Annotated in this window: 100 protein-coding genes (2 of these 100 cut by a window edge); 70 read left to right on the top strand and 30 right to left on the bottom strand. The window is 50.7% G+C overall.

Going from position 1 to position 115,343, the window contains the following annotated elements; genetic code table 11:
• The 30 genes from csrD to IE064_RS04530 form a co-directional block, all read left to right on the top strand.
• Positions 1 to 560, top strand: the 3' portion of a protein-coding gene (csrD, locus tag IE064_RS04675) for an RNase E specificity factor CsrD (protein WP_189616844.1). The gene continues 1,348 nt to the left of window position 1, outside the view; 560 of the gene's 1,908 nt are visible here — the last part of the coding sequence; its start codon lies beyond the left edge, outside the window; its stop codon occupies positions 558 to 560.
• A gap of 176 nt (positions 561 to 736) precedes the next feature.
• A complete protein-coding gene (locus IE064_RS04670; RefSeq protein WP_189616843.1) occupies positions 737 to 1,612 on the top strand; it encodes an MSHA biogenesis protein MshI in 876 nt (291 codons plus the stop codon).
• On the top strand, positions 1,609 to 2,211 hold the full coding sequence (locus IE064_RS04665) for a PilN domain-containing protein (RefSeq protein ID WP_189616842.1): 603 nt from the start codon (positions 1,609 to 1,611) through the stop codon (positions 2,209 to 2,211). The genes IE064_RS04670 and IE064_RS04665 overlap by 4 nt, the downstream gene beginning before the upstream one ends.
• Positions 2,208 to 2,870, top strand: coding sequence for an MSHA biogenesis protein MshJ (locus IE064_RS04660; protein WP_189616841.1), 663 nt, complete (start codon positions 2,208 to 2,210; stop codon positions 2,868 to 2,870). The genes IE064_RS04665 and IE064_RS04660 overlap by 4 nt, the downstream gene beginning before the upstream one ends.
• The gene (locus IE064_RS04655) at positions 2,854 to 3,183 is read left to right on the top strand and encodes an MSHA biogenesis protein MshK (protein ID WP_189616840.1); all 330 of its coding nucleotides are present in this window, start codon (positions 2,854 to 2,856) and stop codon (positions 3,181 to 3,183) included. The genes IE064_RS04660 and IE064_RS04655 overlap by 17 nt, the downstream gene beginning before the upstream one ends.
• Positions 3,184 to 3,186: 3 nt before the next feature.
• Complete coding sequence (gene mshL / locus IE064_RS04650; RefSeq protein WP_133038450.1) at positions 3,187 to 4,878, top strand: pilus (MSHA type) biogenesis protein MshL; 1,692 nt, start codon at positions 3,187 to 3,189, stop codon at positions 4,876 to 4,878.
• Positions 4,879 to 4,893: 15 nt separating this feature from the next.
• A complete protein-coding gene (locus IE064_RS04645) occupies positions 4,894 to 5,793 on the top strand; it encodes an ExeA family protein (protein ID WP_189616839.1) in 900 nt (299 codons plus the stop codon).
• Complete coding sequence (locus tag IE064_RS04640) at positions 5,790 to 6,989, top strand: tetratricopeptide repeat protein (protein ID WP_189616838.1); 1,200 nt, start codon at positions 5,790 to 5,792, stop codon at positions 6,987 to 6,989. Before IE064_RS04645 ends, IE064_RS04640 begins: the two co-directional genes overlap by 4 nt.
• Positions 6,986 to 8,743: a GspE/PulE family protein gene (locus IE064_RS04635; RefSeq protein WP_229799856.1), complete on the top strand. Its 1,758-nt coding sequence runs from the start codon at positions 6,986 to 6,988 to the stop codon at positions 8,741 to 8,743. The genes IE064_RS04640 and IE064_RS04635 overlap by 4 nt, the downstream gene beginning before the upstream one ends.
• Entirely contained in the window at positions 8,743 to 9,963 is a 1,221-nt protein-coding gene (locus tag IE064_RS04630; protein ID WP_189616837.1) for a type II secretion system F family protein, read from the top strand. Before IE064_RS04635 ends, IE064_RS04630 begins: the two co-directional genes overlap by 1 nt.
• Positions 9,963 to 10,454: an MSHA biogenesis protein MshF gene (locus IE064_RS04625; protein WP_189616836.1), complete on the top strand. Its 492-nt coding sequence runs from the start codon at positions 9,963 to 9,965 to the stop codon at positions 10,452 to 10,454. The genes IE064_RS04630 and IE064_RS04625 overlap by 1 nt, the downstream gene beginning before the upstream one ends.
• Before the next feature lie 54 nt (positions 10,455 to 10,508).
• Entirely contained in the window at positions 10,509 to 11,111 is a 603-nt protein-coding gene (locus IE064_RS04620; RefSeq protein WP_189616835.1) for a pilus assembly FimT family protein, read from the top strand.
• Positions 11,112 to 11,144: 33 nt separating this feature from the next.
• Positions 11,145 to 11,657, top strand: a complete 513-nt coding sequence (locus IE064_RS04615) for a type II secretion system protein (protein WP_189616834.1) — start codon at positions 11,145 to 11,147, stop codon at positions 11,655 to 11,657.
• A gap of 52 nt (positions 11,658 to 11,709) precedes the next feature.
• Positions 11,710 to 12,219 (top strand): type II secretion system protein, encoded by a 510-nt coding sequence (locus IE064_RS04610; protein WP_189616833.1) that lies wholly within the window; start codon positions 11,710 to 11,712, stop codon positions 12,217 to 12,219.
• Complete coding sequence (locus IE064_RS04605; protein WP_189616832.1) at positions 12,167 to 12,703, top strand: type IV pilus modification PilV family protein; 537 nt, start codon at positions 12,167 to 12,169, stop codon at positions 12,701 to 12,703. The genes IE064_RS04610 and IE064_RS04605 overlap by 53 nt, the downstream gene beginning before the upstream one ends.
• A complete protein-coding gene (locus IE064_RS04600) occupies positions 12,703 to 13,491 on the top strand; it encodes a PilW family protein (RefSeq protein ID WP_189616831.1) in 789 nt (262 codons plus the stop codon). Before IE064_RS04605 ends, IE064_RS04600 begins: the two co-directional genes overlap by 1 nt.
• A complete protein-coding gene (locus IE064_RS04595; RefSeq protein ID WP_189616830.1) occupies positions 13,481 to 13,936 on the top strand; it encodes an MSHA biogenesis protein MshP in 456 nt (151 codons plus the stop codon). Before IE064_RS04600 ends, IE064_RS04595 begins: the two co-directional genes overlap by 11 nt.
• Entirely contained in the window at positions 13,929 to 17,573 is a 3,645-nt protein-coding gene (locus IE064_RS04590) for a DUF6701 domain-containing protein (RefSeq protein ID WP_189616829.1), read from the top strand. Before IE064_RS04595 ends, IE064_RS04590 begins: the two co-directional genes overlap by 8 nt.
• 225 nt (positions 17,574 to 17,798) lie before the next feature.
• Positions 17,799 to 18,848: a rod shape-determining protein gene (locus IE064_RS04585; protein ID WP_189616828.1), complete on the top strand. Its 1,050-nt coding sequence runs from the start codon at positions 17,799 to 17,801 to the stop codon at positions 18,846 to 18,848.
• 44 nt (positions 18,849 to 18,892) lie between these two features.
• Positions 18,893 to 19,774, top strand: coding sequence for a rod shape-determining protein MreC (gene mreC / locus IE064_RS04580; RefSeq protein WP_189616827.1), 882 nt, complete (start codon positions 18,893 to 18,895; stop codon positions 19,772 to 19,774).
• On the top strand, positions 19,771 to 20,259 hold the full coding sequence (mreD, locus tag IE064_RS04575; RefSeq protein WP_189616826.1) for a rod shape-determining protein MreD: 489 nt from the start codon (positions 19,771 to 19,773) through the stop codon (positions 20,257 to 20,259). The genes mreC and mreD overlap by 4 nt, the downstream gene beginning before the upstream one ends.
• Complete coding sequence (locus tag IE064_RS04570; protein WP_189616825.1) at positions 20,259 to 20,843, top strand: Maf family protein; 585 nt, start codon at positions 20,259 to 20,261, stop codon at positions 20,841 to 20,843. Before mreD ends, IE064_RS04570 begins: the two co-directional genes overlap by 1 nt.
• Positions 20,844 to 20,976: 133 nt before the next feature.
• On the top strand, positions 20,977 to 22,443 hold the full coding sequence (rng, locus tag IE064_RS04565; protein ID WP_189616899.1) for a ribonuclease G: 1,467 nt from the start codon (positions 20,977 to 20,979) through the stop codon (positions 22,441 to 22,443).
• Positions 22,395 to 26,699: a YhdP family protein gene (locus tag IE064_RS04560; RefSeq protein WP_229799855.1), complete on the top strand. Its 4,305-nt coding sequence runs from the start codon at positions 22,395 to 22,397 to the stop codon at positions 26,697 to 26,699. Before rng ends, IE064_RS04560 begins: the two co-directional genes overlap by 49 nt.
• Entirely contained in the window at positions 26,623 to 27,468 is an 846-nt protein-coding gene (locus IE064_RS04555) for a carbon-nitrogen hydrolase family protein (RefSeq protein WP_189616824.1), read from the top strand. The genes IE064_RS04560 and IE064_RS04555 overlap by 77 nt, the downstream gene beginning before the upstream one ends.
• A gap of 38 nt (positions 27,469 to 27,506) precedes the next feature.
• A complete protein-coding gene (tldD, locus tag IE064_RS04550) occupies positions 27,507 to 28,955 on the top strand; it encodes a metalloprotease TldD (RefSeq protein ID WP_189616823.1) in 1,449 nt (482 codons plus the stop codon).
• An 85-nt stretch (positions 28,956 to 29,040) separates the two neighbouring features.
• Complete coding sequence (locus IE064_RS04545; protein ID WP_189616821.1) at positions 29,041 to 30,441, top strand: TolC family protein; 1,401 nt, start codon at positions 29,041 to 29,043, stop codon at positions 30,439 to 30,441.
• Positions 30,431 to 31,408 carry an HlyD family secretion protein gene (locus tag IE064_RS04540; RefSeq protein WP_189616819.1) on the top strand — a complete coding sequence of 326 codons (978 nt, stop codon included), beginning with the start codon at positions 30,431 to 30,433 and terminating at the stop codon, positions 31,406 to 31,408. The genes IE064_RS04545 and IE064_RS04540 overlap by 11 nt, the downstream gene beginning before the upstream one ends.
• Entirely contained in the window at positions 31,408 to 32,568 is a 1,161-nt protein-coding gene (locus IE064_RS04535) for an ABC transporter permease (protein WP_189616817.1), read from the top strand. The genes IE064_RS04540 and IE064_RS04535 overlap by 1 nt, the downstream gene beginning before the upstream one ends.
• On the top strand, positions 32,565 to 33,704 hold the full coding sequence (locus tag IE064_RS04530) for an ABC transporter permease (protein ID WP_189616815.1): 1,140 nt from the start codon (positions 32,565 to 32,567) through the stop codon (positions 33,702 to 33,704). Before IE064_RS04535 ends, IE064_RS04530 begins: the two co-directional genes overlap by 4 nt.
• Positions 33,705 to 33,785: 81 nt before the next feature.
• Here the strand turns inward: IE064_RS04530 and IE064_RS04525 are convergent, their stop codons facing one another.
• Positions 33,786 to 36,047, bottom strand: coding sequence for a hypothetical protein (locus IE064_RS04525; protein ID WP_229799854.1), 2,262 nt, complete (start codon positions 36,045 to 36,047; stop codon positions 33,786 to 33,788).
• A gap of 496 nt (positions 36,048 to 36,543) precedes the next feature.
• On the opposite strand from IE064_RS04525, the gene IE064_RS04520 reads away from it, so the two are divergent.
• Complete coding sequence (locus tag IE064_RS04520; RefSeq protein ID WP_229799853.1) at positions 36,544 to 37,302, top strand: IS4 family transposase; 759 nt, start codon at positions 36,544 to 36,546, stop codon at positions 37,300 to 37,302.
• Between the two features lie 361 nt (positions 37,303 to 37,663).
• Here IE064_RS04520 and yjgA read toward each other — a convergent pair whose 3' ends face one another.
• Positions 37,664 to 38,194 (bottom strand): ribosome biogenesis factor YjgA, encoded by a 531-nt coding sequence (yjgA, locus tag IE064_RS04515; RefSeq protein WP_189616813.1) that lies wholly within the window; start codon positions 38,192 to 38,194, stop codon positions 37,664 to 37,666.
• Positions 38,195 to 38,351: 157 nt separating this feature from the next.
• Between yjgA and pmbA the strand changes: the two genes are divergently transcribed.
• Positions 38,352 to 39,695, top strand: coding sequence for a metalloprotease PmbA (gene pmbA, locus IE064_RS04510; RefSeq protein ID WP_189616811.1), 1,344 nt, complete (start codon positions 38,352 to 38,354; stop codon positions 39,693 to 39,695).
• Positions 39,696 to 39,734: 39 nt separating this feature from the next.
• Here the strand turns inward: pmbA and IE064_RS04505 are convergent, their stop codons facing one another.
• Positions 39,735 to 40,355, bottom strand: coding sequence for a hypothetical protein (locus IE064_RS04505; protein ID WP_189616809.1), 621 nt, complete (start codon positions 40,353 to 40,355; stop codon positions 39,735 to 39,737).
• A 345-nt stretch (positions 40,356 to 40,700) separates the two neighbouring features.
• On the opposite strand from IE064_RS04505, the gene IE064_RS04500 reads away from it, so the two are divergent.
• Positions 40,701 to 40,919: a ribosome alternative rescue factor ArfA gene (locus IE064_RS04500; RefSeq protein ID WP_189616808.1), complete on the top strand. Its 219-nt coding sequence runs from the start codon at positions 40,701 to 40,703 to the stop codon at positions 40,917 to 40,919.
• 57 nt (positions 40,920 to 40,976) lie between these two features.
• On the opposite strand, the gene rimO is transcribed toward IE064_RS04500, so the two are convergent.
• Entirely contained in the window at positions 40,977 to 42,419 is a 1,443-nt protein-coding gene (gene rimO, locus IE064_RS04495; RefSeq protein ID WP_189616806.1) for a 30S ribosomal protein S12 methylthiotransferase RimO, read from the bottom strand.
• 205 nt (positions 42,420 to 42,624) lie between these two features.
• On the opposite strand from rimO, the gene IE064_RS04490 reads away from it, so the two are divergent.
• Positions 42,625 to 43,332, top strand: coding sequence for an oxidative stress defense protein (locus IE064_RS04490; RefSeq protein WP_189616804.1), 708 nt, complete (start codon positions 42,625 to 42,627; stop codon positions 43,330 to 43,332).
• Here the strand turns inward: IE064_RS04490 and IE064_RS04485 are convergent.
• Together IE064_RS04485 and IE064_RS04480 are read right to left on the bottom strand one after the other, a co-directional pair.
• A complete protein-coding gene (locus tag IE064_RS04485) occupies positions 43,329 to 43,850 on the bottom strand; it encodes a GNAT family N-acetyltransferase (protein ID WP_189616802.1) in 522 nt (173 codons plus the stop codon). The two genes, IE064_RS04490 and IE064_RS04485, sit on opposite strands and share 4 nt — an antisense overlap.
• 72 nt (positions 43,851 to 43,922) lie before the next feature.
• Positions 43,923 to 45,422 (bottom strand): GGDEF domain-containing protein, encoded by a 1,500-nt coding sequence (locus IE064_RS04480; protein WP_189616800.1) that lies wholly within the window; start codon positions 45,420 to 45,422, stop codon positions 43,923 to 43,925.
• Positions 45,423 to 45,674: 252 nt separating this feature from the next.
• On the opposite strand from IE064_RS04480, the gene IE064_RS04475 reads away from it, so the two are divergent.
• Positions 45,675 to 46,475 (top strand): PhzF family phenazine biosynthesis protein, encoded by an 801-nt coding sequence (locus IE064_RS04475; protein WP_189616798.1) that lies wholly within the window; start codon positions 45,675 to 45,677, stop codon positions 46,473 to 46,475.
• A gap of 58 nt (positions 46,476 to 46,533) precedes the next feature.
• Here the strand turns inward: IE064_RS04475 and IE064_RS04470 are convergent, their stop codons facing one another.
• Entirely contained in the window at positions 46,534 to 48,687 is a 2,154-nt protein-coding gene (locus IE064_RS04470) for a methyl-accepting chemotaxis protein (RefSeq protein WP_189616796.1), read from the bottom strand.
• Between the two features lie 251 nt (positions 48,688 to 48,938).
• On the opposite strand from IE064_RS04470, the gene IE064_RS04465 reads away from it, so the two are divergent.
• Both IE064_RS04465 and pncB read left to right on the top strand, forming a co-directional pair.
• Positions 48,939 to 49,574, top strand: coding sequence for a nicotinamidase (locus IE064_RS04465; RefSeq protein ID WP_133038483.1), 636 nt, complete (start codon positions 48,939 to 48,941; stop codon positions 49,572 to 49,574).
• 2 nt (positions 49,575 to 49,576) lie between these two features.
• On the top strand, positions 49,577 to 50,854 hold the full coding sequence (gene pncB / locus IE064_RS04460) for a nicotinate phosphoribosyltransferase (protein WP_189616794.1): 1,278 nt from the start codon (positions 49,577 to 49,579) through the stop codon (positions 50,852 to 50,854).
• Between the two features lie 46 nt (positions 50,855 to 50,900).
• Here pncB and fre read toward each other — a convergent pair whose 3' ends face one another.
• Positions 50,901 to 51,599 carry an NAD(P)H-flavin reductase gene (gene fre / locus IE064_RS04455; protein WP_189616792.1) on the bottom strand — a complete coding sequence of 233 codons (699 nt, stop codon included), beginning with the start codon at positions 51,597 to 51,599 and terminating at the stop codon, positions 50,901 to 50,903.
• A 41-nt stretch (positions 51,600 to 51,640) separates the two neighbouring features.
• Positions 51,641 to 53,122, bottom strand: coding sequence for a 4-hydroxy-3-polyprenylbenzoate decarboxylase (gene ubiD, locus IE064_RS04450; protein WP_189616790.1), 1,482 nt, complete (start codon positions 53,120 to 53,122; stop codon positions 51,641 to 51,643).
• A 171-nt stretch (positions 53,123 to 53,293) separates the two neighbouring features.
• Between ubiD and IE064_RS04445 the strand changes: the two genes are divergently transcribed.
• The gene (locus IE064_RS04445) at positions 53,294 to 53,758 is read left to right on the top strand and encodes a hypothetical protein (protein ID WP_189616788.1); all 465 of its coding nucleotides are present in this window, start codon (positions 53,294 to 53,296) and stop codon (positions 53,756 to 53,758) included.
• 38 nt (positions 53,759 to 53,796) lie between these two features.
• On the opposite strand, the gene aroQ is transcribed toward IE064_RS04445, so the two are convergent.
• The gene (aroQ, locus tag IE064_RS04440) at positions 53,797 to 54,237 is read right to left on the bottom strand and encodes a type II 3-dehydroquinate dehydratase (protein WP_133038487.1); all 441 of its coding nucleotides are present in this window, start codon (positions 54,235 to 54,237) and stop codon (positions 53,797 to 53,799) included.
• A gap of 80 nt (positions 54,238 to 54,317) precedes the next feature.
• On the bottom strand, positions 54,318 to 54,734 hold the full coding sequence (gene arfB, locus IE064_RS04435; protein ID WP_189616786.1) for an alternative ribosome rescue aminoacyl-tRNA hydrolase ArfB: 417 nt from the start codon (positions 54,732 to 54,734) through the stop codon (positions 54,318 to 54,320).
• 127 nt (positions 54,735 to 54,861) lie between these two features.
• Here arfB and IE064_RS04430 point away from each other — a divergent pair, with 127 nt between their 5' ends.
• The 8 genes from IE064_RS04430 to IE064_RS04395 all read left to right on the top strand — a co-directional run bounded on the left by IE064_RS04430 (position 54,862) and on the right by IE064_RS04395 (position 63,594).
• Entirely contained in the window at positions 54,862 to 55,239 is a 378-nt protein-coding gene (locus IE064_RS04430) for a SpoIIAA family protein (RefSeq protein WP_189616784.1), read from the top strand.
• Between the two features lie 68 nt (positions 55,240 to 55,307).
• Complete coding sequence (locus tag IE064_RS04425) at positions 55,308 to 55,478, top strand: DUF3012 domain-containing protein (protein WP_189616782.1); 171 nt, start codon at positions 55,308 to 55,310, stop codon at positions 55,476 to 55,478.
• Between the two features lie 45 nt (positions 55,479 to 55,523).
• The gene (locus IE064_RS04420; RefSeq protein WP_189616780.1) at positions 55,524 to 55,907 is read left to right on the top strand and encodes a hypothetical protein; all 384 of its coding nucleotides are present in this window, start codon (positions 55,524 to 55,526) and stop codon (positions 55,905 to 55,907) included.
• 115 nt (positions 55,908 to 56,022) lie between these two features.
• Positions 56,023 to 57,123 carry an efflux RND transporter periplasmic adaptor subunit gene (locus IE064_RS04415; RefSeq protein ID WP_189616778.1) on the top strand — a complete coding sequence of 367 codons (1,101 nt, stop codon included), beginning with the start codon at positions 56,023 to 56,025 and terminating at the stop codon, positions 57,121 to 57,123.
• Between the two features lie 10 nt (positions 57,124 to 57,133).
• On the top strand, positions 57,134 to 60,292 hold the full coding sequence (locus IE064_RS04410) for an efflux RND transporter permease subunit (protein WP_189616776.1): 3,159 nt from the start codon (positions 57,134 to 57,136) through the stop codon (positions 60,290 to 60,292).
• Between the two features lie 128 nt (positions 60,293 to 60,420).
• A complete protein-coding gene (pnuC, locus tag IE064_RS04405) occupies positions 60,421 to 61,161 on the top strand; it encodes a nicotinamide riboside transporter PnuC (protein WP_189616774.1) in 741 nt (246 codons plus the stop codon).
• A complete protein-coding gene (locus tag IE064_RS04400) occupies positions 61,158 to 61,892 on the top strand; it encodes a nucleoside phosphorylase (protein WP_189616772.1) in 735 nt (244 codons plus the stop codon). The genes pnuC and IE064_RS04400 overlap by 4 nt, the downstream gene beginning before the upstream one ends.
• Before the next feature lie 574 nt (positions 61,893 to 62,466).
• Positions 62,467 to 63,594: an NAD(P)-dependent alcohol dehydrogenase gene (locus tag IE064_RS04395; protein ID WP_189616770.1), complete on the top strand. Its 1,128-nt coding sequence runs from the start codon at positions 62,467 to 62,469 to the stop codon at positions 63,592 to 63,594.
• 169 nt (positions 63,595 to 63,763) lie between these two features.
• On the opposite strand, the gene IE064_RS04390 is transcribed toward IE064_RS04395, so the two are convergent.
• The gene (locus IE064_RS04390; RefSeq protein WP_189616768.1) at positions 63,764 to 64,546 is read right to left on the bottom strand and encodes a substrate-binding periplasmic protein; all 783 of its coding nucleotides are present in this window, start codon (positions 64,544 to 64,546) and stop codon (positions 63,764 to 63,766) included.
• 166 nt (positions 64,547 to 64,712) lie between these two features.
• The gene (locus IE064_RS04385; RefSeq protein WP_189616766.1) at positions 64,713 to 67,115 is read right to left on the bottom strand and encodes a TonB-dependent receptor plug domain-containing protein; all 2,403 of its coding nucleotides are present in this window, start codon (positions 67,113 to 67,115) and stop codon (positions 64,713 to 64,715) included.
• A 292-nt stretch (positions 67,116 to 67,407) separates the two neighbouring features.
• Here IE064_RS04385 and IE064_RS04380 point away from each other — a divergent pair, with 292 nt between their 5' ends.
• Entirely contained in the window at positions 67,408 to 68,037 is a 630-nt protein-coding gene (locus IE064_RS04380; RefSeq protein ID WP_189616764.1) for an MliC family protein, read from the top strand.
• Between the two features lie 51 nt (positions 68,038 to 68,088).
• On the opposite strand, the gene IE064_RS04375 is transcribed toward IE064_RS04380, so the two are convergent.
• Both IE064_RS04375 and IE064_RS04370 read right to left on the bottom strand, forming a co-directional pair.
• Positions 68,089 to 68,562 carry a NanQ anomerase/TabA/YiaL family protein gene (locus tag IE064_RS04375; RefSeq protein ID WP_189616896.1) on the bottom strand — a complete coding sequence of 158 codons (474 nt, stop codon included), beginning with the start codon at positions 68,560 to 68,562 and terminating at the stop codon, positions 68,089 to 68,091.
• 131 nt (positions 68,563 to 68,693) lie between these two features.
• Positions 68,694 to 71,093, bottom strand: coding sequence for a TonB-dependent receptor plug domain-containing protein (locus IE064_RS04370; protein ID WP_189616762.1), 2,400 nt, complete (start codon positions 71,091 to 71,093; stop codon positions 68,694 to 68,696).
• Positions 71,094 to 71,493: 400 nt separating this feature from the next.
• Between IE064_RS04370 and IE064_RS04365 the strand changes: the two genes are divergently transcribed.
• The 3 genes from IE064_RS04365 to IE064_RS04355 are packed head-to-tail and all read left to right on the top strand — an operon-like array spanning position 71,494 to position 74,123.
• On the top strand, positions 71,494 to 72,429 hold the full coding sequence (locus IE064_RS04365) for a pseudouridine synthase (protein WP_189616759.1): 936 nt from the start codon (positions 71,494 to 71,496) through the stop codon (positions 72,427 to 72,429).
• A 59-nt stretch (positions 72,430 to 72,488) separates the two neighbouring features.
• The gene (locus tag IE064_RS04360) at positions 72,489 to 73,043 is read left to right on the top strand and encodes an isochorismatase family protein (RefSeq protein ID WP_189616757.1); all 555 of its coding nucleotides are present in this window, start codon (positions 72,489 to 72,491) and stop codon (positions 73,041 to 73,043) included.
• A gap of 3 nt (positions 73,044 to 73,046) precedes the next feature.
• Positions 73,047 to 74,123, top strand: coding sequence for an AbrB family transcriptional regulator (locus IE064_RS04355; RefSeq protein WP_189616755.1), 1,077 nt, complete (start codon positions 73,047 to 73,049; stop codon positions 74,121 to 74,123).
• Between the two features lie 9 nt (positions 74,124 to 74,132).
• Here the strand turns inward: IE064_RS04355 and IE064_RS04350 are convergent, their stop codons facing one another.
• Positions 74,133 to 74,717, bottom strand: coding sequence for a response regulator transcription factor (locus IE064_RS04350; protein ID WP_133038501.1), 585 nt, complete (start codon positions 74,715 to 74,717; stop codon positions 74,133 to 74,135).
• Between the two features lie 234 nt (positions 74,718 to 74,951).
• Between IE064_RS04350 and IE064_RS04345 the strand changes: the two genes are divergently transcribed.
• The gene (locus IE064_RS04345) at positions 74,952 to 76,727 is read left to right on the top strand and encodes a sensor histidine kinase (protein WP_229799859.1); all 1,776 of its coding nucleotides are present in this window, start codon (positions 74,952 to 74,954) and stop codon (positions 76,725 to 76,727) included.
• Positions 76,728 to 76,730: 3 nt separating this feature from the next.
• Here the strand turns inward: IE064_RS04345 and IE064_RS04340 are convergent, their stop codons facing one another.
• From IE064_RS04340 to IE064_RS04325, 4 genes are all read right to left on the bottom strand, one after another.
• On the bottom strand, positions 76,731 to 77,873 hold the full coding sequence (locus tag IE064_RS04340; protein ID WP_189616752.1) for a putative sulfate/molybdate transporter: 1,143 nt from the start codon (positions 77,871 to 77,873) through the stop codon (positions 76,731 to 76,733).
• Positions 77,874 to 78,120: 247 nt separating this feature from the next.
• Positions 78,121 to 79,494 carry a tetrathionate reductase family octaheme c-type cytochrome gene (locus IE064_RS04335; protein ID WP_189616750.1) on the bottom strand — a complete coding sequence of 458 codons (1,374 nt, stop codon included), beginning with the start codon at positions 79,492 to 79,494 and terminating at the stop codon, positions 78,121 to 78,123.
• A gap of 41 nt (positions 79,495 to 79,535) precedes the next feature.
• A complete protein-coding gene (locus IE064_RS04330) occupies positions 79,536 to 81,263 on the bottom strand; it encodes a DUF3373 domain-containing protein (RefSeq protein ID WP_189616749.1) in 1,728 nt (575 codons plus the stop codon).
• Between the two features lie 111 nt (positions 81,264 to 81,374).
• Entirely contained in the window at positions 81,375 to 81,701 is a 327-nt protein-coding gene (locus IE064_RS04325; RefSeq protein WP_189616747.1) for a c-type cytochrome, read from the bottom strand.
• Positions 81,702 to 82,282: 581 nt separating this feature from the next.
• Between IE064_RS04325 and phsA the strand changes: the two genes are divergently transcribed.
• From phsA to IE064_RS04305, 4 genes are all read left to right on the top strand, one after another.
• Entirely contained in the window at positions 82,283 to 84,562 is a 2,280-nt protein-coding gene (phsA, locus tag IE064_RS04320) for a thiosulfate reductase PhsA (protein WP_189616745.1), read from the top strand.
• Positions 84,563 to 84,575: 13 nt separating this feature from the next.
• Positions 84,576 to 85,148 carry a 4Fe-4S dicluster domain-containing protein gene (locus tag IE064_RS04315; protein ID WP_189616894.1) on the top strand — a complete coding sequence of 191 codons (573 nt, stop codon included), beginning with the start codon at positions 84,576 to 84,578 and terminating at the stop codon, positions 85,146 to 85,148.
• Positions 85,145 to 86,083, top strand: coding sequence for an NrfD/PsrC family molybdoenzyme membrane anchor subunit (gene nrfD / locus IE064_RS04310; protein ID WP_189616743.1), 939 nt, complete (start codon positions 85,145 to 85,147; stop codon positions 86,081 to 86,083). Before IE064_RS04315 ends, nrfD begins: the two co-directional genes overlap by 4 nt.
• 124 nt (positions 86,084 to 86,207) lie before the next feature.
• The gene (locus tag IE064_RS04305) at positions 86,208 to 87,407 is read left to right on the top strand and encodes a conjugal transfer protein TraF (RefSeq protein WP_189616741.1); all 1,200 of its coding nucleotides are present in this window, start codon (positions 86,208 to 86,210) and stop codon (positions 87,405 to 87,407) included.
• Between the two features lie 20 nt (positions 87,408 to 87,427).
• Here the strand turns inward: IE064_RS04305 and IE064_RS04300 are convergent, their stop codons facing one another.
• Both IE064_RS04300 and metJ read right to left on the bottom strand, forming a co-directional pair.
• Positions 87,428 to 88,165 (bottom strand): sulfite exporter TauE/SafE family protein, encoded by a 738-nt coding sequence (locus tag IE064_RS04300; RefSeq protein WP_189616739.1) that lies wholly within the window; start codon positions 88,163 to 88,165, stop codon positions 87,428 to 87,430.
• 68 nt (positions 88,166 to 88,233) lie between these two features.
• Entirely contained in the window at positions 88,234 to 88,548 is a 315-nt protein-coding gene (gene metJ, locus IE064_RS04295; protein WP_133038511.1) for a met regulon transcriptional regulator MetJ, read from the bottom strand.
• A gap of 215 nt (positions 88,549 to 88,763) precedes the next feature.
• Between metJ and metB the strand changes: the two genes are divergently transcribed.
• Complete coding sequence (gene metB / locus IE064_RS04290; RefSeq protein ID WP_189616736.1) at positions 88,764 to 89,924, top strand: cystathionine gamma-synthase; 1,161 nt, start codon at positions 88,764 to 88,766, stop codon at positions 89,922 to 89,924.
• An 18-nt stretch (positions 89,925 to 89,942) separates the two neighbouring features.
• A complete protein-coding gene (locus tag IE064_RS04285) occupies positions 89,943 to 92,336 on the top strand; it encodes a bifunctional aspartate kinase/homoserine dehydrogenase II (protein ID WP_189616734.1) in 2,394 nt (797 codons plus the stop codon).
• 230 nt (positions 92,337 to 92,566) lie between these two features.
• On the opposite strand, the gene IE064_RS04280 is transcribed toward IE064_RS04285, so the two are convergent.
• Together IE064_RS04280 and IE064_RS04275 are read right to left on the bottom strand one after the other, a co-directional pair.
• Positions 92,567 to 92,881, bottom strand: coding sequence for a hypothetical protein (locus IE064_RS04280; protein WP_189616732.1), 315 nt, complete (start codon positions 92,879 to 92,881; stop codon positions 92,567 to 92,569).
• Positions 92,882 to 92,935: 54 nt separating this feature from the next.
• The gene (locus IE064_RS04275; RefSeq protein ID WP_189616730.1) at positions 92,936 to 94,672 is read right to left on the bottom strand and encodes an ATP-dependent nuclease; all 1,737 of its coding nucleotides are present in this window, start codon (positions 94,670 to 94,672) and stop codon (positions 92,936 to 92,938) included.
• 430 nt (positions 94,673 to 95,102) lie between these two features.
• On the opposite strand from IE064_RS04275, the gene metF reads away from it, so the two are divergent.
• Positions 95,103 to 95,999, top strand: a complete 897-nt coding sequence (metF, locus tag IE064_RS04270; RefSeq protein ID WP_189616727.1) for a methylenetetrahydrofolate reductase — start codon at positions 95,103 to 95,105, stop codon at positions 95,997 to 95,999.
• Positions 96,000 to 96,059: 60 nt separating this feature from the next.
• Here metF and IE064_RS04265 read toward each other — a convergent pair whose 3' ends face one another.
• A complete protein-coding gene (locus IE064_RS04265) occupies positions 96,060 to 97,970 on the bottom strand; it encodes a methyl-accepting chemotaxis protein (RefSeq protein WP_487391172.1) in 1,911 nt (636 codons plus the stop codon).
• A gap of 217 nt (positions 97,971 to 98,187) precedes the next feature.
• On the opposite strand from IE064_RS04265, the gene slyA reads away from it, so the two are divergent.
• From slyA to IE064_RS04250, 3 genes are read left to right on the top strand one after another with little or no spacing between them, the layout of a single operon-like run.
• Positions 98,188 to 98,649, top strand: a complete 462-nt coding sequence (gene slyA, locus IE064_RS04260) for a transcriptional regulator SlyA (RefSeq protein WP_133040180.1) — start codon at positions 98,188 to 98,190, stop codon at positions 98,647 to 98,649.
• 25 nt (positions 98,650 to 98,674) lie between these two features.
• Positions 98,675 to 99,733, top strand: a complete 1,059-nt coding sequence (locus IE064_RS04255) for an HlyD family secretion protein (RefSeq protein ID WP_189616720.1) — start codon at positions 98,675 to 98,677, stop codon at positions 99,731 to 99,733.
• A gap of 8 nt (positions 99,734 to 99,741) precedes the next feature.
• Positions 99,742 to 100,770 carry a DUF2955 domain-containing protein gene (locus IE064_RS04250; RefSeq protein WP_189616718.1) on the top strand — a complete coding sequence of 343 codons (1,029 nt, stop codon included), beginning with the start codon at positions 99,742 to 99,744 and terminating at the stop codon, positions 100,768 to 100,770.
• A gap of 51 nt (positions 100,771 to 100,821) precedes the next feature.
• Here IE064_RS04250 and IE064_RS04245 read toward each other — a convergent pair whose 3' ends face one another.
• From IE064_RS04245 to IE064_RS04230, 4 genes are all read right to left on the bottom strand, one after another.
• The gene (locus IE064_RS04245; RefSeq protein WP_189616716.1) at positions 100,822 to 102,672 is read right to left on the bottom strand and encodes a DEAD/DEAH box helicase; all 1,851 of its coding nucleotides are present in this window, start codon (positions 102,670 to 102,672) and stop codon (positions 100,822 to 100,824) included.
• A gap of 286 nt (positions 102,673 to 102,958) precedes the next feature.
• Complete coding sequence (locus tag IE064_RS04240; protein ID WP_189616714.1) at positions 102,959 to 103,525, bottom strand: TlpA family protein disulfide reductase; 567 nt, start codon at positions 103,523 to 103,525, stop codon at positions 102,959 to 102,961.
• On the bottom strand, positions 103,522 to 103,905 hold the full coding sequence (locus IE064_RS04235) for a cytochrome c-type biogenesis protein (protein WP_189616712.1): 384 nt from the start codon (positions 103,903 to 103,905) through the stop codon (positions 103,522 to 103,524). The genes IE064_RS04240 and IE064_RS04235 overlap by 4 nt, the downstream gene beginning before the upstream one ends.
• Positions 103,898 to 105,790 carry a heme lyase CcmF/NrfE family subunit gene (locus tag IE064_RS04230; RefSeq protein ID WP_189616710.1) on the bottom strand — a complete coding sequence of 631 codons (1,893 nt, stop codon included), beginning with the start codon at positions 105,788 to 105,790 and terminating at the stop codon, positions 103,898 to 103,900. The genes IE064_RS04235 and IE064_RS04230 overlap by 8 nt, the downstream gene beginning before the upstream one ends.
• Before the next feature lie 410 nt (positions 105,791 to 106,200).
• Between IE064_RS04230 and IE064_RS04225 the strand changes: the two genes are divergently transcribed.
• The 9 genes from IE064_RS04225 (at position 106,201) to IE064_RS04185 (ending at position 115,060) form a co-directional block, all read left to right on the top strand.
• Positions 106,201 to 108,234 carry a multiheme c-type cytochrome gene (locus IE064_RS04225; RefSeq protein ID WP_189616703.1) on the top strand — a complete coding sequence of 678 codons (2,034 nt, stop codon included), beginning with the start codon at positions 106,201 to 106,203 and terminating at the stop codon, positions 108,232 to 108,234.
• A gap of 52 nt (positions 108,235 to 108,286) precedes the next feature.
• Positions 108,287 to 108,706 (top strand): rhodanese-like domain-containing protein, encoded by a 420-nt coding sequence (locus IE064_RS04220; protein ID WP_189616701.1) that lies wholly within the window; start codon positions 108,287 to 108,289, stop codon positions 108,704 to 108,706.
• A 49-nt stretch (positions 108,707 to 108,755) separates the two neighbouring features.
• A complete protein-coding gene (locus tag IE064_RS04215) occupies positions 108,756 to 109,490 on the top strand; it encodes an FKBP-type peptidyl-prolyl cis-trans isomerase (protein WP_189616699.1) in 735 nt (244 codons plus the stop codon).
• Between the two features lie 12 nt (positions 109,491 to 109,502).
• Complete coding sequence (locus IE064_RS04210) at positions 109,503 to 110,180, top strand: tetratricopeptide repeat protein (RefSeq protein WP_189616696.1); 678 nt, start codon at positions 109,503 to 109,505, stop codon at positions 110,178 to 110,180.
• Between the two features lie 13 nt (positions 110,181 to 110,193).
• Positions 110,194 to 110,673: a nitrous oxide reductase accessory protein NosL gene (locus IE064_RS04205; protein ID WP_189616892.1), complete on the top strand. Its 480-nt coding sequence runs from the start codon at positions 110,194 to 110,196 to the stop codon at positions 110,671 to 110,673.
• Between the two features lie 13 nt (positions 110,674 to 110,686).
• Positions 110,687 to 111,973 carry a nitrous oxide reductase family maturation protein NosD gene (gene nosD, locus IE064_RS04200; RefSeq protein WP_189616694.1) on the top strand — a complete coding sequence of 429 codons (1,287 nt, stop codon included), beginning with the start codon at positions 110,687 to 110,689 and terminating at the stop codon, positions 111,971 to 111,973.
• Positions 111,957 to 112,853, top strand: coding sequence for an ABC transporter ATP-binding protein (locus IE064_RS04195; protein ID WP_229799852.1), 897 nt, complete (start codon positions 111,957 to 111,959; stop codon positions 112,851 to 112,853). Before nosD ends, IE064_RS04195 begins: the two co-directional genes overlap by 17 nt.
• Entirely contained in the window at positions 112,850 to 113,632 is a 783-nt protein-coding gene (locus tag IE064_RS04190; RefSeq protein ID WP_189616692.1) for an ABC transporter permease, read from the top strand. Before IE064_RS04195 ends, IE064_RS04190 begins: the two co-directional genes overlap by 4 nt.
• A 147-nt stretch (positions 113,633 to 113,779) precedes the next feature.
• Positions 113,780 to 115,060, top strand: a complete 1,281-nt coding sequence (locus IE064_RS04185; protein WP_189616690.1) for a winged helix-turn-helix domain-containing protein — start codon at positions 113,780 to 113,782, stop codon at positions 115,058 to 115,060.
• Positions 115,061 to 115,107: 47 nt separating this feature from the next.
• On the opposite strand, the gene uvrA is transcribed toward IE064_RS04185, so the two are convergent.
• Positions 115,108 to 115,343, bottom strand: the 3' end of a protein-coding gene (gene uvrA, locus IE064_RS04180) for an excinuclease ABC subunit UvrA (RefSeq protein ID WP_189616890.1). 2,587 nt of this gene lie beyond the right edge of the window; 236 of the gene's 2,823 nt are visible here — the last part of the coding sequence; its start codon lies beyond the right edge, outside the window; its stop codon occupies positions 115,108 to 115,110.

Below are 115,343 nucleotides of genomic sequence, written 5' to 3'. Positions count from 1 at the left end.
CAAAATGCGGTCTGCTGCCGCAGATTGAGCGGCAGACGCTAGAGCGAGTGGTCTATGAGTTGTTACCCAACGCCAAACCAGATGCGGTTTTTAGCGTCAATCTCTCGGAAGATACGCTGATGAACAACGATTTTATGCGGTGGTTGCGCACCCTGTTGTTAGAACATCGGGATTTGGCCCCGCGACTGATCTTTGAAGTAGATGAGGCGGTTGCCAGCGGTTGCCAACAGGAGTTGCAGCCTAAGCTGCGTCTGATCCGCAAAATGGGGGCGCGTTTATGCGTCGATCATGTAGGGCTGCAAGTGGTTAGCAGCCAGTACATCACTGAAGGTCGGTTCGCTTTGCTGAAGTTACATCGTTCGCTGATCAAACAGATTCACCTGCGTGCGGAAAATCAGCTCTTTATCCGCAGTTTATTGGGTGGTTTGCATCAAACCGATGTAGAAGTGATTGCTGAAGGGGTTGAACAGTTTGAAGAGTGGCAGACGTTGCGGGTGTTGGGTGTTTGCGCGGCGCAGGGCCCTTGGTTTGCTGATCCAGAAATTGCTTCTGGGACCTAAATATTTCGCTGGGCTTGCGCTGTCGCAGGGTTTACGTAAATATTCCTTATAAAATGAAAAAATTAGTGTGTAGAATGGCAACGCTGTGACATTTTATTGACGCCGTCAAATCGCATTGAACCAGAAATTTAAGTCCCGCAAAGCGATTTTTACAGAATGTGGAACCGATTGTTGATATGGCAAATAAACGACTACTAAAAATGCCTTTTATAAAACCTCGCCAGGCGGCTGCGCCCACCGGGATTTTTCTGGGAACCGAAGCGTTGTGGGTATACCGCTCAGGAACTGCTACTGCTCCGTATAGCGCTTGTTACCCTCACAGCCAAAATTGGTCGTCACTGTTTCACTCGCTTGCAGCTGAACTCGGGCCAGCAGCCCTGCAGTTGGTCCTCTGCCCGACATATTATCAACTGGTTATTGCCGATAAACCCGCCGTGCCACCAGAAGAAATCCCTCAAGCGCTGCTCTGGTCTGTTAAAGATATGGTGGCAATGCCGCCACAGAACATCCATCTGGATTATTTTGAGTCGCCACTCGCTAACAGCAACAAGTTGCAAGTGGTGATCACCGATAAAACCGAGTTGACCACTATCGTACAAAGTGCCGATGCCGCGGGTATGAACTTTGCCGGTATCTCTGTCGAAGAGCTGATGCCAACTAACCTGTTTGCCGATGAATCACATGCAAGACTGGTTATCAGTCATGTCCCTGGGGAAGAAGTCTTGCTGACCGTGGTGCGGGGCGGAGAACTTTGCATGCACCGGCGTATTCGTGGTTTTCGTGAACTGGATACAGTCGGTGTTGAGGCATTGCGTTTGGGGGTGGCAGATAACCTGAGCCTAGAGATCCAGCGTTCGATGGATTTCTTTGAAAGCCAACTGCGACAACCACCGGTCGCTAGCATTGATTTGTTGGTACAAGGGGAAACTGACGCACTGGCCAAAGCGGTAGCCGTTAATTTTAATCAGCCGGTAAAGGTTGTTGACTGTGACCAAGTCGGTGCCAAAATGGCGGAGTTAGCCTTTAGCGAATGGCAACGGGGTGGCGCATGAGTAAAACCCGAGTCAATCTATTTAGTGCAGAATTACTGCCCGCAAAACTGCGGTTGAGCTTTGCCAGAACCATAATAATATCGCTGGTACTGCTATTGTTGGGCGGCGGGATCTTGATTTCCATCTGGTGGCAACAGCAGCAAATCAACCAGCGACTGCAAACCGTGCAACAACAGAATAACGTGCTGGAACAGCAAAAAGACAGCTTACAACAGGCGTTGGCTAAACATCAGCCGGCGGTGACACTACAGGCAAAAGTGAGCCAAATGACTCAGGAGCAGCAGTTAAAAACGTTGTTGCTGAATGAATTGACCAAACGCGAGCAGTTCAAGTCTTCTGGATTTACCAACATGTTGCAGGAATTAGCCGCAGTAGCGGATGGCAGTGTCTGGTTATCCCATATCCGTTTAGCACCTGAAAGCTTATTGTTTGAGGGCTATACCCTGAAACCGGAAAATATCCCGAATTGGGTCGTGCGTCTGGGGGATACCGACAGTTTTAAAGGCAAGGCGTTCGCTTCTATGACCATGAATCGCGGGGAGCAACCACCGCTGGCATTTCGGCTGACCACGGCGGCCCCGGAGGCAGAAAAACAATGAGTGCTTTCGGTAATGTTGCGGCGAAATTTGACCAATTATCCCGGCGTGAGCGGGTAATGGTGGCCGGTGTTTGTTGGCTGCTGGTCGCTGTGTTGCTGTACCTGCCGCTAGAGTCCGTATGGTTGCAGTATCAGCGTCAGCAGCAACAGCTGCAATCTGCTGAAAATCTAAGCAAAGGCAATAGTGAACAGATTGCCTTGTTGCAGCAACGGTTAGCGCAGGATCCTAATCAGTCATTACTCAAGCAGATTGACATCTTGCAGCAACAGATTGCGCTGCTGGATCAGCAGCTGAACAGCGAGACCGTTGATCTCATCCCTGCCGAGCGGATGCCAGCGTTACTGACCAAACTGCTGCGACAGAGTCCCGGGGTAAAGTTACAAGAATTTCACTCCATTGCGCCAACGCCGCTGTTAGTGGTGGGGGATAAGAGCGATAGCCAGGGCCAGATGAACCTCTATAGCCATGGCATTAGCCTGACATTTAAGGGTGACTATTTTTCAGTATTGAAATTTATCCGTACGGTAGAAAACATGCCGGAGAAACTGTATTGGCAAAGTCTGGATTACCAAGTGCAGCAGTTCCCCGAAGCCAGCATTAAACTGGCGTTATACACCGTCAGCATTAATAAGGATTTTATCAGTGTGGCATCTCATTAATGTTGTTGTGCTGGTGTTGTTAATGCTGCCAGCGCCTAGTTACGCGACCAGTTTGCGTGACCCCACTATGCCACCTGCCGGTATGGTAGCCGTGGATGCTAACCGTAAGGACGCTGACGCCCCGCTGGTGTTGAACAGTATTATTCAAGGGCCCACAGGTGCTAACGCCATTATTAATAATCAGTTATATCGCGCTGGCGAGCGATTGCAGGGTACGGCAATCCGCCATATTGGGGCCAATGAAGTGGTACTGGCAGATGGCCGTAGGTTGCGTCTGTTCGAAAAAATAACCGAGCCAAATAAGAAGAGATAACGCATGAGCAAACTTATTTTTATTGCGCCTTTGCTTGCTGTAACGCTGGTGGCTTGCCAGACCACGCGTCAGGCGCCAGAAGCTTCACGCTCGGCTCTGCGGGACTCGTTACAACCCGCTACCGCTAAATCTGTGCCCCCAGCAGCACCTTTGCCGCAGCAGCTCCAGCAGGAATTGACCGGCAATAATTTGCTTGGCGGCCTTGCAGCGCCAGTGGCGGCTGAACGTCGTTTTAACGTGGCTGCGCACGATGTCGATGCCAAGGTATTTTTTGCTAGCTTGGTTGAAGGTACACCGCTCAGTGTTGCGGTGCATCCTAATGTCAGCGGTACGATTTCGCTATCGTTGAAAGGAGTGACGCTCAGCGAAGTACTGAAAGTGGTGCAGGATATCTACGGCTATGAAATCAGTCGCGATGGTAAAGTTTTACGGGTGTATCCTGCGGGGATGCGCACCGAAACCTTCCCGATGAATTATTTGGATATGGAACGGGTCGGCTTGTCGCTGACTTCGGTCAGTTCTGGCCGCATTAGTGATAGCAACAACAATAATAACAACCGTAATTCCAATAACAATAATATGTTTGGCAGTAACGGTAACAGTTCTGGCAGCAATTCGGGTAATAACAACGGCGGTTATAACAATAACCAGAACAATACATCCAACGGCACGTTTATCAGTTCTAAAACTAAAACGGATTTTTGGGCGCAGTTGCAGAAAACCCTGGAAGCGATTATCGGTAAGTCAGGTGATGGCCGCAGTGTCGTTGTCAGCCCGCAGGCGGGATTGGTAACGGTGCGAGCTTACCCAGATGAATTGCGACAGATCCACAACTTCCTTAAACAATCGGAAGATCATCTGCAGCGCCAAGTGATTCTGGAAGCCAAGATTCTGGAAGTGCGTCTGTCGGACGGTTACCAACAAGGTATCCAGTGGCAAGATGTGCTCGGCAGTGCTTTAGCGCACGGTAACACCCAGGTACGCTTCAATACCAGCCCAGGACAGATCGGTAACACTATCAGCCAGTCGTTGGGCGGCGTGACCTCTCTGGCATTAACTGGGTCCGATTTCTCGGCGCTGATCAGCTTGCTCGATACACAGGGGGATGTGGATGTGTTATCCAGCCCCCGAGTTACCGCCTCCAATAATCAAAAGGCGGTGATTAAAGTGGGTACTGACGAATATTACGTCACCAATGTATCTTCTACCACGGTTGCCAGTTCCGCCACCTCAACAACCACTCCAGACGTGCAGTTAACGCCGTTTTTCTCAGGCATTGCGCTGGATGTGACGCCGCAGATTGATGATGTCGGTAATGTGCTACTGCATGTACATCCATCCGTCACCAATGTTCAGGATCAGCAAAAGTCCATTCAAGTAGGGGCAGATACCATTGATGTTCCGCTTGCTCAAAGCGAAATTCGTGAGTCTGATACGGTTATCCGCGCTAGATCCGGCGATGTAGTGGTGATTGGTGGACTGATGAAAAGTGATACATCCGAGCAGGTGTCGAAAGTGCCGTTACTGGGCGATGTGCCCCTTTTAGGACAACTTTTCACTAACAAAGTGAAAGCGGTGCAGAAAACCGAGCTGGTTATCCTGCTGAAGCCGACAGTCGTGGAAGGCGATACTTGGACACAGGAATTGAAACGCTCACAATCACTGCTGGATCGTTGGTATCCGCAGAGTAACTAATACACCAGAGGTGCCATGTATCTGCAGCACTTTGGTATGCGCAGCATGCCGTTTGCATTGACGCCGAACACTGAATTTTTTTTCGGATTGCCGCCCCATGTGGAGGCGTTGCAAGTGCTGCAGGTCGCTTTACAAACTGGCGAAGGTTTTATCAAAGTCACTGGTGAAGTCGGCACTGGCAAGACGCTTATCTGCCGTAAACTGCTTAATGAACTGTCAGAGCAGTTTGTCTGTGCCTGGTTGCCGAATCCCTATCTGACACCTGCAGAGCTGCGAGCGGCTGTTGCACAGGAGCTGGGTATTTTGCTGGAGTCAGTGCGAGATCAGCAGCATTTGACTGGGCTTATCCAGCAGCAATTGCTAACGCTGAGTGCTCAGGGTAAGCAGATTGTGCTGGTGCTGGATGAAGCGCAGGCGTTGCCCGATGACAGCCTAGAAGCATTGCGGTTGTTTACTAATCTGGAAACTGAACAGCGCAAGTTGGTGCAAGTGGTGTTGTTTGGACAGCCAGAACTGGATCAGCGCTTGGCACAAGAGCGATTTCGCCAACTGCGGCAGCGCATCACCTTTAGTTATCAGTTGCGGCCGCTGCGCAGCGCTGAGGTCGGGGCATATCTACGACACCGTTTGGCGGTATCGGGTTATCACGGTGTGCCACTGTTCAGTGCCGCCGCCGTGAAAAAGTTGGCGAAGTCGTCACGCGGCATTCCACGACTGATTAACATTCTTGCCCATAAAGCGTTGTTGCTGAGCTATGGTGCGGGACTTGCCACGGTGACGAATAAACAGTTGCAGGCAGCGGTTGCCGATACCGAAGATGCGTCACCGCTTGCCAGCTTTCGCTGGCTATGGGCGGGTTCATTGTTACTTCTTCTCGTGGCTGCGGCGACATATTTTAAAGGAGTATTCTGGTGAGCGTTGTCAATCAGATGCTGAAAGATCTCGACCAGCGCCAACAGCCGCATGCCTTGTCTGGTGTGCCGCAGAATACGCAGGCCCAGGCCCGGCGCTTGGCATCCTGGCAACTGCTGTTGTTAGGATTACTGGCTGGAGCACTGTTGGTTGCCGCTGGCATTTATGGCTGGTCGGTATTCAACCGCAACCATGAGGCAGGCACAACTCAAGCGCCTTTAGTCGTAAAGACTGACACAGTAACCGCGCCATCCTCGGCCTCAACAACTGTCGCTATGCCTAAAACCGCAGACAATCAAGTAGCCGTATCGTTGCCCACTGCTGCACCTGAGGTTACCACGCCGCAGCCGCAGCTTACGACACATGCTGGCGAGGAATCAGCGCCGCAGTTAGCGGTTGCGTCACCAGTATCAACGCCGGTGACAGTCGCTGCAGACGCACCAGCTGTTAACGCTGAGACATCTAATAACACAACTGCTAAAGATGTGAATAATAACGCATCATTTAATGCCAAGAGCGCAATTGCACCTGAGCAAGCCGTTGCGCAACCAGAGCCAGCGCCCAAAATGGCAACCGCACAGCCCCCCGGCAAAATGGAGATCTCCGAAGTAAAACTGACGCCAGAGCAACTGGCACAGCGGCAATATCAGGCAGGAATGAATGCGCAGCAAAATGGCGACTTCACTGCGGCTGCGGCGGCAATGCAACGGGCGCTGGAACTCTATCCGGCCTTGCATTCGGCGCGTAAGCAGTTAGCAGCGCTGTACTATGGCGCGGGACAGTTAACCGAAGCTGCGGCTTTGTTGCAACTCGGGATAAATAATTTTCCCTCACAGCAACAGTTCTGGTTGCTGCTTGGGCGGGTACAACTGGCGCAGGGCAAGTCCGCTGCGGCGCAGGCTAGTTTGCAACATATTGCTGATGGCTCAGAGTTGGCCACCGATAAATGGCTGACCCTGGCAAAACTGGGACAGCAAGACAGCAACTGGACCTTGGTACAACAGAGCTACCAGCGGTTGATTGCATCTGCTGCCGACGATGGCCGCTGGTGGATGGGGTTGGCACATGCGCAAGATGCTGCCGGTGACTACCCCTCAGCACTGGCGTCTTACCGTCAGGCACTGCAGCGAGATAACCTGTCATTGAATGCCCGAGCATATATTGAAAACCGAATTGCCCAGATAGGAGACCGTCAGTGAAGCCTAAGCTGAAAATGCGCCTTGGTGACCTGTTGGTTCAGGAACAGATCATCTCAGAACAGCAGTTGCACAATGCACTGGCTGAGCAGAAAAAAACCGGACGTAAACTCGGGCGAACACTGATTGATATGGCCTACATTACCGAGGACCAACTGCTGCAGTTCTTGTCGCAGCAGTTGAATATTCCCTTGGTCGATATCAGTCGCCGGGCGATCCCTGCCGAAGTGGTCAACCTGCTGACAGAAGCGCAGGCGCGCCGTTTCCGGGCGTTGGTGGTGAGTGCTAGTAACGACAGTGTGCAAGTCGCCATGAGCGATCCCGCAGATTTGCAGGCATTAGATGAACTGGAAATGCTGCTGGCACCGCGCCGACTTGAGCTGGTGGTCGTGAAGGAACAACAGCTATTTGATGCCTTTGATAACCTCTATCGCCTTACCGGCCATATAGCTGAGATGGCCGGGCGATTGGAAGAGGAATATGCCGCCGATGAGCAGTTTGACCTTGCCAGTCTGACCCAGGGCGACAGTGACAATGAAACCACAGTCGTCAGATTGTTACAGACCATTTTTGAAGATGCAGTGCAAGTTAGGGCATCGGATATTCACATCGAGCCTGGCGATAAATCGCTGCGTATCCGCCAGCGAGTGGATGGCTTGTTGCAAGAGACTGTGCTCAAGGAAGTCAACATTGCTTCGGCACTGGTGTTGCGTCTTAAGTTAATGGCCGGGCTGGACATTTCCGAAAAACGCTTGCCGCAGGATGGCCGTTTTCATATCGAAGTGAAGGGCCATCAAATCGACGTGCGTATGTCCACCATGCCCATTTACCACGGTGAATCGGTGGTGATGCGTCTGTTAGATCAATCCGCTGGACTGCTGACGCTAAATGAAACCGGGATGCCGTCTTACATTCTTAACCGAGTACGGCGGCAGATTAAACGGCCCCATGGCATGTTGTTGGTAACCGGCCCGACCGGTAGCGGTAAAACCACTACGCTGTACGGTATTCTTAGCGAACTGAACAAAGCCGAGAGCAAGATCATCACGGTGGAAGATCCGGTGGAATATCAGTTGCCCCGTATCAATCAGGTACAAGTTAACCATAAGATTGGCCTCGATTTCTCCAACGTACTGCGCACCACGTTACGTCAGGACCCGGATATCATCATGGTGGGGGAAATGCGTGACCGCGAAACCGTGGAAATCGGTCTGCGTGGGGCGCTGACTGGTCACTTGGTACTGTCCACCCTACATACTAACGACGCGATTACCAGCGCATTGCGCTTGCTGGATATGGGGGCCGCCAGTTATTTAGTGGCCAGCGCATTACGGGTCATTATTGCCCAGCGACTGGTACGCCGGGTGTGTAAAAACTGTGGCGTACCTTATCAACCTACTACCCAGGAACGCACCTGGTTAGCCAGTGTTAGCCAGCAGGACTTCAGTCAAGCCACATTTCGTGTGGGCACGGGGTGCCAGAGCTGTGCCGGTACTGGCTATCGCGGTCGTATCGGTGTATTTGAACTGCTGGAACTGGACGAAGCCATGATTGATGCCATGCGGATGGGTAACCCGCAGGCATTTGCTGAGGCGGCTAAAGCGAGCCCCCTGTTTACCCCAATACTGGCGTCGGCGTTGAACTATCTGCAGCAGGGCTTAACCACTATCGAAGAAGTCGCCAAGCTGGTGGAGGATGTCTCTGAAAGTCCGCAGGCTTTGTCGCAGGATCTACAAGCTCGGGATGAGGCTCGCTGATGGCGCTCTATGAATATCGCGGACGCGATGGTAAAGGACTGGCTGTCAGTGGCACTTTGGAGGCGACATCCGAGAGCGCGGCGGCCGATCAGTTGCTGGCAAGGGCGGTTATTCCATTGCAGTTGCGTGCAATAAAACAACGGCAACAGTTGGATTTATCCAGCCTGCTAAGGCGCAAGGTTCGGTTGGATGAACTGCAGATTTTTACCCGACAAATGTACTCGCTGACCCGCAGTGGCATTCCGATATTACGCGCTATTGCCGGGTTGTCGGAAACCACCCACTCGCAGCGGATGAGAGAAGCGCTGCAAGATGTGTCGGAACAACTCACCGCCGGTCATACTCTGTCATCGGCGATGAATCATCATCCTGATGTGTTTGATGCCTTGTTTGTATCGATGGTGCATGTTGGCGAAAACACCGGCAAGCTGGAAGACGCCTTCATACAATTGTCGGTGTATCTTGAGCGGGAACAGGAAACGCGGCGGCGGATTAAATCAGCCATGCGTTACCCCACCTTTGTGTTGATAGCCGTCGCTTTGGCTTTGGTGATCCTCAATATTATGGTGATCCCCAAATTTGCCGATATGTTTGCCCGTTTTCACGCCGAACTGCCATTGCCCACGCGTATTCTGATCGGAACTTCTAACCTGTTTGTGCATTACTGGCCACTGATGTTGTTTGCCTTGTTACTGACGGTGGTGGGGATCCGCTATTGGCATCGCACCGAGAAAGGCGAGAAACAATGGGATCAGTGGAAACTGCATATTCCTGCTGTCGGATCAATTATTGAACGTTCCACCCTGGCGCGTTACTGCCGTAGCTTTGCCATGATGCTGAGCGCTGGCGTGCCCATGACGCAGGCGTTGAGCCTCGTGGCTGACGCAGTTGATAACAGCTACATGCACGACAAGATTGTTGATATGCGCCGAGGTATTGAGGCCGGAGAGTCAATGCTGCGGGTATCCAATGCCAGCCACCTGTTTACACCACTGGTATTGCAGATGGTGGCGGTGGGGGAAGAAACCGGGCAGATAGACCAACTGCTCAATGACGCCGCGGATTTTTACGAAGGTGAAGTGGATTTCGATTTGAAGAACCTCACCGCCAAGCTGGAGCCGATTCTGATAGGTTTTGTTGCCGCTATTGTGCTGGTGCTAGCACTCGGGATCTACCTACCGATGTGGGATATGCTCAGTGTGGTTAAAGGAGGCCGGTAATGGCACAGCAGCGCGGTGCTGATGATAGCTTGATGTCAGTGTACCGTCAGCTAATCGCCTTATTATTGCTGCTGTTATTGCTGGGAATTATCGGCGTGCGCTATTTTAATGGCTTGCAACAGGTAGCCGACAACAGTTTGCAGGTTGAGTACAACCGTGTGCTGAATGTGTTGGCAATGGTGCGCTCACAGTGGCTGAACCAAGGTAAACCCGTGACTTTACTGGCAGATTGGCAACTGTCGGATAGTCATCAGCAAGATGCGTTGCTAATGGATAAAGGTGGCTGGCCGCTGCCACCAACCTTTGATGCATCCGGTTGTCAGCAACTCTGGCAACAGTTGTCGGGGGCCTCGGCCACGCAGGTCGGTATCGTGGTGCGTTACCAGATTGACGCTCAGGTATGCGATTATCAGAGCAGTTCTGGGCCAAGTATCCGCTATCAGTTGCGTGACGGGAAAGTCATTTTTTTGACAGCGAAAGCAGAACATTGATGCAAATAATCATATAGTGGTTAAGATCGACTTTCCTGATGAGAGGAGTGTTAGATGAAACGAAACGTACAGGGTTTTTCATTGATTGAACTGGTGATCGTCATTGTCATTTTGGGACTATTGGCGGCAACTGCCATCCCCAGGTTTCTCAATGTGACCGACGATGCGGAAAACGCCAGCCTTGAAGGCGTAACCGGAGGCCTTGCTACCGCGGTAGCTTTTGTGCGTTCGCAATGGGAAGTGGATGGTCGTAATAACAGTAATGTCACATTGGACGGTACTACGGTGGCGCTGGATACGCGTTTTGGTTACCCCACCGGTTTAACGAATACCTCGGCGACCGGCATGACCACCACCAGTTGCCAGGAAGTTTTTAACACCGTACTGCAGAGTGCTCCTAAGAATGTGCTTGTGAATCAGGACGCCAAAGCGCAGCGCTACGTGGTGCAGGTTATCAGTGGTTCAGGTGGCAGCGCTACCGCCATCAATGGCACGGTAGTGGATAATCTGGACTTGTGTGTGTTTTATCAAGTGTCGTCACTGGCGCTTGATCAAGCGACAGGGGTTCCCAGTCCGACTCCGGATTTGAACACCTCTGGTGCCAAAGGCATTACCTATAATCCGGGTACCGGTCAGGTATTGAGTTTTACCAACTAACATTTATTACAAACGCTTAAGGGATGTTTTTATATGAGAAAACAACAAGGTTTTACACTGATCGAACTGGTAGTGGTGATCATCATTCTGGGCATTTTAGCGGTAGTAGCTGCGCCTAAGTTTTTGAATTTGCAGTCAGATGCTCGTTTTTCTGCATTGCAAGGTATGGTTGCATCTATCAATGGTGCAAACTCATTAGTTTACTCAAAAGCTGCGTTACAGGGACTAGAGAAAGATAAAGCAACAGCCGCAAACATCGATCTTAATGGTGATGGCACAGCTGATGTGCAAGGTATCTTCGGTTATATGGCTGCAACAAAAAGTGACTTGGAAGCAGGCCTTGATTTGACATTTGACGCTGGTGATGCAGGTAAAGCAACCGCTACTGGTGCCAACGGAGACTGGGTAATTAAAGAAGGAACAGGAAGCGTCGAAATTTGGCAGGCTGGCGCCCCATCTGCGTGCAAGCTGACATACGCAGATACTACCGCGACATCCGCTCCTGCTAAACCTACAATTACTTTGCCAGCTAAAACCGATTGTTAATCGTTCTTTTTAGTGTGGAGGTTATCTTGGTATGTGCTGTAAATCTAAGTGCATGATTACAGCTACAACATCAGGCTTCACACTAGTTGAGCTGATAGTCACCATCCTGCTGCTGGCAATTCTGTCGGTGGTAGTGTTACCAAAGTTTATCGGCGCTGGTTCATTCAGCGCCTACGCTTTGCGGCAGCAAGTTATCAGTGAGTTACGGCGGGTGCAGATGCTTGCTGTGAACAATCCCGATCGTTGTTATCGGCTATTGGTTAATGACACCGGTTATCGGGTCGATCATCTGCAAAGCGATTGTAATACCCTGATTTTTAGTGAACCCACAGATGAAGACCCTCCTGATGATGATCCGCACCCAGATAATACCCGATGGTTTCGTGGTTCTTCACATCTCGAATTTCAACATAATGTCAATTTTGCCATCCAGTTTGATAGCGATGGTCGTAGTATCTTTTTTCCCGGAAGTCTGAGCTGTAACGGCGCCTGCTTGCAGGTGATTGCTGATGAAACACTGGGGATTGCCATTGAGTCTGAGGGCTATATCCATGAGGGCTGAGCGGCAAGGTTTCACCTTGATTGAGCTAGTGATCGGCATGTTGGTGTTGAGCATAGCCATTGTGCTGCTGACTAGCGTGCTATTTCCCCAGAGTGACCGCGCCGCGGCAACACTACAACGGGTGCGGGCCAGCGAACTGGCAGGTTCAGTGCTGAATGAAATCTGGGGTAAAGCCTATGATGAAAACAGTGGTTTTGGTGGTGTGCCTGCGTGTGGTAGCAAAGATGGGGTGAACTGTTCTACTGTTTTCGGACCTGATGGCGAAAATCGTAATGACTATGATGATGTTGATGACTATAACGGCCTCAACGAAAGTTCAGAAATGCTCAACAGTAACCAGCATTACGCAGATCTCTACCCAGGATTTTCCTTGCGGGTCACTGTGACACCTGGTTCGGATGCCAATACCAAATTGATTACGGTAATCGTCGGGACGCCAGCGGGTGAGGTTATCCAGTTTAATGCCGTCAGGAGTAACTACTGATGCGTCGGCAACTAGGGTTTACGCTGGTGGAACTGGTCACGGTGATTATTATTCTTGGCATCTTAGTGGTGGGTGTCAGTAGTTTTATTATCTTTGGCACTCGGATTTTTATGGACTCCAGTGCGGCAGATCGCATTATTGGCAGCAGCCGTTTTGTCATGAGCCGGCTCACCCGTGAATTACAAAATGCTGTGCCGGGGAGCGTCCGCTTGGCCGATAGTGGCAATCTGCAATGTGTGGAGTTTCTGCCTGTCAGTGTTTCCGGTAGTTATCTGTCATTGCCCATGGCACCGGATTCGATGGCGGATCGCATGCAGGTTTTCACGCCGCAGACTGCGCTGCAAAGTGGCATGCAATTGCTGGTGTATCCGCTGTCAACCGCCGATGTTTATACGGTTGCCAACCATAAACGTTTTAATATCAAGAACGCTTCCACGACAGGTGCTACCACTGAAATCGTGTTTGATAGTTCAGTTGCCTTTGCTGAAGCGTCTCCTGGCCGTCGCTGGTATGCCGCTTGGCAACCTGTGAGTTATTGTTTCTTTGCCAGTGGTCAGATCCGCCGTTACGGCAATTATGGTTATCAGGCGTCACAGCCTTTGCCGCCAGCCGTGACCGGCGTGTTGATGGCGGAAGATCTCAGTAATGATTTTGTCGCGGAGTTACCGCTAGCGTTGACACCTCCGAGCCTGACCAATAATGCCATTGTGCAGTTACGCCCTAGATTCAGTATTCTAGGCGAATCATTTACTTATCAGCACCAGGTGCAGGTGTTTAATGTGCCCTAGTCTGTACTCCATCCCGCAACGTCGACAACAGGGCAGTGCCTTGGTGATTGCCATTTTTGTCATTGTAATCATGTCGATACTGGCGTTGGCTTTGACCCGAATCGGCAACAATGCCGATGACGATGTGAATCTGGAAGTGTGGAGTTTGCGAGCATTTGCGGCGGCCAATAGTGGTGCTGATGCCGCCTTGGCCGAGTTGTTTCCGGTAGGTGGAAGTGCGGCAACTTGCGCTGCAGTTTCCAGCAGTTGGCCAGTGCCAAATGTTGTCGGCTTTCACGGTTGTAGTGTGTCACTCAGTTGCCGCAGTCAGAGTGTTGCCGGGATTACCCAGTATATAGTGCACAGTGACGCCGTATGTGAAACCGATGCCTGTACTGATGTCACTGCCGATAAATCCCGATGCTTACGCGTTAGCCGCAGCGTGGAGGTAGAAGCCCGTGAATAGAGTACTGAGTTGCTTACTATTATGGGGATGGTTAAACACCTCTGCACTGGCTTTTGATGCTATTGATACCGATGTTTATTTCCCGGCAGTAGCTCAGGGGGTGTGGGATGATCAGTCGTGTCGTTCGGCCCCTTATCCGCAGTTTGCCCAATATAACAATAGTAAGATTAGCGGCAGCGGTGGGGCGGCGTTAGCTTTTTGTTCAGCTAATGTGGGTTCTGGTATGCCCAGCGATGGTTGTGATACTGCCACGGGGACTCGTCATTACTGTAGTACTGATGGTAGTGCGGTTGAGCGTTTACCGCTGAATGGAAATAATGCTTTTAAATATAGTAACCAAAGTGGTGGTTCTATAGGTTATTGCCGTGATGGTGATGCAATAACGTTAGGCAGTGATGGCAATGCACAATACGGTAACATCAGTCTTTATAGCCGCTGTAATTTAGATTTTTCTGCGCAACAAAACGAATATCGTCTCAATAGTCTGTCTATTGGTGGTGGTGCCACTGTCACTTTCAGCAGTGGCGACTACTGGATTGATTCGTTGCAGATCAATAACAATGGAAATATTGTCATCAAAGGCGATGCTCGCTTGTTTGTTAATGGTGGGCAGCTTAATAGCGGCGTAGTCAATGCGGCGGCTGACGGTTTTGTTCTGTTAGTGAGTTATGGCGATTTTCAGTTGACTGGCGATAGCTTGTTCAATGGTTATCTGTATACCAATGGAGAGTTACGGCTGCATAGTAATTCTACCGTTAATGGGCGAGTCACAACCGGATCGTTGTTCATGAGTTCTTCGTCAAAGATTAATGATCAAGATTATCGGCCCAGTCCGCCGTTAAACTGTTTTTCCGATAATTTCTCTGGTAATGCATTAAGTGACGATTGGGTTGCCGCTCGCAGTAGCGGCAATTTCACTCCCTCGATTGTGAATGGCCGATTGCGCTTAACACAAAGTGTTACCAACCAAGCAACTTCAGCCACCTACCAGCGGCTATTTCCTGGCGATGACAATTTGGTCACCATTGAATTTAATCACTATGCCTACGGTGGTAGTGGTGCCGATGGGATGGCGGTGGTGGTGTCTGATGCGCGAGTGACACCACAACCCGGTGCTTTCGGTGGGCCGCTGGGCTATGGCTTTAAACCGGGAATTCCCGGTTTTGCGGGCGGTTGGCTCGGGATTGGTCTGGATGAATACGGCAATTACTCGGCCGAAGGCGGTTCAACCAATGTGGGGTCGCGGCGGCAGTCGGTGGTGATCCGCGGTTCCGGTAGTGGCACCTCTGGTTATCGCTATCTGCGCGGTACTTGTAACAATGGCGCCTATAACACGGGTACTAACTGCCTGTCTCCTGCCATCGATGGCAACAATAATGGCAATTATCGCTATCGTATTACTATCGACTCCCGAGTTGCTGGCGGGTCCGTGGTTAAAGTTGAGCGCAATACCGGCAGTGGTTACAGCACGTTGATTGATTCGTTTAACGTCAATTCACAGTCAGGACAAAGTGCGGCTCCGGATAATTTTTTGCTGTCTTTGACCGGCTCTACCGGTAGTGTCACCAATATTCATGAGATGGATAACTTACAGATCTGTGCACTGAAATCCTCACCAGTTGACACGCTTATCGATCATTTTGAGTTTGATTATTCAGGCACGCCGCTGACCTGTAACCCACAAACGTTAACGCTCAAAGCCTGTATGAATGCGGACTGTAGCACGCTGTATACCGGCGCGGTGAGCGCTACCTTGACCCCGACCGATACCAGTGTGGGCGGCTGGATTGGGGATAATGTGGTGAGTTTCAGTGGCGGCAGTACCTCGGTTGACCTAGCGCATACCCAAGTGGGTAATGTCACGGTTGGGGTGCAGGGATCAGATCCATTGACCAAAGCCTTTAGTCAGACGTTATGCCGTAATGGCAGTGGTGCCGTGAGCAGTGCGGCGTGTACGCTCAATTTTGCCGACAGCGGTTTTATGCTGTCGATACCTGACAAGTTAGCTGGAAAGCCAGTAAGTAGTATTTTACTTAAGGCTGTAAAAAGTGATGGTAGTGCTCAATGTGTGCCTGCGTTTGCCAATGTGACCCGGCAGGTGGGTTTCTGGAGTCAGTACATTTCCGAGGTTATTGCAGACCCTTATAACGTACAGCTAAGAGCTTCGGGACAAACCAGTTGGACGAATATCGGTAATGGCGAAAACCAGGCCAAGTCCTTGGCGTTGGCGTTTGACAGTCACGGACAAGCCAGCATTGATGTGAATTATGCGGACGCTGGTAAAGTCGAACTTGATGCCCGTTACACCGGCGCTATTAGCAGTAATGACCAAGGGCTGGTGATGAATGGCGCTGGCAGTTTTGTCAGCTTCCCGGTGGGTCTGTGCGTTGCCCCCCAAGATGAAATTAAGTGCAGTGCTAACAGTTATGCAGGCTGTAGCGCGTACAAAAAGGCCGGTGAGTCTTTCAATTTACGGGTGAAGGCCAAAGCCTGGAGCGCTGACAATGATCCAGACATCTGCGATAACCCAGATACGCCCTCCTTTGCTATGAATGGTGTCACCATGGCGCACGAGCTGTTGGCCCCGATAAATGGTAATCCCGGAGAATTAGGAACCAAGCAGTTCCGCCAGCAAATAGGCACAGACGGCACATTGGTGGATCAGAGCGTCAGTGAAGTGGGGATTTTTGGTTTTACTGCCTCCACCGACTTACCCTATGAAGGGAGTTCAGCATTTAAGATCCCGGCGGGTAATAAGGCCCGAGTCGGCCGATTTTATCCGGCCGCGTTTGCGGTGGAAAGCGCTACCCTTACCGAGGGTTGTGGTAGCTTTACCTATATGGATCAACCTATCAATGTCACAAAACTGGTGATGAATGCCGTCAACACCTCCTCGCAGTTAACAACTAATTACCGCGATGAGTTCGCCAAGGGTATCCCCTCTTGGCAAGCGGAAAATAATGGTACGGATTTATCGGCCAGAATGAGTGCATTTAGTGGCAGTTGGAATCAAGGGCAGATCACCATCAATAATGGCACGTTCAGTTTTCAGCGATTGGCGCCGACAAACGTTGATGGACCATTTCCGGGACTGGCAGTCGGCGTGGTGGCTGTAGATCCAGATGTGATACCCATGATGCGAAATAGCGAGCAGATAATGCCAACTTTAGCTGCGGTCAAACTAGGTACCCTCAACATGCGTCATGGCCGCATAGTGTTAGCCAATACCTATGGGCCGGAAAACCAGCAATTGTTAATGCCGGGGCAGGCGCAGTATTGGAACGGCAGTAGTTGGCAGTTGAATAGCGACGACAGTTGTAGTCTGGTAACTCCCGCACTACAGACTCAGGTAACTGACGCCGCGCTTGGTTATGTTTTTGATCCGGCCTTGGCGAACGGCCAGAGTATCCAGCGTGAAGGCGACGGCAAACTCAACAATGGCGAATTGCAATTGCCGTGGAACGCTAATGGTGGTTATCAAGGCAAAGTCACGGCACCGCTAGCGGTGGACGACTGGCTCAAGTGGTATTGGGGCTGGAACGGCAATAACAGTGAGTTGCTAGATCCCCGAGCCAGCGTCTACTTTGGTCGTTATCGGGGCAATGACCGTATTATCAACTGGCGTGAAGTGCGCTGACTAACAAATGATAAACGACTTGACGGCTGCAGAAACTCAGCGCGTAATCTGCGTCATTTTACAGTACTCAATGCTGTGATCCGGTGTCAGTGTCGACCCAGCTAAAAAAAATCCAATAATTAGCAAATGTTGCTCTAGCAAGGCTTGTGGTATGGGGGTGGCATTGATAAAGTTAGCTGATTTTTAATTCTTCTCTTCTGATTCCACAGAATACAGGCAAGTTACATGTTCAAAAAGCTGCGTGGCGTTTTTTCTAATGATCTTTCGATCGATTTGGGTACAGCCAACACACTTATCTATGTTCGTAATGAAGGTATAGTGTTGAATGAGCCCTCAGTGGTCGCCATCCGCGCCGAGCGTAACAGCTCCGGACAGAAATCCGTTGCGGCCGTGGGGATGGAAGCAAAGCAGATGCTTGGCAGAACGCCGGGAAATATCCAGGCTATTCGGCCGATGAAAGACGGTGTGATTGCCGACTTTTATGTGACTGAAAAAATGCTGCAGCATTTTATCAAGCAGGTACATAACAACAGTTTCTTCAGACCTAGCCCTCGAGTATTGGTCTGCGTACCAGTAGGGGCGACTCAGGTTGAACGCCGCGCCATTAAAGAATCGGCGATGGGGGCTGGCGCTCGCGAAGTCTATCTGATTGAAGAGCCAATGGCGGCGGCAATCGGTGCCGGCTTGCCAGTGTCTGAAGCCACCGGGTCGATGGTGGTGGATATCGGTGGTGGTAATACTGAAGTAGCGATTATTTCGCTGAACGGTGTGGTGTACTCCTCTTCCGTGCGCATCGGTGGCGATAAATTTGATGAAGCGATTATCAATTATGTACGCCGTAACTACGGCAGCTTGATTGGTGAAGCTACCGCTGAACGTATCAAACATACCATAGGTACAGCATACCCTGGCGATGAAGTGCTGGAGATTGAAGTCCGTGGGCGTAATCTGGCCGAAGGGGTTCCAAGAAGCTTTACCCTCAACAGCAATGAAATTCTCGAGGCGTTGCAAGAGCCGCTGTCAGGGATTGTCAGTGCCGTGATGGTCGCGCTGGAACAGTCACCGCCAGAGTTAGCCTCTGATATCTCCGAACGCGGTATGGTGCTCACCGGCGGTGGTGCGTTGCTGCGTGACCTCGATCGGCTGCTGATGCAGGAAACCGGTATTCCGGTGATGTTGGCGGAAGATCCGCTCACCTGTGTGGCCCGCGGAGGCGGAAAAGCACTGGAGATGATCGATATGCACGGCGGTGACCTGTTCTCGGAAGAAACCTGATAGGCAGGTAGTCAAGGCGGTGTAATCACCGCCTTGGTTTTGTGATGAAACCTATCTTCGTTCGTGGTGTATCCAATCAGTTCCGTCTGACACTGGCAGTTATTCTGTCGGTGATCTTGATGCTGGCTAACGATCGGCTGGAGCCGGTACGACAGTCGCTGGCGTCGTTACTCAGTCCCATTCAATACCTTGCCAACGTCCCCGGACAACTGCTCGATTGGAGTTCCGAGGCTGTTGCTACCCGCGATATGCTGCGTAAGCAAAATCAGGCACTGCTACGTCAACAGTTGCTGATGAGTGAACGGTTACAGCGTTATGAACATCTGCGTCAGGAAAATGAACGGCTCAGGGCTTTGCTGGGTTCTCCTGTGCATATGGATTCCCGTAAGATGGTCACCGAAGTGATGGAAGTGGCCTCCGATCCCTTTCATCAGTACGTAGTGATCAATCACGGTGCTCATGATGGTGTGTTTGTTGGCCAACCGGTGGTGGATGCACAGGGGATTGTGGGACAAGTGGTGCAGGTAAGCGAGCTCACCGCCAGAGTGTTGTTATTGTCGGATCCTGAGCAAGGGGTGCCAGTGCGCATTACCCGTAACGATGTCAGGTTGATTGCCAATGGCACGGGTGAAGTGGATGAGATTGAAGTCCGCTATGTGCCTAAAAGCACGGACATCAAAGTGGGCGACTTGCTGGTAACGTCCGGCCTTGGTAACCGCTTCCCAGAAGGTTATCCGGTGGCGCGGGTTATCTCTATCACCAATGATGATGGTCAGAGCTATTTGAAAGTCATGGCGCAACCCATGGCGGCATTGGATCGTATCCGCTACCTATTACTGATTTGGCCGGAACAACAGCCAACGCCCACAACTGACTCTTCGCCTCCCGAGGTCAAGGATGCCACCAATCAGGGAGAAACCCCATGATGCTGCAAAATACTCGTGGCGGTTTGGTGGTGTGGTTCTCCATGCTCCTAGGCTTGTTGTTTCAGCTGATGCCAGTACCGGAAGTGGTCGATGCTTCTCGCCCCGATTGGCTGCTGTTGATCATGATTTACTGGGCGATGGCATTACCCCATCGCTACAATATTCTGACGGCCTGGGTACTAGGCACCGTGCTGGATGTTTTGCTGGGGAGCTATCTAGGGATCCGCTCACTGACCTTCTCGCTAGTTATCTATGTCATTGTGCTTAACTATCAGAAACTGCGCAATTTTTCCATATGGCAACAGGCACTGATTATTGCGTTTCTGCTGTTGTTGTACCATTTGCTTATCTACTGGATGCAGTTTGTGATTTTCCGTAGTGAATTTCAGGTTCAGCAACTGTTGCCCGTACTTTCTGGAACAGTTATCTGGCCGTGGATTTACTGGTTGTTGCGCCGTTTAAGGCGCCGTTACAAGGTTAAATAATGAAACAGTTGTTGTTGGCTTCAGCTTCGCCGCGTCGCCGTGAACTGTTAGCGCAGTTGGGGCTAGGAAGTGTCGGTTTTTCGTTTGAGATATTGGCAACCGATATCGATGAAACACGGCATCATGGAGAAGCGGCCGCGACTTATGTGAATCGTCTAGCGCGTGAAAAAGCAGGCGCAGGGCATAGTCGCTGGCACCGTCCTGAGAGTATTGCACTCGGTGCCGATACCATAGTGGTCGTGGATGACGAGATCCTAGGGAAACCTGTAGATGCGGCTTCTGCCAGCGCCATGTTGCAGCGGCTCAGTGGCCGCAGCCATAAAGTAATGACGGCGGTTGCGGTGACTGACGGTAATCATTGCGAATCAGTGTTGGTGGCGACTGACGTCACTTTTTGCTCTTTGAATGATGCCCAGATAACGGCATATGTTGCCACTGGGGAACCAATGGATAAAGCCGGTGCCTATGGTATACAGGGGCTCGGCGGCAGTTTTATCAGCCGTATCAACGGCAGTTACTCTGCGGTTGTTGGCCTGCCATTAGTGGAAACCAGAATCCTGTTACAAAAGATGCAGCTGTTGTAGCGTTGCGTTGACATAAAATCGCAATTTCTGGCAGATTTCCCCGCCTTCTGTGGATAAAATCATCCTATCGGCATTCATTAAAGGGTCTAACGTGAGACACAGCGGCACAGCCAACCACAGGGTTCCTGGAAAACTGGGATCGGAACTGCTGATCAATGTGACACCGACAGAAGCCAGAGTGGCGCTGGTGGAACACGGCGTCTTACAGGAAGTCAACATTGAACGTCGCATGAAGCGTGGTTTAGTGGGCAATATCTACAAGGGAAAAATCAGCCGGGTACTGCCGGGAATGCAGGCGGCGTTTGTCGATATAGGCCTAGATAAAGCGGCTTTCTTGCACGCCTCGGACATTTTTCCCCATACCGAATGTGTGGCTGACGCCGAAAAAGGCAATTTTGTGGTACGTAATATTGCCGAACTGGTGCGTCAGGGGCAGGATATTATCGTCCAGGTGGTGAAAGATCCGCTGGGTACCAAGGGCGCTCGCTTAACTACCGATATTACCTTACCTTCCCGCTATTTAGTGTTTATGCCGGGTTCCAGCCACGTTGGAGTTTCTCAACGGATTGAATCTGAGGAAGAACGGGCGCGACTGAAAGAAATCACTTTACCATTCGTGGATGATGACGGTGGCTTTATCATTCGTACTGCCGCCGAAGGTGTCGGCGCTGAAGAATTGGCGCAGGACGCAGCGTTTTTACGGCGGGTGTGGGCTAAAGTCAGCGAGCGTCGCAAGCGTCAGGGCGCGACCTTGTTATACCAAGATTTAGCGCTGCCGGTGCGAGTAGTGCGGGATTTTGTTGGTGTGGAATTAGACTCTATCCAAGTCGATTCACAAAGTACCTACGAAGAGTTGCTACAATTTGCTCAAGAATTTATGCCCGATGTCGCGGCCAAGATTGAGCATTACACTGGGCCGGCTGCCATTTTTGATCTGTATGATGTGGAAAATGAGATCCAACGGGCGCTGGAGCGCAAAGTTGAGCTTAAGTCCGGTGGATATCTGATCATTGACCAAACGGAAGCCATGACCACGGTGGATATCAATACCGGAGGCTTTGTCGGTCACCGTAATCTGGAAGAAACCATCTTCAACACCAATCTTGAAGCCACTCAAGCTATTGCCCGCCAACTGCGGCTGCGTAACCTTGGCGGTATTATCATTATTGATTTTATCGACATGCTGAAAGAAGAGCACAAGCAACGGGTACTCAGCAGTTTGACAGCCGCGCTGAGTGCTGACCGAGTGAAAACCAATATTTCCGGGTTTTCCGGTCTTGGACTGGTAGAGATGACCCGCAAACGTACCCGCGAGAGTCTGGAGCACGTGCTGTGTGGCGAATGTCCCGCCTGCCGTGGTACGGGAACCATGAAGACGGTGGAAACGGTCTCTTATGAAATTTTCCGGGAAATTATCCGCCTCAACCGCACTTATCAGGCCGATGAATTCTTGATTTACTGTGCGCCCGCTGTCTATGAAGTGTTAGCGGCAGATGAAGCGCATTCAGTCGCCGAACTGGAAGTCTATATCGGCAAACGGGTGCGCATTCAGTGCGAGCCTATGTATGTGCAGAGCAAATACGACGTGGTGATGGTGTAGTGAATTTTCGCGTTAGCCCCTCTAAAATTGGCCGCTTCTGTTGGCAATTGCTGGCGGTATCACTGCTGCTGTTTGCTTTGTTGGTGAGTCTGATCCGCGGCTTGTTACCGCAGTTGGATCTGGTGCGTCAGGAACTGACCAGTTACATCGAACAGCACTATGGGGTGCGGGTCGAAGTGGGGCAACTCTCGGCACACTGGCAGGCCTATGGGCCATCGTTGACGGTGGAGCGATTGGTGCTGCCCAAGCAGGAACACTTGCCGGTGACACTGGTTGTGCAGAATGTGCAGGTAAAACTGGATTTCTGGGAAACCCTGCTGACCGCCAAACCTCAAGTGGAGAACGTCATTTTTAATGGGGTGCAACTGGCGCTGGATCTGGATCAGTTAAATCCCCCCGATACCGCGGCAACTGGTCATCAAGGCTCCGGCAGTAATATCGACTGGTTGTATGCACTGTTGCTGGAACAGTTGGAACGCTTTTCTGTTGGCGATGCCACGATACAGTTGCTGTCGCGCGATATTCATTATCGCCCGATCCATATCGGCAATCTGCGTTGGTTAAATCATGGCGAGATACATCAGGGCAGTGGGGCGTTATATCTTGATGACTCGCAGCAGGCACAACAGCATCTTACCCTGCGTATTGATCTCAGCGGCGATGGGTATAAACCCGATAGCATTAGTGGTCAGGCTTATGTGCAGGCACAATCTCTGGATATTGGGCGTTGGGCTTCTGAACAGAATAAAGCGCAACCGAGTTTGGCCGACATTCCGTTAGAGGGTGTGCTCAACTTAGAGGGCTGGGTGGAATTTGCCCAGCGTTCCTTGCGTTCCGGATTGATCCGTTTTAGTCCCTCTTGGTTCCAATGGTCACTGGATAAACAGTCACAACGTTTTGCCATTGATGGCGGCAGTATTAGTTGGCAACCGCAGCCAGATGGCTGGCAGTTGCAGAGCCAGGATATGCAGTTGCAGTCAAACGGTCAGCCGTGGCAACCGTTACAAGTTCAGTTACGTAAACAACAGCAGCAACTATTCGGTAGTATGAGCAGCATTAAGTTGCAGCAATTGACCCCGCTATTACCGATACTTCCTGGCATTGAGCGTGAACAGTTGCAGCAATTGCTACTAATGCAGCCGCAGGGCGAGTTCGGACCTTTGCAAATTTATCGTGGCGCCGATAAAGACTGGCAAGCGGCGTTGCCGGTGCACGGACTGGCGTGGCATGCGGCAGGGGAATTGCCGGGGATGACGCCCGTCGATTTGCGTCTGGGGTGGCGCGCTGGCTATTTGAGCGCCGCTTTACCCGCCCAGCATTACCAGGTGGATATCCCGAAAGAATTTAAGGCACCATTAGCATTGGATATATCGGCGTTTTCGATAGGCTTTGACAGCAACACTATGCAGCTGTTTGTGTCAGAACTGCAAGCGAGTAACGACGATTTACAGTTTGATACCGCATTGCGGCTGGATTTACACGATGAACCAAGCATGGCGCTGGCGGCTTCAGTACAGTTGCATGATGCCAATAACGCCGGGCGTTATTTCCCGCGTCGGCAAATGGGTGAAGATCTGAGCCAGTATCTGGAACAGGCACTGAAGACTGGCCACAGTGAAAATGCGGCTGTGGTGTGGCGAGGGGCGCTCAATGAGTTTCCTTTTGCAGAACATAGCGGTGTATTCCAGGCTGGCTTCACTATGGATGAAGCGCAGTTTGCATTTCAGCCAGACTGGCCCATGGTCAAAGGGCTCAAGCTCGACGGGTTATTTGACAATGCGCGGATGGAACTCAAACTGCTGACCGGAAAACTGCTGAACGTGGATATCAGTGGTGCCAACGTGATCATTCCCAGTCTTGAATCGCACAGTCACCTGTTGGTCGATGCTAGCATTGCCGCCAAGGGCTGGGATATTGCTGCGGTGATGCAGCAGTCTCCCCTTAAAGACAGTGTTGGCACGACTCTGGATACCGTAAAAATCCAGGATACAGTGGAAGGCAAGTTACAACTGGATATTCCGTTATATGCGGGGGTCGAACCGGATATTCAGGGAACGGTCATTTTCCGCGATACCCCTGTGTATATCCGTAAGCCAGGGATAAAACTCAACAAAGTTAATGGCACTGTCAGTTTTCATAACGAGGTGGTGACGGCGCAAGGGGTCAATGCCTTACTGTATGGGCAGCCCACTAACATCGACTTCACCACCGGCGATCAGAACGATAAATTTGCGGTCAATGTGCATGCTAAAGGTAACTGGCAATTATCGCGTCTGCCGCCAGAATTAGAAAATCCGCTGACACCTTTCTATCAGGGGAGCAGCAGTTGGAATGGTGCCCTGCAACTGATTTTTGATGATAGCGGCTACACGCTACAGGCCAATGTGGATGCCGATTTGACCAATACCGCGCTGTCATTACCTGCACCGTTTGCTAAAGCTAAAGGAGCGCCGTTGACGTTGCAGGCAGAACTGCTAGGTGATGATCAGCAAGCCTCTTTAGGGATTAAGGCGGGTGACAAGGCAGAGTTTTGGGGCGGCTTTACGGCAGACTCCGATGATCGTCTGAAGCATTACGATTTGCTGTTAGGTCGGTTATTCCGTAGCGGTGATCAATTAGTGAAAGACGGTGGTCAACTGCGGCTGGATTTAGACCATGCCGATTTTGACCAGTGGTTGCCGGTGATTACCGCTTTTACCAATGCCGCGCCAGCCAAACCTGCGACAACTGTGCCGCAGACGCCACCATCCACGGCTGAGTTGCAGCGTGACCCGCAAAGCGCTGTTCAAAACACTGTCGATGGCAGTTTTTTCCCGGCACTCAAAGGCATTCAGGCCAACATCAACGACCTCAGCCTATTGGGGCAAAGATTCACCCAATTGCAGATGACTGCTCATCCAACCGGGCAGTCGTGGCAGTTTGAAGGGTTGTCGCCAGAATTTTCTGGCAGCGTGGAGATCTTCCCTGATTGGTATCGGCAAGGACTGAAACTCAAAGCGTCTCGTTTGTATCTGAACCCACTAAAACCGATTGGCAGTGCGGCCGATATTGCCGAGAAGACCGCGACACAACAACCGGATGACTTGCCGCCACTGGCGGTGGATGTGGATGATTTCCGTTTCCAGAACATTGCGTTGGGTCACTTGGTGTTGCAGAGTGCTCCAGCGCTGCGTGGTTATCATATTCAGACCTTATCGGTGTCTGCCCCGCAAGGCAAACTGGAAGGGCAGGGTGACTGGTTGTCTACTGATGGCGCTAATCAAACTAAGGTGAGTTTCAACATAGACTCACCCGATTTTGAACAATTGGCGCAGTTGTTTGATAGCAATCCAGGGGTTAAGGAATCACCGCTAAAACTTAACGCGACACTTGATTGGCGCGGCGGCCCGACAGCATTCAATCTGCCGACGTTAAACGGCGATGTGCACTTTGAGTTAGGTAAAGGTCACATGGAGCAGATCAGTGATAAAGGTGCACGCATTTTCTCGCTGTTCAGCCTTGATTCACTGCTGCGTAAATTGTCGCTGGATTTTTCAGATGTATTTGGTAAAGGGTTGTATTTTAATAGTTTTGGTGGCGATTTACACATCGATGACGGCATGGTCAAAACCACCAACACCGAAATGGATGCCATCGCCGGCAACATGAAAGTCCGCGGTTATACTGACCTTAATACCGAAAGCCTCAACTACGACATCCGTTTTGCGCCCAAGCTGGCATCCAGTGTGCCGACCGTGGTTTTGCTCAGTACCAGCGCCTGGACGATGGGCATAGGCGCCTTTGCGTTAACCAAGGTGCTGGAGCCAGTCATTGAGGTTATTTCAGAAATTCGCTTCCGCCTCACTGGCACCATGTCAGAACCTAAACTGGAAGAGTTGGAGCGAAAGAGCAAAGAGATTGAAATTCCTAAAAGTGCTTTGCCAGCGTCTGAACAGCCTGCTGGCAATGGTGCCGCCGGTGCTGCCGCGACAGAACCACGGGTGCCGACAACGACGATTCCTCCCGCCACTACTGTCGTGCCCCCTGCTGCCGATGCATCTGTTACTGCGCCGCCTGTAATGTCGCCGGCAGATGCCGCGACTAAAGCGCAACCGGAGAAGGCTGAGAAACAAAACGGCGCAAATCCCACAGCACCTAAATTATCCGAACCGACCCCAAAGCCCACAGAGGAACCCGCCGATGCAGGTAAATCTTCTTCAGTGTCAGAGCAGCCACAAGCCAGCAGAGAATTTAGCGTTTATCAGCGCGCAGCTTGAGCAGTTGCCGCGTATTCCTGGCGAATTGCAATTGGTAGTGCTGCCTGAGTGCGCCTTATTGTTCGGTGGTCATGAAGGTGAACAGTTGGCTTATGCTGGCAACGGTGATGACACGCCATTGCAGCAGCAATTATCTGCGTTAGCAGTACAACATCAGGTGTATCTGGCGGCAGGTACCATTCCGGTAGCCAGTGGCGATGGAAGGGTTTATAGCCGTACTTACCTGTTTGACGATAAAGGACGAGTGTTAGGTAACTATGACAAACTGCATCTGTTTGACGTCGATGTCAGTGATAATACCCGTCATTACCGCGAAAGCGATACTTTCTGCCCCGGCAATCACCTCAGCGTAGTTGACACGCCATTTGGTCGTATCGGGCTGTCGGTATGCTACGATCTGCGTTTCCCTGATCTTTACCGGGCATTGCGCCAGGCGGGCGCGCAGATCATACTGGTGCCTGCTGCTTTCACCCAAGTGACCGGCGTGGCTCATTGGGAAGTATTGTTGCGGGCGCGAGCGATTGAAACCCAGTGTTACGTCCTGGCCGCCGCGCAATGGGGCTGCCATAACCAAGGCGGTCGCGAAACCTGGGGCCAAAGCATGATAGTCGACCCTTGGGGGCAGATTATGGCACAGTTACCAGAAGGCACAGGTTGGTTGCAGGCACGACTGGATTTGGACGAACTGCACAAGATCCGCAGTCACATGCCGGTGGCACAACACAATCGATTTTCGCTGCCGGTATTGTTGCCGCCAGCCAAGCATTAACCAGTTATACGGGCCCGAGGCCCATTGAGAGAGCATACATGTCATTGTTAACCCAAGTGGGACAAAGTTTGCTGCAGCAGGGCCTGACATTGGAAGACCTGCACCGCTATCTTGAGCGTATTCACCGACATCAGGTCGATTTTGCGGATCTTTATTTTCAAGGCAGCCGCCATGAATCTTGGGTACTGGAAGATGGCATCATCAAAGAGGGTAGTTTCCACATCGAACGTGGTGTGGGCGTGCGGGCGATTACTGGTGAAAAAACCGGGTTTGCCTATGCTGACGATATCACTCCCGCAGCACTGAATGCCTCAGTGGAGGCGGCTCGCGGCATTGCGCAAAGTGGCGGCAAAGGCAAGGTACACGCCTGGAAGCGGCGCGGTGTGAAGCCGTTGTACCAGAGCGAAGACCCGATTGCGGCGATGACAGAGGCGCCCAAGATTCAGCTACTGAAGCAGGCAGATGCCTATGTGCGTAGCCTAGATCCACGAATTATCCAGGTGGTGATCAGTCTGTCCGGGGTTTACGAAGAGATCTTGGTTGCCGCCAGCGATGGCACCTTGGCTGCAGATATTCGGCCATTGGTGCGCTTTAACTGCTCGGTGATCCTGGAAGAAAATGGTCGACGTGAACGCGGTGGCTCTGGTGGTGGTGGCCGTCATGATTACAATGCGTTAATGCTTAGTGGCGATGACGGTTTGCCCGTGTGTTTTGCATTCGCGCGCGAAGCGGTACGCCAGGCGCAGGTTAATCTTAATGCCGTGGATGCTCCAGCGGGTGAAATGCCAGTGGTGCTTGGCCCAGGCTGGCCGGGAGTATTACTGCATGAAGCCGTGGGCCACGGCCTAGAAGGCGATTTTAACCGTAAAGGTAGCAGCGCTTTTAGTGGCCGCATCGGCCAACAGGTGGCATCACCGTTAGTCACGGTAGTAGATGATGGCACCATTGCCAATCGTCGCGGCTCACTCACGATTGATGATGAAGGCACACCAACTCATCGTACTGTATTGATTGAAAAAGGTATTTTGAAAGGTTACATGCAGGACAAACTGAATGCTCGGCTGATGGGACAGCAACCGACCGGTAATGGTCGTCGTGAGTCTTATGCGAATTTGCCGATGCCGCGTATGACCAACACCTACATGTTGGCTGGCGAGTCAGATCCAACAGCAATCATCCGCTCAGTAGATAAGGGCATTTACGCGCCCAATTTTGGCGGCGGTCAGGTCGATATCACGTCAGGTAAGTTTGTGTTTTCAGCTTCAGAGGCTTACCTCATCGAAAAAGGCGAAATCACTCAAGCCATCAAAGGCGCCACACTTATCGGCAATGGCCCAGAAGCCATGGGACAGATCTCCATGGTGGGCAATGATCTGTCATTGGACAAGGGCGTTGGTGTCTGTGGCAAAGATGGACAGAGTGTGCCTGTGGGGGTTGGTCAGCCAACGTTGAAGTTGGATCGGCTCACGGTAGGTGGCACCGCTTAATCGGTGTGTTGTTAGTTGGTAGCAAGGTAAAAGCGTAAATGTTATCATTCGACAAGGAATTAGAGTTTTTACTCTAGAGGTGTGAATGAAAAGACTGCGATTCATGTGGTTGTTGCTGTGGCCATTAGCGCTGCCTTCGGTTTTTGCTGAAGATTTCAGCTTTGACAGTGCATGGCAGCGACTGCTTAATGTCAGCGATAAACTGGCGGCTGATAATCAGCAACTGCATCGGGCTGAGGCTGAACGAGACGCCGCCAAAGATTTATATCTACCTTCACTTAGCATCAACGGTAGCTACACCCGCATGGAACAGCCGTTGGAGCTGGATCTGCGTAAGCTTAATCCCCTAGCATCGCTGGATGTGACAACATTACCGGCACAATACGCGGCGCTTCTCGGCTCTATCCCCGGTTCCATGTTTGTTACGCCATTTACTGAACAGGATATTTTCAGTGCCAGTTTGCAGGCGATGTGGCCCATCTATACCGGTGGGCAGATCACCGCGGCGCAGGGGATCCAAAAAGCTAAAGTCGCTGAAGAACAGCAACAGCAGGAATTGAGTCGGCGTGAGCTGTTTACCACGCTGGTAGACCGGTATTACGCCGTGAGTGTGACCGCGGCACTGGTGCAAACCCAGCAGCAGTTGGTGGATTCTCTACAGCAGCACTATCACCATGCATTGCAACTGGAACAGCAAGGCCAGATTGCCAAAGTGGAGCGCCTGAATGCCCGGGTCGCGCTGGATGATGCCGAGGTTACCCTTGGCAGCGCCAAACGTCAGTATGAGATGGCACATATTGCCCTGTCGCGGTTACTGCATGACGCTGATGCTAGTATCAGCTCGCCAATGTTCGTGTTGTCGAATCCGCTTTCCCTACCACAACTGACAGAGCTGACACTGAAACAACATCCAGCGCTGAAGTTGCTCAATGCCAAAGAGCAGCAAGCCAAAGGACTTATCGATTTGGAAAACGGTAAGTATCAGCCCACAGTGTACCTCTATGGCAATTACACCCTTTATGAAGATGACTCGTTATTGTCGCAGATGACACCAGACTGGATGGTTGGCGTTGGCGTGAAAGTCCCGCTGATCACCCGTGATGGTCGTAGCGGTAAGGTGCAGGCGGCTAAAAGTGCCCTCCTGCAGGCGCGTTATACCAAAGCACAAACCACGCAGGACTTGAGTTTGCTAGTCGATCAGAGTTATCGGCAGATGCTACAGGCACAGGAAGAGATAGGCGCCCTCGAAAGCTCCAAAGCCTTGGCGGAAGAAAATCTCAAGCTGCGAGAACTGGCTTTCAGTCAAGGATTATCCACCTCGCTGGAACGGGTAGATGCTGAAATCAAACTCAGCGCCGTGAAAACCAAGGCGCTGGCAGCGCATTATCGTTATCTGCAGGCCTACGCCCGTTTGATGGCGGTCAGTGGACAACTGGATGAATTTATTGGACACAGTAAGCAGCAGGAGACAGGTCATGCGGGTTAATCCATTACTGGCAACAGTGACACTGGCGGCAGTGGCAGCCGCGCTGATTTATGGACTGATCCTCGCCTACAGCCCCAAACCGCACCTGTTGCAAGGGCAGGTGGAAGCGCGTGAATACAATGTGTCCTCTAAGGTCGCCGGTCGAGTGGAGCAGGTATTGGTGCGTAAAGGGGATGAAGTGGCCGCTGGTGATCTGCTGTTTGCTATCGACAGCCCTGAACTCAACGCCAAACTGACGCAGGCCAGCGGCGCTTTGGATGCTGCCAAAGCGATGCAGCAGGAAGCGGATAACGGTGCCCGTAAGCAACAGATTGCAGCGGCGAAAGAACAGTGGCTTAAAGCCAAGGCCGCCAGTGAGTTGGCGAAAACTACTTACGATCGCGTCGAAAATCTGTTCAGTGGTGGGGTGTTGGCAAGACAAAAACGCGACGAAGCTTTTACGCAATGGCAAGCCGCTAAATATACCGAGCAAGCTGCCAAAGCCATGTACGATATGGCGGCAGAAGGTGCGCGAGATGAACAAAAAGCGGCCGCAGCAGGAAATGCCAAACGGGCAGCCGGGGCGGTGCAGGAAGTCAACGCGGTGCTGGCCGACAGTCAGATGAAGGCGCCTAAGTCTGGTGAAATTACCGATGTATTGCTGCAAGCTGGTGAACTGGCGCCGACCGGTTTTCCAGTGGTAACGCTGGTAGATATGAGTGACAGTTGGGCGGTGTTCCAAGTACGCGAGGATCAGTTAGCACAGTTCCATAAAGGTGATAAAAAACGCTTGCGCATCCCGGCGCTGGGTAAAGATTATGAATACCAAGTGAGTTATATCAGCGTCATGGGGGATTTTGCCACCTGGCGTGCCACCGAAAGTGGTCACGATTTTGATATGCGCACCTTTGAGGTTGAACTGCGACCCACTCAGCCGATCCCTGATCTGCGCGTCGGCATGTCAGTGTTGTTGGCCGGAGATAAATAATGTGGCAGTTGCTGCGACGGGAATTTCACGCCCTGCAGCGCGATGGCTGGCAGTTGGCCCTGATAAGCTATGTACCGCTGCTGGGTTTTCTATTTCTCTGGTGGTTGTTTTCTGCGGCCTTGCCACGGCAACTGCCCATCGCCATTGTGGATGAAGACCATTCCAGCGTTAGTCGCGAATTGGGTCGCTACCTTGATGCCAATTCGGTAGCCGAGCCGATAGCCTATACCGACATCCAGCAGGCGGTTGCCGCCATGCGCAGCGGTGAAGTGTTTGCCGTGGTGCGGCTACCATATGCGTTGAAACGCGATTTGTTGACCGGACACAAGCCCACCATCGACTTACGTTATAACGGCCAGTTTTTGCTGGTGGGTAAGCTGTTATCCAGCCAGTTGCAGTTAACGCTGGCGGATGGTCTGAAGCAGATTTCCAGAGTGAAACAACTCGCGGCGGGGGTTAATCCGGCGCAGGTTGAAGTACGACTGACGCCAGTGGCAGCCCAAAGTACCGCGCTGTTTAACCGTAATATGAATTATGTGGGTTTTCTGGTGCCACCGATGCTGATAGCTCTGTGGCAGTTGGTTGCCATGCTTAGTTACGCGAATAGCCTTAATCGCGAGCTGCGAGAACAATCGTTGGCGGACTGTTATCGGTTGGGACTGTCGCGGGTGTTGCTGGCGAAATTTCTATTCTATACCCCACTGATGTTGCTGCATGGCGTGTTGCTATTGGTGATGATGTACGGCTATATCGGTTTGCCGATTGCTGGAAGTCTGCTGTGGTTAATACCGGCGCAACTGATAATGCTGATTGCGGTTTGGTTGTGGGTGCAGGCGATGTTTTTTGTGATAGCTGATAGTGCCCGTGTCATCAGTATGTGTACCGGGCTATTTGCGCCAGCCTTTGCGTTTATGGGCGTTACCTTCCCAACGTCAAATATGCCGCTACTAGCTCAGTGGTGGCGAGCGCTAATTCCTTCTAGCCATTACATCGAAACCCATATTGCCATTGTCAACCATGGCTTGGGATTGACGACCGTGTTGCAGCAAAGTACTAGCTATCTTGGCTTTTTATTGTTATTGCTGCCTGCTTGGTATTTTGCGTGGCGTTATGGTCGGGCGTTGCAGCCTGAACGCCAAGCCTCGGGAGCGCTGCTATGAGTTGCTGGCGCTGGATATGGCTGGATTTGCTGTCGGTGGTTAAAGACCGAGCGATTGCCTTGACCTTGTTTGGTGGCATCAGTTTCTATGCAATTTTGTATCCGTCCCCTTATCTGAATAATGTACCTACCTCTCAGGCGCTGGTGGTGGTGGACTTGGATCATTCTTCGCTATCGCGGCAGATGATCCGCTATGCCGATGCGAATCCGGGGATCAGTGTAACAGGTTACGCTGCTACTATGGATGAAGCACGTCAGTGGCTGGTGGACGGTCGTGCCAGCAGCATGTTGGTGATCCCAGAAGATTTTCGACATAAGTTGCTGCGTGGCAAGCAAGTTACCCTAGGCTATGGCGGCGATGCCAGTTACTTCCTGATCTATTCGGCGGTGGTACAGGGGCTGACGCAGGCAGGTTTGGATATTGGTCATAACATCCAGTTACGCGGTATGTTGGCGCAAGGGATGAACCCTACCAAAGCCGAGCAAAGCTTGGATGCAATATCGCTGAATGCGGTGCCGGTATTTAACCAGGGACTTGGTTATCCGGCTTATGTTATCCCTGGACTGTTTTTGTTGATTTTGCATCAGACGCTGCTGATTGGTACTGGCATATTGGGGGCTGGACAGTGGCAGCGGTCAGGTTACTGGCACCAGCTAAGTCCGCTCGGCATAGTGTTATGTCGTATTGGCACTTTCACGTTGCTGTATTGCTTTTTCAGTGCCTTTTATATCGGCTGGTGTTACTACTTGTATGGTGTCGGTTTGCTTGCCTCACTCGGTCAAGTGTTGCTGCTGATGCTGCCATTTCTGTTGGCGACGGCCTGTTGTGGCGTAGCATTCAGTACGTTGTTTCATCGCCGCGATCTGCCAACGCAGGTATTGCTGTTATCTTCCATGCCGATCTTGTTTGTCAGTGGTTTTGTCTGGCCATTGACACTTATTCCGCAACCGTTGGTGTGGTTATCACAACTGGTGCCGGCGGTGCCTGGCATTATGGGCATGCTGCAGCTCAATCAGATGGGCGCAGATTGGAGCCAGGTACAACCCCGATGGCTACAGTTATGGGGCTTACTGCTATTTTATCTGCCTTTGGCATGGTGGGGCGTGAAACGCCGTTTGCAGCAATTACCTATCTGATGTCTGTTTACCCAATCGCGTTCAGATAAAAAACAAGCCGGTCATTGCTCCGGCTTGTTGTTTCTCGCGCATACCTGCCAGCTATTCAGGTGTTTCAGTCTTTATCTTTGCCGCAGCATAATTATTAAGACTGACAATTTTTGTTTTACTCACGCGGTGACGATAGATTTCCCTAAGATATTTAATGGCATTTTTTACCGCTTCACGGTTAAGGCGAATATCGTTGATGGAGATAAATTTATTGGCATCGCGGATAAGTTCACGGTATTTCTTTTCGTACATTGGTTTTATCGCGTGCCAATTGGTATCAAGGATTTTTGCAGGATTTTCAAATTCATCTAACATCTCGTCTAAACGTTGATCGTCAAATTCGGGTTGACGGATACATTCTAACACTGCCTCTTCCAGCATATCACCATAGCGATATTCTGTACGCGCAAAACAGCGCTTGATATAGGCCACAATCAAGGTCAGGAAGTCATCACTCATACACGGACTCTTGGCAATTAGAGTGGTTAATGACAAATTAGCCGAAGCACCAATGACCAGTGCATAACGTTTGAGCGTGGTGTTAGGAAACAGATTATTAAGGTGGGTTTTAAGTTTATTTAAATCCACATAGGAGAGTTTGTAATCCTTCGGCAAGGACACAATACATACCACCGATGAGCAACTATTGAAAAAACACAGATTTTTTAGATGATCGGCATTGAACCCGGTTTCGCGATATTTCGCCAATGCTTCACGGTATTGAGCTGCGGCAATGGGTAATAAACTGATCCCTTCGATCGCCTGGGTTTTATTATTGAAATGGGGTAAGTCGATTGAGCGGCAGAATAGATCGTCAATATCTAATCGTGATTTGTCATGTTCAAATAAGCGCCGTCCCTCGGTGACGGTTGAGTTGTCGGGCACAACGGATTCCGCATAAGCCGTTGCGACGGGTCCCGCCAGACTCATAAAGAGATCATTGGCGTCCAGACGAATAGTTTCACCAATGTTGATACCTGCGCGGCGGAAGTAATTCTCGTCATAATCTGAGGTGACTGCCTGAGCACTAAGAATGTTGAAAATTTGCTGGCTGATATATTGATTGGCATATTTTTCCATTGAATTGACATCAATATAACGGCTGTTGTCTTCATTGCTTTGCTCGGCATAACTCATGATGTCGTTAGATATCAACATCATGGCGTTCCATGGCCGGACGCGTTGTGTCACGTCGTAGCACTCGTCATTGATGTTTTCTGGGTTGTAAGAGAAATTCCACTCTTCCGCCAGGTACTTACATAACAGTCGGCCGGCGTTGATATGTAGCGCTTCAGACATATCTGGCGAGGCGGAAATTGTCGGTAAAATACAGATGCCACTGGTAAAAATCGGTTCAAAAACAAATGATTGATTCTGACCTTCCACATCAGATTCTGGCCGTATATCAAAGGTCTTGCGGATATAAGAGCTTTGCTGCGCTAGCCCGAATTCGGAGGCCATGCCAGAACCCGTACCACCCCCAGCACTGAAAATATAAAAATACAGTCTTGATTGGTTGGCTCTGATACCACAGGAATCGACCAGATAAGAGTGAATGAACGGCCAATCGGCGTTACTGAAATGCTCGGTATCTTTATTCAGAATAATTTTGGCCAGATACTGACCAAGAATGGGGGCATTACCGGCACCACCTGCATGGACTTCACTGAAGTTCATGATTTTCAGCTTATGATAATCCTCCAGTAATTGGCCGCGACCATTAGATGAATAACGTACTCGCCCTTCAATATCTTTGTCCAAATCGCCCAGCATCACCAACGGTTCGATCAGAAATACTGGCTTAGCCCCAGTGCCATGAAGTTTCAAGCCTCGTTGCAGCCAGCCACCACTAAAAGATTTTGATTTTTCAATTTTTTTGGCGTTTGCTTCTTCTGTTTTCAGAAATTCATTAAGATAAAAATTACGGGCACCATGCACCAGCAATGCTACGTCAGTAGCAATATTGGAGCCGCAACGGCCAAGACCAATCAAACAGATAGATGGGAACGCCTGCATTTGGTTTTGTTTTTCGACATTGCCATCTACTTGTGGGGAGATTTGTGCTTGAAACTTTTTAAGGTTCTGCAGAATTCGGGAAATGTCGGGCTGTGTGTAATAGAAATCAAAGTCAAAATCAGTGGGGGTATGGAAATGTGTTGGCTCACTCTCTGGAGTGGGAGCGGCTAATGTACACGCATCGGTTTCAGTGCTTACATCTGCAGCTTGCTGTTCCACAACACGTCGACTAAGCGCAGCAGATGTCGAAGTTTGGATCTTAGCTACAGGTTTGGTATCAGAATTATTTTGACGCACAATAAGACCCTCTTCAGATAGAATCATAGGCTAATCAACACACTGCTAGGTAGCTAACAAAAAAGAAGTTACTGATTAGTTATTACACAGTTTTTGAATTTTTGATAGTCGATGAACACAATGTTATGTGATATCAATCTGATAATTGAGGTTTAACCCTCAATGACGACCGGGTAGGCAAAATTTGCGCAACCCTTGGAGTTGAGACTATTGTGGTTAAGCCTGACGGGCACTAAGTGGTGTCAGTGCGAGGTGGCTGTTGGCGTAAACCCTTGCATACTGTATGAGTAAGTTAAATCCCAATGCTAATGCTAGGTTTTTGGCAAAAATCAGTGCGTTACTTTGACGTCACAACGTACGAATATCGATGGTTGATGGGGTGAGTCGATTAAGCAGAAAAACGCCGGCAACTTGCCTAATGCCGATCGCTTTAAGTAATTGAACGATCCTGAGCAGACTTCATAATCGGCCTCAACATTGTTGAGGCCGATTTTTTATGTCCGAATTTTCTAAAGAGTTGCAGATCACCGCCGAGTTTTGCCAAGAGCATCATCTCAACGCCTTTGCTAAACATATTCCTCTAGCGTGGGTGGAAGAGGCGGTTAAGCAAACAGGTAAAGCTTCCGTCCGTAAGCGCCGGTTTCCTGCCGAGCAAGCGGTATGGCTTGTGTTAGGGATTGGTCTGTTACGAGACCGCTCTATTCAAACGGTTTGTGACAGACTTGAACTTGCGTTCCCTGATGCCAAAGGCGAACTTCCTCCGTTGGCGACAAGTAGCATCATTAAGGGCAAAGAAAAACTGGGCTTTGAACCCATGCGTTATCTGTTCAAACTCACGGCGGCTCAATGGGATAAGCAAAGTGAATTCGCGCAGTGCTGTGGTTTGAAACTGATGAGCGTGGACGGAACGTACTTCAAAACCCATGATACTGAAAGTAATCGTACCTTTGGCTATGCTCAAAAATCTGCGTCATTTCCTTCAGTGCTTGCAGTCACCTTGATGTCCACTAAAACACATTTAGTCTCCGATGCGGCTTTTGGCCCTGTGACAGAAAGTGAAATCGCTTATGCACAACAACTTGTCGGCTCTGCACCAGAAAACTCTTTAACGCTGTTTGACCGCGGCTTTATGTCCGCAGAACTCTTTTCAAGCTGGCAAGGCGGTGGCGAAAATACCCATTGGCTCACGCCCATTAAGTCCAAATTTAGATACGACATTCTGGCGTCATACAGCGATTATGACANGAAGTCTTAAGAGTGATGGGATATACCAGGAGCTTTGGGGAATACTGACGTCATACAACATTATTCGCCTAGAAATGGCTGAAATGGCCAAACAACATCAAGTGGAGCCGTTACGTATTAGTTTCGTCAATGCGCTTTATCTGATACAGGATGAGTTTATTTGGTCAGATACTGGCGCCCCGGGAGCAATTCCTAAGGCACTGAAAACGCTTAGAGATAATGGTAAGCGGCTAATTCTGCCAGAGAAAAGGAAAAGACAGCCTTACCCAAGAGCTGTATTTAAAAAAGCGGCGAAATATCCTTCACGCTCTAGAGATAAGAACGCCACTCGCTTAAGCGCGAGTGGCGTTAGGCTACTTGCCGGCGTTTTTCTATTCGATTTCTTGACGTAGATACTGAAACAGATCTCGCGCAGATTTTGATTCGGGCGCTTTTTCTAGCTCTTTCTTGGCCTGACGCACCAGTTGCCTGAGTTTTTGTCTATCCAGATGCGGTTGTTCATCCAGCAATTGCTGGATAGCGTCATCACCTTCTGCCAGCAGTTTGTCTCGCAATTTTTCAGTGATTTGGGCTTGGGCTGTCACTAGGTTGGCGCGATTTAACACTTTATCTAGGGCGGCTTTAATCGCATCCAGATCGGCATCTCGCATCAGCCGTCCAATGTACTGAATTTGGCGCCGATAAGAATCTGTGTTGTCTTTAATGCGTTTGGCTAACGCCAGCGCGTCCAGCAAATTTTCATCCAGCGGGATACGTTCCAACTGCCCTTTGCTCAATCCCAGTAGCTGTTTCCCCAACTCTTGTGCCGCAGTGCTTTCGCGCTTGAGGGCAGATTTACTGACGTAATTCTCGTCATCATCGTAGGGCTGCTTCATTTTTTCGGAGTCATCAACGATTTTCATGGTACTCACATATCTATATGGCTACTGAAGCTAATTGTAACATTGTCGCTGATGCACGTCTTGTGACGGATTTTTACCGTAGGTTGCCCAGTTTGCGCTGCTAATGTCAGTGGTGTTTGTTATGCTAAGCCACACGTCTTTAAAGAAGAGTATCGTTGTGTCTGCAAATTTTATTGATGGTGAGCTGCCCGCCCTGCAAGATGCCGTAGCCATGGCGTTGGAGTTTGCCCAGGGGCTCGGAGTGAATGCTGCTGAGGTGGCAATCAGTAAACAACAGGGCTTGAGTGTTTCCTCGCGGTTACAGGAAGTGGAAACCGTTGAATTTAATAAAGATGGTGCTCTTGGTATTACCGTCTATCGCGATGGTTGCAAGGGCAATTCCTCCACCTCGGATTTATCCGCCGATGCGATTCGCGAAGCGGTGAGAGCTGCCGACAGTATTGCCCGTTATACCAGCGAAGATCCGGCTTCTGGCTTAGCAGAAAAGTCGCTGATGGCGACCGAATTTCCAGATTTGCAACTGTATCACCCGCGACATACTACCCCAGAAGAACTGGCACAATTGGCCATTGCTGCCGAAGCTGCCGCTTTGGGCCGTGACAAGCGTATTACTAATTCAGATGGTGCCTCGGCTAATGCCCATAACAGCGTGCGAGTTTACGGTAACAGTCACGGCTTTTTGCAAGGGTATTGCAGCAGTCGTTACAGCCTCAGTTGTGTGGTGATTGGCAGCGATGATAACGGTGATATGCAGCGTGATTACGATTACACCGTGGCACGGCAGTTTGATGCGATGCTGGCCGCAGATAAGGTTGGTATCAGCGCTGCAGACAAAACACTTAGTCGCCTAGGTGGGCGCAAACTGGCGACTGGCAGTCTGCCGGTATTGTTCGCTGCCGATGTGGCTACCGGGTTGCTGGGGCATCTGGTCAGCGCTATTAGCGGCTCAACGCTTTACCGTAAATCCAGTTTTCTGCTAGATGCTTTGGGGCAACCGATTTTCCCTGCGTGGTTTGCTATCCATGAACAGCCCAAGCTGCTTGGTGGGTTTGCCAGTGCTAACTATGACAGTGAAGGCGTGGCAACCCGTGATCGCTTTATTGTGGAGCAAGGTGTGTTGCAAAGTTATCTGCTGACTAGCTACTCTGCCCGTAAACTGGGGATGCAGAATACCGGCCACGCCGGGGGCATCTATAACTGGACGGTAACGGACAGCGGTAAAAGCTTCCAGGAGCTGATCAGCAGCATGGATAAAGGGCTGGTGGTGACTGAAGTGATGGGCCAAGGGGTGAATACGGTCACTGGGGATTACTCCCGCGGGGCTGCCGGTTTTTATGTGGAAAATGGTGAAATCTGTTACCCGGTAGAGGAGATTACCATCGCTGGTAACCTGCGGGATATGTTCCGTAACATTCAGGCGGTTGCCAATGATCGTGAAATGCGCTCCTCAATCCGTACTGGTGCTATCTTGCTCGACAGCATGAAAATTGCTGGCAGCTAAGCTGCGGTGAGAAACAAAAAGGTGCCAATTGGCACCTTTTTAGTATGGGTCTAGCTGTTGTGCCCGTGGTAGCAACTGCCGGGTATAGTGTTCCTGCACTAGGCTGAATGGGGTATTGTCACTGCGGTAAATTACGGCCAGATGTTCCATGACAAAAACTGGCAATGCGCCTTCATCTGGCAACAGTGGATGATTGCTGAGACTGCGGCGAAAAAAACCGGCATCACGGGCGATGCTGCCTAAGGCATGTGCTTTTTTTGCCAGCGCCTGCTGCATGGTAGGCGTCAGCATATCGGCTCTGAACCAGTGATCAAATACCGCTACAACTTTACCGCCGCAAAGGAAACGCTGCTTAAGATAACTGAGTTGAGTATCTGGGGTAATCTTCAGTAACTGGTAGACATTGGCTGGTGGTGACAGTTGCCTGTCGGTATCTACCACGATCTGCAGATCTTCGGCGTTGTTAAGTTGCTGGTTACACCAGTGATTGAGTGTCGCAGGTGCATTTTTGCTATGTACTAAGCGCTGATTAAGTTGCATCAGCATTTCGGCGGCAGTCATTAGTGGTGGAATACTGACCGGCACTGCAAAAACAGGCAGACACCAGCACAGGGTGATGGGGTAAAACAGCAATACGCTTGCGCGCAGTAATCCTTTCATGCCAACGGCCATCAATTGAGAACCTTCAATAGATTGTATTTATTGAGTTTGTATCTTGCAGTTTTGCAAATAAACCCTGCGATCTCTAATGGATCGTTTAAGCTGTCAGTTCAATTTAAAACAAGCGGCGGTATAAATACAGCCCGGAATGTACTCAAATAACGAATATTTTTAACCGCAACAAGGACAATGGTGGGTAAAAAGGTCGCATGTGTCACCACATCACCCGAAATTTTCCGTTGCGGCAAACCGCTGGTTTTTTATGGCATAAAGGATAAAATCTGCACACTGTTGAACGTCCGACATTTCTTTCGGTCCAACAGATGGTTCATTATTGGAGGCAATATGAGTAATAAAGTACCGGCAGAGCCGCAGGCCCATGAAATGGGGCGAGGCGCAATCAAAGACAATGCCCTTAAAGCTTTGGTGACCAGTCAACTGTTTCGCAGTCGCACAGAGAAAGCCAAAAAAGGCAAGGGAGCATTCCAACGCAAACAACGCAACCAGAAGGGGCAAGCTTACAAGGGCTATGCCCCTTCCGATTTTTATGGGCTGTTGTGTTAGCTGCAATCAGCGATAAACAGCATAGCCTCAGGCCCGCATCCTTGGTAAAACCAACACTTATTCCGCTTCAGTCTCATCTGGCATATCCACCAGTTCAGCCCACAGGTCGTGTTCATCTGAATGAGTGATTAACGCTCTGACTACATTACCCGGTTCCAGCTCAGTTTCACCGTTGATAAATACCATGCCATCGATTTCTGGCGCATCAGCATAACTGCGGCCAATGGCGCCTTCTTCATCCACATCGTCGATCAGAATGTCTAACTCACAGCCTACCAACCGCGCTAACCGTTCGGCACTGATGTCTGCCTGCAGTTCCATGAAGCGGGCGTAGCGTTCCTCTTTTACCGCTTCACTGATCAGCGTTTCTCCCAAATCGTTGGCAGCAGCGCCTTCCACTTCTGAGTATTTGAAGCAACCAACGCGGTCCAGTCGGGCTTCTTTGAGGAAATCCAGCAGCATCTGGAAATCTTCTTCAGTTTCGCCTGGGAATCCTACGATGAAGGTAGAACGGATCACCAAATCTGGACAGATTTCGCGCCACTTGCGGATGGCATCCAACTGCCGATCAACCCGACCTGGACGTTTCATTAACTTAAGAATTCGCGGGCTGGCATGCTGCAGTGGCAAATCCAGATAGGGCAGGATTAAACCTTGTGCCATCAAAGGGATAAGTTCGTCAACCCATGGGTAAGGATACACATAGTGCAGACGGATCCACGCGCCCATGTGACCGAGCTGCTTAGCCAACTCGGTGATATTCTGCTTCACCGGCATGCCGTTCCAGAAACCTGTACGGCCTGCTTTATCTTTGCCGTAAGCGGAGGTGTCCTGACTGACCACCAGAATCTCTTGCACACCACTTTCTACAAGACGTTTGGCTTCATCCAGCACACTGCCAATCTCGCGGCTGTCAAGATCGCCGCGTAGTGATGGGATAATGCAGAAGGTGCAGCGGTTATCACAGCCTTCTGAAATCTTCAGATAGGCATAATGCTTCGGGGTCAGTTTTACCCCAGTCTGCGGGATCAATGAGGTAAATGGGTTATGTGCTGGCTTGGGAACGTATTTGTGAACATGACTCAGTACGGCTTCATAGCTGTGAGGCCCGGTGATCTCTAGTACATCCGGGTGCACTTCACGGATCTGGTTTTCCTTGGCACCGAGGCAACCGGTCACCAGCACCTTACCGTTTTCTTCCAGTGCTTCGCGGATGGCATCCAGCGACTCTTCTACCGCAGCATCAATAAAGCCACAGGTGTTCACAATCACCAGATCGGCATCGTCATAGGTGTTGGTAACCTCATAACCATCAATGCGTAGCTGGGTCAGAATGCGTTCCGAGTCTACCAGGTTTTTGGGGCAGCCCAAGCTGACAAAACCAATGCGGTTACCTCCTGTGCCTGCGTCAGATTCGGCAGCGGTTTGCGCAATGGTTCTGGCTGGAGTATCCAAAGTGGTGGTCTGCTTGGGGTCAAAAGTTTCTACAGGGTTTTTCAAGATCCGCGTTCCGCAATACAGTTAATCGATTACCGGCTTGGCCGGACAAAAAGTGGCGGCGATTATACCTCAGCTAGCTAAAAGGTACAGAACTGGTGGTTAAAAAATACCCTGAAGCGCAGCTGAATGATACGCGGATTACGCTTGCCAACAGGCGCTGTGATGCTTAGCTTAGAGCCAATCAAATTGTAAAAGGAACGCTCAGATGAATAAAGCCATGTTACCCGGAATGATGTTGGCATTGGTGTTACCTATGCTAAGTCTGGCAGATGATGTGGGGGCACAGGAACGGCCATTGTTGGAAACCGTTGGTGTCAGCCAGATTGAAACCGATCCCGACCAGGCTCAAGTGACGGTGGAGGTGGTGATAAAGGCAGATAAAGCGGCAGATGCTAAGAAGCAGGCAGATAAAGCTGTGACAGCTTTTATTGAGCGTCTGCAGCAAGCGGGCGTCAGTAAGGATCACATTAACAGCGCCAATTTGAATCTGCAGCCCCAGTATGTGTATCCAGAACGAGGCGGTGAACCCCAGTTATCAGGTTATCAAGCCAGCCGTACTGTGACGTTGGAACTGGCACTTGAACAGTTAAATCCGGTACTGGATAAAGCGTTACAGGAAGGCATCAATAGCGTGCGACAGATCAGCTTAAAGTCAAGCCACGAAGCGGCCTTACGTAAACAGGCAAGGGATGCAGCGATTAAAGATGCTCAGCAAAAAGCGCAAGAGCTGGCCACCGGATTTGGCGCTAAGCTCGATGGCGTCTGGTCTATTCGCTATTTCGATCAGACGCCAGTGCCCATGCTCAGTGTCAGCCGCAAAGCGATGATGGACAGTGCTGAAAATCAGAGCTACCAGTATGGCAAAGTGACTTTCAGTGATCGTGTTGAAGTCAGCTATAAGCTGAAGGACTAGTCGTCAGTTGGAACGGAGGGCGTTGGCAACAGCAATTGGTAAAAAGCCAGATCCAGCCAACGTCCAAATTTAAACGCCACCTGTGGCAGTGTGCCACTGTGGCGAAAACCTAGCTTCTCATGTAGCGCAATACTGGCGGCGTTATCTGCATCAATCGCACCCACCATGGCATGAAATTGTTGTGCTTGTGCTAATTCAAGCAAGTGCTGCATCAACCGGGTAGCAATGCCTTTGCCATAGTGCTTCGGGTCTACGTAGACCGAGTGTTCCACTGAATATTTGTTGGCGGGAAAACCGCGAAACGGCCCATAGCTGGCAAATCCCAACAGTTGCTGCTGCTCATCCACCGCCGCAATGATTGGCCAATTCCCTTGCTCTTTAGCCGCAAACCACTGCGCAATGCGTTGCTTATCCCGCGGCAGATATTCATAAAGTGCTGTGGTATTGGCAATAGCAAAATTAAAGATTTGCTGAACAGCATCGCCATGAACTTCATAGCGGCAGCGAACGATTTGCATCCTGATCTCCATAGGACCGAACCCGGTACGTGACATTATGCCACAGGCTAAAATGCTCGGAGTAGTACAGCGCTAATTGACAGATGTTTCTACAAAGGAACTCAGTACTAAATTACGCCCACGCCGTTTGGCCTCCAGCAGTAACGCATCCGCTTTTTCGAAGGCAGAACTGATGGTGTCTGTGGGGGTTATTTCGGTAACGCCAAAACTACCGGTAATTGGACGACTAATCCCGGCGATGCACATTTGTGGCAACGCCTGTCGTAACCTTTCCGCAGTAGCTGTGGCATCTGTCTGATCGCTGCCCGGTAACAACAACATAAATTCATCGCCACCGAAACGCCCCAGCATATCGGCTTGCCGTAGCTGTGTATTGACCAAATTAGCCAGTGAAATTAAGGCTAAGTCACCGATCGTATGACCAAATCTGTCATTGATCTGTTTGAAGGAGTCGATATCGAACACGATGACTGAAATCGGTTGTCGATAATAGCGGGCACGCAGGATCTCCTGCTCCGCTTGTTGAAAAAAATGTTGTCGTGAATAGGCATTGGTCAGTGAGTCTTTACGGGTCATCTCTCGTAAGCGACTATTACTTGATGCCAGCACTGGGATCAATAGTCCGAAATAGGTGCTGGCGGCAAGCACACTTATTGAAAACTGAAAAATCAACGCATCTTCGCCTAACGCCAGATACTTGACCAATACGGCCGTGAAAAAGCTCATCAGTGCGATGCTAATGCCACTGCGTAATGGCGTTTCCGTGTAGACGATCCACATTTGCGGAATACACAAAAAGAAGATGGCAAAGGCCAGTTCTTTCATCTGCAAACTGGCCGTCAGCGACATCACACTCACCATCAGCACTGCTGCTGTGGCAAGTTTCAGTAAAAATTCCCAGCCGGAACCCGCTACCTGTCGTAGTCCTAGTTCACTGACCCATACGCCATAACGCGGATAAATCCTGCGTAACAGACCAATCAGCAATGGGGTCAATACGAGGATCCCCAGTAAATCTCCCACCCATAACGGCAACCATAACTGATGACCCGCTGCTGAATCGGCTATCACACCACTGATCACCAGTGCTGTTTGGGTGAAATAGCTCGCCAATAGTGCTGATAACGGACCGATAATCGTGAACGCCAAGAGTAATGAGGGAAGCTGATGATCGTCCCGGCGGCTGATCAGTAATTTCAACAGACAAGCGCCGGTAGCGTAGGCAGAGATATGAGCGAGCGCGAACAATGCGCCGGTTTCTAGCAACTGGTGCAGCGGTAGTTGGGTGCCGTAATCAATATTCTCCCAGAACGTGGCAGCCATACAGCAACACGCAATGGGGGGAATGGCGCGTAGTCCGAGCAATAAAATGGCGGAAAAAGTCAGTCCTGCCGGAGGGAACCAAATGCTGGCGTGTGGTGCATATTCCATAAGCGAGGAAATTTTCCACAACAGCATCCATATGATGATCAACAGCAAATCACTCAGCACGGGCCAGCGAACCAGTGTTGAGTATATTTTCAGTTTTCCTTGCGGCGGTTCGTAGTCCGCTTTTGTTTGTGGATGCTGCAAATGAATGCTCTGGTTGCCTCAAAGCTGAGACGTAATAAGTAACCGACTGTCAGTAGTAATAGTTTACATGCAGGTTATATTTTTGCTACTGATAACAAGTTTTTAACTTAAATCCCTCATGAAATTGTTGTTTGCCATGGTAGCAAAACGATTTTCAGCAGGTTCTGTCAATGCGACAATCAAGACATAATGCTTTGGCTGACAGCGGTGGCTTTTGACAATCGGTTCAGCGCATTCAAGGGGAAGGATTGTATGGAATTAGCGATATATCAGGTAGATGCTTTTACCGGAAAGGTTTTTAAAGGTAATCCTGCTGGGGTGTGTATTACCGATGAACCGCTGGATGTGTCGTTGATGCAGGCGATCGCTGCCGAAATGGCCGTGTCTGAAACGGCATTCCTCAGCCTCAGTGACTGGCGTTTGCGTTGGTTTACGCCGGATACTGAAGTGGCATTGTGTGGCCACGGGACCTTAGCAACTGCACATGTTTTGCGACAACAAGGGCTGTTGGACGATGGTAGCAGCGTGGTTTTCCATACACTTTCTGGACCGTTGATTGTTTCTTGTGACGGTTCGCTGCTGACTATGGATTTTCCTCAGGCTTGTTTGGATTATCAAGCTCAGGTATCTGATGCATTGCTGCAGGCATTATCATTGTGCCGAGATGATGTTGTCGCCACTGTCGCCTTTGGTACTAAATTACTACTGGAAGTGGCGAAAGAGGCAATACTGCTCGACCTTGCGCCAGATTTTTCTGCGCTACGAAGCTTACCTGGCCGTGGCGTCGTGGTCACTGCACTGGCGGTAACGCGGCCGGAAGATGTCGTGAGCCGTTACTTTGCCCCTTGGGTTGGTGTGGACGAAGATCCAGTCACTGGCTCAGCGCATTGTGCATTGGCGGTCTATTGGGGCAAAAAATTGGGGCGACAGACGTTGACTGGGTATCAGGCTTCTGCTCGTGGGGGAACGGTACAAATGCAACTTCAGGCAGATGGTCGGGTGTGGCTCCGTGGTGAAGCCGTCACTGTGCTTCGAGGGACACTACAAGTGTGAACCGTTTGAGAGTGGTGACAACCCACCATTTGGCGGGTTGTCACTTGTTACTAGCTGATTAGTTTACTCTAAAACGTTGCAGCAGTTGCTTTAACTGGGTGGCTTCCTCTAACAGTTCTGCGGCGGCATTTTTACAGTCGCGGGCATTTTCACTGTTACGTTGAGTGACGCCATCAACCTGATTAAGTCCAGTGGTGGTTTCATTAATACCCTGTACTTGTTCCTCTGATGCAATGGCAATGCTGGCCACCAGTTCAGATACTTCACCGGTACTTCGGCGAATTTGCTCTAGGGCTTCTGCTGTCCGTCGGGATATTTCAATACCCGACTGAGTATTGGCCGAACTTTCATCGATCAGTTTTGCGGCATCGCTAGCGGCGTCCGCACTGCGCTGTGCCAGTTGCCTTACTTCATCGGCAACGACGGCAAAGCCTCTGCCGGCATCTCCTGCCCGAGCCGCCTCAATAGCGGCGTTTAACGCTAGCAAGTTGGTCTGTGAAGTAATTTCGTCAATGGCGTTGATAATCTGGTGGATGCGCTCGCCGGAAGCATGTATCGCTTCCATCGCCGCCACCATTTCACCCATGTGTTCACTGCCTTTTTCTGCCGAGGAGGTTGATTCCCGTGAGAACCGGTTGGCCTTGCTGGCATTGTCGGCGTTAGCGTTGGTCTGACTGGATATCTCCACCATCGCCGCGCCCATCTGTGTTATGGATGATGCTGACTGCATAGCGCCATCAGAGAGGACTTCACTAAGATGCGATACCTGGCTGGAGCTGGCACCGATGCTATCGGCACTGCGTTGGATTTGACTGACTAGCTGGCTAAGATGCCCCACCATCTCTTGCAATGCTAATCCCAGTTGATCGCGATCCGATGCCAGTGCAACATCCACGGTAAGATCGCCTTCACTGATTTTTTTAGCGAGTACGGCACGTTGCCGTAAGCTGCTGCACATCTGGTTCAGTGCCTTAGCAAGCCGACCCACTTCATCGTCAGAGGTGTGTTCCATCTGCTGTGAAAAATCGCCGTCTTTAATGGTCAGCGCGAGTTCCGCAGCCCGGCGGATGGGACGGGCAATATTACCTGCCGCTACCCATAACGCTGCCAATGCCAGCAAGGTAACCACAATGCCCACAACAAATTGCCAGTTGCGGCTGTTAGTGCTGTTGTGGCTGAGTTCATCAGTCAACGCCATTGCTTCAGCCAGCACTTTGACCTTGGGAACTGTGAACAATATCGCCCATGGGCGACCGGTATTTCCCATGACGATGGGGGCTATCACACTCATGTTATCGGCATCATCCCAGACACGAGACTGGCCTTGTTGCACTTGCTTGATCAGCGCATCGGCTTTATCTGCCGCCAGAATTTTGGTCAGAGGCTGGCCAATATCTTCAGCATGACTACTGCTGGCGACGAGCAATCCTTGGTAACTGATAATAGAGACTTCAGCAGCGCCACTGTAGAGTTCTTGCTGTAATTTATTTGTTAATGTCTGCACAAAGGTCAGATCGTAGTCGACGCCGACAACGCCGTAAAACTTACCATTGGCAACAATCGGCGATGAAATGGTGGCCAACCATACTTGTTTGCCTTGGACGATATAAGGGATTGGATCTAGCACGTTGGGCTGCAACGATTCTCGTGGTTTACTGTACCAGCCGCCTTTGAGCACGCCATTGGGATGACGACTGTCGGTGTCATATTCCACTAACGGTTGTACCGCAATATTGCCCTGGGCGTTGCGGGTCCAGTAAGGCGTGAAGCGGCCCGTCTGAGGATTATTACCGTCACCGCCACCAATAAATGCCTGATCGTTACCGTCCAGACCATTAGGCTCCCAGCAACTGTAGGTACCATTAAGATTTTTATTTTTAGTCAGCACGTTATACAGAATTTCATTGATACTTTTACGACTGAGCTGCACCGCACCAGCGTTTGCATGGACCAACTCAAAGCTACTGGCAAGCGTGCCAGAGATATCCAGTGCGTGTTCGAATTCGGTGGCAATACTACCAGCACGTTCTTCAGCCAGTGTTTGGAGACTGTCACTGGCTTGTTTCTGTACCAGTGTACCAACGCGACCTGATACCAGAGATTCGGTATTCTTGGCCGAGAAGATTGCGTAGCCGATAAGCACGATAGCTGAACCCAAAAGGCATATCCCTGCCACAGTTGCAATTTTTCCCTGAATGGAAGCAATTTTCATCTAGTTGTACCTTTGGGAGTTATGTGGGTATGTCGCGTTGGATGCGACTCCTTAAAGTGTGGTTCACCTTTCCAGATTTGCCAGATTTTTTATCAGGTTAACTTCATAACTTTGGAATTTAATTTGAGGCAGTCGCTGTGGCATTTTGTCGCAGTCATTGAGGATTTCTTTATTTGATGCTGCATTAGTGCTTAGAGCAGGCTCACACTTTTGATATAGTGCAGTCATCGGATTTTGAACGGAATTTGTCTATGATTGCCGCGTTTGATGTCGATGCCCAACGTACCTTTACGCCTTTGTGCCCCCATGAGTTACCTGTCGTGGGCGGCGATGAAATTGCTGCGGAGTTAAATGCTCAGGCGCAATTGGCGCAGTTACGGATAGCGTCCAAAGACGCCCATTGCCCAACGGCCAAATGGGTGGTTGCCAGTCATGCTGAGATGCTGCAACCGCTAGATTATCCAGATGCTGATCTGACTTGGGTCAGGCATGCAGAGCCGGGTACAGAAGGATTTGAATTGATCCCGGGATTACCCGCACCTGCGGAGTATGATTTTCTGGTATATAAAGGTGTCGAAACGGCGATGCATCCTTATGGTGCGTGTTACCACGACTTGGCTGGCCGTATCTCAACCGGAGTGATTGAATGGCTAAAGTGCCACCAAGTAGATACCGTATTGGTGGGCGGTTTGGCGCTGGACTTCTGTGTCAAAACCACCGCATTACAATTAGCTGCCGCCGGGTTTAATGTGTATTTGAACCTAGCAGCATGCCGAGCTATCAGTGAAACCGGAGCCTCCACCGCATGTGAAGAAATGCGTCAGGCAGGCATCACGCTGGTAAAAGACAGTCAGGTGTTGGCGGCCAAATTGCAAGGGAGCCATTGATTATGTTTGGAGAACCGGCGATTCAGAGCTTGCTGGATACCGACTTTTATAAGCTCACGATGCAGCAGGCCTATTTGCATCAACAACCCGCCACTCAGTCCCGCTGGACGTTTCGCTGTCGCAGCAATGAGGACTTGAGTGCCTACGTAAAACCACTGCAGCAAGCATTTGAGCAATTGGCCGAATGCAGTGCCTCAGAAGAACAGTTAGCGCATCTTGGCAAGTATCCGTTTTTGAAAGCCGATTATCTGGAATTTTTGCGGTTGTACCGTTTTAATCCGAAGTTCCTCAAGGTCAATGCCATCGACGGTCAACTGGTGATTGAAGCGCATGGGCCGCTGATGCATGTATCGCCCATGGAGATCCCGGTATTGGCGCTAGTGTCGGAGATCCGTAATCGCACTCGCTATCCGGAAGTTGACTGCGAGGTGATCGCCGCCACCACCAGCAAGAAAATTGCGATGCTGGAGCGGTTGGGTGATGAGGTGGATCTCAGCGACTTTCTATTTACTGACTTTGGTACTCGCCGTCGCTTTAGTTTTCGGGCGCAAAAGCAGATCCTCTCCCAGTTGCAGCAGCAGTTGCCCAACAACTTTGTCGGTACCTCTAACCCACATTTGGCGCTGGAGCTGAATCTGCGCTGCCAGGGAACGATGGCACATGAGTGGTTACAGAGCCATCAGGCCATGAATTATCGGCTGGTGGACAGTCAGAAAATGGCATTGGAAAACTGGGTTAAGGAATATCGTGGCGATTTGGGGGTGGCGTTGACCGATGTCATCGGGGTGGATGCCTTTTGTCGCGACCTCGATCGCTATCTTGCAAAACTGTACGACGGTTTCCGCCATGACAGCGGTGATCCTATCGTTTGGGGGGAGAAAATCATCCAGCGGTTGGAAGCGCTAGATGTGGATCCGCAGTACAAGCGGCTAGTTTTTTCCGATGCACTGGACTTCGACCGCGCGGTGAAAATCTACCGTCACTTCCGGGGGCGTATTAACACCTCCTTTGGTATCGGCACTTGGCTGATGGGGGATATGTTTGTCAACGAGCCCATCAATATCGTGATGAAATTGACCCAGCTCAATGGTCAACCGGTAGCAAAAATCTCCGACACACCCGGGAAAACCATGTGTGACGACGAGAATTTCCTGCGTTATCTGATGCAGGTTTTCAAAGTGGATGAAGCGTCACAGGCCAAAGTTCTGGCACAGTTTTTTGAGCAGGACAAGCTGATAGACGACCGCGACCCTGTGTATACCGAAGGTAAAAGTAGCTGATACCAAAGCCCGCAGAAGCGGGCTTTTTACTTGGAGCTTCATTCAGTTACTTGATAAAGGCGAAAGCATCGCCATAGAGGTGTTCTTCATCTACGCCCATTTCACGGAACATTTCGCGGGCGGCACCAACCATCGGAAAACGGCCAGCGATGTAGATGTCGTAGCCGTGCAGACTGACGAAGTCCTGACGGATCTGTGTCAGCAACAGATTAGTTTTACCTGACCAGTCGGTGCTGGCTTGCTCGACAACAGGCACAAAGTGTAACCAAGGATACTGCTGCTGCCATTCCTGGGCGATACTCTGGTAATACATGGCGTCTGGTGTACGGCAACCCCAATAGAAACTGGTTTGCAGTTGCTGCCCCAGCGCGATTTGCTGCTCGATAATACTTTTGATATAGGAAAAACCGGTGCCACCGGCAATGAGCAGTCTAGGACGGTTGCTCTGATGGCGCAGAAATGCCTCGCCAGCAGGCGCTTCAACCTCGATTGTCTCGTTGGTTTTCAGTCGCTCAACTACCTGCATCGGGTAGCTCTCACTGACGGCGGCACCAATATGCAGCTCCAGCAGTTCGCTGCCTGGGGCCGACGCGATAGAAAAGGGCCGTTTATCTTTTTCGCCCATTACAATACTCAGATATTGTCCTGCAGCGAATGCCAGTGGGGTTTCAGGCCGCAACAGCACTTGATACACGGCGTCATTAAAGGGGGTCACTTTTTCAATTTTGCAGCGAATGCTGTCCATCGGTTTACCTTTATCTGCCGGACGATGCCGGTTTGTCACAGTTACAGCGTGGGTGAGTCATCAATGCCCAACTGCTCCCAAATACGGTCAATTTTCTGTTTTACTGCCGCATCCATTTGGATAGGCGTGCCCCATTCACGTTGGGTTTCGCCGGGCCATTTATTGGTGGCATCCAGACCCATTTTGGAACCGAGGCCGGAAACTGGCGACGCAAAATCCAAGTAATCAATCGGGGTGTTGTCGACCAATACGGTATCGCGGATAGGGTCCATGCGGGTAGTGATGGCCCAGATCACATCTTTCCAGTCGCGGCAGTTAATATCGTCGTCTACCACCACAATAAATTTGGTATACATAAACTGGCGCAGGAACGACCAAGCGCCCATCATCACCCGTTTGGCATGCCCTGGATATTGCTTGCGCATGGAAATCACCGCCATGCGATAGGAACAGCCTTCTGGGGGCAGATAAAAATCGACAATTTCCGGGTACTGTTTGCGCAGAATAGGCACAAACACCTCGTTTAATGCCAACCCCAGCATTGCTGGTTCATCGGGTGGTCGGCCAGTATAGGTGCTGTGATAAATCGGGTCTCGACGATGAGTAATATGGGTGACGGTAAATACCGGAAACGTGTCGGTCTCGTTGTAATAACCGGTGTGATCGCCATAAGGCCCTTCAACCGCAGTTTCCTGCGGATCAATATAGCCTTCCAGTATGATTTCGCTGGTGGCAGGCACTTCCAGATCGCAACTCAGCGCTTTGGTCACTTCGGTGCGCTCACCCCGTAGCAAGCCCGCAAAAGCGTATTCGCTCATGGTGTCTGGTACTGGGGTAACAGCCCCCAGAATAGTGACCGGATCGGCACCTAACGCCACCACCACCGGGTATTTTTCTCCGGGGAATTTTTCGGTGAAATCTTTAAAATCCAGCGCACCACCGCGGTGTGACAACCAACGCATGATCAGCTTATTTTTACCGAGCAATTGCTGGCGGTAGATACCGATATTCTGTCGCTTTTGCCGTGGGCCTTGGGTAATGGTTAATCCCCAAGTCACTAATGGCGCCGCATCTCCGGGCCAACAATGCTGTATTGGCAGTTGCGTCAGATCGACCTGATCACCACTGAGTACAACTTCCTGACAGGGTGCTTTGCGCACTGATTTGGCTGGCATATTCAGTGCTTGTTTGAATAGCGGTAACTTTTCCAGTGCATCACGAAAGCCACGCGGGGGTTCCGGCTCTTTTAAAAAGCCTAAGAGTTCTCCCACTTCCCGCAATGCTAGCGGATCTTCTTTTCCCAATGCCATTGCCACCCGTCTTGGTGTGCCAAACAGGTTCAGTAATACGGGCATGGACTTGCCAACAGGGTTTTCAAATAGCAGTGCTGGCCCACCGCGGCGTAGCACTCGGTCCGCGATCTCGGTCATTTCAAGATATGGATCAACCGGATGGCTGATGCGTTTCAGTTCACCTTGTTGTTCAAGATGATCGAGGAAACTGCGTAAATCCTTAAAACTCATATGGAATTAGACCCAGCACGGTAAAAATGTGATGGCGCGCACTATAGCATTTTTCTGCTGGCTAGGTAACTGGTGCGCTAAAAAGCGCCAATCTTCCGGTTAAGGATAAGTGCATCAATGTCGCGACTGGAGTAGCATATTATTTAAGCATCAAGGTTGTAGGAGGGGTTTATGTCAACAATTCATTTGGGTACGCGCCGTTTGGGCTTACTGCTGTGTGTTGTCTTGGTGGCCTGTTTTAGTACGTCGGCTGCGGCAGGGCACAGACCTCGCCCCCCACATTATCACCATTACCATCATCACAATGATTGGGGCTGGAATCTGGGGCTGACAGCTTTATGGTTGAGCCCTTGGGTCTGGGACAGCTATCGCTGGGATCAGCCACGTTATATTGCGCCTGTGGCGCAGCCAGTAATTTCCGCTTCTCCTGCGGTGATAACCACGGTGCCTGAACAAGTGACGACCCGTTATCAGGTCGTGAATGTTGGTCCTCAAGGCCGCAGCGAGCTACCCGCTAACGCCAAAGTTATTCAGCAGGATGGACGCACTTTATACCAGTGGCAGGGGCAACTTTATCGCTTTGATTGGAGTATTCAGCAGTATGTGCCAGTCACTAGCGCCACGGCATCTGAGTGAGCTTATTGGCGGCGGCGATGGTAGGCATCGCCGCAGTTTTACTGTTGTAGATGTTTAATCGCAGCGGCAAGTGCGAAACCGTATCCTTGCGCCCCTAAACCCACAATTACGCCTTGAGCTTTATCGGACAGGTAGGAATGATGGCGGAAAGGCTCGCGGGCGTGGATATTGGACAGATGGATTTCGATAAAAGGCAGGTCCACTCCCAGTAGAGCATCACGTAACGCCACACTGGTATGGGTAAAACCGCCGGGGTTGATCACCACAAACGCCGCATCGGTGGTATGAATTGCATCGATTAACTGAAACTCGGCATTAGACTGCAGGTGTTCCAGTGTAAACCCGGCATCCGATGCTTGTTGCATCAGATCTGTCACAATATCGTTTAATGTCTGATGCCCGTATATTTCGGGTTCCCGCCGCCCCAGCAGATTCAGATTCGGGCCGTTGAGCAACAGTATTTTGGCTTTATCTCTCATGCGATGTCCTTGCAATGGCAATTTATGCCTGTGGTTGATTTCAGCAAATCCCACGTCATTTGTCGACTATCAGACCAAAGTTAACTTGAGATCTTCTGTTGCCGCATGGATTTTATAGCCCCGTGTTTCTTTTTGCTATCGACCCGTTTTATCTGGCTGGAACGGGTCGCCTTGGTGGCAATTCGCTTTTTGCGCACATGAGTGACGCTTAGGATCAGTTCGCAGAATTGTGCTAGCGCCTGCTGGCGATTGTCATCTTGACTGCGGCTTTGCTGGCACTTGATGATGATTTTGCCACTGGCACTGATACGGTGATCACTCAGTTGTAACAGTTTTTGCTGGTAAACTTCTGGCAGCGATGAGGCACGGATATCAAAGATCAGTTGTGCGGCAGTAGAGACTTTATTGACGTGTTGGCCACCGGCACCACTGGCGCGGATAAATTGCCATTCCAATTCTTGCTCAGGGAGTTGCACGCGATTGGAAATTTTAATCATCGTCCCGTTCAGTTCAAAAAGTAATGAATGATCTGTGGCCAGTTTATCACTAATGGTGCGGTGATGCCGATCGCAACCCCCAGCCGTGACTGCTATGATGCCCAGAGTCTTTGTTGCAGGAGCGCTTATGCTGTGTCAAATCCCGGAAATCTCCAAGGGTGTGATCAGTTTGTTTGTCAGTGGTCGTTTAACGGCGCTGGACTATCGCACCAAGCTACAACCTGCCATCAAAAGTGCTCGCGATAACTGGGGCCAAGTGTGTTTGTATATTGAAGCTGATGTGCTGCTGGAAGGCTGGGAGACTAAGTCGCTGTCGGGTATTGGCGAAGTGCAGTTACCCCCATTTGATGCGCTGGTACTGGTTGGCGGCCCTGATTGGGTGGGCAATGCGGTGCGATTGCTGGGGCCGTTTGTGGCGGGTGAGATTGCCTGGTATCCGCTGGAGCGTAAGACCGATGCCATTCAATGGATTCTTAAACGTTCGCAATTAGTTGCGCGTGGATAAGTAGTGTGGAAATATGGCGGGCTCTGGTAAGCTAGCGCCAGGATAACTGTTCAGAACAAGGAAATATTATGTCCAAATTAACCATTGTTACTTTGTCTTTGCTGTTAGCAAGCCTGCTTAGTGCTTGTGCGCCAGAAGTAGGCAGTGAAGCCTGGTGCAAACAGATGAAGGAAAAGCCCTCTGGTGACTGGACGGCTAATGAAGCCAAAGATTACGCCAAACACTGCGTATTCAAGTAAGTTTTCTCCTCTATGATAGTTACCGGCCGTTGGCTTTCCTGGTGTATGGCATTACTGCTGATGCTGCAATTTGCGGTATCAGACGTAGGTACTCACCAGTTGCATGCCGGTAACAGCTACGAAGAAACACTGCAACATACCCATCTACAGATTACCCAGCCAATTGTCGCCGTTGCTGATTGTGAACGTCATGATAGTGAGCCACTTGCGGCTGAAAAATCTGCGTTACATCATCTGCCACATCAGGAGCTGCAACAGCTAGATCTGTGTCTCGATTGCCCTTGTCATGGAGGGCATATCTCGTTGCCGATGCAGCCCTTATTTGCTCATGCTTTGCTGGTTTCCCATTCTGTCATCGCAGAAATGACCCGATATTTGCCAATCGCTTCTGAACCTGCTTATCGCCCTCCGATTGCTGTAACCGTCTGAGCCTTTTGTACTGAATTGGCGTTCATGCCGGACGCTGACTCACCAGACTAATGACAGAACAACCGCAACCATAGGGGAGATGAACTCCTTGCCGCTGCGGTTGCAGGAGTATTTCGTGAGCCTTTCAAAAATTTCAATCAAGTACCAAATACTGGTATTGGTTATCGGCTGTTTACATTCTGCAGCTGACGCCGATGACGGCAGTAATTTGCACACCGAACCGTTACTACAACTAAGTGCCGAACAACAGCAACTGGCAGGTATCCAAGTAATACCTGCTGCTGGTGGTTTCAGTCCTCAATCTGTGGCCAATGCGGTGTTACAGGTCGACCGTGAGCGCACGTTTACATTAACGCCGCAACTGGATGTGATAGTGCTGCAACGTCATGTGGTGCCAGGCCAGCAGGTAATCGCCGGTCAGCGATTATTGACCCTAGGAGGCGTCGATGTGGCAAAAGCCCAGGCTGATTTTATCAACGCCGCGAGTAACTGGCGGCGCATCAACGCTATGAGTACTACGGCAATCAGTGATAGTGAACGGCAGCAAGCGTTGGTGGCAAAGGAACAATGCCGCGCGGTGTTGCAAGCGCTGCAGATGACGGCTGGGCAGATAGCGGCACTGCAAGCCGATCCAACGCTCATCGGCAGTTATCAACTGCTGGCCCCCATTAATGGCCGAGTGCAGCAGGACAATACCCGTTTAGGCGAACTGCAAAGTGCTGGGAATGTGTTGTTGCAACTGACTGATGAATCCTCGCTGTGGGTGATAGCGGAAATGACGCCACAACAGTCTGCTCAACTGGCGCAAGCCAAAAAACTGCTGGTTAAAGTTGATGCGACCATGGTCAGCGCCACCATTATCGGTCGCGCGCATGAGCTTTCCAGCAGTACCCGGACTGAACGTTTGATTGCACAACTCGATAACCGCCAAACGTATTGGCATGCCGGGCAGTTTGCCGAGGTCTTTTTGCCACAGCCCGAACAACCTGGGGTGCTATTACCTGACGCAGCGCTGAGTCGCAGTGAAGACGGTGATTGGCAGGTATTTGTGGCAACTGCTGCAGGATTTCGTGCTCAGGAGGTACAGGTGCGACAACAGCAGCGCGGGATGAATCTGGTAACGGGGATCGCGCCCGGTACGTCAGTCGTAACCGCTGGCGCATTCTTCTTGGCATCAGAACTGGCTAAGTCCGGTTTTGACGTACATAACCACTGAGGGCGGCCATATGTTATTTAACCTCATTCAACAGGCGGTGCGCAATCGTCTGTTACTGTTGCTCGCCTTATTTGCCCTGCTAATTGCGGGTGGAATCGTGGTGCCAACGTTGAATCTAGATGCATTCCCGGATGTATCCAATGTGCAGGTTACCATCAATACCGAGGCTGAAGGATTAGCTGCTGAAGAGGTGGAAAAACTCATCAGTTACCCGGTGGAGTCCAGCATGTACTCACTACCGGATGTGACTGAGGTGCGTTCATTGTCACGCACCGGCCTGTCAGTGGTGACCGTGGTATTTGCCGAAGGCACCGATATTTATTTCGCTAGACAACAGGTATTTGAACAACTGGCGACCGCCAAGAGTTTGATCCCCCAAGGATTGGGAACACCGGAAATCGGCCCCAATACGTCGGGACTCGGGCAGGTGTATCAGTACGTGCTGCGGGCAACGCCGGAAAGTGGTGTCGATGCGGCGCAGCTGCGCAGTCTCAACGACTATCTGGTAAAACTGCTGTTGATGCCGGTCGCCGGCGTTACTGATGTGCTGTCCTTTGGAGGGGAAGTTCGCCAGTATCAAGTGCGGGTCGATCCTAATAAACTGCTGGCATATCACTTGAGTCTGGCGCAATTACAGCAAGCGTTGGAAGACGGCAACCGCAATGCCGGTGGTTGGTTTATGCCGCGCGGTGAAGAGCAATTGGTGGTGCGGGGTTATGGCTTTTTACCCTCTGGAACCGCTGGTTTGGCGGCTATCGCTTCGATTCCGGTGACTGAAAGTGACGGAACCCCCATTACCGTGGCGGATGTGGCAACCGTTGATTTTGGTGGTGAAATTCGCGTAGGTGCGGTCACCATGACCCGTCGCGATGCCAATGGCTCTGCTCAGGCCCTTGGCGAAGTGGTGGCCGGAGTGGTGCTAAAACGTATGGGGGCTAATACCAAGGCCACCATCGACGATTTGGTTGCAAGAGAACAACTGCTTCGTCAGGCGTTGCCACCCGGTGTTAGCTTTGAGGTGTTTTACGATCAGTCTGAGCTGGTCAAGAAAGCGGTAACGACTGTTGCCGATGCATTGTTACTAGCATTTTTATTGATCATCGTGATTCTGGCGCTGTTTTTGGTGAATCTGCGTGCCACCTTGCTGGTACTGATTTCCATTCCTGTATCAATTTTGCTGGCGTTGTTGGTAATGGCGTATTTTGGTGTGTCTGCCAATTTGATGTCGCTTGGAGGATTGGCAATAGCCATTGGCATGCTGGTTGATGGTTCGGTGGTGATGGTCGAAAACATCTTCAAACATCTGTCGCTGCCAGCGCAATCCCCTATGGTGACTCCGCCGGAAAGTCCTGATGACGTGGCCGATGGCATGACCTTACGTATCTTGCTGGCAGCCAAGGAAGTTTGTCGTCCAGTATTTTTTGCCACTGCCATTATTATCGTGGTGTTTGCACCGCTGTTTGCTTTGCAGGGGGTTGAAGGCAAGTTATTTCAGCCGATGGCGATCAGCATTATGTTGGCGATGTTGTCGGCACTGTTGGTAGCTTTATTGGTTGTCCCTGCCATGGCGGTATTGTTATTTCGGCGCCATATCAAGGTACGTTCAAGCCCACTGCTGTCAATACTAACGCCTAGTTATCGCCGGGTATTATCACAAGTGATGCAGCGCCCGAAAGTCACGCTGGCAACCGCTTTGATGATGTTACTGCTATGTCTGACGCTACTACCACGATTGGGCACCGAGTTTGTACCGGAACTGGAGGAGGGGACTATTAACCTGCGGGTGACATTGGCGCCAACGGCCAGTTTAGAGACAGCGCTACAGGTGGCGCCACAACTGGAGAAAATGCTACTGGAATTTCCAGAGGTGGAGTATGCATTGTCGCGCATTGGTGCGCCTGAACTCGGTGGCGACCCAGAGCCAGTCAGCAATATTGAAATCTATATTGGTCTTAAACCTGTGGCTGAATGGCGTTCAGCGGCCGATCGTCAGTCATTACAGCGGCTGATGGAGCAGCGGCTCAATGCCTTTCCAGGACTGCTGCTGACTTTCTCACAACCGATAGCCACACGGGTGGACGAACTGTTGTCCGGCGTCAAATCACAATTAGCGATCAAGTTGTTTGGGCCAGATCTGACAGTGTTGGCCAACAAAGGACAACAATTGGCGGCCTTAGTTGAGCAAGTCCCCGGCGCGGTGGACGTGGCGTTAGAGCAAGTCAGTGGCGAGGCGCAACTGGTAGTGCGCCCCAAACGGGAGTTGTTGGGACGGTATGGTATCAGCGTAGCCGAGATTATGAATGTGGTCAGCACGGGTGTCGGTGGTAGTAGTGCCGGCCAGATCATCGATGGTAATGCGCGCTATGATATCAATCTGCGGCTGGCTGCGGCCTATCGCAGCAGTCTTGATGCACTGGCAGATTTGCCGTTGGCTGCCAGCAATGGCGCGCTGGTGCGACTGGGGGATGTCGCAGATATTCGTGTGGAGATGTCTCCCCCTAACATTCGCCGAGATGATGTGCAGCGGCGGGTGGTAGTGCAAGCCAATGTGGCGGGACGAGACATGGGCTCGGTTGTCGCTGATATCTATGCGTTGGTGCCAAAGGCCCAGTTGCCACCTGGCTACACAGTTGTTGTGGGGGGGCAGTATGAGAATCAGCTGCGGGCGCAACAGCGTTTGGCGTTAGTTGTGCCCTTATCTGTGGTGTTGATTGCATTATTGTTATATTTTTCATTTGGTTGCTTCTGGCAGGTGGGGTTGATCATTGCCAATGTGCCGTTGGCGCTCATTGGTGGCGTGCTGGCGTTATGGGGGAGTAACACTTACTTATCGGTGCCAAGCGCTATTGGTTTCATCACCTTGTTTGGGGTGGCGGTACTCAATGGTGTGGTACTGGTGGATGCTATCAACCAGCGCCGCGAATTAGGTGAATCGCTTCAACAGGCAGTGTTTGAAGGAACCGTTGCGCGATTACGTCCGGTCTTGATGACGGCGATGACATCTGCCTTGGGACTGATACCTATTCTGTTCTCCGTCGGTGTCGGCAGTGAAATTCAAAGACCTTTAGCCATTGTGGTGCTGGGGGGCCTGCTGAGTTCGACCATGCTCACGTTGTTGGTATTGCCAACACTCTATCTGGCGCTTTATCGCTGGCGAGAACGACGTTAACTTCGATAGCGCCGTCAGCCAGTCACTGTGATGGTGGCGGCGCTGCACATGGTAAATTGTCCTTGTCCGTGGTCAAATAGGTAGCTTAGCTACAGGGCGGCATTTATGTGGATAGGCAAGGAAAACAAATGGATATAGCGAGCTGGTTCGACATCAATAATACCTTGGTTAATATCCCCATCGGTGCCGGATATGCCATGTCTTGGATTGAAGCGGTCGGGACCATCTTTGGACTGCTGTGTATCTGGCTGGCCAGCCAGGAAAAAACCATCAATTACCTGTTCGGGTTAATTAATGTCAGTTTGTTCGCGGTGATTTTTTTCCAGATCCAACTTTACGGCCTGTTGCTGCTGCAACTGTTTTTTTTCTGTGCCAATGTTTATGGCTGGTATGCTTGGACACATCCGACCGGGCAACAGGGGCGGCCTTTGCAGGTTCGCTGGCTGGCACGCCAAAAGCTGATATTGACGGTAGTTGCTGTGAGCATGGCGGTGGCTGCATTGGCCGTCTTTATTGATCTGGTATTTTTCAGCTTGGCCCGCTGGAGCGTTGCTGGACTTAATCTGTTGGGCATCACCGTGCCATTACCTGAATTGCAGCCAGATCCGTTCCCAGTGTGGGATGCGATGGTGACCGTGTTATCTGTGGTAGCACAAGTACTGATGACCCGTAAATATGTGGAAAACTGGATTTTATGGGTGCTGATCAACATCATCAGTATCGGTATCTATGCGGCGCAGGGTGTTTATGCCATGGCAATCGAATACACCATTTTGCTGTTTATCGCCGCCAACGGCACCCGTGAATGGATGGCGACAGCGCGCAGCAATGGCAGCGTACATGGCTTTGCCAAAGGAACAACAATATGAGCATACAACCGCATATTCAATTGACTGCTGCGCAGGGGAGTGAACGGGTTATTCTCTGTGGTGATCCAGCTCGGGTAGCAAGAATTGCCGGTTTGCTAACCGATGTTAAACCGCTGGCTAGCAACCGGGAGTTCACCAGTGTCAGTGGTGAATTTCAGGGGTATCAGTTGACCATTTGCAGCACGGGTATTGGGGCCCCTTCCGCCATTATTGCGTTAGAGGAATTGATCAAGTGTGGTGGCAAACGTTTTATCCGCGTGGGCTCTGCTGGTGCGCTGCAATCTCATATCGCATTAGGTGAACTGATTGTGGTCGAAGCTGCCGTGCGTGATGACGGTGGTTCGGTCAGCTATGCTCCTACTGCCTATCCCGCCTTGGCAAATCGAGTACTGGTTAATGGCTTGAGCGATTATCTCAGGCAACATCAGCACCTTCATCATTTGGGGATTGTGCGCTCCCATGACAGTTTTTATACCGATCAAGAGCTGGACATCTGTCGCCGTTGGCATCAGTTGGGAGTGTTGGCTGCCGATATGGAAACTGCCGCCTTGCTGACGGTTGGTCGCATACGCGGCGTTGCTGTCGCTGCGGTACTCAACAATGTGGTGCTTTATGGTGACGCGACGGCAGACGGGGTAAATCAATATGCAGCAGCGGAACCGCTATTAATGCATGGCGAGATGTTGGCCGCGAGAGCGGCACTGGCAGCCTTGTGTAGCTCACAGGTGTAACGCATATTCGGGCCCGTATCTTGTCTGCTCTAGGCTGCTCAATGCAACCATTAGCTGCAGATATACAAGTGTCGGCGGCGCGGGCTGATCTTTCTATATAGGCGCTAACAGATATTCCATGGGGTGGTGGATGCTTGGTAACACCCAGTGGCGTTGGGAGCCAATAATGGTGTTTGCAATAACACCTCATTTTTAGCCTTTTATTATCAATAAGATGTGTTCAAATCGTTCTACCTCTGTGCTTGATGGGAACGCCGCTAGCCGCCCAACGCTTTGTCCTAAAACGAGATGCTTGTGGTTCCGTTGTTCACCGCAACTGGGCGGATATACCTTTCTATTTATTCGAGGTTTTTGAGTCAAAAAACGCCATGTTAAGGCGGTCTTTGCTGTAGTAATGTTTGGCATAAATCACAAAATATTTGAAAGTGTGATATTTGTACGGATTGTTGGTGGGGACGTGATACTTGCTCACCGAAAAATGTTCCGCCGACATGATGCTATCTTGCTACCGTGCAAGCCGGGACCTTAGCCATCTTGGGGACCGGCCACTGACGTAATGGAAGGAGTCTAGGCTATGAGTACACAAAGCTTTTATGATATTAAAGCGGCTGTTGTCCGGGGCAAAGGCAAGCCTTTTGCGCTTGAGAATGCTCGTATTCGTGCGCCCAAAGAGGATGAAGTCCTCGTGAAGATAGTGGCCACTGGGATGTGTCATACCGACATGATAGTGCGTGATCAGTATTACCCCGTACCATTACCCGCGGTGCTTGGTCATGAAGGCGCTGGCGTTGTCACCGCGATTGGTCCCTTGGTTAAAGAGCTGCAAGTCGGCGATCATGTAGTGCTAACCTATGGCTATTGCAGCCATTGTGGACATTGCGGTACTGGTCATGCTGCCTATTGTGATGAGTTTTATCCACGTAATTTCAGTGGTGCTGACCAGCATGGTGATACCGCGATTACAGACGCCGACGGACAAGCACTGCATGATCACTTCTTTGCCCAGTCATCATTTGCTACCTATGCCTTATCACTGGAATCTAATGCAGTGAAAGTCCCAGTCGATGCCCCGCTTGAGTTACTCGGCCCATTGGGGTGTGGTATCCAAACGGGTGCTGGCGCGGTGATTAATTCATTGCAGGTAATTCCCGGCAGCAGTTTTGCTTCTTTTGGCGCAGGTGCCGTAGGCCTGTCAGCGGTGTTAGCCGCTAGAGTTGCCGGTGCAACTACAATCATTGCGGTAGATGTGGTGCCATCCCGTCTAGCACTTGCCAAAGAGTTAGGCGCGACACACGTTATTAATAGCAAAGAGCAGGATCCGGTTGCAGTGATCCGAGAAATCACCGCTGGTGGCGCTAATTATGCACTGGAATCTACCGGTATTCCGGCGGTGTTACGTCAGGGTATCGACAGCCTAGGGCCGTTAGGGGCTATTGGTGTCGTTGGCGCTCCAGCTCTTGGAACAGAAGCTAAGTTTGATGTGAATGAACTTTTGCTGGGCGGAAAGACTATCCGTGGCATAGTGGAGGGTGATTCAACCCCAAAACAGTTTATTCCACAACTGGTGAAGCTTTATCAGCAGGGGCGTTTCCCATTTGACAAGTTGGTGAAATTCTATCCCTTCGAGCAGATTAACCAAGCGGCTGCCGATAGTGAAAAAGGCATCACCCTGAAGCCCATTGTTATGATCGGTGAAATGTAATCCACTACTCGTATAACAGGGAGAACCGCATTTCTCCCTGTTATTTTCTATACTACTGCCAAAGCTGATGGCAGTGTTTATCAATTTATAGTGGCTAATTCGCAGCAGTGAAACAGTGTTATGATGAGCGAAACTGTCCGACACTTTATTACGCTAGGGAAAGGTTATCTCAATAGCCGATGGATACCGCTGCCGGATAGCGGCGTTTAATATTTTCGACTGTGCCATCGGCAATCATTTGCTGTAGTACGTTATCAAAATCATCCGCCAACTGCTGAAAATTCCGTTGCCGGGTGAAGGCCAAATAACTCTCAACGGTTTCCACGGGAGGGTCTAGCACTTTAACGTTGTCCTGTTTTTGTAGCTGACTCACTAATGCCATTCCAACATCATAACTGTTGATCACCATATCAACCCGGCCTGCCAGTAATTTCTTAAAATTGCTGATGAAGTCCCTAGCCTCATCCAATTTGAGCAGTTTTTTTTCACGCACAGCATTATCAAATAGTGGACCGTAAGAAGTCTGGCTGACAACACCTATGCGATAGGGGGCTAGGTCTTCGACAATGCCACTGTATTGCAGCGTTGATTCGTGACGCACAAACAGCACAAAAGTCTGACGGATCAGCGGTTGCTGGGTGTACAACAGTTTCTCTTCTCGGGCTGGTGTTTTTTTCAGAGAAAAATAGCCATCTACATTACCGTTATTTACCAATAACATGCCGCGAGGAACTGGATAGAAGGCTATCACAATGGGTTGTTGTAAGCGTTTGAACGCCTCGCGCACTATGTCTGCTATCACGCCTTTAGCCTGATGATCCTCTTCATAGATAAACGGTGGGTAGTTAAGGGTGGCAAAACGCAGTGGTGGCAGCGGCAACGCTGATGATATCGATGGCAATAGCGCCAACGACATCAATATCGTTACTACACAGACTCGCAAGGAATACATGGGTAAATCCCCTCAGTTTTGATGACATATCCGTGGGCATGATTCCTTTCATCATGAGTGTAAGCGCTTTTAGCTACATTGCTGCACTATCAATAATTATAGACGAACATTAAAAGCACAAAAGACCGGCATCGGCCGGTCTTGTGAACTGCAACACAATGGCAAATCAAAAAGTATAGCGGCCTTCAACAAAGTAATAGCCACCGTTGAAGCCAAAAGGTGTATTGGTCAACGGATAGACAAAGATACCGTTAAAATTGTTGTCGGCTGGGCGCTTCTGCGGATATGTATCAAACAGGTTCTGTGCGCCCACCGTGACGGTAAAGTTGTCAGTGGCTTGGTATGCAACAGACAGATCGACAGTCGTTTTTCCTTGGTACTCTACATCTTCAGTACTGTAGGTAATGGTATAAGGGCCGAAATAACTCAAGCGCAGGTTGGTAGTGAAATCTCCCAGATGATGCGTGAACCCCAAGCTGCCGGTATGGTGCGATGTTGAGTCTGTCATACGTACTTGTTCAATATGATCAAACAGTTGCTCCTGCAAACCATTGAGAATTGTCGGCAGATGGATATCCTGAATTTCAGTATTGTTGTAGGCATACGCTAGGTTAGTCTGTAAATCCCCCATGCTGCCCAGATCGAAACGTTGGCTGATAACTAGGTCAACACCGCGGGTACGAGTATCTACGGCGTTGATGAAAAAGCGCGCAGATTCAGCGTTTGTGCCAGCCAGTGCCTGTGCCACTACATCGGAATCGGCAGGGGTTAGTGAACTGGAAAGCACGATACGATCATCAATATTAATCTGATAACTATCCAGTGTGACTGTCAGGCCATTATCCCCGGTGTAAACCAGCCCAAGACTATATGAAGTAGACTCTTCAGGTCGCAGTTTCCCTACCTGTAACGCCTGAGTGACAGAAGACAGATTGTTGAAGGTGCCTGATTCGGTGGGCACCAGATCTCCTGTTACTGGATCAGGGTTGAACAATGTAGAGATGTTGGTGAAATACAGCTGTTGCACACTGGGAGCGCGAAAACCGGTGTTAGCGGTGGCGCGCACGGCAAAGTGCTCCGTAAAATCATAACGCGTTGCCAGTTTCCAGCTGATTTTATCGCCAAAATCAGAATAATCTTCATACCGTGCAGCGGCAGACCAGTAAAAATCTTCAGTCAGTTGGTTTTCTAATTCCGCATAGATAGCGGTGTTGTGGCGTTGTTCATCGACCGCTGACTCCGGGGTAAAACCGCTGAATCCCTGACTGCCACCGGGTTTACCTTGGTAGTCGCCGGTAGCATATGAAGCTTCCTCACCGGCCTGGATCTGGTAACCGTTCTGTCGCCAGGCGGCACCAAGCGCCAGCATAATTTCTGAATCATTGAAGAAGTCAAAATACCGCGAACCGTCCAGCGTCAGATCATATTCGTCAGTCGCTAAAGTGCCGGCATCAAAGGTGGTTGGACTGGTTGTGCCAAGCGAGGCATTAATGGAGTTTTCCACACGGTAATTAAAGCTGTTCTTGCCATAGCCCGCAGAGCTATCCAGATGCCACTTGCCCCAATCAAACTCATAACCCAGCAGCGCCGAGTAATCTTTGATTTTAGGGGCAAGCTCCGGTAAAAAGCCGTCTGGATAGACTTCCAGCACATTGCGACTATCCAAGGCTCTGCGATAGAAAGCCCCAGATTTGGTTTCACGCTGACTGTAACCGGCATATCCATATAGCTTGCCACTGTCCCCGAAATACTGGGCGGCATTGGCGAACAGTGAAACGTTGTCGTATTCGGCATCGCCAACCTGATGATTTTTACGGTTGAAGGTGGCTTCCCGTGGATCTTCACTACCATCTGGCCGTAATGGATATTGCTGGCGAGGGTCTAAGCCCGCACGGTTGGTACTGTTTTTGTGCTGGGCTTCCAGCGATACATTCACAAAACCATCCCGACTGAAACTGATCCCCTTATTGGCCCCAACACGCCATTGTTCACCATCGCCCTGATAAGTCTGGCCTAACTGGGTGGTGAGCGTGCCACCTTCACGGGCGTCTTTCAGCACCACGTTGATCACACCGGCGATGGCATCAGATCCATATTGAGCGGAGGCACCATCGCGTAAAATCTCAATCCGCTTAATAGCGGACATGGGAATGGTATTGAGATCCACGTTAGAAGCGCCTTTGCCTACGGTGCCAGAAAGATGCACTAGTGCTGAACTGTGGTAACGCTTGCCATTGACCAATACTAGCGTGTGATCTGGCGATAGACCGCGCAGATTCGCAGGTCTCACTGCATCAGAACCATCGGTGACGGCAGAAAATGGGAAACTATAACTAGGCGCTGCAAATTGCAGTGCTCTAGCGGTTTCGGTAAGCCCTGTGGCTTGTAGTTGATCGGCGGTGATAATATCTACTGGTGCGACACTGTCGGTAGCTGAGCGCAACGCGATACGGGAACCTACCACTGAGATTTTTTCGATACTGCTGTTGTTGGTGTCATCTGCGGCGCTTACCGCAGGCACTACTAGTTGGCCGGCAATGGCCAATGCGACTAAGTTATAACCTTTCATATTATGTAACTTCTTAATACTCCCCATATTTTGTGCGCAAGCTTACCACTGCACCAATGTGGGGCGGTATACGGAATGGTGATAAATCAGAGCATATGATTATAAAAACATGGAAATTAAATTCTAAAAAGATATATGAATTGTGTGGGTATACATGAATTATCTTTAATAAATAATCGTTTCTAAATAATAGTGATTATCCTTAAAGATAACTGACTAAGATGCATAGCTTGCAGGATTTATGACTAGCGGCTTATCGGCCATTCTTAACGAATGGTTTGCAGGAGTACATATGATGAAAGTTATAGTGGCAATGATACTGGTAGCAGGTGCTCTAGGACTGTATGTGCCATCAGCGATGGCAGCAACCCTTGAACAAACATCCTTTGACTGCAATTTGGTGTCGGCGAAAAGTTCCGATGTTAAAAAATGGGTATGCGGTCATGCTGAGTTAGCTCAGTTGGATCGTAAACTCGCCTACATTTACCAGCAAGTGCAGGCCAAGACAGCACTGCAAGACTTGCCATTACTTGACAGTAACCAACAGCAATGGGCTCGCGAGCGGGATGCCTGCATGACACAATCTCAGGCCGAAATGTGTGGCCAAACGCGGTATCAACAGCGGATCGCTACATTACAAGCACGCTATCAATTAGTGCCGTCACAAGGGCCGTTTACTTATGTCTGTGATAATGTCCCGTCCACGTGGTTGGTAGCACAGTTCTTCGATACTGAACCTAATGTGGTTCGCGCCAAAGTTGGCAATGATGAGGCACTCATGTATCAAGTGCCCAGCGCGAGCGGTGCTAAATACCAGGATGCAGAGCATCTGTTATGGGAACATGCCGGTGAGCTGACGTTACGTTGGGGTAAACAGGCAGCAGAAACCCGTTGTCACCAAAAAGCGGATGGCATAAATTGATAACCATTGCAGCTTAAATTAAAAACAGCGTATAACACGCTGTTTTTTTAGTTAATCTTCGATTCTTACTTTAATAACCACTTTGCGGACGCTGGACTCACCATCGAGGTGGCAGCAGGGCATATGGGCATCATCGGGGAAGAACAGTGCAAACATGCCACTGCGTAAACCCACATAGCTGGCACTGGCTTGGTTTAGCGGATAACTGTATTCTTCAAAATCGCGGTTGTTGTCATAGTTGGTGCACGGGATCTGTTGCTTTGGCCGTGGCAGATAACCAAACTCCTCTTCACCACTGACAATATATTGCACATCAATATATTTACGATGTACTTCAAAAGGTTCAGTACCTCGCTCGACTGTGGTGTAGTCACTAATAATGGCAAACAGCGCCTTGCCTTCAAGCTCGTACGCCCCCTTTTCAAGCTGACTGAAGTCCGTTGATGCCAGATATTCCAGCGCGGCGGCAATTCGTGGATGTAGTGCGCTATATAGCGCGCGGTTGGTAAGGGTGTCGATAATCATCATGGTCTCCTGAGCGAAAGCGCGCTCAGTATATCCTTGCCGCAATATAAAGTGCATGGTGACGCATAAAAAAACAGGTCAGCAACGGCCGACCTGTTTCTCTGGTGTTTTTTGCTCACGATGGCTTTACTTTAGAAGGTGTAACGCGCCTGCAGATAGTAATAACCACCATTCATGCCGAAAGGCGTGTTGCCGACGGGATACTTGAAGATGCCACCAAAGCTCTGATCGGTTGGCTCGGTTTTGGCTTTATCTGGGTAGACATCAAACAGGTTTTGCGCCCCCAGCGTCAGTGTCAGGTGATCAGTTGCGGTATAAGCCACAGAGAGGTCCGTGGTGGTTTTGGCACCGTAATCTAAGTTCTCACCCGTAGACAAACCCACTTTGTAGTCACCAAAGAAGTTAAAACGCAGATTGGTCTTAAAGTCACCATAACTATGGGTCAGGTTGAGACTGCCTTTATTTTGTGGAGAAGAGTCTGTCATCCGCACCTGTTCGACATGGTCAAACAGTTGATCTTCCAACCCGCCCAATAGTGATGGCAGGTGAATATCGCGGATTTCATTCTTGTTGTAGGCGTATACCATGCTGGCTGCCAGGTCACCGTAACTGCCAAGTTCAAAGTTCTGGCTAACCACCAGATCTACCCCTTTAGTACGGGTGTCTACGCCGTTGATAAAGAAGCGGGCCGATTCGGCATTAGTCCCCGAAAGTGCTTCCGCAACGGCGGCAGAGTCGCTTGGTGTCAGTGAGCTGGACAGAATGATGCGGTCATCAATATCAATCTGGTAAGCATCCAGCGTGATAGTCATGCCGCTATCCCCGGTATAAACCAGACCACCACTGAACGAGGTCGATTTCTCCGGTTTCAGTTCGCTTATTCCCAGCGCTTGCGCCACCGGCGACAGGCTGTTAAACGTACCGGATTCCGTTGGGACTAGTTCTCCAGTATCGGGATCTGATACAAACAGTGTCGAGATGTTAGTGAAGTACAGTTGCTGCACACTGGGTGCGCGGAAACCGGTATTCGCGGTGGCGCGGAATGCTAACTTGTCGGTTAAGTCATAGCGTCCTGCCAACTTCCAGGTGGTATTGCCGCCAAAGTCAGAATAGTCTTCATAACGCACAGCTGCGGCCCAGTAAAAATCCCGTGTCAGCTGGTTTTCTACTTCGGCATAGAGTCCGGTATTGTGACGACTTTCATCCACTTCTGACGCCGGAGTGAATCCGGTAAAGCCTTGGCTACCCGCCGCACGGTTATCATAGCCACCGTTGGCATATGAGGCTTCTTCGCCGGCCTCGATCTGATAGGTGTTATTACGATAAGCCACCCCCAGCGCCAGCAGCAGTTCCGAATCATTATAAAATGGCAGGTAACGGGAAGCATCAAGCGTCAGATTGGTTTCTTCAGTGGTCAGCGTGCCATCGTAAAAACTGGTCTGGCTGTCTGGACCATAAGACGCATTCAGACTGTTTTTAACATAGTATTCAAAGTCATTCCGGCCAAAACCAGCTGCGGCATCCAGTTTCCATTCACCCAGACTAAAGGCGTAACCGACAGTTGCGGAATAGTCCTTAATCTTGGGAGCCAATTGGGGCAGGTATCCATCAGGATAGATTTCCAGAATATTACGCGAGTCCAGTGCCCGACGATAAAATGCGCCAGATTCGTTCTCCCGGTGACTGATACCACCGAAGAAATACAGTTTGTCATCGCCGAAATATTGCGCACCGTTAAAAAACAATGCCAAGTTCTCATACTTGCCGTCACCAATCTGATGGTTTTTACGGTCAAAGGTGGCTTCGCGCGGATCTGCGCTACCATCTTCCAGCGTTGGATATTGCTGGCGTTGATCCAATCCGGCACGATTGGTTGGATTCTTGTGGTGAGCTTCCAGGGAAATATCCACATGGCCGTTTTCGCTGAATTTTATGCCCTTGTTAAGGCCCGCGCACCACTGCTCGCCGTCCCCCGCATAGGTCTGCCCACCTTGTAAGGCAATTTCGGCACCTTCGCTGGCGTCTTTCAGCACAATGTTGATCACCCCGGCGATAGCATCGGAGCCGTACTGGGCGGACGCTCCATCCCGCAGGATCTCTATGCGTTTAATGGCTGACATGGGGATGGTGTTCAAATCGACACTCGAAGAGCCTCGACCCGCCGTACCGTTCAGATGCACCAGCGCTGAACCGTGATAACGTTTACCATTGACCAGCACTAGCGTGTGATCGGGTGATAGTCCCCGTAGGCTGGCAGGGCGCACCGCATCGGTACCATCGGTCACCGAGGATGACGGGAAACTATAACTCGGCGCGGCAAACTGTAAAGCTTTGGCCGTTTCCGTCATCCCGGTCGCTTCCAGCTGTTCCGCTGAAATGATATCTACCGGTACCGCTGTATCCGTTGCACTGCGGACTGCTAGTCGAGAACCCACCACAGAGATTTTTTCGATATTACTGCTGTCTGCCGCGTAGACTGCCGGCAGAACGAGTTGGCTGGCAACCGCCAGCGAGATGACAGAGAGACGCATACAACCCCTTATTCCATTGAGTCAGTTTACATTTGTTATGTTATTTTTGTTACTTATTAACAACACTTAATAACAAACTACTTAATGAAAAATCAAGAGGAAAAATGTTTTAATTTTGGTGTTACAATAAATTAAATGTTAAAAAAATAAGTTTTGTTTATAATTTTAATTGATTATCTGGAATATCTTCTAATCGCTTTGTTTTAATCCTTGTTACATTGAATTTTGTGTAAACTCCCTCCGCTTTTTTTAAATGTAAATTTTCATCTTGGAGCATCATATGGCGTTGACGGTTTTGGATGGAGCGGGATGTGTAATATGCCCGTACTTGAAGCCGTGTCTGTAGGCCTCCATCGCCCTTTGCGTTACAATCACAGCGACGCAGATAAGCAGGAATTTCATGAATCAGAGTGTCCGAGCGGTGCATCCGTCCTGGGTAGTATTACCGCACCAGCAAACCGATAAGCCAACTGTGCTGGCTTTTCTGCTGGCGCGTTTCCCGGCTATCAGCGAAAGCATTTGGCGGCAGCGCTTACAACAGGGCAAGGTTCACTGGCAGGACGGTGAGCTGATAACCGAGTTGACTCCGTACCGCGCTGCGCAGCGGGTGTACTACTATCGTGAAGTAACCAGCGAACCACGTATACCGTTGCAGGAGCAGATCCTGCATCAAGATGCGCATTCACTGCTGGTGTTTAAACCCCATTTCTTACCGGTGACCCCAGGCGGTAGCTTCGTTAATGAATGTCTTGTTGCCAGACTGCGTGCCCGTACCGGCATTGACAGTATTGTCCCTGTCCACAGGTTGGATCGGGACACCTCTGGCGTGATGTTGATGTCGGTCTGTGCTGCCAGCCGCGATGCTTATCACGGACTGTTTCGTGACAGAAAGATCCATAAATGTTATCAGGCGTTAGCGCCATTAACCCCGGCGCTGCAACGCCAAGTGCCACAAGGCTGGCTGTCGGCACCGATTGGCTGGACCGTGAAAAATCGCATTGAGCGGGGTAAGCCTGGGTTTACCATGCGCGTAGTGAGTGGTGTGCCTAACAGTCACTCTGAGATCCGCCTGCTGGCGGTGAAAGATGACATCGGTCTATTTGAGCTACAACCGATAACCGGTAAAACGCATCAGTTGCGGCTGCATATGCAGTCGCTGGGAATGCCATTGCTCAACGATCGTTATTATCCAGCGTTGCAACCACTGCAGGCGGATGATTTTTCCAGACCATTAAAACTGGTGGCTTGTGAGTTGCGCTACCATGACCCGATTTCGGGGGAGCCGCGATATATCAGCTGTGATGGTTTTGCGGCAGAATTGGAGTCTGGCTGCTAGTACGTCAGCGGTTGTCTACACATTTTCTGCTATTGGCTTTTGCGCTTAAGGAGTTGCAGATGGCGTTTTCCAAACTTGATCCCAACACCGCATTAATCGTTATCGATTTGCAATATGGCATTGTGGCCTTGCCTACCTGCGGTGATGCCAGTGCCGTGGTGACGGTATCGGCGCAGATTGTTCAGGCGTTCAGACAACAGCAGCGCCCGGTAGTGTTAGTCAATGTCGCTGGGAGAGCCCCAGGACGCACCGAATTGCCAGCTCGCGCAGGTCAGCAGCCTGACAACTGGGCGACGCTGGTGCCTGAATTGCAACCGGTGTCAACGGACATGCTGATTACCAAACATAATTGGGGGGCTTTCATTAACACCGATTTGCACCAGCAACTGCAAGCGCTTGGGATAACCCAGGTAGTGGTTATCGGTATTGCTACCAGCATGGGGGTCGAATCCACTGCGCGGCAGGCTTTTGAACTGGGCTACAACGTCGCTTTGGTAACGGATGCAATGACAGATCTGAATCAAGAGACTCATAACAATAGCATTCAGCGCGTGTTCCCACGACTTGGGGAAACCGGCACGGCGGCGGAATTGCTGGCACTATTGGCGGGGTAATTCATGCATTTGAGGTCTGTATCAGCGTCGTTATATAAGTATCGGCGCTGGTTGTTACTGGCCGGATTATCCTGGTTATTGGCCCTGGGGCTTGATGTGGTCAATGTGCCGGCGGCTTATCTTTTGGGCCCTATGATAGCGGCAGTGTTGATGGCGGTGCTGCAGCAACCGACCATCGTTACCCCGTGGTTGTTTAATGCCGCCCAGGGATTGGTGGGGTGCATGATTGCCGCAAGCCTGCCCACGGCAATCGATAGTAGGATGCAGCAACATTGGCCGGCCTATGTCGGGTGCGTGGTCGGCGTGTTGTTACTCAGCAGTGTGCTTGGGTGGTTGTTGGCGCGTTGGCATGTTTTACCGGGAGCCACGGCGGTTTGGGGAACCTCACCTGGCGCGGCGTCCGTGATGACGGTGATGTCGGAACAGTTTGGCGCTGATGTGCGGCTGGTCGCCTTGATGCAATATATACGAGTGGTGCTGGTGGCCGTGGTAGCCATTGGGGTGACTCGCTGGTGGTTGCCGGCGGAGTCGTTGCATATGCCTGTACCAACTGATAGTCATTTACCTGTCTGGGGAGCTTGGTCTCTCACGGCGACCTTGCTACTGGTGGCCCTGGGCGTGGTTATCGGCCTGCTCAGCCGTATCCCTGCTGGGGCAATGTTGATGTCGTTGTTACTGGCAATAATCATACGAGAAACCGGCTGGTTCTCTATCACATTGCCGCAACCGCTGCTATTACTGGCTTATGCTGTCGTTGGCTGGAGTATTGGTGCGCGCTTTGATTTACCGATATTGCGCTACGCGGCGAAAGCGCTGCCAAGACTGTTGATATCGACCACAGTGCTGATAGTGTTATGCGCTGCACTGGCAACGTTGTTGGTGTTATTCACGGGGATGGATCCGCTTACGGCTTATTTGGCGATGAGTCCCGGTGGCGCGGATTCTGTCGCCATTATCGGCGCTTCCAGCCAAGTGGATATGGCATTGGTGATGACCATGCAAACCGGGCGACTGATACTGGTGATGGTGCTAGGGCCGCTGCTGGCGCGTTTAGTGACATGGCAACTGCAACGCCAGTAAATGGATGAATTAAAACAGGGGGGTGTATTTCATCAGTTCCCCTAAGGCGTGTACCCCAAGTTTTTTCATGGTGTTGGCGCGGTGAACTTCCACCGTACGCAGTGATAAGTACAACGCTTCCGACATCTGTTTATTGGTCTGCCCCTGGATCAGCAACTGCAATACCTGACGTTCTCTGGGGCTGAGGGTGTTAAAGCGTGCTTGTAACTGCTGTTCTTCCCACACCTTACGACTACTTTCCAATGCTTTATCAATGGCGGCTGCCAAGGCTTTACCATTGACAGGTTTTTGGAAAAAGTCACAGGCACCACGGCGGAATGCCTCAACTGCCATCGGCAGATCGCCATGACCGGTGAGAAAAATGATGCCTAACGGGCTGTCACATTGCAGCAGCCGTTGCTGCAAGGCCTGACCGGTCAGCTCTGGCATCCGCGCATCGAGAATAACGCAGCCGGGTTGTTGCAGTGGGCAGTGCGCTAGAAAACTCATGCCGTCGGCAAATCCTTGTACCTGATAACCAAACTGGCCCAGCATAAAACTGAGCGAATCGCGGATGGCGGCATCATCATCCACCAGATAGATTGTTTGTTGCATTGGTGCTCTCAATATGACCCTTGCCTCAAGAGTAATGCGCCGCTGCAACAGCGACAAATCAGCAACGTTGGCTTTTGGAGCCAGATCACCCGCTTTTTGCTGAGCGTTTGCGGTGATTCAAGGATTTGCCTTAATGGCTGTATTAGGCTGAACGCAATTAAATCCGGTGGGGTGATTATGAAGCGGTACTGGTGGATGCTGCTGTTGTGGTTCTGCTGCGGCCAGAGTCAGGCGATGCATTCCATTGCCGATGGTGAGATGGGCGATGACCCCATTGAAGCGGTGTTTCGTGTCGCCGTGCTGGCCAATCATGGCGAAGCGCAAGCGAAACAGCGTTGGCAGCCGATGATGGATTATCTGAGCGACCGGCTGCCGGGCAATCGTTTCGAAGTGGTGCCGCTGAACTTTACCCAGATGGATCAGCAACTGCTGGATCATCGAATTCAATTTATTGTCACCAATCCCGGCCAATACCTGAGCCTCAGCAGCCAGTTACCTTTATCGTGGTTAGCTACCATGCGCAGTCGAAAACATAATGGTGCAACCTATGCCATTGGGTCGACCATTATCGTGAAGGCAAGCAGCCCGATTAAGACGTTAGAGGATATGCGCGGTGCCTCAGTAGTGGCCAGTGATCCACAGGCCCTAGGGGGATATCAGGCCGCCGTGGGATTATTGAACCGACGTGGTATAGAAGCCAGCTCATTTTTTGGTGATATTCATTTTTTAGGGTTTCCATTAGAGCCTTTGGTATATCAGGTGCGTGATGGCACGGTGGATGCGGCCATTACACCTTACTGTACATTGGAGGAGATGGTGGAGGGTGGACTGGTCAAGCGCGAGGATTTTCGGGTGATCAATCGCCAACGCCCTGAGGGTTATGACTGTGATACCAGTACGCCGCTGTACCCTAACTGGTCTTTTGCTGCGTCTGATCAGGTTCCAAGTCCTATCACCCAGGCAATTACTCAAGCGTTGTTTGAGCTGCCAGCCGATTCTGAGGCCGCTATCCGTGCCGACTTGATGGGCTGGACCGCACCAGTGAGCCAGTTGGCAGTGATCAAACTGTATGATGAACTGCAACTGCATGGTGGGCCACCGCCCTTGTACGATGCGGCCCGCAAATGGTTTCGTCTACATCGAGATCTGGCTCTGCTACTGTTGGCGATTTTCTTTCTGGCACCTTTGTATCATTTGTGGCTGGAATACAAAATCCGCCAAAAGAATGAATTTTTGCTGGTGACTGAGCGGCAACTCAAAGATAAAGAATTACAGCTGGAGCGAATGCAGAGCGCCGCCATTGTCGGGGAAATTGGTGCCGGGCTGGCCCACGAATTGAACCAGCCAATTGCGGCGATTACTCAGTACAGTGAAGGTGCCTTGATGGCGTTGGAGCGACTGGATCAGCAAGACCCGAATCATCAGCAACTGCATGAGGTGTTGACTAAAATCTACAACCAGTCAATGCGTGCTGGTGGCGTGGTGCATCGTATTCGTGGGCTGTTACGCCGCCGCCGTAATGGCAGCGTGCCTTTGCTGATCCTGCCATTGCTGCAGGAAGCGCTAGCGTTGTTCCAACGTGCGATAGAGCAGCAGCAAGTCGCATTGCAATTGCACATCAATGGCGAGGAACAAGCCATACTGGGTGACAGTGTCGGACTCAGTCAGGTACTGGTGAATCTGCTGAAAAACGCCTTGGATGCGATGGAAAATAGCCGCGAACGACAACTGCAGATCCGCATTGATTATCAAGCATTTCCGAGTGAGCGTGAGCAAGAATTACAGCAGTCCTGGCTGTTATTGGAAGTGAGCGATACTGGCAGTGGTTTGACCGCGCCGGTCAGCCAATTGATGGAGTCTTTTGCCACCACCAAAGAGCATGGCCTTGGGCTGGGATTAGCCATCTGCCGCGATGTAATGACCGAACACCAAGGCTTATTGCAACTGGAAAACCGTCATGACCGTCAAGGATGTCGGGCGCGGCTGTGGTTGCCGTATCAGCGTAACTAGCGGTTAACGGATAGTTTGGATTAACTCCCAGCGGCTGCGGCAAAATTCCACTACCAAGCCTGCCAGCAATCCGGCTGCCGGGTTAACCGCCAGACTGACAATCGCAGTGGAAGCAATAACCGCCATACAGAATGGTCGGCCATCAAGTAACCGTTTTGACCAGGCTAACTGTAAGCCCGCGATTGACAGTAAACTGCCGAGGATCGCCATCGGGATCAGGCTTAGCAGCCAGGCGACAGACTCGCCCCAGCTCAGGGCAATCGCTACACAGCTGACGCCAAAGATGAAAGGAGCCCACATACGACGGGCGCCAAAATGATATTGCACGGCTAAGCCCCCGGCACCATGACACATGGCAATGGCACCCAAGGGGGCCAACAGCAGGTTTGCCAGCCCGGAGCTGGTGGCAAATGCTTTAGGCGTAAAGCGCTCAGCTTCTTCAGGGAATTTTTCCTTGGCCACCACCGAGGTCGCTATCACCGCATTGGTCAGCGTCATCGCCAGTTGCGGCAGTACCAGTAACGTCAAAGCCTGTGACCATTCACCCACTAACGGCCAGTGAAATTGCCACGGCGTTTGATTAAAGCTGAAAGTCGCCACGTCACCGCCGTGATGATATTGCCACAACATTCCTGCCACCAGCACCAACGGCATGGACACGTAACGTAATGGCAAAAAACGGCACAGGAAGATCAACGCAAATGCACCAAAACCTATGGCAGGGGTCACCGCCATCATTTTGCCGCCCATCATCAGCAACTGGATGCCAATCGCCAACTGGATACCCACGCTGATGGCCTGGGATATCTGCCGCGACAGCCAGGTGATGGCACCACTGAAGGCTAACAACAGCAGGATTATTCCCATCAAGATGCCACTGGCCTGCATGATCCCGGGCGTCAAGCCTTGGGCGATGACCAGTGCAGAGATCACTTTCATCGGTTGGATCGGGATGGGGCGACGGTAAAACAGCGCTACCGCCAGAGCAAAAATCCCGAAACCGAAAAAGATACCTTGTGGCGAAAACTGATTAAGGGCGATAAGCCCCAGCACTAACGGCAGAAAAGTACCCAGATCGGCAAAAGCGCCGCTGAATTCCCCTAAGGTGCGGTTGACATTGACAGAGACAAGACTGGATGGAGTCATATAGGTTGCCGTGTTAACAGTTACTATAATAACCGCAATAACAGTGCCAGTTTTTTAGCAGTGTTAACGCTGTATATTCCGAAATTTTCTGGTATTTACGCTTTGAGTTTAGCGGTGTTGGGACAGTTTGGCTGAAGGCTTAGTCTTATTGTCTGGAAAGGTGGACCAGTCCCTGAGCAGGGATTGGGACTGGTCCTAGTCGGGAGCACTTGTTATGTCCGACCAAACAAGGAACGCGGGTCAGGTTTTATTGGCGATGTAGTGTCCCTTTTACTTTCATTGGGTCACCTTCATAGCCCAGCGCTTTCCAGTCCAATCGACCATTCGCACTGTGGCAATCGGCACACTTGAGCGCTTGTTCCTTTGGTGACACCATGTGGTTGATACGCCACCACATTTCAGTTGGTGCAAAGCCGTATTCACCGCTGTAGGTAGCACCTACCGCTTTCATGGCTTCGCTGGCTTCCATACCCAGCCGAGCAGCTTTATCCCAGTCGAAGTCGCTCCAGTAACCGCCTTTACCGTAAGTTTTCGGATTGAGGAAGATATGGTTCTTCTTGTCGTAGATCTGCTTACCGGTAAACACCTTAAACGGGTAGATCTTGGCTTTTGGATCTTTGATATCGCCCAGCGGATACGCCAGTTTAGTGACTTTTGTGGGATCCATCTTATCCCCAGCCATATAAGCATCCGCTTTGCCGTTGTACCAGGCGTAACTAGGTTTCACCATCTTGCCCCAAGTGAATGAACCTTTTTTCTTGAGATAAGTATGGCGACCATATTCATCCACCGCATCTTCTCGGTCTTCACCGGCAGTTGACCAGTCCCAAGTGAGCTTGGTGGCTTCCTGGCGGGCGTAGTAGGGAATATGGCAGGTTTGACAAGCAACGGTTGCAGTATGGGCGTTCAAACGTTTGTTAGCGTGAGGCGCCGCATCATGACAGTTAGTACAGCCGATATGATCTTCACCACCAGGTGACACGCCCATGGCATTGCCGCTGATATTATGATCCTTGGTGTGATGACAATCCTGACATTGGAAGTCGTTACCATCGGCATTCATGTGTACATCCAGATTCTTGTCAGGGTAAGCCATAGAAGAGTCCAGATCGCCGTGTTTCACCGCGTCACCGCCACCTCCATAGAAGTGACAGGAGCCGCAGTTATCACGTACAGGTTTACCGACGTTTTGCGCCACTTTGACCAGATCGACGTTTTCAAACGCCTCGCCAGCGACTGTTTTGCTGTAAGTGCCGGTGGTGTCATGGCAAACCAGACAATCTACTTTGGTTTCATCTTTGAAATCAAAGTTGTTGTCTTTCCAGCCATAGCCAGCATGGCACACGGTACAACGTGGTTGGTTACCTGCAATGGAAACACAGAAGTTGTTGATCGCATTTTTCTTGCCGCGCATCACGGTGCGGTCAGGTAATTGCTGTTTCAGCTCCCAGGTCCAGTGGGAGGTTTTCATGACGTCTTTCGCTTCCTTTTCATGACATTGCAGGCAGGCCTTGGTGACTTCAGGACCGTTGGCATAGGGCCCCTTCAGTACCTCTTGGTGCGGCGCTGCTGCGCTGGCACTTCCCGCCGCCAGCAACAGGAGTAACGCAAGTGATTTCATAAGAGTCTCCTGCCCCGGTTGCCCGGGGCTGTTGTATGGGGTTAGAAGTTGACGGTCAGTGAAGCATTAACATCAAAGGCGGTATCAATCACAGGTAACAGTGAATAGGCGGTACCTTTGAGCACATCACTGACTTTCTGCGGTGCGCCTACAGGTGTGCCACTGCCGGTATATTCATAGTCGTAGTAAAGCCCCGCCAGTTTGATGAACATGTGGGGGTTAACGTCGAAGATGTAATAGCCTTCGATGACATGACCGCGAGTGGCCAGTTTGCTGCCGATTGGGTCATCCTGCGCCTGGGTGAACGGTGTCCAGTATTTGGAGCCGTAGTTGTATTCCAGACCAAATTTTCCGTATGGCGCGGGGATCTGCATCCCGACATAAACGCCGTAGCCATCGTGATTTTCGTTACTGTCAGCGGTGGAGGGCGACATGATGATTTCGCTGCCATCACTATTCAGTTCTGCAGTGAACACCGCATCTGATAACAAGCCGCCGAACATGCCAGCATAGCCATTACCAACGGTACGCGTCCAACCGAACGAGGCGAAGAACTTCATCTCATCATCGGTTTCGTAGGAGTAACCTACGCCACCCAGATACATATCACCGATCACTCCACTGGGTTGAACCCGAGTGACGAAATTGAAGTTGTCAAACTTCTGCAGATCTTGGTACATGGTTGGTGCAAAGATAGACGCCAACTGGTTAGGGAAGGCCATTGTGCCTTTGAAACCATCGTTGATGTCCTTGGCCGCGAACAGGGTAAACTGCAGGAAGTGGTTGCCATCGTTAATGGCATCAATGTTAAAGCCGCCCAAGTGGGTATCTTTGGTGATAGTGTCACCAAATAGCTCACCATTGCCCCATTGTGACTCAAAACCCTGACCATAGCAGAAACGCACGACTTGGCCTTCAACCCCGGTCAATTCACCGAGTTTGTAACCGATAGTCATACCATCAAAGTTGAAGTTAACTAAATGGCCGGAAGGGGTGCCGCCCCGCAGCTCGTTTTCACGATAATGGCTTGGTGGGCCATAAGTGGAGGGGCGACGGCCAATGGACAGGTAAAACTCGGAACCACCGATGTTGCGCCAGTCGAAATAGGCGCGTTCTACTCGTAACCAGTCACCGGAAGTGTTAGCAGAATCGGTGCCATCCATAGTGAATGAACGCCAGGAATCGAACACCTGAACTCCGGTAGAATCCCCCCAGTTTTTGTACATACTGAGGCGCCCGGCAAAGTCCACGTTATCCCATACCTGCGCTTTCAGATTTAAGCGCAGACGGGTGTTGTAATAAATGTCATTGTCGATATCCTGACGAGTCTGGGCAGCCAGTACATAAGGCATAACCCCGTTTAATTGACCACTCTGGAAGGCACTTGCCAGTGCAGGATTGGCGGCCATCATTTTACCGAGCGGTGAATTGGCATCGGCAGGATTACCGTATTCTCCAGCCATGGCGCGGGCACCAAAATCACTAAAATTTACCAGTATCGCTGGATTCCAGGTAACGTCCTGATAGTGCAGAGAATGAGCTCTGACGCGAAAATCACCGGTGAAGGTGATACGGTCAAGCGCTGCATGACGTTCGGTTTTATTCACCCTAGAGTTGAGACTTTCCAGTTCCTGAGTAATCTCTGCCAGTTGCTGTTTTAGCTCAGTAATCTTGGCGTTATCTGTTTGTTCTGCGGCATAAACAGCTGGGCTGGCCATGGCGGCAAGTCCTAAAGCCTGGGCGACAACAATTGCGACTAACGTGCGCATATTTTATCTCCTGACCGGAACCCCGGTCTTTTTCAGGCAGCAACAGGCCCTGGAGCATGCTCCATACTGTTGCTGTCAGTTTATCGGGTTTGTGTTGGCTAAGTGCCGGGATTAGCCGCAGGTCTGAGGCTGAGCTGAATCCGCAGCATGGTCATACAGGAATTGCTGAATATCTTTCAGATCCTGCTCACTCAGCTTTTGGAACACTTCAGGTTTGGCTTTATGCTTGTCTTTATCGAAGAAACGATCCCATTGCGCCATGGTTTTGCTCATTGGGGTTAATTCCCCAGCGGCATCACTTTTACTGTGGCAGACCTTGCATTCCTTCTTATACAGATGTTTACCTTTTTTGGGGTTGCCGCCATCGGCGGCGGTGGCTCCTGCCGCCAGCACAGTGGCCAGCAGTAATACACCGAGCTGGATTTTGGTTTTCATCATCAATGTCCTCGTATTGCGTTTTAATGCATCATCCTTTTAAAGATGTTGCTGTTGTTTTATTTCGGTTAAGAATTTAGCAAAGGGAAAAATATCGAGGTTTGACGGTGATCACTTTCATGAAATTTTTCTAATTGAAAAAAATATCATTGAAATAAATCTAATTGATCGATAGTTTTAATATTTAAATGCTAATAATATCAATGAATTAATTATTTATTTTTTAATTTATAGAAAATAGATATTGCAGGGAATATCACATTTTTATAAGAGTGACCAAGTTAACAAAAGTTAATATTGGCTATTTTTATGCGCCATTAAATGGTTATTTTCGGCTTTAGTTAATTAGTAAATAGAATGTAATTCTGTTCACATATTGCAGGCAGAAAACCAGACTTCTTATGCCTTGGATCACATCCATCGGCACATTGTGGTTTACCACAATACCCACAGAATATTCATGGATTAACAATCTACTCGAAATCCGCGCAGATGCAGTTGCGATATAACCCGTGCAATGCGTCTGAGTAAAAATGATTCCGAGTGAACTATTCGTCTTCCATGGAAGATGATGGAGGTTAACCATGATAAAGCTTGATCGACGGGCTTTCCTTAAAGGTGCAGGCGCAACCGGTGCTTCCTGTGCCTTAACTGGCGTTATCCCCGGCTCCATTGCTGCGGTCGGTGCGCCGGCTCTGAGCGGCAGTGCTGAAGCGGTGCCCAGTATCTGTGAAATGTGTTCCACCCGCTGCCCTATCTCTGCCCGGGTAGTGGATGGTAAAACGGTATTTATCCAAGGTAACACCGAAGCCAAATCCTTCGGTGGTAAAGTCTGCGCCCGCGGCGGTGCGGGTCACAGTCTGCTGTATGATCCACAACGTATTGTTAAGCCGATGAAACGCGTGGGTGAGCGTGGCGAAGGCAAATGGCAGACCATCAGTTGGGAACAAGCCTACAGCGAGATCGCCACCAAACTGAACGAGCTGAAAAGCAAATATGGCCCAGAAACTGTGGTGTTTTCTTCCAAGTCAGGTTCGGAACACACCTATTTGTTTGATTTAGCCAAGGCTTTTGGTAGTCCGAATACACTGACCCACTTAACCACCTGCCCGGTGGGAATGGAAGTCGCTAGTGATGTGATGTTTGGTACTGGCATGAAGCGGGATATTGGCAATAGCCGTTATGTGATCAACTTTGGTCATAACCTGTATGAAGGTTTGGATATGTCTGAAAGTCGTGCACTGATGAGAGCACAGATGGACAAACACGCCAAACTGGTGGTATTTGACCCGCGTTTTTCGATGGTAGCCGCTAAATCTGATGAATGGCTTCCTATCCGTCCAGGCACCGATATTGCGGTAGCTTTGGCAATAAGCCATGTGCTGATTGAAGAAAAACTGTTCGATAAAGCATTTGTAGATCAATATGTTGAAGGCTTTGAACCGTTTGCATCACAGATGGCCGAATACACGCCTGAATGGGCAGAATCGCTCAGTGATGTGCCTGCCAAGGATATTCGCCGTATTGCTCGTGAACTGGCGCAAGCCGCGCCGCATGCAATGATCAATTCTGGACACCGCAGCACTTTTACACCTGAAGAACTGGATTTCCGCCGGGCGATTTTTGCCGTTAACGTTTTGCTGGGAAATATCGAACGTAAAGGTGGATATTTTATGGGCAAAAAGGCGGCGACCTACAATAAATTTGCAGGCGAGGCTGTTGCTCCAGAACTGGCAAAACCAGGTGTTAATATCCCTAAACCTAATGCTAAACGCATTGATCAAATGGATGAACAATACGCCTTGCTGTGGAAGATGGGCGGGATATATCAGTCCATTATTGACACCGTCAATACCAATAAACCCTATGCCATACATGGCTGGGTGATGACTCGTACCAATCCGATGCAGACCATGACCGATCGCGCCAAAGTGGAACAGGCGCTAAAGCAGATGGATCTGGTCGTATGCTGTGATTTGTATGTCAGTGAAACAGCCGCTTATGCCGATTACTTCTTGCCTGAATGTACCTATCTGGAACGTGATGAAGAAGTCAAAGACAAGTCTGGCAAAAACCCGGCTTATTATGTACGCCAACAAGTTGTCGACGTGATTGGTGATACCAAGCCTGCCTGGCAAATCTTCCGCGAGTTAGGCGTTAAATTAGGGCTGGAACAATATTTCCCTTGGGAAGATGTACAGACACTGCAATTGGCGCAGGTGAATAAAGATGACGCCTTGTTGAAGCAAATCAAGCACAAGGGCTATGTCAGCTATGGCGTGCCATTGATGTTGAGAGAACCAGAAATGGTGGCTGCATTTACTGCAAAATTTGCTAATGCTCGTCCGGTTGATGAAGACGGCACCTATGGCAGTGCACTTAAGTTCAAAACCGCCTCTGGGAAAATTGAACTGTATTCTGAGGAAGTCGAGAAAATTGCGCCTGGACGTGGTGCTATCAAATACCGAGATGTGTCATTTAAACAATCTAATGAGCTGTACTTTATCCAAGGAAAAGTAGCCGTTCATACCAATGCTGGCACACAACAAGTGCCTTTCCTCGCCAATTTAATGTCAGATAATGCGGTGTGGATCCATCCTGAAACTGCTGCTAAGCATGGTATCAAGACGGGTGACAACATCCGTTTGACCTCCAGTGTCGGCAGTGAAATTGGTCAGGCGTTGGTTACCAAGGGCATTCGCCCTGACACCGTCTTTGCCTATATGGGCTTTGGTTCTAAAAATCAGGAATCAATCCGCATCAGTGACAAAGGGGTGCACTGTGGCAACCTGCTGCCTCACGTCACCGCACCGGTATGTGGTGCGTGTGTACACACCACTGGCGTGAAACTGGAAAAGGTATAATCGGAGGCTGATGATGAATAAGAGATACGTCATGGTGCACGATGAAAACAAGTGCATCGGTTGTCAGGCGTGCAATGTTGCCTGCCGCAGCGAAAACCAAGTTCCAGACGGAGTCACTCGGCTACAGGTGAGGGTTGAAGGGCCCTATGGTGAGGTACCAGACTTACACTTTAAGTTTGATCGAGTATCTTGTCAGCAGTGTGAAAACGCGCCTTGCGTTAAGGTGTGTCCCACCGGCGCGGCCTACGTGAACGATGATGGCATTGTCACCATCAACCACGAAAAATGTATAGGTTGTCAATACTGCATTGCTGCCTGCCCATACAAAGTGCGCTTTATCAACCCGGTCACCTTGACGGCAGATAAGTGTAACTTCTGTACAGACACCCGATTGGCACGTGGCGAACAACCTGCCTGTGTCACTGTGTGCCCCACCAATGCCTTGGTGTTTGGCGATGCCAATGACGCCAATAGCGACGTGAGCAAACTGCTGAACAGCGCGCCAACCTATCGCGAAAAAGTCCATCTTGGTACGCAACCAAGGGTTTACCGTATTCCTGCCCGCAAAGGAGGGATTGAAGCATGAACAATATCTGGGGTGATATGTCACAGTACAATCCTGTGACTTGGCATTGGGTGATTGCCGTATACCTGTTTCTGGCCGGGCTTTCTGCAGGCAGTTTACTGATTGCCATCGCGATGCGCTGGGTAAAGGGTGACCGTGAGGAGAGTCCCGTCCTCAAGGCCGCTGCACTCATTGCACCCGTGGCTATCTGTCTGGGAATGTTATGTCTGGTCTTTGACCTGACTCGGCCGTTCCATTTCTGGTTGATCCTCGTTAACTATAACTTCACGTCAGTGATGTCTATCGGGGTGTTGGCGTTATTGGTCTTTATTCCGTTGACCTTCCTGTATGCACTGGTGGTATTCCGGGGGCAACTGGCAACTATCGGTTTGGGCTTCCTGCAAGGACTGGCCGATGTGCTGAATGGTCTCAGAAAACCAATGGAAACGTTGTTGTTTGCGCTAGCGGTGATCGTGGGTGCTTACACCGGTTTCCTGATCTCGGCGATGAACATCTATCCGATGCTCAATACCGCGATTCTGCCAGCGCTGTTTTTGGTGTCAGGGATTTCTGCAGGTGCAGCCGCCAATGCAGTTGTAGCACTGCTGTTGTTCAAAACTCCGGCGCATGATCATGAGCTTGGTCGTATGCACGGTATTGAATTGCCAGTCGTGGGCATCGAGATGCTGTTCCTGTTCATGCTGTTTTGTGGCCTGTACTTCAAGGGTGGCGCTGCTGCTGCCGCACTGGCATCACTGACAACTGGCACTTGGGCTGCGGTTTTCTGGACATTGGTGGTGGCAGTTGGTTTTGGGGTGCCGCTGTTATCGCTGCTGTTACCGGCGCAGCAACGTCATGGCAAAGGCGTCATGCTGCTAGGGGCGCTGTGTAGCCTAACCGGAGTGCTGGCACTAAGACACTTCATCCTGTATGCGGGACAAAGTTATCTTGGGTAAATCATTTATGTGATGGAAATCAAAGCCCTCGCTTTAGCGGGGGCTTTTTTGTGTCGCTTTTTCTGGAGAGTCATTGGGTAACAACTATCTTTAATTGAACAAACAGCGGCTGGGGAGAAGCGAGATGAAACTGAAGATGCTGGCGTTGCTATGCGCCACGACATTAAGTTGTGGGCCATTATGGGCCGGGCAAGATGTGTATGAAGCCAGAACCGATGCCATGGGCGGCGCGGGTGTGGCGGCAGGTGACAGAATGGTAGCGGGTTTTATCAATCCGGCATTATTGAGCCTAACGGAGCGCCAGAGCGAAGACGTGAGCCTGCTGTTGCCAACATTAGGTGCTGATGGTGCCGATAAAGACAAAATGGTCGATAAGTTTGATGATGTGCAAGATAACTATGACGCTTTGGAACTGGCGATAGATAACCGCGATGTAGAGGGAATGATCCATTATCGCGATCAGCTCTTGGGAAACTTACAATCATTAGTCGGCAATAGCGCTTACGCCAGTGCTGGTTTGGGGCTTGCGGTGGTGCTGCCCTCTAGTAAGCGCCTGTCGGTTGCTATCATCGCTAAGAGTTATCTCGATGGCTTTGCGTTGGCCGATATCAGTGAGTCCGATCTGTCGTTACTGAGCACGCTGGATCCGCTAAATCCGCCGTCGCTGGATGACTTGTCGTCTCAAGGGCGCGTGATTGCCGGCGCGGTTTCTGATGTCGGTGTGGCGCTGAGCAGTGGCTTCACTGTGGCGAATATGCCGCTCACCGTCGGGATTACCCCTAAATTGCAGCGGCTGGATACGTTCAATTATGCCGTGTCAGCCAACAATTTTGATGTTAGTGATTTCGACAGTGATGATTATCGTAACGATGACACAGGTTTTAACCTGGATGTTGGGATTGCGTTGCAACCCATGCCGGGGCTGACCGTGGGGCTCAGTGGTCGCAACTTGGTGAAGCAAGACATGCAGACCATGGTTTCCGAAGGCCAGCAATTAACCTACCAAATCAAACCCATGGTAACTGCTGGTATCGCTTATGAATGGCGGGCAGTGATGTTAACCAGTGATATCGACTTGACGGAAAACAACAAGTTTGCCGAGCTGGACGGGCCGAAATATTGGCGGGTTGGCGGTGAAGTGAAAGCCACTGACTGGCTAGCGTTACGACTTGGTTATCGCCAGGATCTCAACGATGTCACCACCGATATCTATTCAGTGGGAACGGGTATCGCTATCGGCAAATTCTTTAGATTAGATCTGACTGGGATGTTTGGCAGCGATAACGCTATCGGCGGCGCGTTACAGACCTCGTATCACTTCTAGGTGAAACAACAAGGGCGTTGTCAGGATAGCAACGCCCACAAGGATTTGAGTGCTAGCAATAATGCGCTGGCGCCACACAGCGCTAATGTCAGCAGGCGGGTACGGCGTTTATCTACTCGGGGTAACAAGATGCCTGAGGCGAGAAATCCCAGCACTACCGCCGGTAATAACAGCACAGATAACAACAAGTCGCGCCAACTGACCATACCGGACAGCGCCAAAATCAGCAGACTGATACAGGTGCTCACCATAAAAAATGCCGACAACGCCGCACGGAATTTACCGGCTTCGCGCCCCGTGAGCAGCAATGCCATCGGCGGGCCACCGATACCTGCTACCGTCCCGAATATGCCCGAAAAGGCACCGGCAATAAACAGGTTGCGACGGGTGACGGCGACGCTGAATTTCTTCAAGCTCACCACTACTGCGGCGCCAACAATGACCGCGATAATCAAGCCCAGCACCGCGCGCGGCGCCAATAGCAACGTGACCCCCAACAAGCTGCCGGGAATCCGCCCGGCCAATGCGTATTGCAATCCGCCCAGTTCCAGATTGCCGCGCTCGCGCAGCAGTGTTAGCAACGCAATGGAAAAGCTCAGAATAATCACCGGTACTGGCACCAGTTCCGGGTCAACAATATAAAGTAGCGGGGTAGAAACGACTGCCAGACCGAAGCCTAACAGACTTTGCGTCACGGCACCGATGACAATAATCAGCGATGCCAGCAATAAGGTAACAGGATCGATCAACGACCACATAACAACGAAGTAACGCCGGGAAACTCCCGGCTATCAGTAAAATAAGGGTGGCTTGGGAAACGGCACATTTACTCCATTTCTTCCCATTCGATGCCCATATCTTCCATCATCTGCTTGGCTTCCGCCGGGATACTGTCGGGCTGATCTTTGGACAAGTCTTCATCGTTGGGTAACGGCTGGCCAGTGTAGGCATGCAGAAATGCTTCACACAGCAGCTCACTGTTAGTGGCATGACGCAGGTTGTTGACCTGGCGACGAGTGCGTTCATCCGTCAGCACTTTCAGTACTTTCAGCGGAATAGACACAGTGATTTTTTTTACTTGTTCGTTTTTCTTCCCGTGCTCAGCGTAGGGGCTGATGTATTCGCCATTCCATTCAGTCATGTTGCACCTGCTATGTCACTAATTCGCTGCCGATTTTAAACTCTTACACCCTACAGTCAAATCTCGGGTCGTAATACTGTATCACAAAAATGGAATTCTATACATTTGGACGTCTAAACGTCTTTATGCCTATTGACGCCAAGGGGGGAGTTGGTAGAATTTAGCCATCCAGACATCTTTATGGTGTTTCTTGTAAAGCATTTGAGGAGCCAAAAATGACAGCACGGAAAATGGCGACGATTGCCGTCCGTCAGGGGATTGAGTCCGATAGCCAGCATGGTGCTGTGGTTCCGCCCATCTATCTTTCAACCAACTACGCTTTTGATGGTCACACAACGCCAAGGCAGTTTGATTACAGCCGTTCCGGTAATCCCACTCGCAGTATTCTTGGTAATGCGATTGGTGAACTGGAACAGGGTTGTCCGGCAGTGATCACCACCAGTGGTATGGCGGCGGTGACGCTGGTGGTCAGCCTGCTTAGCCCCGAGGATCTGCTGGTGGTGCCAAACGACTGCTATGGTGGATGTTATCGACTATTTACCAATCTGGCTAAAAAGGGCCAATTTCAACTGGCAATAGTGGATCAAACCGATACAGCAGCGCTGCAACAGGCCATTGCCCGTAAGCCGAAGATGGTATGGATTGAAACGCCCTCGAATCCTTTGTTGCGAGTCATTGATATTGCCGCCATCGCCGCTGCTTGCCAAGCCGTTGGGGCGCTACTGGTGGCAGATAACACCTTTTTGTCACCCGCGTTGCAGCAACCTTTGCTGCTCGGTGCCGATATCGTGGTGCACTCCACCACTAAATACCTCAACGGTCATAGTGACGTGGTCGGTGGCGCGGTGATCGCTAAAGAGCCTGCATTGGCGGAGCAACTGCATTGGTGGTCGAACACGCTGGGATTAACCGGCGGCGCGTTTGACAGCTATCTGACATTGCGTGGTTTACGGACATTGGCATTACGCATTGAGCAGCATCAGAGTAATGCCGCTAAAATTGTCGAGTTGTTGCAACACAGTGCCCAGGTGCAGCAGGTATATTATCCCGGATTAGCAACGCATCCCGGTCACGAAATCGCTGCCAGACAGCAGCAGGGCTTCGGTGCTATGGTCAGTTTTGAGTTGACGGGCGGTGAAGCGCAGGTGACGGCATTTCTCGGTGCGTTACGTTATTTTTCGGTCGCAGAAAGTCTCGGTGGTGTAGAAAGTCTGGTGGCAGTCCCTGCTACAATGACTCACCGCGCGATGGAGCCGGCCGCCCGTGCTGAAGCGGGCATTAAAGATACCCTGATTCGTTTGTCCGTTGGTATCGAAGATCCACAGGATCTGTTGGACGATATTGCTGCCGGTCTGGCAGCCGTTGCCGCCTGTTGAGTTGGGGAGCATTAATTGATGGCACGTAGTCACTTACATAAATTTGGTGGTAGTAGTCTTGCCGATCCTGACTGTTACCGGCGTGTGGCCCACATCCTGCTGACCCACGGGCGGCCTGATGATCTGATAGTGGTCTCTGCCGCAGGCAAAACCACCAACTTCCTGTACAAGTTGCTGGCGCTGCGTGAGCAAGGCCAACTGTGGCAGGAAGAGTTGCAGGTGCTGATGAATTATCAGCAAAACCTGATTGAGCAGCTATTGAGTAACTCTCAGGCGCGGCAGTTGCGGGAACGCTTAGCCAACGACCGGGCGACACTGATGAGCTTGCTGGCGCTGGATGGGCGTAGCGACTACCAATGCAATCAGGTAGTGGGCTTTGGTGAACGTTGGTCTGCCCGGCTGATGGCAGCGTTGCTGCGTGAATCTGGGGTGGCCGCCTGTAACGTTGATGCGCGCGGTCTGCTTATCGCTGATGAGGCGGCAGTACCCAAAATTCGGGTAGAAGAATCCCGTGCCAAAGTGCAACAGATGCTCAAGCAGCATCCCGATGAACGCTTGGTGATCACCGGTTTTATCTGCGCCAATCCGGCTGGTGAAATGTTGTTGCTGGGGCGTAACGGTTCTGACTTCAGTGCCACCTTGATTGCCAGTCTGGCCGATATTGACCGGGTTACTATCTGGACTGACGTCGAAGGGGTGTTTAACGCCGATCCCAACAAAATTCAGGATGCCAGATTACTGCAAAACATGTCATTGGCAGAGGCAGACCGCTTGGCACGTCTCGGTTCCCCGGTACTGCATTCCCGTACGCTGCAACCGCTGTATAACACGCAGGTGAGTCTAGCGGTGCGCTCCAGTTATGCGCCGCAAACCGATTTTACGCTGGTAGCACCGCAAAACGATGTTGCCAGCGCGCCAGTGGTGACCAGTCTTGATGAAGTGTTAACGGTCACCTTGCAATTGCAATCGCCGTGGGAAAACTTGCTAGAAGCGCTGGAACATGCCGGGTTACAACCTTTAGCGCATTGGTCAGTGGGTAAACAAAAGCATGAATTGGCCTATACGCTGGAGTCAGGTAAACAGTTGCTGGCGCTACTGCAGCAGCTAACCGAGGCATTAGGGATCAGTGACGTCGAAAGTCATCGTGGTTTTGGCTTGGTGGCTTTGGTGAGTGCCGCCGCCGCACAGTATCGGCGCAGTTTTGCGCGGCTGTTGAGCCGTGAAGCCCGGCCTTTGTATCAGGATGCGTTGAGTCTGGTAACCTTGGTGCCGCAACAGCAGGTGGCCTTGCTGACGCAGAAAGTTCATCGTCGCTGTGCTGGCCCGCGTAAACGTATCGGTATTATTTTGCTGGGGGTTGGCAATATTGGTGAAGCCTGGGTCACGCTGTATGGCAAATCCGCGCAGCAGCTTAATCGACAGTTGGAAGCTGAGGTAGTGTTGGTGGGGCTGGCGAGTTCCAGCAAGGCGCTGTTTTGTAATGCAGGTATTGCGGTGACTGACTGGCAGACACGCTTCGAGGCCGAAGCCACGCCGTGGCAATACGAGCATCTGTTTGAACAAGCGGATGCGCTGGCGTGTGATGAACTGATCGCGCTCGACATCAGCGCCAGTGCCAGCCTGACCTTGCAATATCCTGAGTTTTTTGCCCATGGTATCCATATGGTCAGCGCCAACAAGCTGGCTGGTTCTGGGCCGTTGGCGTTTTATCGTGAATTGAAACAGATGTTGGGAAACCGCCGTTTGTTCTGGCGCTACAATGCCAGTTGCGGCGCTGGCTTGCCGGTGCAGCATGCGCTCAATGATCTGCATAATAGTGGTGACCAGGTGCAGGCCGTGGGGGGGATTTTTTCCGGCACACTGTGCTGGCTGTTTGAAAACTATGACGGCATGCGGCCATTCTCGGAACTGGTGCTGGAAGCCAAAGTGCTAGGAATTACTGAACCAGACCCACGCGATGATCTTTCCGGCCGCGATATGCAGCGTAAGCTGTTAATTTTGGCTCGGGAAATCGGCCTAGAACTGGAGCTGGATGATATTCGCCTCAGCTCACTGGTGCCCGCACCTCTGGCAGAGATTTCAGTCGATGAGTTCCTGCAACGCTTGCCGGAGCTGGATGGTGAACTGGCACAGCAACATGCGGCCGCCAATGAACAGGGCAAGGTGCTGCGTTATGTGGCGGCATTGGAACGCACCGAGCAGGGCGCCAATGCTGAAGTGGCGCTGCAATGGGTGGAGCCGAGCCATCCCTACGCTAACTTGACGCCCGGTGATAATGTGTTTGTTATCCGCAGTGCCTTTTATCAGGGCAATCCGCTGATCATTCGCGGCCCCGGCGCTGGCCGCGAAGTCACCGCCGCGGCAGTGCAGTCAGATCTCGTACAGATCTGCCGCGATCTATTAGAAGACTAAATACGGCATCGATTCTGCTGTGCAAATAAGGCTCCTGCGGGAGCCTTATTATTTAGGATAGAATTGAACATTTTCGAATTGCGAATTATGACAATTGAACTGGTACTTAGATTATTATGATACTCTAATAATTATGGCCTCTTCACCTACGTGAATTCAATCAAACATTAGATAACTCGAATTTCGCGTAGGTGTCAAAGGCTATCGCTAGCAGCTTTTAACGATCGGCTCTAACTGTATCGTCCCCAATCACGTTCAACTATCCAGTTAGGAGTCCATGTCACAAAATCTGCAGGATCGAAAAGCTCTTCTAGGAATTCCATTTCAACTATCTGATCTGGTAACAGCGATAACGTGTGATTTGATTTATCGCTATCGTAGTCCCATAAATGATATCTGTTATCCTGATTATGCGCCCTTCTACTCGGCCCAAAGTCCATAGGAGCACATATTCTTGTTAAATTATGTCCATCTTCTTTTGATGCAAAAGTGAGACGGATTTTTGTCTTATCATGAATAGCTTGAATAAAAAGTTGTTCGTCCATTTTATATCATCCTTAATTTGGGTTTTAGCTATATTAATGATTTTACATGCTTTTTTATTCCCTGAGTACCCGAATTAACTCAAGTAGTCTTTGAGGAATCTGTTCGTCTGTAAGATTTTCTGCAAGAGCATTTCCTAGGATAGGTTTGCTCATTTTCTTACCACCCTGATTTAAGCTTCTAATCTCTTTAGAAAATTTACTTCCATCTTCTAGACAACGTTGTCGCAATTCTCTAATTGAATCAACAGTCCAATTGTCAGGAACATCCTTATGTGCACCCTGTAAATAGAGACTCCAGCCAGAATGAAGAGCCTCATCACTAAAGGCATCTTCAAATTCCCTTATGCCTACTACATATTTTCTTTCAGTAGGAACTTTTAAATTCTCTATTAACTCGGAAAGTTCAGGAGATGCATCATTGTCATAAAGTAAATGTATATTGCTTGGGTTATGTATTTCCAATATTGCTCTAGCAAATCCAGGGATATTGGTAATCCCTTTACAGTTCACCAACTTAATCAGAGATGATGATAGAGTTTCGTTAAACCTTTTGAGAAAAAACGCTGGCAAAAACTGCTCTTCTGTTTCTCCTTCAACAATAACTATATGACGTGAAAAGAAAAGATATGTATTTTCAACACCTAACGAACGAAGTACTCTATCTGCGAGATCTACGTCTTGCTTTAAATAACGTACTTTACTAACGTTTTGTGTATTCTCGATTAAGCGAAGTTGTCGTGGGCATACTGCGTTGATAATAAAAGGAGAGTGAGTTGTAAGGATTACTTGATTTCCATTTTCAGAAAATCCTTTTATAGTATCAAGAAACTCAATCTGTGCTTTCACATGAAGATGTGTATCTGGTTCATCGAGCAAGTAGATAGTTGATGTGTCATTATCGAGGAGAGCCTGCTCCTTTTTGTATTCTAGGAGGGCCATAGTAATACGTCGTTTAGTTCCATCTCCCTTCTTATCTATTGAGACTTCTTTACCACCTTCCATAAACTGAACCTTAGCATCGATGTTCAAGTCTCTTTTTTGATAGATTGGCTCAATTTTTACAGATGTCAAATGTCTTAAAAACATCTGCATACGACCAAGAATTCCTGTTTGTTTAATACTTTCCTCAATATGCTGAGAATAGCTATTAATTTTTTCTTTAACGAACTCCTCTATCGTCTGATCTTCGTTGATTTTTTCATCCCAAATTTCACTTTGCTTTCCTTTAAGAAAAACCTCCTTAAAAAAACCGGAAACATTCTCAAAATGTCTGCCATTTAGTTGAATATTATTGAATAAAGGAAAGGTCGCTTCTTTGATCTCAATGTTATCACTAGATAATAAGCCAACTATCGCAGTTCTTAAGTTTTGAATATTTGAGTTTGACCTAACAGTTATCCCTAACGTTTTAGCTATTTGTTTAACATTTTGAATAACGGATTCTTCAGTAATATCGATAGTGTCACTACTAAGCCATGTAACAATTCTTGTGATGTAGGCTGGAGATGGGAATGCGGTGAGATTAGTCTGAGTTATATTGGTATCTTTTTTATAGAATGACTTTTTGAACGTGAAGTCATCGGTTTCTAAACTAATCGCTATTTCATTTAGATTATGATTAAAATCATCTAGCTCTATGGATTCCCCTTGCGTAATCAACTTCAAGCATTCTATTAGTGACGATTTTCCTGCATCATTTTCACCAACAACAATCGTCAGGTCATCTGCAAAATTAATGGTAAAATTTACAAGACACCTGAAACCATTAACAGTTAATTTCCTTATTTTCATGTCAAAAGATCCTTTCAATTTGAGCCTTACATTAGTAAACAAATCCACCAATTAGTAAGACCCGAGAAAATTAGACATCTTCTAGATTCTCAAAATTCTGTTGCTCATGCTCTGCTGGCGAAACTAGGCCATTGTTAGTGTGGCTACTCGTAACTGAATCACTTTGTAGTATTACTAAAATTTGGTCAATCTTTGTATGTCAGATTTACCCCAAAATCACACGGCTGAATCACAATGGGGCTTTCATGCTAAAGACGGCAACATCCAATCGGAATGTGACCATGTTCCGTACGATACTTTAAGACTCACTATGAGTCGCTGCTTTCTGTGATGGTGGCGATCTTTTGGCTTGACTTCGACGTGAGTTTCTCTAGTATACAGCCATATAGACGTCCAAACGTCCAGATAGATAAAGTTGAGGAAGATTTCGATGGCTTTTCACCACGCCCAATATGCTAGCTCGCTGAATCAGAGCCTTGCCGAGCTTAACGGCGATATCAATGTTTCCTTTGAGTTTTTCCCGCCCGCTACGGCAGAAATGGAAACTTTGTTGTGGAACTCCATCCAGCGTTTACAACCGCTGCAACCGAAATTTGTCTCGGTGACTTATGGTGCTAATTCCGGTGTGCGTGACCGTACCCACGGGGTGATCGAACGCATCCAAAAGGAAACCAGTCTGGTGGCGGCGCCCCATCTGACGTTGGTGGATGCGAGTGATGAAGAACTGTTGCAGTTGGCAAAAAATTATTGGCACAGTGGCATCCGCAATATCGTGGCGTTGCGTGGCGATCTGCCGGAAGGCAGTGCCAAGCCCACCCGTTTTGCTGCCGATTTAGTGCGTTTACTGCGCAGCGTGGCCGACTTTGATATCTCGGTAGCGGCTTATCCAGAAGTCCATCCAGAAGCAGCCAATGCCCAGGCAGATTTGGTTAACCTCAAGCGGAAAATTGATGCTGGTGCCAGCCGCGCTATCACCCAGTTTTTCTTTGATATTGAAGCCTATCTGCGCTTTCGTGACCGCTGCGTTGCGGCGGGTATCGATGTGGAAATCGTCCCTGGCATCCTGCCGGTCACTAACTTCAAGCAGCTCAAACGTTTTGCGGGCATGACCAATGTTAATCTGCCGGGGTGGTTACATCAGCAGTTTGAAGGGTTGGATGAAGATCCTTCCACCCGCTCATTGGTAGGGGCTAGCGTGGCGATTGATATGGTAAAAGTGCTTTCCCGCGAAGGGGTGAAAGACTTCCATTTCTATACCCTGAACCGGGCGGAGCTGACTTACGCTATCTGCCATATCCTTGGGGTGCGTCCTAAAGCGGCGCCATAAGCATGTTGTTGCGATAAAAAAAGCCTGCAAATTGCAGGCTTTTTGGTGTGCGCAATGGGGTTACAGGCGGAACTGTCCGAGCAACTGTTGCAGCCGCGCAGACAGGGTTGCCAATTCGCTACTGGCTTCGGCAATCTGAGCGGCGCTATCGCTGCTATGGGCCACGGCATCGTTGATGTTGCTGACGTTTTGGTTGATTTCGACAGACACGGCGACCTGCTGGTTGGCGGCGCTGGCAATCTGAATATTCATCTGCGTGATGGTTGATACTGCCGCGCGGATCTGCTCCAACGCTTCACCAGCGTTTCCTGCCTGTTGCACACACTGGCCGGTGGTTTGGTTGCTCTGTTGCATCACGGTCACGGCTGAACGGGCGCCTTGCTGCAGATTCTCGATGATTTGCTGGATCTCCGCTGTTGAGGTCTGCGTGCGGCTGGCCAGTGAGCGAACTTCGTCAGCCACTACCGCAAAACCACGGCCTTGCTCACCCGCGCGCGCCGCTTCAATGGCGGCATTCAACGCTAACAGATTGGTTTGTTCGGCAATAGTGCGGATTACTTCCAGCACGGTATCAATCGCTTGGCTGTCCTGCGCCAGTTTATTGATGGTGTCAGCGGCATGGCCGATTTCCCGCGCTAGACCATCAATCTGTGCCACCACTTGCTGCACCACCTGTTTGCCGTCATCACTGGCCTGACTGGCCTGTTCCGCCGCGGTGGCAGCATCGGTGGCATTATGGGCCACCTCCTGTACCGTTGCTGCCATTTCATTCATAGCGGTGGCGACCTGCTCGGTTTCCTGCTGCTGTTTGTCGGCGCTACGGCGACTGTCGCCGGTGATCCCCGACATCTCTTCTGCAGAGGCTGCCAATGATTCGGTCACCTGCGCCACGCTTTGCATGGTACTGTGAATTTTGCTGGCAAAGCGGTTGAACGCCTGTGCTAGTTCGGCGATCTCGTCCTTGCTGTGTACCTTGATGCGCTGGGTCAAATCACCTTCACCTTCGGCGATATTGTTCATCGCCCGGGTGGCTTCGCCAATCGGCCCGGTGATACTGCGAGCAATAAACACCGCGATTACGGCACCAATCACCAGCGCTAGCAAACCGATAGCGGCTAGCTTGAGATTGATATACCACAGCGCCTGTTCGGCATAACTGCGGTCCATTGCAATCGCCAGCACCCCAATCGCTTTACCAGAGAAATCCTGGATCTGGTGCAGGTAAACCGCATGACTGCTGTGGTTCACGTCGCTACGAAAATGTTCGGTTTGTCCCTGCATCACCTTATTCAGCAGAGCATTGTCTTTAAACTGCGGCAGCTCGAAGGTGCCGCCAAAGCGTGTAAAGTCACTGCCCTTGGGAATGAGTAACGCAATTTCTGCTTGGTAATTTTGCTTGAACTCATCAAAGAATGGCTGGCCGAATGACATACCAAATTCGACCGAGCCTATGTGTTTCCCCTCATAGCTGACCGGAGCCAGACCACGGATCCCCAACCCAGCAACGCCTTTTTCCAATCCCATGAGCGGTTTGCGACTGCTATTGGTCTGCACCACAGTTTCACGGAAGGATGACAGATCATCACCAAATTTTTCCGGTTTGTGCACCCTTAGGAACGACAGTGCAGCAGGCGTATGAAACTGGAATTGCTCCACGGCAAAATCCTGTTTCAGAGGCTTGAAGATGAGTTGGCTGCGGGCATTGAGTTGTTGCCGCTGTCCGTTGGCAAATTCGGCCTGCATCTCTGGGGTATTGGCGACCACAGTCGCCAGCGCTTCTGCCAGCTTGCCGGAGCTCTGAATTTCAGCGGTGGCGGTCTGATACAGCTTTTGCAGTTCGCGCTGTTCTGATCCTGCAATCTGAGTAGTGAATTGAGATAATACCAGTGGCATGATGAATGTCATGACCACCACCAGCATGACACATACCCCCAGAATGATGCGGGTTCCTACCTTTAGTCTGGAAAACACTGTAAACCCTCCGGACATGAAAACGACAATAAACAAGCGCCAAGTATAGATAGTCAAGTCTATCTCAAGTGTGTGAAACAACTGCTTTTTTAATATTGTTCATGAGACATATGCGTAATATTCGCCGCAGATCACCTTTCTGATTTTCACCGTTGGGATTTACTTAGCAGGCTAAATAAATATAATACTTAGCCTGCTAAATATTTAGGGATGCATGATGGACAAATTGCTCGATCACCTGCGAGAACTGTCACTGGCTGAACACCTAGGGCGCAGCCACCGGTTGTGGCGCATGGTGGCTGATGCAAAGCTGGTACCGCTGGGTTTGACCCATCCTCGCTGGACGGCGCTGTGGAAGTTACGGCGCATGGGCGATGGTGTCGGTCAAAAAGCCTTAGCCGATGCCCTAGAGATCGAACTGCCATCGCTGATGCGTACCCTGGCGCAGTTGGAGCAGCAACAGCTGATCCTCCGCCATTGTTGTGATCAAGACAAACGCGCCCGCATTGTCTGGTTAACCGATGCTGGACGGCAACTGCTGGATCAGATGGAGACCTTGATTGTGCAAGTACGTTTAGATCTGCTGGACGGCATCAGTGAAGCAGAACTGACCCAATTTGAGCAGATATTGCAACGTATCACCAACAATGCCCAACGCCAATTAGCTGCTAAAAAGTAACAGATTTAGGAGAGTTTCCCGTTTTATGACGCCAGATCAACAGTTTGCCCGCATGATCAAATTATCCATGTTCGGGTTTACCATCACTTTTGCTTATTTCATGCTGGCGGATCTGAAGATTCCGCTGACACCGCAGGCCATGGCTACTCATCTGGTCACCAAGGTGGCGCCGCAGGTTAGCGGTAAAGTAGTGCAGGTGGCGGTGCGCAACAACCAGCAGGTACACCAGGGAGAGCTGCTATTTGTCATTGATCCTCAACCCTATGAACTAGCGTTGCAGCAGTCCCAATTAGCACTGGAGCAGGCACAGCAGGATAACGCTGAGCTGGATGCCTCGATTGCGGCGGCTAAAGCCAGTGTCACTGCCAGTGAAGCGGCTTTGGCACAGGCACAGCGAGAGGCCAAACGGCTGGCGTCCCTGTTTGATGACCACAGCGTGTCGCGCCAGAGCCTAGAACAAGCGCAAACCACTGTGCGTACCGAAATGGCGGCGCTGGCATCGGCCAATGCCCAGTTGGCAAAACTCAAGGTTTCCCGTGGTCAGGACGGTGCGCACAACCTGAAGCTGCGCCAGGCGCAGAATCAACTGGCGACAGCACAATTGAACCTGGCGTACACCAGAGTAACCGCGGCTGAAGACGGGGTGGTGACCAACTTACAGCTACAGCAAGGCAGTGTGGTTAATGTGGCGACGCCAGTGTTGGCGCTTGTGTCTCAACATACCGATATCATTGCTGATTTCCGTGAGAAGACACTGAAGGATATCGGCCCTGGCAGTGAAGCCTGGGTGGCATTTGATGGTGAACCGGGTCGGTTATATGCCGCCACTGTCAGCAGTATTGATGCGGGTGTCAGTGCGGGGCAGTTTGCTGCCGATGGCTCGTTGGCGACTCCCACCGAATCTGACCGTTGGGTGCGTGATGCTCAGCGTTTGCGGTTGCATCTGGATTTGCGTAGTCACGAACAGCTGCGTTTGGCAGCAGGTGCGCGGGCCACAGTGCAGTTGCTGCCACAACATGGGATGCTGCGGTTCTTAGCGCATCTGCAAATCAAATTCATCAGCTTGCTGCACTATATCTACTGAGGCGGCCGATGTTATTGCGTAATCAGCCGCTGACGGCAAACGATTTGCGACAGTGCTTGCGGGTGGCAACGGGTGCGACGTTGGGCTTTGTCATCTGTAAGCTGATGAACTGGAATTACGGCGTGTTCTATGTGGTCACTCCGATGCTGTTGTTGGGGTTGGTCCCGACCATGAATGCACATGCGGCGCGGCAGTTGCTCGCCGCTGGCGCGGTCTGTGGCATTGAGGTAGGTATTATTGGCGGGTTGTTTGGTGGGCATCCAGGGTTGATGACGCCGCTGGTGTTCCTGCTGTTTTTGTATCGTTTTGCCTGTATGTCTAAGGGCAGCCTGTTTTTGTTTGGCGCTAATGGGGTCATCAACCTCAGTATTATGCTGCATTTTTCCAGCTATCCGGCGACGGATCTTAACGATCTGATCAGCAGTAATCTGCTGGCCTGTGCCTTGTCTGTTTTTATCGCTTATTTGATGACGGTGTTATTTCCCGATGTGGAAGCACGGGTTTCCCATCAAGCGGAACCCAAGCAGCCACACCGGACGCGCCATGAAGCGCTGCTGGGTGCCAGCATGGCGACAATTTCCTTTATGGTGTTTCAACTGTGCGATCTGAAAGACTCGTTGTCTGCGCAGGCCACTACCTTGTTGCTGTTATTTCCGATGCACTGGAACGGCGCGTTAGGCTATGCCAGGAAACGCGCCATGGGCACTATTCTTGGGGTGATCTACGGTTTGTTGGTGCAGTTGTTACTTTATGACTGGTCAGGCTTACTGCTGTTGGTGGCACCGCTACTATGGTTGGGCACTATGCTGTTTGCGCAGGCCCACGTGAAAGAAGCCGCCGGTTCTGGTGTGGGGTTTGGTGCCATGACCACCTTAGGCATCTTATTTGGTCAGTATTTAGCGCCCGGCAATGACCTGTTTTTCAGTGCGTTATACCGTATTTCCAGCATCATGGGCGCTATTGTTGGCACCTTATGTATTTGCTATTTGATCCATCGTCTACTGAATAGCTTTGAGGCCACGCGCTTCGGCCAATAAGCTAACTATGCCCGCCATAAGAAAGGAGCCAACTGGCTCCTTTCTTCTTAATTATGACTCTTTGCGTTCACGGCGTTTGGGGCGGCGTTCCCCTTCAGCACGGGGTTTGCTGCGCTCGCTACGGGGGCTGCGTTCAGTGTCGGAACGGCTGCGTCCGCCTTCATCTTGTTTCTGGCTGCGACGGGGCTTGCTGCTGCCAGTATCCATTTGTGTGCCAACTTCTTTGATGTTGATTGGCCGACCACAGACGCGCACTTTGCGCAGATGCACCAGAATATCTTTTGGCATCCCAGCTGGCAGGTCGACAGTGGTGATTTGATCGAACAGTTGGATCTGGCCGATGTAACGGCTGTCGATATTGGCCTCGTTAGCGATGGCACCAACAATATTACCCACGCCTACACCATGATCGCGGCCGACTTCCAGCATATAACGGCACATCTTGATGTCTGGATTGTCTTTCAGCACATCAGCGCTGCCCAAATCGGTTGGGGTCGCACGACTACTGCTGCTACGACGGCGACTGCCACGGTCTTCGCCGCTCTGGAATTTGCTGTCCTGCACGTCACGCTGCCGCTCCTGCATTGGTGGCAGTTGCAGTGGTCGTTCTTGTTGAACCTGATACAGCAAGGCGGCGGCCAGAATATCGGTATCGACTTCCAGTTGCTGACACAGCTGAGCCACTGCGCCTTTCATAAAGTCTAACTGCTGGGTATTGATGACTTCCGCCACCTGATCGCCAAGACGTGACAACCGACGTTCGGCCACAGTTTCTGGACTGGGGACTTTCATCGGCGAAATACGGCTATTGGTGGCTTTTTCGATCATACGCAACATGCGCATTTCGCGGTTGGTGACAAACAGGATTGCCATGCCGCTGCGACCCGCACGTCCGGTACGACCAATACGGTGCACATAGGCTTCGGTATCGTAGGGAATGTCATAGTTAATGACATGGCCGATACGTTCTACGTCCAGACCACGCGCGGCGACGTCAGTCGCGATAAGAATATCCAGTTTGCCATTTTTTAACTGGTCAACGGCGCGTTCACGGGCTTGTTGGTTCATATCCCCATGTAATGGCGAGGCAGCATAACCACGGGCATCGAGCTTTTCAGCCAATTCGACACAAGCGTTACGGGTCCGCACGAAGATAATAATCCCTTCGGTGTTTTCCACTTCCAGAATACGCACCAGTGCTTCCAGCTTGTTGTGCTGTGACACTTGAATAAAGCGCTGTTCGATGGCATCAACGGTCGCATGGCTGGAGGCAATACTGATGTTGATTGGACTTTCCAGATGTTTGTTGGCAACGCGTTTGATCTGTTCCGGCATGGTGGCGGAAAACAGCGCCAGTTGGCGATCATCTGGCGTTTGATCGAGGATCCATTCGATATCATCGATGAAGCCCATTTTCAGCATTTCGTCGGCTTCATCCAGTACCAGCGCCTTGATGGTATCCAGCTTCAGTGTGCCACGGCGCATATGGTCCATGACACGGCCTGGTGTGCCAACGATGACCTGTGGGCCACGGCGTAGCGCCTGCAGCTGTTGATGCATGCTCTGGCCACCATAAATAGGCAGCACATGAAAGCCTTTGAGATATTTGGCGTAACTGGTAAAGGCTTCTGCGACCTGTACGGCCAATTCCCGGGTTGGCGCCAATACCAGAATTTGCGGGGCGTTTAGTTTGTGGTCAATGGCGTTGAGTAACGGTAATGCAAAAGCACCGGTTTTACCGGTACCAGTCTGAGCCTGGCCCAGAATATCTTTGCCCTCCATCAGCGGCACGATACTGGCGGCTTGGATGGGGGTTGGATGCTCGTAGCCCAATTCGTTCAGGGCGCGCAGCAACTCCTCGGAAAGTCCGAGTTCACGGAAAGTCAGTTCACTGGATGACATTAGATTGTAGCCTTGTGGGTGCGTTGAGAACGCAAAAAGAATTTTACAGCAGGAAAATCAACCCCGCGTCGACTTTCCGTTTCAAAAGCGGCGGATTATAACGCTATGCGCAACAAATATCCAGCGCTGTCGCTCAAGTATAATACAAAATCATCAATAATCTGTAGTAAAAGAACACTTCCTCGCCCTTGGCGTATCGGACGAGGAAGTCGGCGAAAAACACGGTAGTGCCAGAAACAGCAGTGGCCGTGAGCCCAAGTTGGTCTACAGACCATAGAGTGTTCAGTTACGGTTGTGGCAGATTGACATACTGATCAGCTAACTGCCGCAAGTAGGGCGCAACGCTGGCATCCGCCCAGTCCACATAGCCACGCACAAAACCAACGAGTTCCCCATTATCATTCAGTAAAAATGTGGCTGGGACGACATCGGTGGGCAGAATGTCTGCTACCTGTTGTTGTGGGTCGAGCCATATCTGCTGAAACTGCAGTTGATGTTGTTGCAAAAATGGTGGCACTAACGTCAGATCTTCATCAATCGATAGTGGCACCACGCTGATCTTTTGTGCATCAAGCTGTGGCAGCAACTGCTGCAGGTGCTGCAAGTCACGCACACACAAAGTGCACCAGGTCGCCCACAGGCTGAGCACTGTGATTCGGCCATGATTATCAGCAAAGTTGTGGGCGTTCCCCTGTAAATCACTCAATGCTATCAGCGGCAGTGGTTGTGGATGTTGCAGCATTACCAGTTGTCGGAGCACCATAGGTTTCGGCAACACTTGGTCATTGGCCTGCGCAGCGCTTGTAGGCAGTAGTGACCACAGCAGCAATAGCCAAATTACGTAATGTTTCATCTGTTGTCTCCTTGGCGCCGCCCCAGCAGCAGTAAGCCGCCACAGCCCAACACCAGTAACGCTGGTGCGGTCCATAGCACCACTGTGGCCGGGGTCAGTGGCGGTTGATAGCGAATACGTTCACCATAGCGTTGCACCATGAAATTAATGATCTGCTCGCGGTCTTCGCCTTGCTGCAATTTCTGGTAAATCTGCGCTTTCAGCTCCGCCGCAATTGGTGCTTCCGATTCAAACAGATTTTGATTGATCGCAGCCGGACAACGCAGTTCCTTGGCAATATCATTACTGAGCCGGATAAGGTCCTGCTCCGCGCCAGCTAATGGCAGGCTCAGCAGCAGTGCTATCGCTAGCAACGGCGCTAGCCGGTGTCTGCTATTCATAAACCACTCCTTGGTTAACGTTTTTGTGGTGGGTAATCGGCCGCCGGTAACGCCGAGGGCAATAAGCCAATAAAGCGGCTGGCAGCAGTAATAATCCGCCGAGCCACAGCCAGCTAATCAGTGGTTTAATGCTGATCCGCACCAGATAGACGCCGGGCTCCAACTCTTGCCCAAGCGATACATAAAAATCTTGTAGCCAGCCGTGGTACACCGCCGCTTCAGTGACTTCCATGCCGTTGCTGCGAAAGGTCTGTCGCTGTGGCTGTAGCGTGGTGATAAGTTGCGCTTGCCCGCGATACAGCTCAATGTCTGCGGCAATAGCGTGATAGGCCCTTTGCTCCAGCGTCTGGGTATTGCGATAGACAAAACTGTAGCTGCCAAAGCTACCGTGCAATGTGCGCCCCTGATCGGCACTCATGCGCAGCAGCGCTTCGGTTTCGTACTGACTGCTGCAGGTGCCGCCCAAAATCGCAATTGCCACGGCGACATGGGCGATGCGCGCCGCAAGCGCGGGGTGACGCGCTTGGGGGTAAAACCAAAGCTGAGTCTCGGCCAGCAGTAAGCCGCTGGCAGCGGCAATGCCGAGAAACGTGAACACCGGGCTGTGGCCGGGAAACAGCAAAACCCACAACCCACTGAGTAACAGCCACGGCAACATTAGCCAACCGTTACCGTGCCGCCGAATAAAGCTCCAGCTCATCAGCACTGCCATCAGCAGTAATAAGGGCACGAAAATCATATTGAAATAGGGCGCACCTACCGACAGTGTTCCCAATCCTGACAATTCACAAAGCAAGGGATAAAGGGTGCCGAGCAGTATTGAGAACGATGCCGCCAGCAATAATGCAATGCCTAGCAATAGCGCGATTGCGGCGGGCTCTCCATAACATTTAAGCTGGGTGCTGCGCTTGCCATAAAGCCACAATGCTGGCAGCAGCATCAGTGCCATCAACAGTAACAACAGCGAGCCGCGCTCGGCATTGCTGGTAAACGCGTGCACCGATTGCACAATCCCCGAACGCACCAGAAACGTGCCCAATAGACAACTACCAAAAGCGATAATCCCGAGCAGCAGACTGAGCCGTGCCAGTTGTGGTGAAGGCTGTTTGGGCAGTAAACAGTGCAGCAGGGCGGTAGTGAGCAACCAAGGAATAAAGGCGGCATTTTCTACGGGATCCCAGAACCACCAACCGCCCCAGCCCAGTTCGCTGTACGCCCACCAGGCACCCAACACGTTACCTGCACTCAAAAACAGCCAACTCAGCAAACTCAAATGTCTGAGCGCACGCCATGCCTGATGAAATCTGCCATCCAGCAAAATAGCCACGCAGATGGCAAACAGCGCCCCAAGTAATGCATATCCGGCAAACAACAGCGGCGGATGTAGGATCAGGCCAATATCCTGCAGAATCGGGTTAAGATCGCGTCCTTCCGGCGGCACGGCCGGTAATAGCCGCACAAAGGGATTGGCACTTAACAACATCACTAACGCAAAGGCGCCAGCAAACGCCGCTAATATCCCAAGCCCTTGCCGTTGCAGTAACACTAACGAGCTGCGACGGAAATATTGCAGCAATCCGCCAAGTATCAATAACCACAGCAACAATGAACCTTCGTGACTGCCCCAAACGGCGGCCACCTTATACAGTAGCGGTAGCTGGCTGTTGCTGTTGTCGGCAACATAACGCACCGAAAAATCATCAGTAATAAAGCAGTAACTCAGCAACAGATAACTGGCGAACACTGCCAGCGTGGCACTATCAGCCAGCAACTGGCTCAGCCTAAAGTGGGTTGGGGTGGGTGGAAGCCACATCACACAGAATGCGGTGCCCCACATCATTGCCATTGCCAGGATCAGCAGTAAATGCCCCATTTCTGCTGCCATATCCGTCTCCTTGTCTGCCACTACTATTGTGGAACGTCCCGTCAGCTCAGCTGAATTTAGCGTGTATTCATCAGCAAACTGTGATCCCGCTGAGGTTGCTATTCCGCTTGTGAACTTTTCACAAATACAACCGGTTTTTGAGATTTTTTGAGAGTTGAAAAGAGCCGTTTGAGAACTGAATTATTAGTAATGATAAATAATTAACATAATGAAATTAAATGATTTTTATCGTTTCACAATTTCTGAGATGTGACAGATTTTTCAGTGTGCGCCAGCGCAGATTTTTCAGGCATGTGTCTACCCATTATTAGCCGGTGCCGGTTCCTGAAGTGGCTGCTTTGCAGGGTAGTTGCTGGCCATTTGCTGTTCGGAACCGAGCATCACCATTTTAAAAAATTGAGGAGAGAGTGATGAAACCATGGAATACCAAAACAGTTGCTGGCGCACTGTTTTGTCTGGGCACTGCCATAGCAGTCAGCCCGGTGATGGCGACCTCTGACGGTAAACCGGGACATAACAACAAGAGCATGAGTGAAGCGGCGCTTGAAGTGATTGCTCACCCGGATCTGACAGAACCCACCCGTGGCGTGAAAACGCTGGACGATTATGTGGTGCAAGAAAAGGAACTGTTCGATTTTTTGTTTGAACACCATCCTATCTTTAAATATGCCGCCGAAGGCCGGATAAAAGGGGAATATCAGGTATCAGACCGCGGCGAAGAGTATCTGGAAGCGGGCGGCAGCGCCAAGTACGCCAAACGTGCCGGACATCCCGCTGCGGTGCAGTACCGTTTAGGGGCTAAGTCGATTCTGGATTATCCCAACAAGTTTGTTGGGCCGGAAAAATGCGGCGAGTGCCACCAAGTACAGTATGAAAAGTGGAAACGTTCACGTCACGCCCAATCAATCCGTTTCCCGGGTGAACATCCTGAAGTGGATAACGATCTGAAGAAAAAACTTTACGGATCGCAGGCGTCAATTCTGGCAGACGGCATCACCCCTGACACCATCTATGCCACCATTGGTACCCCACGTACCAAGTACGGTTATATCGATAACTGGCTGGTGCGCGGTTCTTACCATATTGAAGGCGGTTTGCTGAAAGACGGCACAGGCACCTTGGTGGCAGGTGGCAACCAGTTCTCCCGTGGCTGGGCCGAGTGGTTGACCCCGGAAATGGCTAAAAAGATCAAAAAAGTGATTCCTGATTTCCCAACCGAAATGAAAGAGTTCGGCGGCAGTGGCTCACACCAATGGGGGATGACCTCCTATGGTGCGAGCTATGGCAAAAACTTCCTGTTCCAACCCGCCAGTTCTTACTGCGAGGTGTGCCACACCTTCAAGTTTGACTTCAAAACTAAAGATGAATTTTTTGCGGCACTTGGCGATGCCAAGAAACTGCAAGAACACACCATCAGCCGTGGTATCGCTTGTGAAGAGTGTCATGGCGCCGGTGGTCATCTGGCCGGCGGTATCGGCGGCGGAATGCCTTCCAACTGTGAACGTTGTCACCAGCGCTTCAACTACATAGATGCGCAGGCTGATACTCCGCAGGGCAAAGACAAACTGGAATATGCCTTTAACGCCAAGTTCAAGTCCGCTTGTCCTTCCTGTGGTACTGAAGGGGCGCAGATGTTCATGTCTGAACATTATGACAAAGGCATGCGCTGCTCTACCTGTCATGACCCACACGAAGTGACCGCTAACGACTGGAAATCTGGTTTCACCGTACCAGGGTTGAAGAAACAGTGTGTGGATTGCCACGAAGCGCAGGCGGAAATGGCGCGTAACACTACGACTCACAGCAAATCTAGCTGTACTGCTTGTCATATGCCGAATATGGGTAGCTGTGAGAACTTCACAGCGATTCAGTATCCAGACCATGCCGGTTTCGATGCGGTGCGTAAGTCTCACCTGTGGAAAATTGACATCAGTCCAGATCGTAAGAGTTTGAATCCGCCAGAGGGCCAACCACGTAAGAGCACCACCAAAGGCTGGACTATTGCCAAGGATGAAAACGGTCACGGTTATATCGACCTGATGTGGAGCTGTGCCCGTACCTCAGTTTCTGACCACGACGTGGTAGACAACAAAGGTTGCCATAGCCAGTTCCAGTCCAACATGGGCGCTTCACTGCAGTTCAAAGATCAACAGCAGATCTACGGCAAAGTGATGGCTTGGCAGACCCCGGTAAAAGACACCTTTGCCAAAGTGGAAAGTGCGGTCAAACAGGTCAATCGCCAGTTGCAGAAAGCCAATCTGTCAGTGGCTGACAAGACTCAGGTGTTGTTGCTGACTGAAAAAGCCAGCGATGCACTGGAGTTGGTCAGAAAAGACGGTTCCTGGGGGGTTCACGCACCGCGTTATACCCGTCAACGTCTGGATGCCGCGCTGACCTACGTCACACAGGCGCAGGCAATTATCAAGGGCAGTAGCAAGCTGTAAATGTTAAAGCAGGCTTCCGGTGTGATACCGGAAGCCTGAGGAGGACTAAATCATGAGCAAGTGCTGTGGTTGGGTGTTACTGCTGGGGCTGACCGCCATGAATGTGTGGGCGGGGGGCGGTGGTGAACCGCGTCCAGCAGTGCGCTATGACCAAGAATTAAACCAGATTTCGATGCGGGAAGCTGAGTCGTTGATGGGGCAACCCGGGGTGCATTTTTACGATGTGAATACTCTGGAAATCTGGGCCGATGGTTATATCCCCGGTGCGGTGTTTTTTAATGTGCGTGACTGGAAAAAACTGCTGCCGGAAAACAAGAATGCCACCTTGGTGTTTTACTGCGTTAACCGTCTGTGTACCTCCAGCGTGCTGGCGGCTAGAGCAGTGATGAAACTGGGGTATACCGATGTAAGACAAATGCCGGATGGGATCTACGGCTGGCGCATCTCCGGGCGACCGGTAGCCAAACCCTGATCCCGTTTTTAACGAGCAATAACATGGCAATAAGCAGGGAGTAATTATTATGTGGCGTAAATCTATTTTATGGCTGGGTGGCCTAGCGTTATGTGTCAGTGCCACCAGCTATGCCGGTGAACTGAAAACCCAACAGGACAAAGAGTCTTACAGTATGGGGCTGTCCTTGGGAAATTATCTATCCAACGAGCTTTATCAACAGCAACAACTAGGGGCCAAGGCCGATGTGGCACTGGTGATTGAAGGTTTTGTCGATGCGCTAAAAAATCAGGGAAAACTGACCGATGATGAAACGGTTAACCTGTTGAACCAACGCGCAGAAACCTTAAACCAGGCACGCGCTACCCAGCGTAAACAAGTGGCAGAAAACAATCGCACCGCCGCCGCAGCCTTCTTTGAAAAAAATGCCAAGGTTGCCGGTGTCACCACTCTCAAAAGTGGCTTGCAGTATCAAATGCAACAGCAAGGCACTGGGGATGCGCCCAAGCCAGAAGATGTGGTGACCGCCAAATACCGCGGCACGCTACTGGATGGTACTGAATTTGAAAACAGCGGCGAGCAACCGGTTCGTTTTGCACTGATGACCATGATCCCTGGATTAGAAGAAGGGATCCGCCAATTACACACTGGTGGCAAAGCACGCTTTTTTATTCCGGCTGATCTGGCATACGGCGCCGATGGCGTTGGCGCAGTGCCACCGCAAGCAGCACTGATCTTCGATGTAGAGCTGGTCAAAGTGGAAAAACCGGCCAAGAGTCATGGCGGCATGATGCCGGGCATGTAACGGGAGGCGGCGATGGAAACTGCTCTGCTGCTATTAATACTGCTATTACCACTGCTGCTGTGGTGGTTGGCGCGGCGTCATGGTGGCACTCAAGAACCCAGTTTCGGGGGCTTGGGGCTGGTGTTCTGCATCAGTATTTTTAGCGCCTTGGCTTATGTTCAACTGGGGGCTTTTGGCCAATGGCAGCAGGCCTATGTCGATCAGCATATCGACTTGCAACTGGCCGGGCGCATCACCGAGGCCCGGCGACAGTTGGCAAAAACACCGCAGCAGCCGCAACTGATGCTGGAGCTGGTGGCGTTGTACAACCAAGGCGGGCTCTACCCAGAAGCGGTACAGCTGCAACAGCAACTGATCGATCTTCAAGGCCCCCAACCTGAGTTGTTGGCGCAACTGGCTGAGCTGCAATATTACCGCGATCAGCGGCAACTCAGCGACAGTACCTGTGAGCTACTGGGGCAAGTTTTTCGTCAACAACCGGCACAGCTGCAAGCCCGTATGTTGCTGGCGAACGCGCTGTTTCAACGTCAGCAATATTTGCCAGCAATTGCGCAGTGGCAGTGGCTGTTAGCGCAGCCACAGTATGCCGATTACCAACAGCCGCTGCAGACGGCGATCGAGAATGCCCGCGCCCGTTTACAACCATCGCTAAGCCACACACTGGTGGCCGACAATCTTTCTCAAGGATAAGGACAATAGCATGATGAAATGGTTATTTTTTTTAGCAACTGTGCTGCTATGTGGCTGCAGCCCAGCAGAACCGCAACATTCCTATATGCCTGAAGCCATTCAGGCGCATGATCGTTGCCACCTGTGTGGCATGGTGATCCAGCAACATCCTGGCCCCAAGGGCGAACTGTTGATGAGTGACGGCTTAGTGCCCAAGTTCTGCTCAACCCGCGATATGTTCAGCTTTGCGTTGCAGCCGGAAAACCAACGGCGCATCAAGGCGATGTATGTACACGATGCTGGGCGTACCGATTGGGAACATCCAGACGACAGTGCCTTTATCGATGCGTCTAAAGCCTGGTACGTCTATGGCTCACGCCGTAAAGGTGCTATGGGGCCATCATTAGCACCATTCTCCAGTCGTGAGGGCGCGGAGGCGTTTGCGGCCTCTTGGGGGGGGAAGGTACTGAGCTATCAAGAAGTTAATCTCAGTTTGTTGGAGGGAGCGCATTAATGCGCTCAGGCAGATGATGCGTTGGGCGATCATCGGATGGTTATGGTGTTGCTGCAACTGGTGTTTGGCTGCCAACTGGCAGGCACAGCCGGGGCAAGCACTGCAACCGTTGCTGGATAATGCTGCTGCGGGCGACACCATAGTGTTACCCGTGGGGCGTTATCAGGGGCCGCTGACGATTTCCCACACGCTCATCATTCATGCGGCGCCAGGTGCCACGCTGTTTGCCGATGGCACTGGCAGTGCTTTGCTGATCAGCGCCGCAGATACTCAGGTTAGCGGCTTGACCATCCGTGATTGGGGCAGCGACGTTTTCAGCTTAGATGCCGGCGTGCAACTGCTGCCAGGAGCTGATCGGGTGCGCTTGAGCCGGTTAACGTTGCAAGGTCCGGGGTATGGTATTTATGCCGAAAAGCTTACCGCGCCAGTGATTGAAGATTGTCATATTCTGGGTGAACACCGTTTGTATGTGCTGGATCGCGGTGATGGCATCGCCATGCGTTACGTCGAGTCTCCGCAGCTACACCGCAATCATATGCAGGATGTGCGCGATGGCATCTATCTGGAAGATGTCAGTCACAGCCGTGTTAGCCACAACCTGTTCCAAGGGCTGCAATATGGCCTGCACTACATGTATACCCACGATGATTTAGCCTGGCAGAACCGTGCTGAAGCGGTTAGTGGCGGTTATGCCTTGATGAGTTCCAAAGCCATTACCTTAAAGGACAACCAAGTCAGTGAAGCGGTGGACTTTGGCATTCTGTTGAACGTTACCCGCGAAAGCCAACTGCTGGGGAATCAAGCCTCTCTGGCGCGTAATCCCAGAGGTAAAGCAGAAGATGGCAATCTGGGAAAAGCATTGTTTATCTATGATGCGCACGACAATGTGATCCGCGGTAATGATTTTGCGAACAGCGACATCGGCATCAGCGTGGCCCTTGGTGCCGAGGGTAATCACTTCTACGACAACAGTATTAGCAACAACCAGATCCAGGTGCGCTATATCGGCATACAAGCGCTGGAATGGAGTCATGAACAGCGCGGCAATTACTGGAGTAGCTATCAGGGCTGGGATCTTGATGGCGATGGTGTGGGCGAGCAGTCCTATCAGCCTAATGATGCCCTCGATAGATTGTTGTGGCTGTATCCCTCAGCCCAGCAACTGCTGAACAGCCCGATAGTGCAACTGTTGCGCTGGCTCAGCAGTGCGCTGGCACTGCAACCCAGTGTTGGCATCCGTGATTCCTATCCCTTGATGCAACCGCCACAACGGCAGGAGATACATGATGCAGACCATTAATGCCTGCGAGCTGGCAATTCGCCTTGGCGGTCAGCCGCGGCTGCAACAGCTGAGCTTGCAGCTACACAGTGGCGAGCTGCTGGCATTGCTTGGGCACAACGGAGCCGGTAAATCCACGTTGATCAAACTGTTATTAGGCTTGTATCAGCCGGATAGCGGTTCGCTCACCGTTTTGGGTGATAAACCCGGCAGACAGCCGTTGCAGGTGGGGTATCTGCCGGAAAATGTCAGCTTTTATCCACAGATGCAACTGGGCGAACTGTTGCAGTATTTTGCTGATCTAAAAGGGATTAATCGCCGTCGAGTCAAGCAGCTACTGGTGGATTTTGGTCTGGAGCATTGCGCTAGGCAAGCGTTAAGCGTGTGCTCCAAAGGCGAGCGGCAACGGCTGGGGCTGGCGCAGGCGTTGTTAAGCCAGCCAGCACTATTGCTGCTGGATGAACCCACGGTTGGGCTCGATCCGTTAGCGTCAGCATTCATGTACCAGACGTTGCAAACACTGCGCTCCCAAGGTTGCAGCATCGTCGTATGCACCCATGAGCTGGCGCTGGTGGAACCTGTGCTCGATCAACTGCTGATATTGGATCATGGCCGCGTGGCCGCCTGCGGTACCTTGCCAGCGCTGCAACAGCAGGCGCAACTGCCGTGGCGGATACAACTGCCCGCTGGCCGTGCTTGGCATACCGATCCGCTGTTAGCTCCTTGGCTGTGTGAGCAGCAGTTACTATTTCCAGTATCCTTGTTGCCACAGATAAGCCAGCGACTGACTCAGCACTGGCACTGCATCGATTATCGGTTGCAGTCACCGGATCTTGGGCAGCTTTTTCGCCATTTTCTGGCAGATACCACATCCGAGCTAACGTTGGCGGAGGCTGTATGATGAGTGTCGTTGGTATTATTGCACGGCGGGAATTTCAGGACGCTCGCCGTAGTCGCTGGCTGTGGCTGGCGGCCAGTATCTTTGCATTACTAACATTGGCCGTCACCTTTGGCAGCAGCGCCGTTACCGGACAACTGCGGTTACCACCACTGCCACAACTGATGAATTCTCTGGTAACCCTGAGCTGTTTTCTGTTGCCGCTATTGGCCTTGCTGCTGGCGGCCGATGCCTTTGTTGCCGAAGCAGAAGCGGGCACCATGCTGCTGATGTTGACGTATCCCATCAGCAAGGCGCAGTGGTTGGCGGGTAAACTGTTAGGGCAGGGTGCAGCCTTACTGTTGGCTTGTTTGGCCGGTTACGGATTGCTGTGGTTATTGCCATTATGGTCGTCGTCCATTCATTGGCAGCAGCTGTGGCGGCCATTGTTAACCTTGCTGGTGAGTGGTTGGTTACTGACGCTCATCTGTCTGTTGGCTGGCTACTGGGTCAGCTTGCATGTGCGCAGCCGCAATCAGGCGCTGGTATGGGTACTGTTGTTATGGCTGCTACTGGTGTTGCTGTACGATCTCGCATTGTTGATCCTCGCGGTAGCGACCGACAGCCATATGGCGCCCAACGTACTGTTATGGCTGCAACTGTTGAATCCCGCCAGTGGTTTTCGGTTACTCAATCAACACGCCCGCCAATTGCCATCATTGTTGCTGTATCTGCAACCCGGGTTGTGGCTTATGGGCCTGTGGTGGCTGGCGCTGCGGGCGTTTCGCCAGCGGCAGTTGTGACCGGGTTAACGCTGCGGTGTTTATCCATGTTAGACAAAGGGTTATTTGCGCAAATCATCACATTATCCGCCTGCATCTCTCGTTACTATGCGCCGTTGTATATCTGGCTCAAGGAGCCGAGTCTGCTAAAATTTTCAAGGAGTTATGATGCAACCGCTCACTCCATATTTGGCGCTCGATAACAAGGCTCAGCAGTTACTGGATCAGCGGGATAACTCGGTGATCCCGTTGTCTTATTCGGAAGCGCAGATCCTGCATTGCCTATTGCAACGGCCGGAGGCGATTATCAGCAAAGAGGAGTTGCTCGCTGTCGGCTGGCCCGACCGGGTCGTGGCTCTCACTTCGCTGACACAATGCGTCAGCACCTTGCGGAAAAAGTTGGAACCCTATCCGGAGATCCAGTTAAAAACCGTCGCCCGCCGCGGTTATGAACTGACCATTTCCGAGAGTTCCCATGTGCATATGCTGGCGATTAATGACGGCCGCGCCATCCGTAAAGCATTGGTGGGGGTTTCCTGGTCGGTGAAATTGTTTGGTATCACGTTGCTGACGCTAGTGTTGTGTCTATGGTGGTACTTCAGTGATGCTCATGTCATGCTCAAACACTTGCACCACTGGCAGGCGGATCGGCAAATTCTGCTGAATGTCGGCGGTTTTCACGGCATGGCACGGCTGTATCATCTCGACAGTGTTACCTCGTTACATCCGTCAATGTGGCAGAAGCATCTGGCACCGGAAGGTAATCATATTGAGGGCATGACGCATTTCGGTGCCTTTGCCGCGGCAGATGGCAATAACTATTCCTTCACTATCTGTCCCGGTGCTGATACTGGTGAGTGTGCTGGCGAAGGCATTATCAATATCACCGCCATCAAGGCCGAACCTGCCGGGCTGAATATGCAGCAGTTTATTCCGCTCAGTAAACAGATGGAGCAGCGTATTCGCTATAACCGGATTATTCTGCCACCTGCGGAAAGTAATGCCGAAGTTACCGAACACAACTACCATGCCGATATCTATTTCCCGGTGGCGGGCGAACTGCTGGTGCGTACTGATCTGAGCATGTCGCTGGTGTATGAGGATAGCGATAGCGGCCAGTTCTATTTTTCTGCTTGTTTGACCGATCAGAACTGCATAACCACCCCTATCAAATACCAGTTACGTGGTCGTTTCCGCCAGTATCACAGCGAAATCTCCGGTCAGCCAGCGGATGTGTTCCAAGTGACGGTAACGCAGAAAGAGCTGATTAAGCCGGATAACGTTAGCCATTCGGCGATGGATTTTTACCGGGAGATCCGCAAGCACGATATCCGCGATGAAGAGCTGTATTTCTACCGTATCTATAGTGACAACAAAACCGCAGTGTGGCTGGTGCCGTTAATGGGCAATATTGTTGCTTGGACGACTTACAATCAGGTGAGTCTCTGATAACACCAAGGCCCGTATGGGCCTTTGTGCGTGGTCAACAGTGTGTATTACAACAGTGGTTTGAGGAAGCGCGCGGTATGTGATTCCTCATGCTCTGCTACCTGTTCTGGTGTGCCTGCTACCAGAATGGTGCCGCCGCCAGAACCACCTTCTGGCCCTAAGTCCACAATCCAGTCAGCGGTTTTAATCACATCCAGATTATGTTCAATCACCACAATGGTGTTGCCTTGGGCTTTGAGTTTGTGCAGTACATCCAGCAGTAGCTGAATATCGGCAAAGTGTA

This window comes from Shewanella fodinae (genome assembly GCF_014651955.1).
Taxonomy (GTDB): Bacteria; Pseudomonadota; Gammaproteobacteria; order Enterobacterales; family Shewanellaceae; genus Shewanella; species Shewanella fodinae.
Note: the sequence above shows the minus strand (reverse complement) of the source record. Positions and strands in the feature narration are given on the sequence as shown.

Coding starts and splice junctions, on each gene's coding strand:
- IE064_RS04185 (WP_189616690.1), top strand. CDS start 113,780: ATGCAACCGCTCACTCCATATTTGGCGCTCGATAACAAGGCTCAGCAG.
- IE064_RS04530 (WP_189616815.1), top strand. CDS start 32,565: ATGAGTTGCTGGCGCTGGATATGGCTGGATTTGCTGTCGGTGGTTAAA.
- IE064_RS04500 (WP_189616808.1), top strand. CDS start 40,701: ATGAGTAATAAAGTACCGGCAGAGCCGCAGGCCCATGAAATGGGGCGA.
- IE064_RS04670 (WP_189616843.1), top strand. CDS start 737: ATGGCAAATAAACGACTACTAAAAATGCCTTTTATAAAACCTCGCCAG.
- IE064_RS04340 (WP_189616752.1), bottom strand. CDS start 77,873: ATGACTCCATCCAGTCTTGTCTCTGTCAATGTCAACCGCACCTTAGGG.
- pncB (WP_189616794.1), top strand. CDS start 49,577: ATGTTTGGAGAACCGGCGATTCAGAGCTTGCTGGATACCGACTTTTAT.
- mreD (WP_189616826.1), top strand. CDS start 19,771: ATGATGCTGCAAAATACTCGTGGCGGTTTGGTGGTGTGGTTCTCCATG.
- IE064_RS04570 (WP_189616825.1), top strand. CDS start 20,259: ATGAAACAGTTGTTGTTGGCTTCAGCTTCGCCGCGTCGCCGTGAACTG.
- IE064_RS04375 (WP_189616896.1), bottom strand. CDS start 68,562: ATGATTATCGACACCCTTACCAACCGCGCGCTATATAGCGCACTACAT.
- IE064_RS04425 (WP_189616782.1), top strand. CDS start 55,308: ATGTCCAAATTAACCATTGTTACTTTGTCTTTGCTGTTAGCAAGCCTG.
- IE064_RS04225 (WP_189616703.1), top strand. CDS start 106,201: ATGAAACCATGGAATACCAAAACAGTTGCTGGCGCACTGTTTTGTCTG.
- IE064_RS04385 (WP_189616766.1), bottom strand. CDS start 67,115: ATGAAAGGTTATAACTTAGTCGCATTGGCCATTGCCGGCCAACTAGTA.
- IE064_RS04325 (WP_189616747.1), bottom strand. CDS start 81,701: ATGATGAAAACCAAAATCCAGCTCGGTGTATTACTGCTGGCCACTGTG.
- slyA (WP_133040180.1), top strand. CDS start 98,188: ATGGACAAATTGCTCGATCACCTGCGAGAACTGTCACTGGCTGAACAC.
- IE064_RS04475 (WP_189616798.1), top strand. CDS start 45,675: ATGGAATTAGCGATATATCAGGTAGATGCTTTTACCGGAAAGGTTTTT.
- metB (WP_189616736.1), top strand. CDS start 88,764: ATGACAGCACGGAAAATGGCGACGATTGCCGTCCGTCAGGGGATTGAG.
- yjgA (WP_189616813.1), bottom strand. CDS start 38,194: ATGAAAATCGTTGATGACTCCGAAAAAATGAAGCAGCCCTACGATGAT.
- IE064_RS04470 (WP_189616796.1), bottom strand. CDS start 48,687: ATGAAAATTGCTTCCATTCAGGGAAAAATTGCAACTGTGGCAGGGATA.
- IE064_RS04420 (WP_189616780.1), top strand. CDS start 55,524: ATGGCATTACTGCTGATGCTGCAATTTGCGGTATCAGACGTAGGTACT.
- IE064_RS04275 (WP_189616730.1), bottom strand. CDS start 94,672: ATGAAAATAAGGAAATTAACTGTTAATGGTTTCAGGTGTCTTGTAAAT.
- IE064_RS04360 (WP_189616757.1), top strand. CDS start 72,489: ATGGCGTTTTCCAAACTTGATCCCAACACCGCATTAATCGTTATCGAT.
- IE064_RS04620 (WP_189616835.1), top strand. CDS start 10,509: ATGAAACGAAACGTACAGGGTTTTTCATTGATTGAACTGGTGATCGTC.
- IE064_RS04545 (WP_189616821.1), top strand. CDS start 29,041: ATGAAAAGACTGCGATTCATGTGGTTGTTGCTGTGGCCATTAGCGCTG.
- IE064_RS04380 (WP_189616764.1), top strand. CDS start 67,408: ATGATGAAAGTTATAGTGGCAATGATACTGGTAGCAGGTGCTCTAGGA.
- IE064_RS04305 (WP_189616741.1), top strand. CDS start 86,208: ATGAAACTGAAGATGCTGGCGTTGCTATGCGCCACGACATTAAGTTGT.
- fre (WP_189616792.1), bottom strand. CDS start 51,599: ATGGACAGCATTCGCTGCAAAATTGAAAAAGTGACCCCCTTTAATGAC.
- IE064_RS04430 (WP_189616784.1), top strand. CDS start 54,862: ATGCTGTGTCAAATCCCGGAAATCTCCAAGGGTGTGATCAGTTTGTTT.
- IE064_RS04505 (WP_189616809.1), bottom strand. CDS start 40,355: ATGAAAGGATTACTGCGCGCAAGCGTATTGCTGTTTTACCCCATCACC.
- phsA (WP_189616745.1), top strand. CDS start 82,283: ATGATAAAGCTTGATCGACGGGCTTTCCTTAAAGGTGCAGGCGCAACC.
- IE064_RS04370 (WP_189616762.1), bottom strand. CDS start 71,093: ATGCGTCTCTCTGTCATCTCGCTGGCGGTTGCCAGCCAACTCGTTCTG.
- IE064_RS04350 (WP_133038501.1), bottom strand. CDS start 74,717: ATGCAACAAACAATCTATCTGGTGGATGATGATGCCGCCATCCGCGAT.
- mreC (WP_189616827.1), top strand. CDS start 18,893: ATGAAACCTATCTTCGTTCGTGGTGTATCCAATCAGTTCCGTCTGACA.
- IE064_RS04215 (WP_189616699.1), top strand. CDS start 108,756: ATGTGGCGTAAATCTATTTTATGGCTGGGTGGCCTAGCGTTATGTGTC.
- IE064_RS04555 (WP_189616824.1), top strand. CDS start 26,623: ATGCAGGTAAATCTTCTTCAGTGTCAGAGCAGCCACAAGCCAGCAGAG.
- arfB (WP_189616786.1), bottom strand. CDS start 54,734: ATGATTAAAATTTCCAATCGCGTGCAACTCCCTGAGCAAGAATTGGAA.
- IE064_RS04595 (WP_189616830.1), top strand. CDS start 13,481: ATGTGCCCTAGTCTGTACTCCATCCCGCAACGTCGACAACAGGGCAGT.
- IE064_RS04395 (WP_189616770.1), top strand. CDS start 62,467: ATGAGTACACAAAGCTTTTATGATATTAAAGCGGCTGTTGTCCGGGGC.
- IE064_RS04400 (WP_189616772.1), top strand. CDS start 61,158: ATGAGCATACAACCGCATATTCAATTGACTGCTGCGCAGGGGAGTGAA.
- IE064_RS04365 (WP_189616759.1), top strand. CDS start 71,494: ATGAATCAGAGTGTCCGAGCGGTGCATCCGTCCTGGGTAGTATTACCG.
- IE064_RS04465 (WP_133038483.1), top strand. CDS start 48,939: ATGATTGCCGCGTTTGATGTCGATGCCCAACGTACCTTTACGCCTTTG.
- IE064_RS04335 (WP_189616750.1), bottom strand. CDS start 79,494: ATGAAATCACTTGCGTTACTCCTGTTGCTGGCGGCGGGAAGTGCCAGC.
- IE064_RS04585 (WP_189616828.1), top strand. CDS start 17,799: ATGTTCAAAAAGCTGCGTGGCGTTTTTTCTAATGATCTTTCGATCGAT.
- nrfD (WP_189616743.1), top strand. CDS start 85,145: ATGAACAATATCTGGGGTGATATGTCACAGTACAATCCTGTGACTTGG.
- IE064_RS04190 (WP_189616692.1), top strand. CDS start 112,850: ATGATGAGTGTCGTTGGTATTATTGCACGGCGGGAATTTCAGGACGCT.
- IE064_RS04245 (WP_189616716.1), bottom strand. CDS start 102,672: ATGTCATCCAGTGAACTGACTTTCCGTGAACTCGGACTTTCCGAGGAG.
- IE064_RS04355 (WP_189616755.1), top strand. CDS start 73,047: ATGCATTTGAGGTCTGTATCAGCGTCGTTATATAAGTATCGGCGCTGG.
- IE064_RS04490 (WP_189616804.1), top strand. CDS start 42,625: ATGAATAAAGCCATGTTACCCGGAATGATGTTGGCATTGGTGTTACCT.
- IE064_RS04255 (WP_189616720.1), top strand. CDS start 98,675: ATGACGCCAGATCAACAGTTTGCCCGCATGATCAAATTATCCATGTTC.
- IE064_RS04250 (WP_189616718.1), top strand. CDS start 99,742: ATGTTATTGCGTAATCAGCCGCTGACGGCAAACGATTTGCGACAGTGC.
- IE064_RS04615 (WP_189616834.1), top strand. CDS start 11,145: ATGAGAAAACAACAAGGTTTTACACTGATCGAACTGGTAGTGGTGATC.
- IE064_RS04240 (WP_189616714.1), bottom strand. CDS start 103,525: ATGAAACATTACGTAATTTGGCTATTGCTGCTGTGGTCACTACTGCCT.
- nosD (WP_189616694.1), top strand. CDS start 110,687: ATGATGCGTTGGGCGATCATCGGATGGTTATGGTGTTGCTGCAACTGG.
- IE064_RS04345 (WP_229799859.1), top strand. CDS start 74,952: ATGCATTCCATTGCCGATGGTGAGATGGGCGATGACCCCATTGAAGCG.
- IE064_RS04660 (WP_189616841.1), top strand. CDS start 2,208: ATGAGTGCTTTCGGTAATGTTGCGGCGAAATTTGACCAATTATCCCGG.
- ubiD (WP_189616790.1), bottom strand. CDS start 53,122: ATGAGTTTTAAGGATTTACGCAGTTTCCTCGATCATCTTGAACAACAA.
- aroQ (WP_133038487.1), bottom strand. CDS start 54,237: ATGAGAGATAAAGCCAAAATACTGTTGCTCAACGGCCCGAATCTGAAT.
- IE064_RS04605 (WP_189616832.1), top strand. CDS start 12,167: ATGAAACACTGGGGATTGCCATTGAGTCTGAGGGCTATATCCATGAGG.
- IE064_RS04540 (WP_189616819.1), top strand. CDS start 30,431: ATGCGGGTTAATCCATTACTGGCAACAGTGACACTGGCGGCAGTGGCA.
- IE064_RS04235 (WP_189616712.1), bottom strand. CDS start 103,905: ATGAATAGCAGACACCGGCTAGCGCCGTTGCTAGCGATAGCACTGCTG.
- IE064_RS04535 (WP_189616817.1), top strand. CDS start 31,408: ATGTGGCAGTTGCTGCGACGGGAATTTCACGCCCTGCAGCGCGATGGC.
- IE064_RS04205 (WP_189616892.1), top strand. CDS start 110,194: ATGAAATGGTTATTTTTTTTAGCAACTGTGCTGCTATGTGGCTGCAGC.
- tldD (WP_189616823.1), top strand. CDS start 27,507: ATGTCATTGTTAACCCAAGTGGGACAAAGTTTGCTGCAGCAGGGCCTG.
- IE064_RS04285 (WP_189616734.1), top strand. CDS start 89,943: ATGGCACGTAGTCACTTACATAAATTTGGTGGTAGTAGTCTTGCCGAT.
- IE064_RS04665 (WP_189616842.1), top strand. CDS start 1,609: ATGAGTAAAACCCGAGTCAATCTATTTAGTGCAGAATTACTGCCCGCA.
- IE064_RS04280 (WP_189616732.1), bottom strand. CDS start 92,881: ATGGACGAACAACTTTTTATTCAAGCTATTCATGATAAGACAAAAATC.
- IE064_RS04220 (WP_189616701.1), top strand. CDS start 108,287: ATGAGCAAGTGCTGTGGTTGGGTGTTACTGCTGGGGCTGACCGCCATG.
- IE064_RS04485 (WP_189616802.1), bottom strand. CDS start 43,850: ATGCAAATCGTTCGCTGCCGCTATGAAGTTCATGGCGATGCTGTTCAG.
- IE064_RS04600 (WP_189616831.1), top strand. CDS start 12,703: ATGCGTCGGCAACTAGGGTTTACGCTGGTGGAACTGGTCACGGTGATT.
- IE064_RS04645 (WP_189616839.1), top strand. CDS start 4,894: ATGTATCTGCAGCACTTTGGTATGCGCAGCATGCCGTTTGCATTGACG.
- pnuC (WP_189616774.1), top strand. CDS start 60,421: ATGGATATAGCGAGCTGGTTCGACATCAATAATACCTTGGTTAATATC.
- IE064_RS04630 (WP_189616837.1), top strand. CDS start 8,743: ATGGCGCTCTATGAATATCGCGGACGCGATGGTAAAGGACTGGCTGTC.
- IE064_RS04625 (WP_189616836.1), top strand. CDS start 9,963: ATGGCACAGCAGCGCGGTGCTGATGATAGCTTGATGTCAGTGTACCGT.
- metF (WP_189616727.1), top strand. CDS start 95,103: ATGGCTTTTCACCACGCCCAATATGCTAGCTCGCTGAATCAGAGCCTT.
- IE064_RS04315 (WP_189616894.1), top strand. CDS start 84,576: ATGAATAAGAGATACGTCATGGTGCACGATGAAAACAAGTGCATCGGT.
- IE064_RS04445 (WP_189616788.1), top strand. CDS start 53,294: ATGTCAACAATTCATTTGGGTACGCGCCGTTTGGGCTTACTGCTGTGT.
- IE064_RS04330 (WP_189616749.1), bottom strand. CDS start 81,263: ATGCGCACGTTAGTCGCAATTGTTGTCGCCCAGGCTTTAGGACTTGCC.
- mshL (WP_133038450.1), top strand. CDS start 3,187: ATGAGCAAACTTATTTTTATTGCGCCTTTGCTTGCTGTAACGCTGGTG.
- IE064_RS04195 (WP_229799852.1), top strand. CDS start 111,957: ATGATGCAGACCATTAATGCCTGCGAGCTGGCAATTCGCCTTGGCGGT.
- metJ (WP_133038511.1), bottom strand. CDS start 88,548: ATGACTGAATGGAATGGCGAATACATCAGCCCCTACGCTGAGCACGGG.
- IE064_RS04390 (WP_189616768.1), bottom strand. CDS start 64,546: ATGTATTCCTTGCGAGTCTGTGTAGTAACGATATTGATGTCGTTGGCG.
- IE064_RS04610 (WP_189616833.1), top strand. CDS start 11,710: ATGATTACAGCTACAACATCAGGCTTCACACTAGTTGAGCTGATAGTC.
- IE064_RS04300 (WP_189616739.1), bottom strand. CDS start 88,165: ATGTGGTCGTTGATCGATCCTGTTACCTTATTGCTGGCATCGCTGATT.
- IE064_RS04410 (WP_189616776.1), top strand. CDS start 57,134: ATGTTATTTAACCTCATTCAACAGGCGGTGCGCAATCGTCTGTTACTG.
- IE064_RS04230 (WP_189616710.1), bottom strand. CDS start 105,790: ATGGCAGCAGAAATGGGGCATTTACTGCTGATCCTGGCAATGGCAATG.
- IE064_RS04210 (WP_189616696.1), top strand. CDS start 109,503: ATGGAAACTGCTCTGCTGCTATTAATACTGCTATTACCACTGCTGCTG.